The organism is Vibrio mediterranei, from assembly GCF_013364395.1.
Taxonomy (GTDB): Bacteria; Pseudomonadota; Gammaproteobacteria; order Enterobacterales; family Vibrionaceae; genus Vibrio; species Vibrio mediterranei.
The window spans coordinates 115,343-230,685 of sequence record NZ_JABXGK010000008.1 but is presented as its reverse complement, the minus strand read 5'-3'; the positions used below and the strand labels follow the sequence as shown (position 1 = coordinate 230,685).

109 protein-coding genes (2 of these 109 running past the window's edge) are annotated in these 115,343 nt (G+C 43.2%); 50 read left to right on the top strand and 59 right to left on the bottom strand.

Going from position 1 to position 115,343, the window contains the following annotated elements; all coding sequences use genetic code 11:
* On the top strand, positions 1 to 4,670 hold the end of the coding sequence (locus HOP38_RS18095) for a VCBS domain-containing protein (protein ID WP_198558624.1). Its footprint begins 4,918 nt before the window's first position; only the last 4,670 of its 9,588 coding nucleotides appear in the window; its start codon lies off the left edge, out of view; its stop codon occupies positions 4,668 to 4,670.
* A 69-nt stretch (positions 4,671 to 4,739) separates the two neighbouring features.
* On the opposite strand, the gene sstT is transcribed toward HOP38_RS18095, so the two are convergent.
* Positions 4,740 to 5,957, bottom strand: a complete 1,218-nt coding sequence (gene sstT / locus HOP38_RS18090) for a serine/threonine transporter SstT (RefSeq protein WP_006070241.1) — start codon at positions 5,955 to 5,957, stop codon at positions 4,740 to 4,742.
* 588 nt (positions 5,958 to 6,545) lie between these two features.
* Here sstT and HOP38_RS18085 point away from each other — a divergent pair.
* Positions 6,546 to 7,070 (top strand): CueP family metal-binding protein, encoded by a 525-nt coding sequence (locus HOP38_RS18085; RefSeq protein WP_006070239.1) that lies wholly within the window; start codon positions 6,546 to 6,548, stop codon positions 7,068 to 7,070.
* Positions 7,071 to 7,139: 69 nt separating this feature from the next.
* Here HOP38_RS18085 and rsgA read toward each other — a convergent pair whose 3' ends face one another.
* The 5 genes from rsgA to HOP38_RS18060 form a co-directional block, all read right to left on the bottom strand.
* Complete coding sequence (gene rsgA / locus HOP38_RS18080; protein WP_198558623.1) at positions 7,140 to 8,195, bottom strand: ribosome small subunit-dependent GTPase A; 1,056 nt, start codon at positions 8,193 to 8,195, stop codon at positions 7,140 to 7,142.
* A gap of 539 nt (positions 8,196 to 8,734) precedes the next feature.
* The gene (locus tag HOP38_RS18075; protein WP_038230861.1) at positions 8,735 to 9,232 is read right to left on the bottom strand and encodes a DUF1269 domain-containing protein; all 498 of its coding nucleotides are present in this window, start codon (positions 9,230 to 9,232) and stop codon (positions 8,735 to 8,737) included.
* A gap of 9 nt (positions 9,233 to 9,241) precedes the next feature.
* Positions 9,242 to 9,637 carry an HdeA/HdeB family chaperone gene (locus tag HOP38_RS18070; protein ID WP_198558622.1) on the bottom strand — a complete coding sequence of 132 codons (396 nt, stop codon included), beginning with the start codon at positions 9,635 to 9,637 and terminating at the stop codon, positions 9,242 to 9,244.
* A gap of 12 nt (positions 9,638 to 9,649) precedes the next feature.
* Complete coding sequence (locus HOP38_RS18065; protein WP_198558621.1) at positions 9,650 to 10,321, bottom strand: ferritin family protein; 672 nt, start codon at positions 10,319 to 10,321, stop codon at positions 9,650 to 9,652.
* A gap of 10 nt (positions 10,322 to 10,331) precedes the next feature.
* The gene (locus HOP38_RS18060) at positions 10,332 to 10,649 is read right to left on the bottom strand and encodes an HPF/RaiA family ribosome-associated protein (RefSeq protein ID WP_038230859.1); all 318 of its coding nucleotides are present in this window, start codon (positions 10,647 to 10,649) and stop codon (positions 10,332 to 10,334) included.
* A 331-nt stretch (positions 10,650 to 10,980) separates the two neighbouring features.
* Between HOP38_RS18060 and HOP38_RS18055 the strand changes: the two genes are divergently transcribed.
* On the top strand, positions 10,981 to 11,406 hold the full coding sequence (locus HOP38_RS18055) for a universal stress protein (protein ID WP_006070233.1): 426 nt from the start codon (positions 10,981 to 10,983) through the stop codon (positions 11,404 to 11,406).
* Positions 11,407 to 11,669: 263 nt separating this feature from the next.
* Complete coding sequence (locus HOP38_RS18050) at positions 11,670 to 11,894, top strand: hypothetical protein (protein WP_006070232.1); 225 nt, start codon at positions 11,670 to 11,672, stop codon at positions 11,892 to 11,894.
* A gap of 124 nt (positions 11,895 to 12,018) precedes the next feature.
* Here the strand turns inward: HOP38_RS18050 and HOP38_RS18045 are convergent, their stop codons facing one another.
* The 3 genes from HOP38_RS18045 to HOP38_RS18035 form a co-directional block, all read right to left on the bottom strand.
* Positions 12,019 to 12,387 (bottom strand): hypothetical protein, encoded by a 369-nt coding sequence (locus HOP38_RS18045; RefSeq protein ID WP_006070231.1) that lies wholly within the window; start codon positions 12,385 to 12,387, stop codon positions 12,019 to 12,021.
* Positions 12,388 to 12,473: 86 nt separating this feature from the next.
* Positions 12,474 to 13,796, bottom strand: a complete 1,323-nt coding sequence (gene tolC / locus HOP38_RS18040; protein WP_198558620.1) for an outer membrane channel protein TolC — start codon at positions 13,794 to 13,796, stop codon at positions 12,474 to 12,476.
* Positions 13,797 to 13,838: 42 nt separating this feature from the next.
* Entirely contained in the window at positions 13,839 to 14,711 is an 873-nt protein-coding gene (locus HOP38_RS18035) for an RNA polymerase factor sigma-32 (RefSeq protein WP_006070229.1), read from the bottom strand.
* Positions 14,712 to 15,004: 293 nt separating this feature from the next.
* On the opposite strand from HOP38_RS18035, the gene HOP38_RS18030 reads away from it, so the two are divergent.
* Together HOP38_RS18030 and HOP38_RS18025 are read left to right on the top strand one after the other, a co-directional pair.
* Positions 15,005 to 15,409, top strand: coding sequence for a hypothetical protein (locus HOP38_RS18030; protein WP_006070228.1), 405 nt, complete (start codon positions 15,005 to 15,007; stop codon positions 15,407 to 15,409).
* Positions 15,410 to 15,487: 78 nt separating this feature from the next.
* Positions 15,488 to 16,546 (top strand): hypothetical protein, encoded by a 1,059-nt coding sequence (locus HOP38_RS18025; protein WP_124941645.1) that lies wholly within the window; start codon positions 15,488 to 15,490, stop codon positions 16,544 to 16,546.
* 65 nt (positions 16,547 to 16,611) lie between these two features.
* Here HOP38_RS18025 and HOP38_RS18020 read toward each other — a convergent pair whose 3' ends face one another.
* The 3 genes from HOP38_RS18020 to HOP38_RS18010 all read right to left on the bottom strand — a co-directional run bounded on the left by HOP38_RS18020 (position 16,612) and on the right by HOP38_RS18010 (position 20,242).
* Positions 16,612 to 18,201: a winged helix-turn-helix domain-containing protein gene (locus tag HOP38_RS18020; RefSeq protein WP_198558619.1), complete on the bottom strand. Its 1,590-nt coding sequence runs from the start codon at positions 18,199 to 18,201 to the stop codon at positions 16,612 to 16,614.
* A gap of 112 nt (positions 18,202 to 18,313) precedes the next feature.
* Complete coding sequence (locus HOP38_RS18015) at positions 18,314 to 19,912, bottom strand: bifunctional aspartate transaminase/aspartate 4-decarboxylase (RefSeq protein ID WP_198558618.1); 1,599 nt, start codon at positions 19,910 to 19,912, stop codon at positions 18,314 to 18,316.
* A gap of 60 nt (positions 19,913 to 19,972) precedes the next feature.
* Positions 19,973 to 20,242 (bottom strand): hypothetical protein, encoded by a 270-nt coding sequence (locus tag HOP38_RS18010; protein WP_006070224.1) that lies wholly within the window; start codon positions 20,240 to 20,242, stop codon positions 19,973 to 19,975.
* A 237-nt stretch (positions 20,243 to 20,479) separates the two neighbouring features.
* On the opposite strand from HOP38_RS18010, the gene HOP38_RS18005 reads away from it, so the two are divergent.
* From HOP38_RS18005 to HOP38_RS17990, 4 genes are read left to right on the top strand one after another with little or no spacing between them, the layout of a single operon-like run.
* Complete coding sequence (locus HOP38_RS18005) at positions 20,480 to 21,577, top strand: efflux RND transporter periplasmic adaptor subunit (protein WP_038221943.1); 1,098 nt, start codon at positions 20,480 to 20,482, stop codon at positions 21,575 to 21,577.
* A gap of 15 nt (positions 21,578 to 21,592) precedes the next feature.
* Positions 21,593 to 24,670, top strand: coding sequence for an efflux RND transporter permease subunit (locus HOP38_RS18000; protein WP_038230851.1), 3,078 nt, complete (start codon positions 21,593 to 21,595; stop codon positions 24,668 to 24,670).
* Positions 24,670 to 26,019, top strand: a complete 1,350-nt coding sequence (locus HOP38_RS17995; RefSeq protein WP_198558617.1) for a BamA/TamA family outer membrane protein — start codon at positions 24,670 to 24,672, stop codon at positions 26,017 to 26,019. Before HOP38_RS18000 ends, HOP38_RS17995 begins: the two co-directional genes overlap by 1 nt.
* A gap of 42 nt (positions 26,020 to 26,061) precedes the next feature.
* Positions 26,062 to 26,391, top strand: coding sequence for a hypothetical protein (locus tag HOP38_RS17990; RefSeq protein ID WP_006070220.1), 330 nt, complete (start codon positions 26,062 to 26,064; stop codon positions 26,389 to 26,391).
* Between the two features lie 337 nt (positions 26,392 to 26,728).
* On the opposite strand, the gene HOP38_RS17985 is transcribed toward HOP38_RS17990, so the two are convergent.
* Positions 26,729 to 27,181: a DUF2536 family protein gene (locus HOP38_RS17985; protein WP_006070219.1), complete on the bottom strand. Its 453-nt coding sequence runs from the start codon at positions 27,179 to 27,181 to the stop codon at positions 26,729 to 26,731.
* 482 nt (positions 27,182 to 27,663) lie between these two features.
* Here HOP38_RS17985 and HOP38_RS17980 point away from each other — a divergent pair, with 482 nt between their 5' ends.
* From HOP38_RS17980 to HOP38_RS17970, 3 genes are all read left to right on the top strand, one after another.
* The gene (locus HOP38_RS17980; protein ID WP_006070218.1) at positions 27,664 to 28,323 is read left to right on the top strand and encodes a DUF3313 family protein; all 660 of its coding nucleotides are present in this window, start codon (positions 27,664 to 27,666) and stop codon (positions 28,321 to 28,323) included.
* A 10-nt stretch (positions 28,324 to 28,333) separates the two neighbouring features.
* Positions 28,334 to 29,326 (top strand): phospholipase A, encoded by a 993-nt coding sequence (locus tag HOP38_RS17975; RefSeq protein WP_198558616.1) that lies wholly within the window; start codon positions 28,334 to 28,336, stop codon positions 29,324 to 29,326.
* Positions 29,327 to 29,455: 129 nt separating this feature from the next.
* Positions 29,456 to 31,021 (top strand): winged helix-turn-helix domain-containing protein, encoded by a 1,566-nt coding sequence (locus tag HOP38_RS17970; RefSeq protein ID WP_198558615.1) that lies wholly within the window; start codon positions 29,456 to 29,458, stop codon positions 31,019 to 31,021.
* Between the two features lie 41 nt (positions 31,022 to 31,062).
* Here the strand turns inward: HOP38_RS17970 and HOP38_RS17965 are convergent, their stop codons facing one another.
* Positions 31,063 to 31,446 (bottom strand): SpoIIAA family protein, encoded by a 384-nt coding sequence (locus HOP38_RS17965; protein ID WP_006070215.1) that lies wholly within the window; start codon positions 31,444 to 31,446, stop codon positions 31,063 to 31,065.
* Positions 31,447 to 31,811: 365 nt separating this feature from the next.
* Here HOP38_RS17965 and rpoH point away from each other — a divergent pair, with 365 nt between their 5' ends.
* Positions 31,812 to 32,669 (top strand): RNA polymerase sigma factor RpoH, encoded by an 858-nt coding sequence (gene rpoH, locus HOP38_RS17960; protein ID WP_198558614.1) that lies wholly within the window; start codon positions 31,812 to 31,814, stop codon positions 32,667 to 32,669.
* 119 nt (positions 32,670 to 32,788) lie between these two features.
* Here rpoH and HOP38_RS17955 read toward each other — a convergent pair whose 3' ends face one another.
* From HOP38_RS17955 to gad, 4 genes are all read right to left on the bottom strand, one after another.
* Entirely contained in the window at positions 32,789 to 33,265 is a 477-nt protein-coding gene (locus HOP38_RS17955; protein ID WP_006070213.1) for an outer membrane beta-barrel protein, read from the bottom strand.
* 44 nt (positions 33,266 to 33,309) lie between these two features.
* Entirely contained in the window at positions 33,310 to 33,708 is a 399-nt protein-coding gene (locus HOP38_RS17950) for a hypothetical protein (RefSeq protein ID WP_006070212.1), read from the bottom strand.
* A 268-nt stretch (positions 33,709 to 33,976) separates the two neighbouring features.
* Positions 33,977 to 35,866, bottom strand: coding sequence for an aspartate-alanine antiporter (aspT, locus tag HOP38_RS17945; RefSeq protein ID WP_198558613.1), 1,890 nt, complete (start codon positions 35,864 to 35,866; stop codon positions 33,977 to 33,979).
* Between the two features lie 145 nt (positions 35,867 to 36,011).
* Positions 36,012 to 37,397, bottom strand: coding sequence for a glutamate decarboxylase (gene gad / locus HOP38_RS17940; protein WP_006070210.1), 1,386 nt, complete (start codon positions 37,395 to 37,397; stop codon positions 36,012 to 36,014).
* Between the two features lie 719 nt (positions 37,398 to 38,116).
* Between gad and HOP38_RS17935 the strand changes: the two genes are divergently transcribed.
* The 5 genes from HOP38_RS17935 (at position 38,117) to HOP38_RS17915 (ending at position 42,637) form a co-directional block, all read left to right on the top strand.
* The gene (locus HOP38_RS17935; protein ID WP_006070208.1) at positions 38,117 to 38,968 is read left to right on the top strand and encodes an efflux RND transporter periplasmic adaptor subunit; all 852 of its coding nucleotides are present in this window, start codon (positions 38,117 to 38,119) and stop codon (positions 38,966 to 38,968) included.
* A complete protein-coding gene (locus HOP38_RS17930; protein WP_062461850.1) occupies positions 38,968 to 40,812 on the top strand; it encodes an FUSC family protein in 1,845 nt (614 codons plus the stop codon). The genes HOP38_RS17935 and HOP38_RS17930 overlap by 1 nt, the downstream gene beginning before the upstream one ends.
* 71 nt (positions 40,813 to 40,883) lie before the next feature.
* The gene (locus tag HOP38_RS17925; protein ID WP_006070206.1) at positions 40,884 to 41,837 is read left to right on the top strand and encodes a DUF3187 family protein; all 954 of its coding nucleotides are present in this window, start codon (positions 40,884 to 40,886) and stop codon (positions 41,835 to 41,837) included.
* Positions 41,838 to 41,946: 109 nt separating this feature from the next.
* The gene (locus tag HOP38_RS17920; RefSeq protein ID WP_124941649.1) at positions 41,947 to 42,387 is read left to right on the top strand and encodes a hypothetical protein; all 441 of its coding nucleotides are present in this window, start codon (positions 41,947 to 41,949) and stop codon (positions 42,385 to 42,387) included.
* Positions 42,388 to 42,406: 19 nt separating this feature from the next.
* Positions 42,407 to 42,637, top strand: a complete 231-nt coding sequence (locus tag HOP38_RS17915) for a hypothetical protein (RefSeq protein ID WP_171390236.1) — start codon at positions 42,407 to 42,409, stop codon at positions 42,635 to 42,637.
* Positions 42,638 to 42,682: 45 nt separating this feature from the next.
* Here HOP38_RS17915 and HOP38_RS17910 read toward each other — a convergent pair whose 3' ends face one another.
* Entirely contained in the window at positions 42,683 to 43,915 is a 1,233-nt protein-coding gene (locus tag HOP38_RS17910) for a patatin-like phospholipase family protein (protein WP_198558612.1), read from the bottom strand.
* Positions 43,916 to 44,221: 306 nt separating this feature from the next.
* On the opposite strand from HOP38_RS17910, the gene HOP38_RS17905 reads away from it, so the two are divergent.
* Positions 44,222 to 44,716 (top strand): potassium channel family protein, encoded by a 495-nt coding sequence (locus HOP38_RS17905; RefSeq protein WP_231896665.1) that lies wholly within the window; start codon positions 44,222 to 44,224, stop codon positions 44,714 to 44,716.
* A gap of 48 nt (positions 44,717 to 44,764) precedes the next feature.
* Here the strand turns inward: HOP38_RS17905 and HOP38_RS17900 are convergent, their stop codons facing one another.
* From HOP38_RS17900 to HOP38_RS17880, 5 genes are all read right to left on the bottom strand, one after another.
* Positions 44,765 to 45,217: a copper chaperone PCu(A)C gene (locus HOP38_RS17900; RefSeq protein WP_006070201.1), complete on the bottom strand. Its 453-nt coding sequence runs from the start codon at positions 45,215 to 45,217 to the stop codon at positions 44,765 to 44,767.
* Positions 45,218 to 45,242: 25 nt separating this feature from the next.
* A complete protein-coding gene (locus tag HOP38_RS17895) occupies positions 45,243 to 45,854 on the bottom strand; it encodes an SCO family protein (protein WP_006070200.1) in 612 nt (203 codons plus the stop codon).
* Positions 45,851 to 46,276 carry a hypothetical protein gene (locus HOP38_RS17890; protein WP_031494475.1) on the bottom strand — a complete coding sequence of 142 codons (426 nt, stop codon included), beginning with the start codon at positions 46,274 to 46,276 and terminating at the stop codon, positions 45,851 to 45,853. Before HOP38_RS17890 ends, HOP38_RS17895 begins: the two co-directional genes overlap by 4 nt.
* Before the next feature lie 103 nt (positions 46,277 to 46,379).
* Complete coding sequence (locus tag HOP38_RS17885; RefSeq protein WP_031494477.1) at positions 46,380 to 46,820, bottom strand: DUF1499 domain-containing protein; 441 nt, start codon at positions 46,818 to 46,820, stop codon at positions 46,380 to 46,382.
* 89 nt (positions 46,821 to 46,909) lie between these two features.
* On the bottom strand, positions 46,910 to 47,314 hold the full coding sequence (locus HOP38_RS17880; RefSeq protein WP_006070197.1) for a PPC domain-containing DNA-binding protein: 405 nt from the start codon (positions 47,312 to 47,314) through the stop codon (positions 46,910 to 46,912).
* A gap of 133 nt (positions 47,315 to 47,447) precedes the next feature.
* Here HOP38_RS17880 and HOP38_RS17875 point away from each other — a divergent pair, with 133 nt between their 5' ends.
* A complete protein-coding gene (locus tag HOP38_RS17875) occupies positions 47,448 to 47,996 on the top strand; it encodes an acyl-CoA thioesterase (protein ID WP_242456555.1) in 549 nt (182 codons plus the stop codon).
* A gap of 50 nt (positions 47,997 to 48,046) precedes the next feature.
* Here the strand turns inward: HOP38_RS17875 and maiA are convergent, their stop codons facing one another.
* From maiA to HOP38_RS17845, 6 genes are all read right to left on the bottom strand, one after another.
* Positions 48,047 to 48,709, bottom strand: coding sequence for a maleylacetoacetate isomerase (gene maiA / locus HOP38_RS17870; RefSeq protein WP_198558611.1), 663 nt, complete (start codon positions 48,707 to 48,709; stop codon positions 48,047 to 48,049).
* A 2-nt stretch (positions 48,710 to 48,711) separates the two neighbouring features.
* Entirely contained in the window at positions 48,712 to 49,728 is a 1,017-nt protein-coding gene (locus HOP38_RS17865) for a fumarylacetoacetate hydrolase family protein (protein WP_198558610.1), read from the bottom strand.
* 1 nt (position 49,729) lies between these two features.
* Positions 49,730 to 50,863 (bottom strand): homogentisate 1,2-dioxygenase, encoded by a 1,134-nt coding sequence (locus HOP38_RS17860; protein ID WP_198559350.1) that lies wholly within the window; start codon positions 50,861 to 50,863, stop codon positions 49,730 to 49,732.
* A complete protein-coding gene (gene hppD, locus HOP38_RS17855; RefSeq protein ID WP_096444005.1) occupies positions 50,856 to 51,929 on the bottom strand; it encodes a 4-hydroxyphenylpyruvate dioxygenase in 1,074 nt (357 codons plus the stop codon). Before hppD ends, HOP38_RS17860 begins: the two co-directional genes overlap by 8 nt.
* A 381-nt stretch (positions 51,930 to 52,310) precedes the next feature.
* The gene (locus HOP38_RS17850) at positions 52,311 to 53,732 is read right to left on the bottom strand and encodes an anaerobic C4-dicarboxylate transporter (protein WP_038230835.1); all 1,422 of its coding nucleotides are present in this window, start codon (positions 53,730 to 53,732) and stop codon (positions 52,311 to 52,313) included.
* Positions 53,733 to 53,945: 213 nt separating this feature from the next.
* Complete coding sequence (locus HOP38_RS17845) at positions 53,946 to 55,802, bottom strand: ABC transporter ATP-binding protein (RefSeq protein ID WP_088877718.1); 1,857 nt, start codon at positions 55,800 to 55,802, stop codon at positions 53,946 to 53,948.
* A 470-nt stretch (positions 55,803 to 56,272) separates the two neighbouring features.
* Here HOP38_RS17845 and HOP38_RS17840 point away from each other — a divergent pair, with 470 nt between their 5' ends.
* Positions 56,273 to 57,256, top strand: coding sequence for an arginine deiminase-related protein (locus HOP38_RS17840; RefSeq protein ID WP_171394005.1), 984 nt, complete (start codon positions 56,273 to 56,275; stop codon positions 57,254 to 57,256).
* A gap of 87 nt (positions 57,257 to 57,343) precedes the next feature.
* Here the strand turns inward: HOP38_RS17840 and HOP38_RS17835 are convergent, their stop codons facing one another.
* The 3 genes from HOP38_RS17835 to HOP38_RS17825 form a co-directional block, all read right to left on the bottom strand.
* Positions 57,344 to 57,754: a VF530 family protein gene (locus tag HOP38_RS17835; protein WP_031493701.1), complete on the bottom strand. Its 411-nt coding sequence runs from the start codon at positions 57,752 to 57,754 to the stop codon at positions 57,344 to 57,346.
* Positions 57,755 to 57,888: 134 nt separating this feature from the next.
* Entirely contained in the window at positions 57,889 to 60,279 is a 2,391-nt protein-coding gene (locus HOP38_RS17830; protein WP_198558609.1) for a hypothetical protein, read from the bottom strand.
* The gene (locus HOP38_RS17825; RefSeq protein WP_124941658.1) at positions 60,257 to 60,883 is read right to left on the bottom strand and encodes a HAMP domain-containing protein; all 627 of its coding nucleotides are present in this window, start codon (positions 60,881 to 60,883) and stop codon (positions 60,257 to 60,259) included. Before HOP38_RS17825 ends, HOP38_RS17830 begins: the two co-directional genes overlap by 23 nt.
* 160 nt (positions 60,884 to 61,043) lie before the next feature.
* Between HOP38_RS17825 and HOP38_RS17820 the strand changes: the two genes are divergently transcribed.
* The 3 genes from HOP38_RS17820 to HOP38_RS17810 all read left to right on the top strand — a co-directional run bounded on the left by HOP38_RS17820 (position 61,044) and on the right by HOP38_RS17810 (position 64,936).
* A complete protein-coding gene (locus HOP38_RS17820) occupies positions 61,044 to 61,649 on the top strand; it encodes a class I SAM-dependent methyltransferase (protein ID WP_198558608.1) in 606 nt (201 codons plus the stop codon).
* Between the two features lie 303 nt (positions 61,650 to 61,952).
* Positions 61,953 to 63,533: a BCCT family transporter gene (locus HOP38_RS17815; RefSeq protein WP_062461926.1), complete on the top strand. Its 1,581-nt coding sequence runs from the start codon at positions 61,953 to 61,955 to the stop codon at positions 63,531 to 63,533.
* 239 nt (positions 63,534 to 63,772) lie between these two features.
* Complete coding sequence (locus tag HOP38_RS17810; RefSeq protein WP_198558607.1) at positions 63,773 to 64,936, top strand: BamA/TamA family outer membrane protein; 1,164 nt, start codon at positions 63,773 to 63,775, stop codon at positions 64,934 to 64,936.
* 47 nt (positions 64,937 to 64,983) lie between these two features.
* On the opposite strand, the gene HOP38_RS17805 is transcribed toward HOP38_RS17810, so the two are convergent.
* From HOP38_RS17805 to HOP38_RS17795, 3 genes are all read right to left on the bottom strand, one after another.
* Positions 64,984 to 65,748 carry a DoxX family protein gene (locus HOP38_RS17805; RefSeq protein ID WP_006070164.1) on the bottom strand — a complete coding sequence of 255 codons (765 nt, stop codon included), beginning with the start codon at positions 65,746 to 65,748 and terminating at the stop codon, positions 64,984 to 64,986.
* A 63-nt stretch (positions 65,749 to 65,811) separates the two neighbouring features.
* Positions 65,812 to 66,456, bottom strand: a complete 645-nt coding sequence (grxB, locus tag HOP38_RS17800) for a glutaredoxin 2 (RefSeq protein ID WP_198558606.1) — start codon at positions 66,454 to 66,456, stop codon at positions 65,812 to 65,814.
* A 37-nt stretch (positions 66,457 to 66,493) separates the two neighbouring features.
* The gene (locus tag HOP38_RS17795; RefSeq protein WP_031494637.1) at positions 66,494 to 67,162 is read right to left on the bottom strand and encodes an SDR family oxidoreductase; all 669 of its coding nucleotides are present in this window, start codon (positions 67,160 to 67,162) and stop codon (positions 66,494 to 66,496) included.
* A gap of 120 nt (positions 67,163 to 67,282) precedes the next feature.
* On the opposite strand from HOP38_RS17795, the gene HOP38_RS17790 reads away from it, so the two are divergent.
* Complete coding sequence (locus HOP38_RS17790) at positions 67,283 to 68,218, top strand: LysR family transcriptional regulator (RefSeq protein ID WP_038230823.1); 936 nt, start codon at positions 67,283 to 67,285, stop codon at positions 68,216 to 68,218.
* A gap of 57 nt (positions 68,219 to 68,275) precedes the next feature.
* On the opposite strand, the gene HOP38_RS17785 is transcribed toward HOP38_RS17790, so the two are convergent.
* Complete coding sequence (locus tag HOP38_RS17785) at positions 68,276 to 69,541, bottom strand: sensor histidine kinase (protein WP_340138505.1); 1,266 nt, start codon at positions 69,539 to 69,541, stop codon at positions 68,276 to 68,278.
* Complete coding sequence (locus HOP38_RS17780; RefSeq protein WP_423250098.1) at positions 69,538 to 70,227, bottom strand: response regulator transcription factor; 690 nt, start codon at positions 70,225 to 70,227, stop codon at positions 69,538 to 69,540. Before HOP38_RS17780 ends, HOP38_RS17785 begins: the two co-directional genes overlap by 4 nt.
* Positions 70,228 to 70,377: 150 nt before the next feature.
* Between HOP38_RS17780 and HOP38_RS17775 the strand changes: the two genes are divergently transcribed.
* From HOP38_RS17775 to HOP38_RS17765, 3 genes are all read left to right on the top strand, one after another.
* Positions 70,378 to 71,163, top strand: coding sequence for an efflux RND transporter periplasmic adaptor subunit (locus tag HOP38_RS17775; protein ID WP_198558605.1), 786 nt, complete (start codon positions 70,378 to 70,380; stop codon positions 71,161 to 71,163).
* A gap of 15 nt (positions 71,164 to 71,178) precedes the next feature.
* Entirely contained in the window at positions 71,179 to 74,196 is a 3,018-nt protein-coding gene (locus HOP38_RS17770; RefSeq protein ID WP_198558604.1) for an efflux RND transporter permease subunit, read from the top strand.
* Positions 74,197 to 74,406: 210 nt separating this feature from the next.
* The gene (locus HOP38_RS17765) at positions 74,407 to 74,790 is read left to right on the top strand and encodes a DUF1090 domain-containing protein (protein WP_198558603.1); all 384 of its coding nucleotides are present in this window, start codon (positions 74,407 to 74,409) and stop codon (positions 74,788 to 74,790) included.
* A 99-nt stretch (positions 74,791 to 74,889) separates the two neighbouring features.
* Here HOP38_RS17765 and HOP38_RS17760 read toward each other — a convergent pair whose 3' ends face one another.
* The gene (locus HOP38_RS17760; protein WP_006070155.1) at positions 74,890 to 75,522 is read right to left on the bottom strand and encodes a response regulator; all 633 of its coding nucleotides are present in this window, start codon (positions 75,520 to 75,522) and stop codon (positions 74,890 to 74,892) included.
* The gene (locus HOP38_RS17755) at positions 75,522 to 76,898 is read right to left on the bottom strand and encodes a sensor histidine kinase (RefSeq protein ID WP_006070154.1); all 1,377 of its coding nucleotides are present in this window, start codon (positions 76,896 to 76,898) and stop codon (positions 75,522 to 75,524) included. Before HOP38_RS17755 ends, HOP38_RS17760 begins: the two co-directional genes overlap by 1 nt.
* A gap of 691 nt (positions 76,899 to 77,589) precedes the next feature.
* Between HOP38_RS17755 and HOP38_RS17750 the strand changes: the two genes are divergently transcribed.
* Genes HOP38_RS17750 through HOP38_RS17705 form a run of 10 tightly spaced genes read left to right on the top strand, consistent with a single transcriptional unit; the run spans position 77,590 to position 84,633 of the window.
* Positions 77,590 to 78,000: an ATP synthase subunit I gene (locus HOP38_RS17750; protein WP_006070152.1), complete on the top strand. Its 411-nt coding sequence runs from the start codon at positions 77,590 to 77,592 to the stop codon at positions 77,998 to 78,000.
* Positions 78,000 to 78,770 carry a F0F1 ATP synthase subunit A gene (atpB, locus tag HOP38_RS17745; RefSeq protein ID WP_006070151.1) on the top strand — a complete coding sequence of 257 codons (771 nt, stop codon included), beginning with the start codon at positions 78,000 to 78,002 and terminating at the stop codon, positions 78,768 to 78,770. Before HOP38_RS17750 ends, atpB begins: the two co-directional genes overlap by 1 nt.
* Before the next feature lie 40 nt (positions 78,771 to 78,810).
* On the top strand, positions 78,811 to 79,047 hold the full coding sequence (gene atpE / locus HOP38_RS17740; RefSeq protein WP_004727739.1) for a F0F1 ATP synthase subunit C: 237 nt from the start codon (positions 78,811 to 78,813) through the stop codon (positions 79,045 to 79,047).
* 35 nt (positions 79,048 to 79,082) lie between these two features.
* Positions 79,083 to 79,553, top strand: coding sequence for a F0F1 ATP synthase subunit B (locus tag HOP38_RS17735; protein ID WP_006070150.1), 471 nt, complete (start codon positions 79,083 to 79,085; stop codon positions 79,551 to 79,553).
* 11 nt (positions 79,554 to 79,564) lie between these two features.
* Complete coding sequence (locus tag HOP38_RS17730; protein WP_038230814.1) at positions 79,565 to 80,107, top strand: F0F1 ATP synthase subunit delta; 543 nt, start codon at positions 79,565 to 79,567, stop codon at positions 80,105 to 80,107.
* A 12-nt stretch (positions 80,108 to 80,119) separates the two neighbouring features.
* Positions 80,120 to 81,658, top strand: coding sequence for a F0F1 ATP synthase subunit alpha (atpA, locus tag HOP38_RS17725; protein WP_038230813.1), 1,539 nt, complete (start codon positions 80,120 to 80,122; stop codon positions 81,656 to 81,658).
* 24 nt (positions 81,659 to 81,682) lie between these two features.
* Positions 81,683 to 82,540 carry a F0F1 ATP synthase subunit gamma gene (atpG, locus tag HOP38_RS17720; RefSeq protein ID WP_031493101.1) on the top strand — a complete coding sequence of 286 codons (858 nt, stop codon included), beginning with the start codon at positions 81,683 to 81,685 and terminating at the stop codon, positions 82,538 to 82,540.
* A 20-nt stretch (positions 82,541 to 82,560) separates the two neighbouring features.
* Positions 82,561 to 83,946, top strand: coding sequence for a F0F1 ATP synthase subunit beta (gene atpD, locus HOP38_RS17715; RefSeq protein ID WP_006070146.1), 1,386 nt, complete (start codon positions 82,561 to 82,563; stop codon positions 83,944 to 83,946).
* Positions 83,947 to 83,957: 11 nt separating this feature from the next.
* Entirely contained in the window at positions 83,958 to 84,401 is a 444-nt protein-coding gene (locus HOP38_RS17710) for a F0F1 ATP synthase subunit epsilon (protein ID WP_006070145.1), read from the top strand.
* 16 nt (positions 84,402 to 84,417) lie between these two features.
* Positions 84,418 to 84,633: a hypothetical protein gene (locus HOP38_RS17705; protein WP_006070144.1), complete on the top strand. Its 216-nt coding sequence runs from the start codon at positions 84,418 to 84,420 to the stop codon at positions 84,631 to 84,633.
* A gap of 281 nt (positions 84,634 to 84,914) precedes the next feature.
* Here HOP38_RS17705 and HOP38_RS17700 read toward each other — a convergent pair whose 3' ends face one another.
* Positions 84,915 to 85,856 (bottom strand): LysR family transcriptional regulator, encoded by a 942-nt coding sequence (locus HOP38_RS17700; RefSeq protein WP_198558602.1) that lies wholly within the window; start codon positions 85,854 to 85,856, stop codon positions 84,915 to 84,917.
* A 116-nt stretch (positions 85,857 to 85,972) separates the two neighbouring features.
* Between HOP38_RS17700 and HOP38_RS17695 the strand changes: the two genes are divergently transcribed.
* The 3 genes from HOP38_RS17695 to HOP38_RS17685 are packed head-to-tail and all read left to right on the top strand — an operon-like array spanning position 85,973 to position 88,366.
* Complete coding sequence (locus HOP38_RS17695; protein ID WP_038230892.1) at positions 85,973 to 86,386, top strand: VOC family protein; 414 nt, start codon at positions 85,973 to 85,975, stop codon at positions 86,384 to 86,386.
* 22 nt (positions 86,387 to 86,408) lie between these two features.
* The gene (locus HOP38_RS17690; RefSeq protein WP_198559347.1) at positions 86,409 to 86,939 is read left to right on the top strand and encodes an NADPH-dependent FMN reductase; all 531 of its coding nucleotides are present in this window, start codon (positions 86,409 to 86,411) and stop codon (positions 86,937 to 86,939) included.
* A 29-nt stretch (positions 86,940 to 86,968) separates the two neighbouring features.
* Entirely contained in the window at positions 86,969 to 88,366 is a 1,398-nt protein-coding gene (locus HOP38_RS17685; RefSeq protein WP_198558601.1) for an MATE family efflux transporter, read from the top strand.
* Positions 88,367 to 88,464: 98 nt separating this feature from the next.
* Here the strand turns inward: HOP38_RS17685 and HOP38_RS17680 are convergent, their stop codons facing one another.
* Positions 88,465 to 89,085: a glutathione S-transferase family protein gene (locus tag HOP38_RS17680; protein ID WP_124941669.1), complete on the bottom strand. Its 621-nt coding sequence runs from the start codon at positions 89,083 to 89,085 to the stop codon at positions 88,465 to 88,467.
* Between the two features lie 169 nt (positions 89,086 to 89,254).
* Here HOP38_RS17680 and HOP38_RS17675 point away from each other — a divergent pair, with 169 nt between their 5' ends.
* A complete protein-coding gene (locus HOP38_RS17675) occupies positions 89,255 to 90,046 on the top strand; it encodes a hypothetical protein (protein WP_198558600.1) in 792 nt (263 codons plus the stop codon).
* A gap of 42 nt (positions 90,047 to 90,088) precedes the next feature.
* On the opposite strand, the gene HOP38_RS17670 is transcribed toward HOP38_RS17675, so the two are convergent.
* From HOP38_RS17670 to HOP38_RS17660, 3 genes are all read right to left on the bottom strand, one after another.
* On the bottom strand, positions 90,089 to 90,562 hold the full coding sequence (locus HOP38_RS17670; protein WP_006070136.1) for a Dps family protein: 474 nt from the start codon (positions 90,560 to 90,562) through the stop codon (positions 90,089 to 90,091).
* A gap of 141 nt (positions 90,563 to 90,703) precedes the next feature.
* A complete protein-coding gene (locus HOP38_RS17665) occupies positions 90,704 to 91,429 on the bottom strand; it encodes a nitroreductase family protein (protein WP_031493593.1) in 726 nt (241 codons plus the stop codon).
* Between the two features lie 42 nt (positions 91,430 to 91,471).
* On the bottom strand, positions 91,472 to 92,539 hold the full coding sequence (locus HOP38_RS17660) for an acyltransferase (RefSeq protein ID WP_198558599.1): 1,068 nt from the start codon (positions 92,537 to 92,539) through the stop codon (positions 91,472 to 91,474).
* Positions 92,540 to 93,031: 492 nt separating this feature from the next.
* Here HOP38_RS17660 and HOP38_RS17655 point away from each other — a divergent pair, with 492 nt between their 5' ends.
* The gene (locus tag HOP38_RS17655) at positions 93,032 to 93,202 is read left to right on the top strand and encodes a hypothetical protein (protein WP_164491492.1); all 171 of its coding nucleotides are present in this window, start codon (positions 93,032 to 93,034) and stop codon (positions 93,200 to 93,202) included.
* 163 nt (positions 93,203 to 93,365) lie between these two features.
* On the opposite strand, the gene HOP38_RS17650 is transcribed toward HOP38_RS17655, so the two are convergent.
* Entirely contained in the window at positions 93,366 to 94,025 is a 660-nt protein-coding gene (locus HOP38_RS17650) for a pyridoxamine 5'-phosphate oxidase family protein (RefSeq protein ID WP_088877688.1), read from the bottom strand.
* A gap of 91 nt (positions 94,026 to 94,116) precedes the next feature.
* Between HOP38_RS17650 and pdxR the strand changes: the two genes are divergently transcribed.
* Positions 94,117 to 95,574: a MocR-like pyridoxine biosynthesis transcription factor PdxR gene (pdxR, locus tag HOP38_RS17645; protein ID WP_198558598.1), complete on the top strand. Its 1,458-nt coding sequence runs from the start codon at positions 94,117 to 94,119 to the stop codon at positions 95,572 to 95,574.
* Positions 95,575 to 95,647: 73 nt separating this feature from the next.
* On the opposite strand, the gene HOP38_RS17640 is transcribed toward pdxR, so the two are convergent.
* The 8 genes from HOP38_RS17640 to HOP38_RS17605 form a co-directional block, all read right to left on the bottom strand.
* The gene (locus HOP38_RS17640; protein ID WP_124941674.1) at positions 95,648 to 97,087 is read right to left on the bottom strand and encodes an amino acid permease; all 1,440 of its coding nucleotides are present in this window, start codon (positions 97,085 to 97,087) and stop codon (positions 95,648 to 95,650) included.
* 92 nt (positions 97,088 to 97,179) lie between these two features.
* Positions 97,180 to 97,632 (bottom strand): beta-galactosidase subunit beta, encoded by a 453-nt coding sequence (locus HOP38_RS17635; RefSeq protein ID WP_198558597.1) that lies wholly within the window; start codon positions 97,630 to 97,632, stop codon positions 97,180 to 97,182.
* Between the two features lie 3 nt (positions 97,633 to 97,635).
* A complete protein-coding gene (gene ebgA / locus HOP38_RS17630) occupies positions 97,636 to 100,725 on the bottom strand; it encodes a beta-galactosidase subunit alpha (protein ID WP_198558596.1) in 3,090 nt (1,029 codons plus the stop codon).
* 412 nt (positions 100,726 to 101,137) lie between these two features.
* Positions 101,138 to 102,124, bottom strand: coding sequence for a transcriptional regulator EbgR (gene ebgR, locus HOP38_RS17625; protein ID WP_198558595.1), 987 nt, complete (start codon positions 102,122 to 102,124; stop codon positions 101,138 to 101,140).
* A 128-nt stretch (positions 102,125 to 102,252) separates the two neighbouring features.
* Positions 102,253 to 102,792 (bottom strand): hydrolase, encoded by a 540-nt coding sequence (locus HOP38_RS17620; protein ID WP_006070126.1) that lies wholly within the window; start codon positions 102,790 to 102,792, stop codon positions 102,253 to 102,255.
* Complete coding sequence (locus HOP38_RS17615) at positions 102,793 to 103,680, bottom strand: LysR family transcriptional regulator (protein WP_096442087.1); 888 nt, start codon at positions 103,678 to 103,680, stop codon at positions 102,793 to 102,795.
* A gap of 196 nt (positions 103,681 to 103,876) precedes the next feature.
* A complete protein-coding gene (locus HOP38_RS17610; protein ID WP_198558594.1) occupies positions 103,877 to 104,995 on the bottom strand; it encodes a DUF1254 domain-containing protein in 1,119 nt (372 codons plus the stop codon).
* 252 nt (positions 104,996 to 105,247) lie between these two features.
* On the bottom strand, positions 105,248 to 106,258 hold the full coding sequence (locus tag HOP38_RS17605) for a linear amide C-N hydrolase (protein ID WP_096442085.1): 1,011 nt from the start codon (positions 106,256 to 106,258) through the stop codon (positions 105,248 to 105,250).
* Positions 106,259 to 106,433: 175 nt separating this feature from the next.
* On the opposite strand from HOP38_RS17605, the gene HOP38_RS17600 reads away from it, so the two are divergent.
* A complete protein-coding gene (locus HOP38_RS17600; RefSeq protein WP_124941682.1) occupies positions 106,434 to 106,868 on the top strand; it encodes an Mpo1 family 2-hydroxy fatty acid dioxygenase in 435 nt (144 codons plus the stop codon).
* A gap of 83 nt (positions 106,869 to 106,951) precedes the next feature.
* On the opposite strand, the gene nhaD is transcribed toward HOP38_RS17600, so the two are convergent.
* Positions 106,952 to 108,394 carry a sodium:proton antiporter NhaD gene (gene nhaD, locus HOP38_RS17595; protein ID WP_006070121.1) on the bottom strand — a complete coding sequence of 481 codons (1,443 nt, stop codon included), beginning with the start codon at positions 108,392 to 108,394 and terminating at the stop codon, positions 106,952 to 106,954.
* Positions 108,395 to 108,596: 202 nt separating this feature from the next.
* Between nhaD and HOP38_RS17590 the strand changes: the two genes are divergently transcribed.
* The gene (locus tag HOP38_RS17590) at positions 108,597 to 109,160 is read left to right on the top strand and encodes an SPOR domain-containing protein (protein WP_096442083.1); all 564 of its coding nucleotides are present in this window, start codon (positions 108,597 to 108,599) and stop codon (positions 109,158 to 109,160) included.
* Between the two features lie 30 nt (positions 109,161 to 109,190).
* Here HOP38_RS17590 and HOP38_RS17585 read toward each other — a convergent pair whose 3' ends face one another.
* From HOP38_RS17585 to HOP38_RS17570, 4 genes are all read right to left on the bottom strand, one after another.
* Positions 109,191 to 110,057, bottom strand: coding sequence for a glycerol kinase (locus tag HOP38_RS17585; RefSeq protein WP_198558593.1), 867 nt, complete (start codon positions 110,055 to 110,057; stop codon positions 109,191 to 109,193).
* An 8-nt stretch (positions 110,058 to 110,065) separates the two neighbouring features.
* Positions 110,066 to 110,695, bottom strand: a complete 630-nt coding sequence (gene thiE, locus HOP38_RS17580) for a thiamine phosphate synthase (protein ID WP_198558592.1) — start codon at positions 110,693 to 110,695, stop codon at positions 110,066 to 110,068.
* A gap of 9 nt (positions 110,696 to 110,704) precedes the next feature.
* A complete protein-coding gene (thiM, locus tag HOP38_RS17575) occupies positions 110,705 to 111,496 on the bottom strand; it encodes a hydroxyethylthiazole kinase (protein WP_038230796.1) in 792 nt (263 codons plus the stop codon).
* Between the two features lie 104 nt (positions 111,497 to 111,600).
* Positions 111,601 to 112,557: an AEC family transporter gene (locus HOP38_RS17570; protein ID WP_006070116.1), complete on the bottom strand. Its 957-nt coding sequence runs from the start codon at positions 112,555 to 112,557 to the stop codon at positions 111,601 to 111,603.
* A gap of 130 nt (positions 112,558 to 112,687) precedes the next feature.
* Here HOP38_RS17570 and HOP38_RS17565 point away from each other — a divergent pair, with 130 nt between their 5' ends.
* The 3 genes from HOP38_RS17565 to HOP38_RS17555 all read left to right on the top strand — a co-directional run.
* The gene (locus HOP38_RS17565; RefSeq protein ID WP_198558591.1) at positions 112,688 to 113,272 is read left to right on the top strand and encodes a TetR/AcrR family transcriptional regulator; all 585 of its coding nucleotides are present in this window, start codon (positions 112,688 to 112,690) and stop codon (positions 113,270 to 113,272) included.
* Between the two features lie 63 nt (positions 113,273 to 113,335).
* A complete protein-coding gene (locus tag HOP38_RS17560; protein ID WP_031494422.1) occupies positions 113,336 to 114,187 on the top strand; it encodes an alpha/beta fold hydrolase in 852 nt (283 codons plus the stop codon).
* Positions 114,188 to 114,472: 285 nt separating this feature from the next.
* Positions 114,473 to 115,343: the 5' portion of an SLC13 family permease gene (locus HOP38_RS17555; RefSeq protein WP_006070113.1), read on the top strand. 518 nt of this gene lie beyond the right edge of the window; the window shows 871 of its 1,389 coding nt (coding positions 1-871); its start codon is at positions 114,473 to 114,475; its stop codon lies off the right edge, out of view.

Sequence of the window (115,343 nt, the reverse complement as noted above, 5' to 3'; positions counted from 1 at the left end):
TAACCGTGACTGATACTGAAGCTGGTGAGGGAGCGAGTACTAAATCGGATCGCCGAGAAGTCCAAGTGAAGGTAATAGGGTCAGCTGAAAACTTCGAAAACCCTAACCCGAATGATGAAAAATATATCGTCAAGACTATCACTGCCAATGAAGACAATAGCGATAGTAATGAAACAGGTACAGGTCCTTCTGAGATTGTCATTAGCTCGGATAACGCAGGTGGGCCTTTGGTACTAGATCCGAGCATTGAGCTTGGAAGTCAGATTACCTGGACTTTAGTTGATGGCAATGGAACGTATGGCAGTATTGTCGTTAATGATGATGGTTCTTGGGTCTTTACTTTAGATAATGACAGTAGAGCTGTGCAATCACTCCAAGAGGGAGAAACCAAGCACGATGTTTTTGAGGTTTACGCTGTAGATCAATACGGAAAAACTATTGTTGATGACAATGGTTTGCCACAAACACTCGAGATCGTTATTGATGTGAATGGTCAAAATGATGCGCCAACGCTCAAGGCTAATGTTGAAGAAACCATAGTTGCCGACGATGTTGATCAAACAATATCCGGAAAACTCGCTGTGACTGATATTGATACTCAAGATCAAGGGCATCATACATGGGTTGCTACACCTAACAACGTTAATAATGCCTATGGTACGTTGGTGTTTAATGCTGATGGTACATGGTCTTATAAAGTCGATCCAAATAACCCAGACATTATTGCGTTGGGTGCGAATGAAACTATTGAGCAGACTTGGACAGTCGTCGTTACTGACCCGAAAGGTGCAACAGCAACACAAACTCTAACCATTAACATTCAGGGTGAAAACCAAGCACCTACGATGACCACTGTTGATGGAACTGTGACTGAAGACGTCATCGATAGCGGTGGAACAACCGTATCAGTAACTAAGGCTATTGTATTAGATGATCTTGATACTAACGATACTGTTACGCTAGACCCTACTAATTTGGATGGTACTTACGGCCACTTTACCGTTGACCCATCTACAAATACTTGGAAATACGTTCTATTCAACGACAAGCCTCATGTTCAATCATTAGGTGAAGGCGTCACGGTAACGGAAGAGTTCACAATACGCGCAACCGATCAATTCGGTGCTGAAGTTACTCAAAAAGTAGAAGTGACGGTAGTCGGTTCTAACGATCAACCAACCGTATCAGGCTCGGCTTCAGGCTCAGTAAGTGATGCTTTGGGTAGCACCGCGGCAGGTAAAGTCACGGTCTCCGATGTTGACGTTGGTGACACTCATACCTTCTCTGTAAAACAAGACTCAAATCTTGGTACGTTCACTGTTGATAACAACGGTAACTGGAAGTTCGTGGTTGACGAGAACAATCCAGAGATTAATGCGCTAGCCAAAGGGCAGACTAAAACTATTCAAGTGAGTGTTGTCGCGACAGACAGTTCTGGCGTAACGGCAACAGAAGAGTCCAACGAACATGTCATTAATATCACTATTGTCGGTACCAACGATGCACCGCAAATCGTGGATATTGGCGAACAAATGGCGACGGAAAACACCACGACGCAGCTTACTGGCAACTTTGACTCTGGTGATGTTGATACTGTTAATGTGGCGGATAGCCATCACTGGCAAGTAGTCTCTGGTGATCCAAGAGGCGAATTGACGGTCGATCCGGTGACCGGAGCTTGGACCTTTAATCTGACTGGTGATTTTGAATATTTATCAGAAGGTGAAACGCTGTCTAGTCCATTGAGCTATCAAGTGAAAGTCACGGATGAACACGGTGCCTCAGATACTATTACTGTCAATTTCCAAGTGACAGGTACCAACGATGCTCCAACCATTGTTGCTGCAAATACCGTTGCCACTGGTACCGTACATGAAGATCCAGCAGGCGCAGAATCTGGCACGGCTAATGGTGTGGTGACGATCGCTGATGTTGACCATAACGATACTCACAGCTATAGCTTGAGTAACTCCGGTATGGTGACGGAAATCCAAGGTACGTACGGTACGCTTAAGCTAATTGCAGGAGATACACCGGAAAGTGTCAAGTGGGAGTACGTACTAGACCAAGATAAAGCCAACAGTCTTAACGATGGTCCAGTCACTGAAAACTTTGACCTATTTATTGAGAGCTTGGTTGGTGGTGTGGCTCAAGGCGATGCAATCAAGCAGACAATTGAAGTCACGGTCGAAGGCCGTAACGACGCTGCGATAGTTGCTCCTGAGTCTCAAACTCATGCCGAGACCGATGCACCGCTGCAGATGTCAGGCAATCTCAACTCAACGGACGTCGATAACCCTGACGATACGTTTACGGTTCAAAACAATAAGCAAGGCACATACGGTACGTTTAGTATCGATGCCAACGGCGAATGGACGTTTGTGGCTAACCAAGCATTCAATTCTTTGAATGTTGGTCAAAGTGTTGAAGAAACCTTTGCTGTTACTACTATCGATGGAACGCCAACGAGTGTGACGGTGAAGATCGAGGGTACCAATGATGCCGCTACGGTAAGTGTTGGCTCTGTGGAGCGAGATGAAACGGATGCTCCATTGACAATTACCGATACCTTAACGTCTAGTGATGTTGATAACGCGGATAATACCTTTACGCCTAGCAGCAAAGTAGGGACGTACGGTACGTTCAGTATTGATGCCAATGGTGTTTGGACATTTGTTGCTAAAGAGTCATTTGACCATTTAAACGTCGGTCAAAGCGTCTCAGAAACGTTCGATGTCACCTCTGTTGATGGCACGCCATCGACTGTTACGGTGAAAATCAACGGTACCAACGATGCTGCAGACATTAGTGCTGCTACTGAGAACCTTACAGAAAGTAACAGCATACTAACGGCTAACGGGACGCTGACGGCAGATGACCCTGATAATGCAAATAACGTATTTGTTGCTCAAAATGGGACAGTGGGTAACTTAGGTACGTTTACCCTGACGGCAGCGGGCGTGTGGACATTCACCGCTAAGAGTAATTTCGATAACCTAGCAGAAGGTCAGAAAGCAGAAGAGAGCTTTACGGTGACTTCTATTGATGGCACTACCTCTGAGGTGAAGATAGTCATCACGGGTACTAATGATGCCGCTACAGTGAGCAGTGCAGATGTGACCTTGCAGGAAACAGACGCGGTGCTGAGTACAAGTGGTACGTTAACCTCTTTAGATATCGATAATCCTGACAATAAGTTCCAGGAACAGACCAATGTCGCAGGTAATCATGGTACGTTCTCTATCGATGCTGATGGAAACTGGACGTATATTGCAGACGAGTCATTCAATAGTTTAAATGTGGGCCAATCGGTCGATGATACCTTTAACGTGAAATCTGTGGATGGCACCGTATCGACAGTCAAAGTAACCATCCAAGGCACCAACGATGCGCCAAGCATCACTGGTGATTTTGCCAAAGGTGTTCAAGAAGGTGTGACTGATTCTGTGTCCGGAACAGTGAACATCACTGATGTAGATAGTGCCTCGGTGACTCGCTCGTTGCGTAACGGGACATTGAGTGGTGATACATTTACTGCGACAGGCCAGTATGGGACGCTTACATTCAACGTGGCGACTGGCGTGTGGGCGTACGTATTACTTACTGGCAGCAGTAATGCACTCACTGGAGACCAAACTGCTACAGAGACGTTCTATATTGAAGCTACAGATGGCGCTCCTGGTGGTGATAGCGTACAGCCAATTACCATCACAGTGACGGGGAACAAAGGTCAGATTGGCGATAGTTCGTTTGACGACATTCTTACCGCAACCTCGGATGATGAGTGGCTATTTGGTAACTCTATTCCTATTGGCGGTGGTACTAGTGTGGACACTGATTCGCAAGATACTTTCCGTTGGGAAACAGCGAGTCTCGCTGGAACGGATACGATTAAAGACTTTGATGTACGTGACTTTGCAGCCACTGATCCAAACGTGAAACATGATGTGGTTGACCTAACTGCAGTCGACTTTAAAGCTGACCAGCAATTAACAGACCAGTTGAGTGTGTCAGAGCAGTCTGGTGATACGGTTATTGAGATCAGTGATAGTGGGGCAGTGTTACAGTCTATTGTATTGGAAGGTGTGACACTGACATCGCTTCTAGGTGTGTCTCAACAGGAAGTGGACAGTATGACGCCAACTGAGGTGCTACTGGCTCTACATCAATCTGAGCAGCTCACGCTACCCGACCAAATTCGCATTGGTACAGGAGCATCTGAAACGTTAATTGGTACGGATGAGAGTGACATTATCTACGGCGGTGGCGGTAACGATATTCTTACCGGTGGAGATGGCTTTGATTTATTCTTGTTTACTGAGGAAGGTGCTGGCACCACAACCAACCCTGCAGAGCAAACCGTGACGGATTTCCATATTGGTGATGATAAGTTGGATATCTCTGACTTGTTGCCAGATCACGACAATTTAGGTGATTTGCTAGGAAACATTACCATTACGGTTAATGATGATCCGAACGACAACACTGATCCAGCGACAACAGTTATCAGTGTCACCAACAATGGTGAGCAAACGGATATCACTCTTGAGGGTATTGGATGGAATGACTTGGGTATTGCCGATAGTAATGTAATGACTGATCAAGGAAATCATCAGTCAGAGTTACTGAATCAGCTAGACCACTTGAGCATCATTAAGGTAGACCCGTAGAGACGGGTCGTTATAAAACGAAAAAGGGCTGCGCGATGCGCAGCCCTTTGTTTTTGTTTGAGTACAATGTTAGCTCAATTTGTTCTGCTCTGCTTTACAAACCGCCGCAGTGAACACTACGTCTGTTGAGCTGTTCAATGCTGTTTCTGCTGAATCCTGAATCACGCCGATAATAAAGCCAACAGCAACCACTTGCATCGCCACATCGTTCGAAATACCGAATAGACCACATGCTAGAGGGATGAGCAGTAGAGAACCACCTGCCACGCCTGATGCGCCGCATGCTGATACTGCAGCAACAATACTCAGTAGCAATGCTGTCAGGATATCAATTTCAATGCCCATAGTATGAACCGCTGCTAGTGTTAGCACAGTAATTGTAATCGCAGCACCAGCCATGTTAATGGTTGCACCTAGTGGAATAGAGACTGAATAGGTATCTTCATCTAGGTCTAATTTTTCACAGAGCGTCATGTTGACTGGAATGTTTGCCGCACTTGAACGAGTGAAGAAAGCCGTTACACCACTTTCACGAAGGCATTGGAATACAAGTGGATATGGATTCTCTTTGGTTTTTACATAAACGATGATTGGGTTCACAACAAGGGCAATGATCGCCATTGCAGTAAGTAGAACGAATAGTAGTTGCGCGTAACCAGCAAGTGCCGAAAAGCCCGTTGTTGCAAATGTATTAGCTACAAGACCAAAGATACCAAATGGCGCTAGGCGGATAATAAAGCGCACGATCTGTGAAACACCATGACTCAGGTCTTCGAACACTGCTTTTGTCGTATCAGATGCGTGGTGTAGTGCTAAACCTAGACCAATTGCCCAAGCTAGAATACCAATATAGTTCGCGTTCATTAACGCACTGACCGGGTTATCTACAAGCTTAAACAACAACGTGTGAAGGACTTCTGCAATACCTTGAGGTGGTGTTGCACCTTCTGCACCAGCAACGAGGGTGAGCTCCGTTGGGAAAAGGAAACTTAGTAATACCGCTGTCAATGATGCGGAGAAAGTACCAATTAGATATAACACCACGATTGGGCGCATGTGAGTGGTTTGGTTTTTCTTTTGATTAGCAATAGAAGCTGCAACAAGAATGAAGACTAAAATTGGGGCAACAGCTTTCAATGCTCCGACAAACAGGCTACCAAGCATTCCGAAGCTTTGAGCAGTTGAAGGAGAAGCGAGTGCGAGGATAACACCAAAAACGATACCCGCTAGGATCTGGAGAACCAGGTTGCCATTGGCATAGCGAGCTAACAAGCTAGAACTTTGCATTTTTTATCCCTGTATAAGTGGTGCCGGACCTAATGTCGTTTGACGACTCCTATTCGTTTAGATAAGAGTTTTCGACGAAGATTGGTCGGCTTTATTTTGTAAAAAAGTGTGTTTGCGCGTTTTATATTATCCATGCAAATTAATGTGTCTACATATAATTTATTTTTAGATAAAATTTGTGGTATTTGTTGCAATTTATAGTTTATTGTTTTGATAAATGTTACCAAATTGATATTTTTGTACAACGCAGTATTCAAAACATCAGCGTGATAATGAAAATTCTAGAGGGACTGTTGTGTGTCTCATTTGCCCAGTTCTACAGCCAATCCATTCGAAATGATCATAAATGGAATATCGTTTATCAGATACTGGGTTGTTTTATGTGATTTTTTATCAATATTCTCTGTTGACCCTCCCCTTAGGGTAAAGGTTAGTTTGGTTCGTAGGCTAACGACAGAAGGGGAACATCATGGGATGTTGTAATAAAGCGCCAGCAGGCGGCGGAGCAAGTATGGGCACTGCACTTAAATATATCGCAATCATTGGTGTGGTTGTATTCGCTCTTGCTTACTTCTTTGGGTGAATACGATGCGTAGATTAATCTTAGTTGCTTCAATGCTAGCGAGTTTTGGTGTGTTTGCGAGTCAAGGTTCAGAGTTTTCCAAACTGACACCTCATGAAGCGCTAGACGAGGCGAATGCTATGTTTCGTACTGGTGAAGCTTCTATTCAAGTGAAACCAACAAAGATTGTTGGACAGTTCAAAGATGGCAGCCTTGGGGCAGTGCCACTTGAGAAGGAGTTCCTAGTCTCAATTGCACCTTATCTAAACAAAATGCACCCTTGTGATATGCACTTACCGACGGGTTGTACAGGTGAGTTGCAAAACGAGAAAATGGGCGTCACCGTTTATGATAAGGATAGTCATCGGCAGCTCTTATTCAAAATGGCTAAAACCAATCCTAACGGATTCATTGACTTATGGTTACCTAGGGACCGAGAACACCTTGAGATTATAGTGAACTATAAAGGCAAGAAAGCAACCAAAGTGATAGGAACAAGTATTATGGATAATACGTGTATTACTGATATGAAATTAGAAAGTGTATCGTAAAGCTCTATCAAAAAAAGACCGCGTAAAAGCGGTCTTTTGATTCATATTTACAACGTTAAATGACTAATGCTAATAGCCTTTTTTACGATGTCGACTCTCGCTTTGAACAGAACGATAAAACTTGCCAAGTTGTTTGTCGTTACTTCTTTTCTCCGCTAATGAAGCGCTGTTTCTAGCTTGTTCTCGCATCAGTTTAAAGTAGTTATCTACGCGCCTTGCGTCGATATCTCCATTCTCAAGTGCTTTACGCACCGCGCAGCCGGGTTCATTGGTGTGTTGGCAATCACTAAATCGACACTGCTCGACCAAAAGTTCAACGTCACTAAACGTTTCTGCTAATCCCTCTTCACTCGAGGTTAGCTGAATTTCCCTCATTCCAGGGGTATCGAGTAACAAACCGCCTTCTGGCATCTTGTGCATCGAGCGAGACGTCGTAGTATGACGACCTTTGCTATCATCCTCACGAATTGACCCTGTTGCCTGTGTTTGGTCGTCCATCAGGCTGTTCACCAAGGTGGATTTACCTACGCCAGATGAGCCCATGAAGGCAACGGTTTGTCCTTTGCCACACCAAGAGCGCAATCCTTGTAACGTACCGCTATCCAGTGCGTTCACAGTTTCAATGATCAAGAATGGATCAAGCGCTTGTACTTGTTGTCGCTTGTCATCTACATCGTTACAGAGATCTGCTTTGGTTAGCACGATAACCGCTTCGGATCTCGCTTCATTCACCAGAGTGAGGTAACGCTCTATCCGACTTAGATTGAAGTCGTAATTGAGCGAACAAACAATAAAAACCGTGTCTACGTTGGCGGCAATGAATTGCTCATCTACTTTTGAACCAGGCGCTTTGCGACTGAACAAAGAACGGCGATCAAGAAGGCGAAGAAATCGATGTTGTTCATCGAGTAAAATCCAGTCACCAACAGTCATCTGAGGATAATGAATGTGATGTTCTAGATGGAACTCTTGTTGTTCCGTACAGACAACATATCCGCTGCGATGATGCGCAATGACGCGCCCTAGGACGATACCGTCGTATTCTTCTAATGTCAGTTGCTGTTGAAAAAATGTTTTCCAACCAAGTTCGTTAATTGAGATTGGATGGGTAAAAATAGAACTCATTGTTAGTACCTAAAAATACACAAAATATGCAATTTTAAATAGGGTCAGGTACTTACCGATGTAAGTGTGTGCGGGTGCACTAAGACCCCGGTAAAGGAACACCGGGTAAAGTATGATCGATTTCTAAACGAAATGAGAGTGTTGTTTGCTAATTAATTCGCTTTATTAAACCAACTTTACCAAGTGGGTACGCATTACAATCATCAAATTCCTCCAGATAGTGTTTGGTTAGGTGTCATCGTTAGCGATGATAGCACTAACATCAGAAAAGGCTAGTAGTTGATAATGCAGTGGGTATGGTTGGAGTAAAATTGTGACTTCAATTAGAAAGGTGTCAAACCATCATTAAGTAGAAATCACGGCTACCTAATGATGGTTCTCAACCCGTTTCAGTACGGGAGAGAGTGTAACTTTGTCATAGAGCAAAGGCATCAAATGGCGGTAAGTCATTTATAATTTAAATAACAAAAAAATAAAATGAAACATATCAAAGGACTATAGCTAATATATAGGAAGTGCACATCCATGTGCCGATTGGATTAAAGTGTGCTGCCTTTGTGGTTTTGGACAAAGTTGCGTGCTTTTTTTAGTTGTTCACTTTCACCATCGAATACGACTAAGTACTTGTCAGTTTTGATGGCGGTTTCATATTTGACAATGGTGTCTTTTGGAATACCAATACTGGCTAATGCTCCACCGATGGCTGTTACTCCACCTGTTATTGCAGCGCCTTCAACAGCACCTGCAACAGCAGCCACAATGGGGCCAGCGGCAACAACCGCCCCGATACCCGGTAACCAAAATAAGCCAGAGCCCACAAGTGCGCCCCAAATCCCGCCCCAGAAGGCACCTGTTTTCCCCCAGTTTTTGACGCGGTCGCCTGTGTTGTAGAAACCGGTAGCGTGCTCTTCCGTTTCATAGCCCTTCCCAATGATAGATATGCACTCTATAGGAAATCCCTGGTCGACTAAGGTGGTTACAATATGTTTTGCATCCAGATGTGTGTGTGCAATTGCGACAACGTTAGAATTATTCATCATTGATACCTATAGTAATTTTTCGATTTGTTCCGATTTAGCATCAGCGACCTGCTTTGCGACAACTTTGTGTACTCGTGCAGCAGGAGCTTTGTGGCATTGGTCGACGATTTCATCAATTTCAATAGCATCTAATTGAGTGATATCGAACACTTGCACTTCACTATTGGATTTATGATTCCATGCAACTAGGTAACCTAACGTTACAGGCATCAGGTCGTAGTCTAATTCGAGGAACTCTGAACACGTCATAGTAGACTCAAAACTAGCTGTAGCAATTGGCTGTGAAAGTGTCACTTCACCAGTGTTTTCTGGCTGAGCGTTTGCGGCATAAGCCAAAATCGTAACCAGAGAAAACAAGCCTACGACTCCCTCAAAAACGAGTTTTTTTATACGTTTACTCAAAATTACTCCTGGCTATAAAATCGCAATCCGGTGGCTAGTTTCCGCCATTCGTCTTTGATAAGTTTTATCATGGTGACAAACGGGACACTCATCGAATGCCTTGGGGCTGATGTGTGTGTGACCACACTTTTCACAAATCCATTCAGTTGGTATTAGGCTCTCGAATTCAAAACCTGACTCAAGTCGATAGAGTAAATTAGATAAACGCTCATCATGCGTTTTCTCAATCGCCCCTATATTAAGAAAGTGATCCGCGACTACTGAATCACCGTGCGAGTTGCAGAGTTCAGACAACTCAGGATAAAACGCGACAGATTCAAAACTTTCGCCATCGATGCAGTCTTTTAACGCAGCGGCAATATCGGTTAAGCGAGCTCCTAACGTGCGTTGTTCTATATGTTTGAAATGAAGTTTGGCGTGTACCAGTTCATTGGCGGCAATATGTGCAAGCTGATCAGCGATATGGTGATAGCCTGACTTTCGCGCGAGCTTCGAGTATAAGTTATACTTCGTAAACGCCACTGCCTCGCCTTCAAAGGCTTTCTTAAGATAGATAGAGACGCTATCCATCTCTTTCACTTGCATTGACTGCTGGCAACACGTCAATTGACCACCGCCAACACATGTCACTTCGACTTCATTGCCACACAGGTTGCAATGATATGTTTGGTATTTTTCTATCATTGGCAGACCGTTACATTGGTTCGTTGTGGTGATGGTTCTGATGTTTAGCAGACAGCTTAGTCTTATGTTTTTCTAATGAGTGTAAAACTGCTTGGGTCGCTTCTTGCAGAGCAATTGCGAATGTCGCGTTAGACTTTTTGGTGAAGAACTGTTCATGATCGAGATGTACAGTAAGCTCAACTTCGAACAGACGATAACTCTCATGATAGATAATATGGCATTTTTCTTGATCGATAGAATGAAAGTGCCCTTGAATATGAGCAAACTTCTCTTCGATAAGTGTTTTCATAGATGGAGTGATATCAACGTGCATAGATGTGATTTGCATTTATATTTCCCATTAAAATAGATACGTGAGTATTAGTGTTTTTAGGTGAGGCAAAATATTAAAACAAACCGCTTACCTCTAAATCATTAGTAGGTAAACACTGTATAAATTAAAAATATTCATTTTAAAACAGTTGGTTATGTGGTCTTGTTGATGAGCGTTTAGCTTTTGTTTTGGTTTTTTAGGTTTTATTAAAAAAACAGTTCTTTCCAGTGGAAATACTATCGGGATATTATCGCTATCTTATTTATTAGATTCTTCCTCGTATTAACTTAAAGAATGTTTGGATTAAAAATTCACCAATCAATAGATTGAAAATTCTTGAGGTAATATGAAATACAAAAATATACTTTTAGCGATAGACTTCGAGCATAGTGACGCTGAGCTCATCAAAAATGCCACTGACCTAGCATTTAGCTTAGGAGCGACAATCAGTCTGGTTTACGTTCACCCAAATGTGGAATACAACCCATATTCTTTAGCATACTGGGGAGATATTTATAGAGAGTTTGTTGCTGAACTTGAGCAAAAACACGATACAAAGGAGCTGGAATTTATCGTGAGTGCCTACCCGATCTCGAAGGAAAATATCTACATAAAAAACGGTGATGTTAGCCGGGAGATGCATGCTGTAATCGAAATTGTGGACGCTGATCTGATTATACTGGGCAAGCATCATAGTGTGGTCAATATGGAAGGAACGTTAGAAAGAAGCATGCGAAGCGTAGCAGGTTTAGATGTGTTGCTCGTTTCTTAGGTTTAATTTGCCGCATGTTTTAACTCATTGATAAAATGCGGTGAGCCACTGATCAACGCCTGTTCTTGCTTCTGTCGACTTCAGCCATATGGAAAAGCAGCATGTCATCTGTCTTATGCTTATGGAGACATCATTCGGCGTTGGTTTGGTAGAGTTCTCAAAATGGCAGTCATTTGTGGAAAAACATTAACTATCATGAAGTTAAATGTATTGAGAAAATTATTAGAACAATTGCTCTAAATACAATGTAAAGAGGTAAAGATATGTCGAGCGAAGTGGGCGTTGATGAACATATAATCTTAGGTGATTACTGCACGTGTACTAAAAGAATGAACAGTGAGCCCACTGAAGTATTGAATGAATGTGATGGTAATGCAATTGCTGTATTGTCCAAGAATACGTTAGTCTACTACGCAGTCCCGATTGGACTGTTTGAAAAGATGTTAGCGGCATATGATGCGAGTTTATTCAACTTAATTGGCAGCTAAGTCGATCATCGGCCTCGCAGGATGCGAGGCTATCGGAAACATCAATCCAATAATGCCGACTCTTCCTATCCATAAACCACCCAGCTCATTTACATCCATCTTTCTTGCATAATCCAACCCAACGTTAGTAAGTAATTTTTGCTGAACGCCTCGCCTTGCTGCTACTCAAAAATCGTAGAATTTTCTGAAGTTTAGAACGAAAAAACTGTTTAGCGGCTAACTTGTTTTCATATTTTTCGATTTTGTAATATAGCGACAGAAAAGCGTCTTCAATAGCATTATCGAGTAGCAAATCAGTGCGAAGGACATAGAAAGATTGTGTTTCTAAGTGCACCTTTAACGACACCTCATAATCGCCAAAACCATTATGAAAGACGACCTCACAACGACTAAAGAGTAGGTCTAAATTACGGTCCACTAAGTGTTGATATTTATCTGCAATAAGTGATGTCGTTTTAGGTGGGAGCTGCACGTTTTTACTTGTTATTTTCATTGTTAATCCGAAGTTTTGTTCATGTTCCTTGTAGAAAACATGCCCATGCCAGTCAATGGATGGGCGTAATTGATGAAGGAACTGCTTTAGTTGACCTTCTTTAGTCCAGCATTGATGTCTACGATATCTTGCTCGCTCAAAGTTCCTATCGCTTGTTTGAGCTGCACTTGCGATAAAATGTATTGGTAGCGTGCGTCAGACAGGTTCTTATTTGCTTGATAGACGTTCTGAGTGCTCTCTAGAACATCGACGATAGTGCGGGTGCCAACATTAAAGCCTTCTTGAGTGGCGGTAAGGGCTGATTCCGCGGAGATAACTGACTGTTTATAGGCTTGGATAGAACCGATGGAAGAACGAATATTATTATTAATGGCTCGAACATCTTTCTGTACTTCTCTGAACGTCGATTCCAAATCTTGGCTCGCAGAAACAAATTGATATTCAGCCTGCTTGGCTTCAGATGTGATGCGCCCACCAGAGTACACTGGTAAATCGATCGAAATTCCTAGGTTAAATAGGTTTTCATCATCATCCATTTGTGCACCCGTAACTGGGTCATTAGGTTCGTTATAGTTTTTTGTATAGCTATAGTCCGATGTCAGTGAAATAGTCGGTAGATGGCCAGATTGAGCGAGAGAGATCTGTTCCTTGGCAACATCTTTTTGAATGCGATTTGCCAAAAGATCTAAGTTCTCATTTGTCGCCTGTGCGACGAGTTGATCAGCGTTTTTACTTGGTAACGAAGTAGAGAATCGAGCAGTATCTAACACAGCCAAATTACTCGCTTGTTGTCCTGTAATGGCTCGCAACTCTTCATATTCGTTCTCGACATTGTTTTTGGCTTGGATTTCCTGAGCTAGAACACTGTCATATTGCGCTCGTGCATCTTGTACATCGGTGATTGGAGCAATACCAACATCAAAACGTTGTTCGGTTTGCATTAGTTGCTTTGCCACGGCCTGTTTCTCGGCTTGAATAAACCGCAGGTCATCTTCGGCACGCAATACATTAAAATACGCCTCGGCGACGTTATAGATGACTTGTTGCTGTGTAGACGCATAGCGTGCATCGGCTTCACGGGCACTTTTCTCCGAGATAGTGAGGGCTATCCAGCTGCTGCGATCATAAATGGATTGGGACAATCCTAAGCTCAGATCCGTGGTGCTTCCGTCGGTTGTGTGACGATCGCTATCTTGATACGCGTAGCCTGCTGTTAGGTCGATCTGAGGTAGTAGTGCACTTCGAGTAGAGTTAATGGCTTCAAAGGCAGAGTCTCTTTGTGCAGAAGCTTTAAGTAACTGAGGATCGTTTTGCTTAGCTAAGTCGTAGATTTCAGTCAAAGTATCCGCTTTTACCGAGCTAGCTATGGCTAATAAAATAAGCGGTGTAATTTTAAATGTGTTTTTCATTCTAATGCCGTAAAGGTAGTTAATATTGTTGTAATGACAGTGTTAGGCTGCGTTAGCCATCGGTATGTGACCCATTAGGTTCTTTAGCTTTGCTAACGTGGCGACTTCAATTTGACGAATTCGCTCAGCGGATAGTTGGTGCTTGTCTGCTAACTCTGAGAGTGTGGCTTTTTCGTTGGTTAGCCATCGATGAAAAATAATATCTTTGCTGCGCTCATCTAACTTTTGTATTGCAATCTTTAGCTCAGAAGATAGGTGGTTACTCCAATTTTCTTCTTCATGATTGTCTGCGAAATCGTCGCGATGCTCGCGAAAATAATTGTCTTCAGTATATGGGCAGTGAAATTCTTCATCATAATTATGACTTTCTAACTGTTTATCTTTATTAGATAGTCGTCCATCCATTACAAATACATCCCTCACTCGTACTTTTAGATTCTTCGCAATATCTTTCGCTTGTTCTTCACTTACCCAGCCAGAATCATTTTTGTGCTTTCTCAAGTTAAAAAATAATTTTCTCTGTTCTTTCGTTGTTGCAACTTTTACCATGCTCCAATTCTTGATTATGTATTCGTTAATTTCTGACTTTATCCAGTGAATAGCGAAAGAAACTAATCGAATTCCTCGAGCAGGGTTGAACTTCTTTATTGCTTTTATTAGTCCAACATTGCCAGCTTGAATAATGTCTAAAGTAGACATACCGTAGCCAACGAAATTTTTGGCAATGTAAGCAACATATCTTAAATGAGGCAGTATCAGCTCATTTAACGATTGTGAACAATTTTCTGTAACTACTTTATTAGCTAGTGTTCTTTCTTTTTCTTCACTAAGTAATGGATACTTGCTAATAGAGCCTAAATAGTGCGAGAGACTATCTTTAGACTCTGCATTGGTGAAATATGATGAAGCTGACATTTCTTCTCCGATGTATTTGTTGAATTAGAATTTTCGAGAAGTTTATGTCATGAGTTACCACTTGTAATCATGGATAAATTAGACTCTGCTATATTTTATTTTTTACATATAAAACAATGGATTACTATGTGTTTTTATTGGGATTTTATCGCCTCTTTATGAGGTTTTATCTAGCTGGTTTATGATTTTTATGAGGTTTAAAAAGCTATTATTTAACCTTTATTTTACGTTGATTTTTGTAGCGGAATTTTCAGTTAGAGTAGTTGTAAATCAACCAACAAGCTGGAATTAACATGAAAAGTCTAAAGCTAACTCTCCTTATCGGTTTAATTATTTCTCCTCAAGTATTTGCCGATAATCTAATCATCGATACAAAAGGTATTGACCAAGAGAAATACAGTGCAGATATGTATCAATGTCAACAATTAAGTGACCAAGTACAACAGCAAAATGTTGAAGGTACAGGACGCACTACGATTAAACATATGGGACGTGCTGCTGCCTTAGGTGCTGGTGCAGCCGCAATTGGTGGTGGTTCTGGTTCAGAAGGCGCAGGAATTGGCGCAGGAATTGGTTTAGTAACAGGTGTATTAGGCAGTTCTGCTGAAAAACAACAAGCTGAAGCGAATTACCAAAGTGAGAAAGATACCGTTATGCGCAATTGTATGAAAGAGCGTGGTTACACAATTCTTAACTAATCTCAGTTTTCAATATATTTGTGAGTACTAAATAAAATACATGATCACGATATATTAACCATTATAAGAGTAATCAGAATGAAAAAGGCAGTATTGTCGACACTTCTTCTCGCCATTATTTCTTCACCGAGTTATGCGGATAGCACAATGCTAAATAATGAAGATATTTGGTTGCAATCGAGAGAGGATATTAAGCAGGCACGAAGAGAAGCGAGAAATGCAACACGAACTGGCGATGTTGTAGCAACTAAAGAGCTAACAGAACAGAAAAAGCTCGATAGGAAATGGCAACATGCGCTTCCATTTTACGCTCAGAATGCAATTGACCTGGGCTTTGATTTACCGTTGCCTTTTTCATTGTCGATTATTCCTACTTATACTGAGCAGAATATTGGCTTTAATAATCTAAATGTTAATGTAGGCAATGTGTCATTAGGTGATGTGGTTGATTTAAACCAAATCGACTTTGGCAATCCTGATGTCAAAACTGCGACATTGCAACTAAGAGCAGCCGCTTGGTTATTTCCATTCATGCAAGTAGGCGCCCATGTAGGGCGTTTTGATGGTAATACGGATCTTAATGTAACAATACCTGGCTCGGTGTTCCCTGGTACGTTATCTGACAAGTTAGCGAATTCTAAAGTGACGTGTAACCGCTTCAATGACTACTGTGGTGACAAGTTATCGAATGCATTGAACAACCTACCCTCTCTATCTTTTTCTCCAGAATTTAAGGGTTGGAACTATGGAATATCGACGAACTTTGTTGCTGGTTTTGGAGAATACTTTGGTGTGTTACCAATCAGTTATACATGGTCTCAAACTGATGATGGTCGTACATCGAGCCAAACCATTGCTGTGAGCCCTCGTGTAGGACGGTCTTATCACATTGAAAACTGGGGTCTATTTAGTCCATACATTGGTGTTTCGTATATGAATAACACCGGTACAACAAGTGAAACAGATGCGTTAGATATCCAAGGCTTGAGTTACAGCATTGATCAGTACAATACGAATGATTGGTCAGGCATTGTTGGCTTTAACTGGAACTTAGCGAGAAGCTATGGTGTCTCCGCTGAGGCTAATATTGGTGAAGGTCGAAAAAGCGTAATGGCTATGTTGACCTATCGATGGTAGTGATTGTTCCAAATCCTCCGTGTATAGAAGGGCAGTGTGGTATTAACCACGCTGCCCTTTTTGACTTATACTGCGTCATTCTCGCTTAAGCTTGTTTCTACCTTTTTCTTGATATCGGAAAGGTCGCTATTGAAGAACAACACTTCAGATAGATTTAGAACTTGAATAGTTGAGGACTCTAGGACAGCGTGGTAATAGAACTCTTCAGCCGCGTCTCTATTGCCTGTTAGTTCTGAGGCTTTCGCATTTAAAATATAGAAAAACACAGTGCGCCGTTCATGAGGAATGGTTTGTAATATGGTCTTCGCTTGCAATGGTTCATCGTTGGTCAACGCCATCATAGCACTAGCTTCAAGAACTCTTGGCGTAGTTTGATTGGCGCTAGCAAACTGTTCAAACTTCAGCAAAGTCTCTGTGTTTAACTGCTCTAGATATTGTGCCATGTTGTGTGGCGGATCAAGGTACATTCTGGACACGTTAAAAATATAGCCGGTTGCGACAACGTAAGGGTTGTCTGGCGAAAGTTTTTTGGCCTCTTCAATGAGCTCAATGGCTCTGGTATGAGTATAGTCATGATAAGACGCGCCAATAGACGTCAAAGCTGACTCAATTGATGCAGCTTCGTTAGGAAGTTCATCGACCAAATCCGCGATTAGTGACTTTTCAATTTCGATATTAAATGAATCCAACAAATCGTCTAACGACTTTTTCAAAGACGGCTTCAGCATGTCTTCTGTAACTCGATATTTGCGATCAAGATGTTTATGACCAGATATGCGATTCACGTATTCAATTTCAATGTAGTCTTGGTTATCGCGTTTGGATGCTGCAAATTTAAGTTCATTTGCCGCTACTTTAGATGCTGGACCGTCATAGATGACACGATAATCCTTATAGGTTTTAAGCAGTTCCAAAAGCTTTTTGGTAAACCCTACTTTCAGATCATCGCGTAGGACTCCATCTTCAAGAATGACGTGAATATAACGAGGTTCAAGAGATAGGTAACTTGGTGTGGCAATGGGCTCGATGACTTTTGCAGCGGCTCGATCATTTTGCTTTACGTGCAGATAGCTTGCACCCACACCTATGCCGATAACGAGTAATGCCGCGGTTGCAATCCAGCGCTTCCTAAAACCAGTTTTCTTTGTTGCAGTTTGCATGGCGGGGCGTTGACGTACTGGCTCAGCCGCTGAGGCTTCGACTTCCGTGCTCGCTCCTGCTTCAGGGAGAACGATATCGGTTGTTTCAGGTGCCGACTCGTCTCGCAAAGCATCAATTTTTTCAGAGACAGAATCAGTGGTTTCGATGACAGGTTGAGGTGTTTCTATGACTTTTTCAACAGTCGCATCGAGCTTATATCCACGTTTTGGAACCGTGACAATGTAGCCATATGGGTGGTTGCCGTGCTGTTTGAGTATCTTCCTTAGCTCAAAAATAGCTTGAGTGATAACTTGGTCTGTTAGGATTGACCCGTTCCACACTTCGTTAATAAGTTCGTCTCTTGAGAACACGGTGTCGGGATTTTCACATAAGAAGTGAAAAAGCTTGGATAGCCTGTTATCAATGACGATATCTTCTCCATGTAAAACGAACTTGTCTTCGTATGGATAAAACACCCAATCATCTATTTTAAATTGTACTTTTTGATTTTTCATAGACCATTCATAACTTACTGTATCTAATAAAGAAGTATTGGATAGTATTGGTGAAAATACAAAAAAAACCTCGATACATTTTTGTAACGAGGCTTTCAGCGCTAAGAATTGACTATCGATTGTTCAAATAAGTTTGATAGTAGCTTTCTAAAACGGCATTGATTGCTGTTGAAATTGTCGCATAAGCCGACTGTGGCAAGTTAGCGAGAGAGACACGTAGTGACCATTCTGGAGCATCAAAACCACCACCAGGCATGACCACAATACTACTTTCTTCGGCTAGGCGAACTAGGAAGTCTAGCGGTTCATAGCCTTCTTGCATCCAGGCAAAGAAATCACTGCTGTACGCAGATGTTGCTAGGTCTTGGATATTAATCTCAACGTAATAGAAAGCGCCATTACTGTTGTCTTCAGCGATGGTTGGCTCAGTCAGCGATTTTTCCATGAGTGTGTGATAGCGAGCACGTACGATGCGTTTCGCGTTATCTTGGTATTCTTTACCACCTTCTAGTAGAGCAAGCAGAGAAAACAGTGCCATTTGGATTTGTTGTGGAGTAGACAGTCCAGCAGTGTGGTTTAGAGCAACTGCACGGCTATCAGCAACAAGTCGGTCGATGAACTTGATATTTGCAGGATCAAGACTGATACCACTATAGCGTTGAGTCAGTTCTTGACGTGTAGATTCTGGTAGATCCTGAATCATCTTATCAAGATTGTTGTCTTCATTTAGGGCAATTACGCCCAAACGCCAACCAGTTGCACCGAAGTATTTCGAGTATGAGTACACCAGAATAGTATTTTTAGGTGCTAACATTGCTAAAGAGGTGAAGTTATCGGTGAACGTACCGTACACATCATCAGTAAGCACGATCAGCTCTGGGCGCTCATTGGCGATATCTGCAATTTTTTGCAGTGTTTCATCGCTCAGTTTCACTGAAGCTGGGTTACTTGGGTTAACGAGGAAGAAGGCTTTGATTTTAGGGTCACGAAGCTTTTCTAGTTCGTTATCTGGGATTTGCCATTGTGTCTCTTCTGATGCCATTATCTCTACTTTATTTAAGCTGTAGTCTTCAAGCTCTGGCATTTCTAGATAAGGTGTAAACACTGGTGCACCAATGGCAATGTTATCTCCTTTATTTAGAAGACGGTTGGTTTTCAATGTGTTGAAGATATATACCATCGCAGCAGTGCCGCCTTCGACAGCAAACAAATCAAAGTGAGAGTCTGGTAAACCAGCTTTGCTGCCCATCTCTTGTTCAATGTATTTACGAGAAATGAACTCGCAGTTTTTAAGCATGCGATCAGGTACAGGGTAGTTATCGCCCAGAATGCCTTCTACCCATTCATAGATGAGCTCATCCGCATCAAGTTTGTGTTCAGTTGTTAAGAAGCTAAATGCATTTAGAAGAAAACGAACGCCTTCATTCTGTTCATGGTCTTCACAGAATGACAGAAAGCGCGTTGAGATATTGTCTTTTTCACTCATGCCGCCAAAACCAGGGTATTGAGAGTAGGTTGCTTTAGATTCTTGTAGAGCAAACATACCTAACTGGAAAAATGCGTCTCTTGGCACTGTCGCTACCCAGTTTGGGTTGCCTCGACCAGCATTTATCATAGCGTGATCTTTGTTTTCAGCAGCAAGCTTCATCAGTGTATCTTTTACTTCAAATGGACTAAGCGTTTCTAGCTGTTTTTCGTCATTACGATTCATTTTCGATTCCAAATATTATTTTATAAGCGCAGTTATTACGCTAGGGATATATTAATTCTCTTACTTAGAACTTGTTTTATGATGAGTTCTAGAAGAAGTTTTGTGGCTGTGCTTTTTATCATGGTGATGTTTGTCATGATGACCATCTGAGTGGTGATTAACTAAATGTTTATGGCCTTCGTTTTTACCACCATGTTTTTGGTGAGGATGAGTTTTAACTTTATCTTCAAATTCCAAGTGGTCTTTATTGTGTTTGTGCTCTACATCACCATAGATTCTTTTCATCTTCTCTGAGGTGGTGTGTTTTGTATGTTGCATTTTTTCTGACATAGTCTTACTCCTAATTAAGTACCCGGATACTTTAATCTTTCCCCTTTGATAAAACATGAAATTACCATCATTGTTTTATATTTTATTCGTTCTCTGTTTATTGTAAGGTGTTGATTTTTAATGTTTATATTTTGTTTATTGAACATTATGCATTGATTATCCAAGAGTTATTAAATTCTCTTTCTATCACGGTAGATTAAATGTGTTCTCAACGTTAAACATTATTAAGTGAAGGTTATGTCTAAGAAAGCAATATCAATAGTCCTAGCTGTAGTAGTATTAATACTGCTATTTGTTTTCGGATTTAATAGTTTTAAAAATCATATGATCGCTAAAAAAATTAGCGAGTATAAAGCACCTGCTGTTTCTGTAACTGCTATTACATCTAAAAAAGATAGCTGGGAACAAAACATCCAAGCAGTAGGTCAAATTACATCTAAACAATCTACAGAAGTTACCAGTCAAATTTCCGGTCAGGTTAAAGCAATCAACTTTAATTCCGGTCAAACGGTAAATAAGGGTGATGTTATCGTTCAACTTGATGACTCATTACTACAAGCAAAATACCGTAGCCAACTTGCAAAGCAGAAATTGGCAAAGATCGAACTTCAACGTCAGGTGAAACTTCTTAAAACCAAAAGCACAGCAAAAAACTCGGTAGATAAAGCGCAAGCTCAATATGACGCAGAGTCGGCAGACCTTGCTTACATTAAGTCGCAAATTGACTTTATGAGCATCAAAGCCCCGTTTGCTGGCAAATTAGGTATTCGCACCATCGATCTTGGTGATTACATCAATCCAGGTGCACTTATTGTTGAGTTAGAAAGTATTAACGACAACTTCATCGATATCTCAGTTTCAGAAGACTTTCAGCCACAGCTTGCATTAGGACAAAAGGTGACTTTTACCAATGATGCCTATGGAGACAAAACATTCTCTGCGATTGTTTCTGCTATCCAGCCATCATCAGATGAGCAGTCACACAACATCAGTGTGCGTGCAGAAGTAGAAGGCGATGGAAACCAACTTGTGAGTGGCATGTACATCAACGCAAAAATAACGTTAGGCAGTGAAGTTGCGATTGTTCCCGTACCAAAAGTTGCTATCTCTTACTCTCTTTATGGCGACAGCGTCTTTGTCGTGAAAAATGAAAATGGTCAACAAGTTGTCGAGCAGAAGTTAGTCGAAATTGGCCCTCGCAAAGATGACTTAGTCGGTATTGTGTCAGGCTTAGAGCGAGGCGAAATCGTTGTGACTTCCAACCAACAACAACTTAAGAAAGGAACCGTGGTTAAGATCAATAACTCAACTCCGTTTCCTAAAACATTTAAGTAATAAATAGGCAAAATTATGAATTTTACCGACATATTTATAAAGAGACCTGTTCTAGCAACAGTGTTGAGCTTGGTGTTATTGGTGCTGGGGCTCAAAGCTTTTTCGGAGCTTCAGGTTCGTCAATACCCAGAAATTGAAACGGGTGTGATTACGGTTACGACGACCTATCCAGGCGCAAGTTCGACCAGTGTCCAGGGTTATGTTACCCAACCTCTGCAGGCGCAAATCGCGCAAGCTGAGGGAATTGACTACATGACATCAGAAAGTAGCTTAGGTAAGTCTTTAATTACGGTGAATCTGAAACTGGATTATCCAACGGATAAAGCACTAACCGAAATCTTGTCGCTGGTTCAACAAGTGAAATATCGCTTACCAGCAGGTACGCAGGATCCGAGCATCTTGAAATCGACATCACAGTCGCCAATCCTTTATGTTTCGTTTTCAAGTGACCGCCTGGCAACACAACAGATTTCTGACTATGTGAGTCGCGTGGTTAAGCCAACATTCTCAACTGTAGATGGCGTATCAAAGATCGACCTACTAGGACAGAGTGACTTTGCAATGCGTATTTGGTTGAACCCAACCAAAATGGCGGCGTTTGGTCTAACGGCTGCCGATGTACAGGCTGCAATCCAGGGCAGTAACTCTGTGAGTGCTGCGGGTAAATTGAAAGCGGACTATATCGAGATTGATATTAATGCACACACCGATGCATCATCCGTTGATGAATTTAAAAACATGGTGCTTAAAGCTGCGAATGGTCAATTAATTCACCTAGAAGACGTAGCAACGGTAGAGCTTGGTGCGAACACTTACGACTCGCGCGTACTGTTTAACGGTACAAGCTCGATCACAACAGCAATCAGCAATACCTCGACATCAAACCCGCTAACGGTTGTTAAAGGGCTGTACGACGTTCTTCCAGCGATTAAAGACAGCTTGCCGCTAGGTATGAAAGCGGAAGTGGTTTATGACTCAACGAAATTTATCGATAGCTCGATTGAAGAAGTAACCAAGACTCTTGTAGAGGCTGCGGTGATCGTAATTATCGTCATCTTAGCGTTCTTGGGCTCAATGCGTGCCATGGTCATTCCTTTGGTTACTATTCCATTGTCACTCATCGGTTCGTTGTTCTTGATGATGTCTATGGGCTTTAGTATCAACCTGTTGACGCTACTGGCAATGGTATTGGCTATCTCCCTAGTTGTTGACGATGCCATCGTTGTTGTAGAAAACACCTTCCGTCACCTTGAGGAAGGGGCAACACCAGTACAAGCGGCGATTGAAAGTGCACGAGAGATCGCTGGTCCTGTCATCGCTATGACGATTACGTTGGCTGCCGTATATGCTCCGATCGGCTTTATGGGTGGTCTAACGGGGAAACTGTTTACAGAGTTTGCGTTTACTCTTGCTGGTTCTGTATTGATCTCTGGATTTATCGCACTAACTCTCACACCAATGATGACTTCTAAAATGCTCAACAAGCAGATTCTAGAAGGCGCAATGGTTAAGAAAATTGATAATGTTATTTCTGGTGTTACACATCATTATGAAAACATCCTAACGACCGTACTCAACAACCGTCTGTTGGTGTGGCCATTAGTTCTGACTTTCCTTGTGTCGTTGGTGTTCATGTTTACCCACACTGCGAGTGAATTGGCTCCGCAAGAAGACCAAGGCGTTGTAATCATGATGGGTCAAGGCCCTTCGCAAGCTAATACCGACTACCTTGGCAATTTCACTCAAGCGTTGGATAAAACGATCAGCAGTTATCCTGAAACTGAAATGTCGATGATGGTAAATGGTTACCAAAAAGACAATAAGTTCTTCGGATTAGGTGTACTTAAAGATTGGGATTCTCGTGAAGCGTCAGTGAAAGACATCATGACAAGATTCCAGAACGACATAGTCGATTTCCCAGGACTGCAGGTGTTTACTATTTCACCTCCAGATCTACCTGGTACATCGCAAGGTCTGCCGTTCCAAATGGTATTGAAAACGCCGACGGGAAGCTATGAGGAGCTCTACCAGTACGCAGAAAAAATGAAAGAGTATGCGGTCAATAGTGGCAAGTTTATCTATGTTCAGAATGACTTAGAGTTCAATAAGCCTCAGGTAGAAATTACCATTAATCGTGACAAAGCAGCATTGATGAATGTGAACGCGCAAGAAATTGGTAATGTGTTAACTCGCTACGTGAGTGAAGGCTTTATTAACTATTTCGCATTAGATGAGCGCAGCTATCAGGTAATCACTCAAGTAGAACGCTCTGACCGTAGTTCTTGGAATGATATCGACCAATATTACGTGCGCTCAAATAACGGCACTATGGTTCCGCTATCAGCGCTTATTGATATCAAGCAAAGTGTGCAGCCATCAGCCGTGGATCAGTTCCAGCAATTAAACAGCGCGACTATCGAAGCGAAGATGATGCCAGGCGTTAGTATTGGTGAAGCTTATGAAGTGATGCAGGAAGGTGCAAAACAAATTCTTCCAACGTCGTACGCAACAGACTCATCTGGTCAATTACGTCAGTACGTCCAAGAAGGAGCTTCCTTGGTTTCAACCTTTGCTCTTGCGCTTATTATCATTTATTTGGTGCTAGCGGCTCAGTTTGAAAGTTTCAAAGATCCATTGATCGTATTGACCAGTGTTCCGTTGTCGATATTCGGAGCCATGATTCCTTTGTACTTGGGTATCGATACGCTCAATATCTACACTGAGGTTGGCCTTGTAACGCTTATCGGTCTGATCAGTAAGCACGGTATTTTGATCGTGGAGTTTGCGAACCAAATCCAGCCGGAATTCGCAGGCGATAAGATTGCCGCAGTGAAGAAAGCAGCAGCGGAACGTTTACGTCCAGTATTGATGACAACAGCAGCAATGGTAATTGGTGTCGTACCACTACTGACAGCAGCTGGTGCTGGCGCGCAAAGCCGCTTCTCTATCGGTCTAGTAATTACTGTGGGCATGACAGTAGGTACTCTGTTTACCTTATTTGTCGTCCCTACGGTTTATACATTCCTGGCTGATGACCACTCAGGTGAATCTACTGAGGATACCAACACTAAGCTTGTAGAAGAGCAACAATAGTGAAGAAAACCAATCAAAAAGCACCAAGGATGGTGCTTTCTTTTTTTGCAGCCTCTTGCTTTTTATTTGTGATGCCGTTGAGTCAGAGCTACGCCAATACAGGGCGAGGTGAACAAAGTTCAATAGTCTCTCTGTCTAAACCAGTATTTGTTGAAAATACTCGGAAAGCAGAAGCTCAATTGGCTGAATTTGATAGAAAAATCGATGCCAATCAACAGCTTCAGAAGGAGTGTGTTAACAACTGTGCTGTGCTTGAGAGGGAAGAAGCAAGGCTGAAAAAAGAAAAAAAGGCATTTATAGAAACCAATCGATTACCACTGGTTTCAATATTAGGAGGCCCTGGCTATATGCCGGAAACAGGGCTTATGCTCGCGTTAGGAGGGCTCTATTCTTTTAGCACCGACCGCGACAGTGACAACTTACAACGTTCTAGTGTCAGTCTCGTGGCAATTGGTAACGAGATGGAGTCTGGTATCGGCTTTGGTTTACGTTCGAAACAGAATTTGTTTTTCCAGAATAACGATATTCGTTATGTAGGTAGTCTGAGCTTTGGCAATCAAAGCCAGTACTACTGGGGAACAGGCTATGACAAGGGAAAGGTAGTCGATGCAAGTGATGATATGTCGTTGGACTACAAGTTTGTTAACTACGATGCCAATCTGACCTTTAGAACAAATCAACATTGGTACGTAGGTCCTGTTCTTCGCGTTCGCTACTACGATCCTAGCAATGATGATTTACCCACGAGTGCCTTAAACGATGACAACTTCCAAACTTATCGTGATAAGCCATTTTCAATCGGTGCAGGTTTTACAGTGCAATACGATACTCGCGATGTAACGGTTAATGCCTGGCAAGGGAGTTTCCTTGGAATTGAGTTTGTCGATTACAACTCATTCATTGGCAGTGACAACGATTACTCAAAAGCATCTGTGGATTATCGATACTACTACGCCCTGTCAAAAGGCAAGGTGTTAGCGTTATTCAATAAGCTCCAATGGAGTCAAGGTGATGTTCCATTTTATGACATGCCGACCTTGGGCGGGCAAGACTCTATGCGAGGCATCTATCAAGGTCGCTATCGCGACAACATTGCCATCGAAAACACATTGGAATATCGATGGACCCTGAGAGACGGTCAAGACCACTTGACTAAGCACGGTGTGACATTTTGGGCTGGAGTAGGTTCCGTCGATAGTTCATTGGATGAGCTGTACTCGAACTTTCTCTATAGCTACGGCGTCGGCTATCGGTATGAAATTCAACCGCGAATGAACGTTCGCGTGGATTTGGGGATAGGAAGTAATAACGACAAAGGTTTTTATCTCACCTTTACCGAGGCGTTCTAATACGCCTCAAATATACATTACACAATCAGTTAGAGAAAACAAATGAAGACTAAATTATTATTAATCAGTACGTTAACGTCTATTTTTATGATGGGCTGTACGAGCACTCAAGAATTTCTAAATGAAAACCAATCTATGGCAACGGAAGCGGCAATGAATCGTGCGAAGTTTGAACTAAGCTGCCAAACTGTGCAAACAACAGTACTAAACAAAAAAACGATCGATCTTTATCGTTATGAAGTACCTCAGTATCAAGTTGGAGTGTCCGGCTGTGGTAAAAAAGTGGTGTATTTAGTCAACTGTAATCCCGACAGCGGATGTATGGTGTATGACAACAAGAACGCTCCAATATCAGAAAGCAAATCTCAATAACCTCAATTTAGGCATGCAAATATAGGTACGTTTGTATGCCTCTTTCTGACACCTCACTAATAAGTTCCTATTTTCTCAAAGTGTTCCATCACTTCTTCAAGCTAATAACCCTTCGAGCTAACACACTCCAAGACAATACTCTTTGACACAATTGATATCGCTTTTTCACCACTATAACCGAGTTGGGCCTTTGCTTGTTGACTGGTTGGCAATGGATGAATTGAACGATGAACTACTGACGAAGCTTTTCATTCGTGGAGGATAGAAAGCGGAAATGAGGAAACAGGTAGGAAAGATAAAAAAACCCCCGATATTGAATCAATATCGGGGACAAAAATTAGTATAGCGTTACTTTCGCTGTGTATTCAGTACGTTCTGACTGGTTTACAGGGTGTTGATAGTAGTCAACAGTGAAGTAAATCGGTTTATCTTGGTTGATACGCTCCGCGATTTTCTTCTCTAGATCTTGAACTGAATCAAAGTCGTAAACGTGGAAAGAATAACCCGGCTTAAGGTCCATTTCTTTAGCTTCTTCTTGAGTGATGTAAGTTTGGCGATAGATAGAATCTAAGTAAGTATCAAACTGTGTAGTAACACTATCGTCAGTCACTAAAACATAGTCGAATTCGTTAGCGCGAATTGTGTCAGTTTGAAGTGAGCTCATTGCTGCATCAACGCTTAGTTGGTTCTGCTCTTGAGAGCCGTCACTGGCAACAATTGATGGATTAAAGTCATCTGCCATTACCGATGCAGAAGCTAGAACACAAAGAGGAAGTACATATTTCAACATTTTAAATACCTTATTAATTGACGCCTAAATGGCGTTGGTTGAGCTTATATATACCTGATGATTTAATCAGGCCAGATTTCGATGTTAATTTTAACTGCTACATAAAATGATGAAATAATAAGGCTCTAATTGTATGGTAAATAATAAATATCCTTAGTTCTGTATTTTTGTTTTAGATTTATCTATTCAAAGGTGGTTTTATATCTAAACTTGCGGTTTTTAATTGTTCTCGGGTTAGGGTTATTACGATGAATGGTTTTTAGGTCTTTGTTTATTAAGGATTTTATTTTTATTTTATACGCCATCATTGGTTTTATTCAGGTTTTTTATATCAATAAATAATAGAGAATTTAACATTAATAGAAGTATGCTGATTAGTTTATTCACTTTTTAATTTTGCTAATCATAATTGTTAGCGAAATTCACTTGAACATATTTATTGTTCTTAAAGCAAGATTGACTAATAAGGTCTGGAGAAAGAAATGAAAGCTAAAATACTACTACTATCTATTATCACGGTTCTATCTGGGTGTGCAGGTTCACTACCAGATAAAGAAGAAATGGTGACGTTAAATGATGGACGTACATACGAAGAACAAAAATACAACTCCCATGAAGATGGATATGTTTGGCACTCGAGCGACCTTAAAAAAGACGAATATCAGAATATTATCGTTCACGATGTTAATGTACACGTTAGTAAAACGATAGACCGTTTGCTAACAGACCAAACAGTAGAGAACTTTAAGCAAGAACTTAAAGGCACTTTGTCTGAAAAGAGCTCGAAACTGTTCCCAACAGATGCGGCGAGCCAACACCAAGCTATTGTTGACGTCAACATCATTAAAGTTGAAGACATCGGTGAAGATGTAAAAGCACGAGAAATTATCCCAATTGGTGCAATTGTTGCCTTAGCAAAAGAGGCGGCTGGTACTCGTGATCGTTCAGTAAGATTACTTGTGGATGTTGATATTAAAGATAAAGATGACGGCCACTTACTTGCTCGTCGTATTTTTGTCGTAAACAACAATGGCGTACTTGAGAACGATAAGTCGAAGATCACACAAAAAATCTTAGATGCGAACGTGAATCGAATTACTGAGCAAAGCGTCGACTTCATTCTTCACGCTATGTACATGTAAGGGTTGAGTTATGAAGTTATCTGTTCGACATTCTCAAATCCTAGCGCTACTTGTGGCCTTCGGGCCTATGCATGCTTTGGCGCAAGAAAACGATGCCAGTTTCGACACACGCTTTGATAATTGTTTGTTGCGTGAGATTCACATGGATGTTGAACATGATAACCTCGATGAGATCAAGGCACAGTGCTTGAGTGAAGTGCAAGCGTCGACAGAACATGTCTCTCCAACTCGACACTCATTAGAAAAAGAGACGGAGAATAACCCGTTTGTCATTACTCCCTATAGGCAAAACTACATTTTGCCTATTACGGAAATGAGCCAGGTAAATACGGCGCCTTACACATCAGACATTTTTGAAGGAAAGTCTGATGAACTTAAAGATGAGGAAATCAAGTTCCAGATCAGTTTTAAAATGCCTCTTGTCGAAGATGGTATTTTTAACGAAGAAGATCAGATTTACTTTGGTTTTACGTTAAAGTCATTTTGGCAGGCGTATTCTTCGGAGATATCAGCTCCTTTCCGTGAAACTAACTATCGCCCAGAGATTTTCTATGAATCTCCTTTGCCAATAGAGAGTAAGGAAGGTGTGTGGTTTACACGAGTTGGTTTCGAACATGAATCTAATGGACGAACTCAGGAGTTGAGTCGCAGTTGGAATCGAATTTATGGTGGTATTGGATATGCTGAAGATGACCTCATGGTTTATTTGGAGCCTTGGTACCGCATCCCTGACAGTGATGACGATAACCCCGATATAGAAGACTACATGGGACACTTTGAACTAACCGCTGCTTATAAATACCAAGCGGTAGAGTTCAGTGGAGTAGCTCGTTATAACTTCCGTACCGGTTATGGTGGCTTTGAGGCAGGTATGAGCTTCCCTCTTATAGGGAGAGTTCGTGGTTATGTTCAATATTACCAAGGGTATGGTGAAAGTTTGATCGATTACAATTACAACAACAAGCGTATTGGCGTCGGGGTTCTACTAACAGATATTCTCTAAGCGATACGTCAGGATTTTTCGGGGTCCGCTTTGTGCGTCATTTTCGTGCCGTGTAAGGCGGATTTTTTTGAAATATCCTAAATAGTATCCAATACTTCTTTATAAGTTACAGTTACTTAATACTAACCTATGAAGAACCAGAAGATACAATTTACGATTGATGATTGGGTTTTTATTCCAAGTGAAGACAAATTTATCTTGGATGACGAAGAGTTTATTATCGATCATCGACTATCTAGATTGTTCCATTTTCTGTGTGATAATCCCTATACCGTCTTTTCTAGAGATGAATTAATAAATGAAGTCTGGAATGGCTCGATCTTAACTGATCAAGTCATTACTCAGGCGATATTTGAGTTAAGAAAAATTCTCAAACAGCACGGTAGTCATCCATTTGGGTATATTGTTACTGTTCCTAAAAGAGGCTACAAGTTAGATGCGGATGTTGAAAGAAAAGTCGAAAGCCCCGCACCAGTCGATGGCGGGAGGGTAGGTGCCGGAGCGCCAAGTAAGTCAGAGAATCCCCTATACAAAGATAAGACAATATCATCACAAGCAGGTAAAACGAGTGATACTGATAATGCTCGTTCATTAAGACCTATGCGACTTAGTGGGACACAAAAGCCCACCTATTTAAAGCACTGGGCCATAGCGTCTGTTCTGTTGCTTTGCCTAGTTCCAGGAATAATATATCTGGTATTCATCAATGGTGTGGAAAAAGAGGCGCATCCAGCTTCAACGATAGCACCTAGTTATTTGTCTTTTGAACCTCGATATATTTATGTAAAAGCTAACGAGGAGTTCCTAAGCGACCACCTTAAAGTGGGGATGGCTCGCAAGTTGTTGGATTATTTAAAGATCTATCGAAATTATAGGATCATCTATGATGGGCCTGCTGCAAAAGTCGCGGCCAACGAGTTACGTTTTTCGTCGATTGAACGAGGTGGTCATCAATATCTAGAAATTGAGTACTTTAATCGAGTATCGGGTGATAAACACCTAGACCGACGGTACAAGATTTCACAAGGGCATGTGAAAGCCGCAATAAAAAAATCGCTGACTGACCTACTTGAGTCTTTCAATATCTCGGTCGGAAAATCTCAGGTCGCCAGTCTGGTGGATGAGTTGCCTGATGATGAGAATGCAGTTTCTTCTATATTGGAGTCATTAGGTGCAGCTTTTCAGGTGAATCATGAGGAAAAAGCATTACAACTGATAGAGTTAGCGGCCCAACAAGCACCCGAAAATCAATACACCATCGCAACGGCTTATATGTTTATTCTATCGAAAATGTATATCAAACCTGATGGCAATAACATAAATCAAATAGAACAGCTTAATCAGAAAATGCAGCAGTCCATCAACCAGTTTTCTCAAGATCAGCAGCTTACACCTAGGTTATTGGAAGCGATGTCTATGATGGAGATGAGTAAAGATGAGCCATACAAAGCGAAGCAGTATCTTACAGCCATCCCTTACGACAGGCGTAGTATCATGTTTTACATAATTAGTGCCAAGGTAGCGGAATCAATAGGGAATACATCTGCGGCGGAAGAGTTTTACTATCATGCGATCTTGGAAGCATCGACGGTACAGGTATTAAACTTGTCCGAAACGCTATTCTTTTATAGTGATCTATCTGATATTAGAGACAAGATTACCAATAATGTTACTGGTACTACTGAAACGTGGTAGCCAAACTGGCTGACACGTTTCAGTACAGGGTAGTTGCGCAATTAGTGTTTAATCCAACCTTGTGCTTCTTGATTGTTAGTAAAGTACTTCACCTCTGAACTGGTTGCGAATGACGCCAATGTAGCCGCTATTTCAAGCCATTTTTGATCGCCAAATAATGCGATTTTGTTTATGTCGTTACGATGCTTAATACTCAGCTTAATATCTTCCACAAATGCTTCATATTCCCAACCAGAGAAAGCAGTAGCATCAACAAGAAGGTTAATCTTCTTGTCCTCATTTTCCTTAATACTAGTTTCAATCAAATTGGCTACTTGAGTAACCACTTCCTTTGTTAATTTTCCAGTTGGCTTCAGCTTTAACATCAAAGAATCATGGTTTGCTTCTACATTGATGGTTACATTTGCTGGTTTCTGATTACACATTATGACTTTCTCTATAATAGTTAGTTTGATTTGCGTAAGTAACTTATCTAAATATGAAACATATAAAGGTGTTGCGTTGATAACCTACTTACAGAGCGAGGAAGATGTTACTTTTTGGGAAATTGCTATACATAATATGACAATAAAGAAACGATAACTGTTTGTGAATTTTAATTAATCACCAGTAATTTTTATTGCAAAGTCAAGTTTGAAAATATACAAAACACTATCATAAGTCATTGTTTTTAATGTGTTATATTTACTTTATCTCAAGATTATGAACTCATTATTATATTGATTTATCACATCAATAATATTCGCGCCGATTTAAGTCTACATAAAAACTACTATATATCGGAGAAATGATGTCTCATTCAAATGCTGCTATTTCGTTCAACAATAGCCAAAACCTTTCTTACTATATGCAATATGTCAATTCGCACTCAATATTAAAAGAGTGTGAAGAGCGACAATTAGCTAACGACCTATTCTACAACAATAATGAAGATGTAATATCAAAATTAGTATTGCCTCATCTGCGATACGTTGTTTACATCGCCAAGGGGTTCGCCGGGTATGGTCTACCGTTAGTCGATATGATTCAGTCTGGTAATATCGGTTTGCTTAAGGCAGTTAAGAAATTTAACCCAGAACTGGGCTTCAGGTTGGTATCCTTTGCTGTTCATTGGATAAAATCAGAAATTACCGACTTTATTATAAAAAACTGGAGCATTGTAAAAATCGCCACAACGAAGTCACAGCGAAAACTATTTTTTAATCTGAAAAAATACAAGCAATCTCAAGAGTGGATGAGTGAGAGTGAGGCTGAAAATTTAGCCAGTAAGTTGAAAGTCAGCAAGAAAGATGTACTGTCTATGGATGGGCGACTATCTGCAAGAGATTCCTATATTGACCCGAAAATAGGTGAAGATGAAGACCAAGTCATATCGACTGGTGAAGTGTTTGCCGAGCCACAACTCGATGTGGCGATTGAATATGAAACTCAAGATTGGGATAGGCACATTAACGATGAATTGAATGCAGGTTTGGCTAAATTAGATGCTCGAAGCCGAGATATTATCGTAAGTCGTTGGCTGTTATCAGAAAAAGTAACATTGAACGAACTTGCTGAGAGGCATAGGGTTTCAGCTGAGAGAGTCAGGCAAATTGAATTGATGACACTTGAGAAGCTTAAAGATTTGTTGACGCACATTCAGCCATAGAGTCCACAAAAAACCGACCGCGATTACCAGCGGTCGGTTTTTTTATGATTAGATGTTCACAGCGGGTATAAAAAAACCAAAGCGAACTGGCTTTGGTTTTCTCTGGTAGTGTTGAGTGATTAGAAGTGGAATTCAACTAAAAGGTTTACGCTATCTTTGACAATCGCAGTGTCATACTTAGTGTACTCCAAAGCAACTCGAGCTGGGCCTAAAGAAACGCCTGCACCAATACCACCGAATACGTCTGTAGATGTATTGATGCTGTTAGAGAATCTACCCATACCAAGACGACCATACACATCGAAAATTGCAATTGGTAACGTGACCTTACCACTTGCTAGCCATGCATTTGAGTAGATAGACGAGTTGTCAATTGGGGAGTTCGTATCAACAAAGTCCGCGTATGCTAATTCGGCAGAGAAGAGTTTTGCAAAATTGTAGCCGCCGTAAATAGTGTAGCCATTATTAGAACCAGATACGTTAATGTCATCGTAACTAGAGTATAAGTAACCAGCACCAATATAAGGTTCTGCAGAAGAAACCGATGCTAGTGGTAATAATAGCAAAGGCAAAGTACGTAGAAATGTCTTGTTCATTATTAAGTTCTCTGTTTGTTAATGTTTAAATTTAGCGACTAGAATTAGAAGCTATAAGTAACGCCTAATGCAGCGCCAATATCCAAATCTAAGCCATGATTCATATTTAATTCGGGATGGATCTGTGCATAAAGTTTCCAATCTTTTGCAAAGTTCAAATTCATGCCAATAGGAATACGAACGCCAAAATCATTATTCCAGTCGTAGTACGCACCGCCAGCCACATACCAACTCAAAGGAGCTTCTGCAGCTAGATTTCCCTTTAAAAATGAATAATCTAGAGCTAATCCATCATCGCCTGCGATGAACTTTATTTGTTGATTAAAGTCAACGACTACGCTTAGACCTTGGTCAAATGCCATACCGATTCCCACTTTTTTTCCAGTATTGGCATAGCTCATCATTGGTGTAAGAAGAAGTAATGTTAATGCTGTCTTTTTCACTTTTAATACCTAAATCAATTATCGACAATTCATAGGTAGGGTCACCCAATATTGGAATTCAAGAAAAATAAGAAATATTTTCATATTTTATTTTCATTATCTTTAAGGACGGTTGGATATGGTTTTTAAATCAGAGGGTTATAGAAAGAAAAAACCGCTATTTTTGTTAGTGGTTTTATTGAGGAATAACTCGCATAAAAAAGCCCCTTACAAAAGTAAGGGGCTTAATTGATCATCGAGGGTGGTAATTGTTCATGACTGCTACCTATTAGTAGAATAACACCATAAACATACCCATTAAGGTCAATAGGGTATTGGATACCGCATAAGGAACAGTGTAACCAAGCATAGGGATGTTGCTTTTCGCTTTCTCACCTACCATAGCGACTGAAGCAGTACTCGTACGTGCACCACCACAAACACCTAGGTTTATAGCTGGGTGGAATTTAAAGATATACTTACCAATAAGTGGAGCTAATAGCATTGGAATAGCCGTTGCTGCCGCACCGATTAAGAACAGTTCTGGACCTACGTTTTTAAGGCCAGCCACAAAGCCAGGACCTGCAGAAATACCTACGATAGCAATAAAGACATTAAGACCAACTGAGTTCATAAACCACTGTGTTGGTTCTGGAAGTCGAGCAAATGTTGGGTGAATTGAGCGTAACCAACCTAATACCAAACCACCGATTAGAACACCGCCAGATACAGACAGGGTAACGGGTGCGCCATCGATATTAACAGCTAGTGCGCCTAGTAAACCGAATACTACGATAAAGAGACCAACCCAAACCATATCCGTTTCAGTTGTCGTTCTATCTACATGGCCTACTTCTTTTTCCATACGTGATGTATGCGTTTTAGTACCAGTAATACTTAGTACGTCACCACGATGAATTTCAGTTTGTGCTAGTAGGGGTACTTCTTGACTTGCTGCACCACGACTGATTTTGTTTAGGAACACGCCACGAGCGTAATCTTCATCTGCTAGTGAGACTAATGTGCGGTTAGCGAACTTTTTGTTGGTAACAACTAGGTCTACGGTTTCTAATGGCAGGTTATCAAGCTCCTCGTCCGCTACTTCTGTTAAATACTGTTGAGCGTGTACGAGTGCATCGGTATGACCTGTTAATGCAATAATGTCTTTTGCCGCTAGCGCCATAGTTGGCTCGACATCCACTACTTCACCATTGCGTTTCAGCTTCTCAATGAAGAGGCGTTCTGCGTGGTGTTGAGATTCGAATTCAGCCACTGTCATACCGTTGATATCGTCAGAGATCTCATAGGTACGAGATTCAGAGCGATGCCAAACACGTGAAATACCATCTTCTGGTGTACCTGCAGACATCTCTTTTTCGTAGTCTTTACAAGCTTCTTCAAGGTTAACTCCGAGTAGAGTTGGACCAACATAAGCTAGGATCATACCAGTACCAATAGTACCGAACAGATAACAGATAGCGTAAGCCACTGGAATTTGGTCTAGTAGCTCTTTAGTATTGCTGAAACCAGATGAGTTGATTGCATCAGTCGCTAGACCGATAGAAGCGGAGATGGTTTGTGCGCCGGCCCAAAGGCCTGCAGCTAGACCAACATCGTAACCAGCAATTTTGGCACCAGCGTACGTTACTGCGAAACATAGAAATGAAATGACTACTGCGAATATCGCTTGTGGAGCACCATTTTTGGCTACACCTCGAACAAATTGCGGGCCGACACCATAACCTACAGCGAATAGGAACATCGTGAAGAACATTGACTTAACTTGTGAAGAGATCGAGATATCAAGCTGACCGATGATAACACCTGCGATTAGCGTACCTGTTACTGCACCTAAGCTGAAGTGACCGAATTTGATTGCCCCTAACCAATATCCCAAGCCCAGGGTGATGAAAATTGCCAATGCTTGGTGTTCACGGAACACTTTTACTACCCACATAGGCTCTGCTTTTGCTGGAGCTTTGATGCTTGTAGTTGAATGTTGAACAGCAGCATGGTCTGTAGTTTGTTCTTGAGCTTGAACATTATTGAACATGTCAAAGCCAGATACGCCGCTATTTGTATCTGTAGTGATATTTCCTGCCAGCATAAATACTGCCAACATACTTAGAAAAATATGCTTAATATATTTAGAAGGAGATAGCCTCATTAGAGTTGCCATTTTAACCTCTGATTACTTAGATTCCTAAATGCAAACCAAAGAACTCCAGAGCCCGGAACAAGAACCAGACTGCTTTGGTACGCAATAATTATTGTGATTAGAGTGCGAGGGACTAGGGCTACTAGCCCCTCTTTGCTTGAGATGATTAACCGTGGTTAAACGTGCTTGAGCTTTCTTCGTCAACAGAGTTAACGATTGGGAATTTCTCAAATTTCTCGATTGTGCGTTTTAGATCTTGAACGAGTAGATCAACCATGTCGTGACTCACACCGTGACGAACTAGGATGCGCATAATGACCAAATCTTCGCGGTTTGAAGGCATGGAATATGCGGCAATTTGCCAACCACGAGCGCGGATAGCGTCACTTAGGTCAAACAAGTTAAAGCCTGCATCTACGTCCGCTTTTAAGCTAAAGCTCATAGCTGGAATACCACCGCGGCCATCGTAAATGATGTCGAATAAGCCCATTTTGCTTACTTCATCAGCTAGGTATTGAGCTGAGTTGTAGCAAGCGTCGTGGATACGCTTATAACCTTCTTTACCCAAACGTAAGAAGTTGTAGTACTGAGCAACGATCTGACCGCCAGGGCGAGAGAAGTTCAGTGCGAATGTTGGCATGTCACCACCAAGGTAGTTAACACGGAAGATCAGATCTTCAGGAAGATCGCTTGCTTCGCGGAAGACAACCCAGCCCACACCAAGAGGTGCGAGACCATATTTGTGGCCAGATGCGTTGATTGACTTAACACGAGGAATGCGGAAATCCCACTCTAGTTCAGGGTCGCAGAACGGTGCGATGAATGCGCCACTTGCGCCATCAACGTGCATTGGTACATCAAGACCAGTTTCTTCTTGCAGTTTGTCTAGTGCATCAGCAATCGCTTTTACAGGTTCATACTGACAAGTAAACGTTACGCCAAGCGTAGGAACAACACCGATAGTGTTTTCGTCAACACGGGCTAGAACTTCTTCTGGAGTCATTAGTAGACGGTCGCCTTCCATAGGAATTTCACGTAGTTCGATATCCCAGTACTTAGCGAATTTGTGCCAGCATACTTGTACTGGACCGCAAATTAGGTTTGGTTTGTCAGTTGGCTTACCTTCCTTGCGACGCTTCTCGCGCCAGCGCCATTTCATTGCCATACCGCCAAGCATGGCCGCTTCACTTGAACCTGTTGTTGAACAGCCCATCGTGTTTTCAGGATCTGGAGAGTTCCAAAGATCAGCAAGCATATGAACGCAACGGTTCTCGATTTCTGCTGTTTGTGGGTACTCATCTTTGTCGATCATGTTTTTGTCGATGCACTCGTCCATGATTTTGTGGATGTTACCGTCTACCCAAGTTTGGCAAAAAGTTGCTAGGTTTTGACGAGAGTTACCATCAAGAATAAGCTCATCAGATACTAGCTGGTATGCAGCATCAGGATTTGATTCGTCATTAGGGAAAGTATATTTATCGATGGTTTTGTCTAATAGTTTGTTTGCAAAAACATCATCGATAGCTGCATTATTCTTTTCTTCAAAAGGCATTATATAGCTCCAGATTTATTTAATTGGATAGAACAGTAATATCACTGCGTTTGGTTTTTGAAAAAGCTGTCTCGCTTAAGTCGAATTGAATTATTACCAATTAAATGAATAAAACCATCAATAGAAAATAAAAAGACAATAATCATCGTGTTATAAATAAATTGTTGCGCAAAATATCCTTTTTATTTGTCTCTTACTAGAGCCGCTGTGTGAAGTCCAATCATTGATTTACGGCTAATACTAGTTAATTTTGATACGGTCCGCATGGTCTGAAATGGTTGGTTTTTTGGCTTAATCTTATGAAAATCAATGGTTTGAGATTTATATGTAGATTGTTTTTATGTGAATTTTATTGGCTGTGGATTAATTTATCTTCAGTGGATATTAAAATGAACACCAAGTTGATTAATGAAAGTGCTTATAGATTTAATCTTAGCTATTACCGCTGCTTTCATTGTTTATCTATATCAGAAAGTAAAATTATTTAGGTTAATTATAAAAACTATAATGGTGTAAAAATGAATGATCATATTATATTTGACTACTTCTACATACCCGGTTTTATGGTGTTGGTAGCAGCGGCAATTGCAATACTAATTGTAGTCAAATACACACTTGGTGGACTATTGAGAAAAGGAAAGATCATGAATCCTTCATTAACAGAACTTTGTTTAGTAATTATTGTTACTGGACAATTACTACTAATAAAGGTGAGCTAAATGAAGTTATTTCGTGTTCTATTACCGACTGCGTTAGTGATCGCTGCGGGGGCGACTTGTTATACGTCTTGGGTCGCCTACACCCAATCTCTTTGGACTCGCGATGCTAAAGTTCACGTTGAAATTGCAGAAGTAGCGCCAAAAGTTTCGGGAGAGATAGTTACCGTAGCTGTACATGACAACCAGTTTGTTAATGCTGGTGATTTACTCTTTGCTATTGATGATGCGGATTACAAAAACAGTGTTTCCCAAGCTAAGTATGCAATGTTGAAGGCGGAGGCCGAGCTAGAGCAATCGAAGAACTCTTACCGTCGTGATTCAAGATTGTTGAGTAAAAAACTAGTCTCTGAAGAGCAAGTGATCTCGGAGAAGCTCGCCGTAGCAGCTAATAAAGCCGCTTTAGAGCAAGCAAAAAGTAGCTTGGCTAAAGCAGAATTAGATTTAAGTCGTACTAAAGTGGTCGCACCGCAAGATGGTTATGTAACGAATCTTAACCAACGCCAAGGGAACTACATCAATAAAGGTGAAACCTTTGTTGCATTAGTCGAGAGTGACACCTATTACATTTTGGCCTATTTCACCGAGACAAAAGTAAAAGGCTTGGTTGAAGGGGCGAAAGCTAACATTCGTCCATTTTCATCCGATAAAACATTTGTCGGCAAAATTGAAGGTATTGGTCGTGCGATTATTGATCAGAGTGCCGATAATTCCGGACTAATATCAAACGTTAACCCAACAGTGCCTTGGGTCCGTCTCGCGCAACGCGTACCGGTGCGTATTAGCATCCCTAAAGAAGTCCTTGAAAGTGAGAGACTGATTGCTGGCACAACGGTTTCAGTGGATATTCAGTGATGTTAGCGACGATTGCTCGACAATGGACAAATCCAGAATCGGTGGCATTTGCTTTGCGGTTTTGCCTGGCTGTATTGATGACATGGGGTTTATCGCTGTTAATGGATTCTTCGGCCACGAGTACTTCTATGGCAACAGCCGCGATTATTCAAATCACTGGCAGTCGCGGAGCGAGTATCAAAAAAGCGGCGGCACGTCTTATCGGGACATTTACTGGCGGTGCATATGTGCTTTTTGTGGCCAGCGCTACGCTTATTGACTCTTGGTTGTTTAACTCATTCATTATATTTGGAGTGGTAACAAGTTTAGGTATCGCATCATATTTTCATGGACGTGTGTCATACATGTTTGCCGTGATGGGTATTACCTTGTCTCTAGTGGGTTTCCCATTGGCAGCGAACCCTGACATGACCAATTTATTTGATCACGTACAGCTTCGTTGTGTTGGTATCTCATTTGGTATTTTAATGGCAATGGTCGCGGCTATGATCATTCCTTATAAAGATGACCAGCATGAGTTGTTTTCTGTCAAAAGTTATACAGAGAACTTCCTAAGCAATCTGTTTGTTACTGATGAAGATAATGCTACCAAACTGACACGTGCGTTTTTGGTATTTGTGAGCAAAAAGTGGCAGTTGGTTGATGATGAGATATATGGAAGCCGAAGTGCTAAGGAAGAAAAACTCAACAGTCGTACTGCTTTTTATGACTCTATCAATATTGGTATCAAAGCCATCGAGTTAAAAAAGCTTGGTGAGGCCATAGCCATTCCTAATGAGGCGTGGGAGGAGTTGTGTAAAGCTAATTTTCGCGTTGATATCAATGAATCATGGATTGAAAGGTGGGGAATTGAAGATATTGATCTGGTCGAGGTGTTTAATGAACAGGTCGCTTTGTTTGCCACACAACTGGATTTATACAAGAGCGAAAACAGTGTATTTGACTACACCAATAAAGATTATGCCAACGATATAGGACGCTTTACCGATGGTTACGTAGTGCTCAACAATATGGTGAGAGCAACCATCACGCTGTTCACGCTTTCATTTATGTGGATTGAGCTGCAATGGGATAGTGGTATGTCGGCAATGATCATGGCTGGAATGATCATCTCGGTGTACGCTGCAAATCCAGGTTCAGAGCAGGCACAAAGTCCAAATATATATGCACAATTCTTAGCTGGTGGCTTTGCGTTTATTCTGACCTTTGGGGCCATGCCAATTGGCTCGCCTTGGATAGTTGCAGTAGTCGGCTTTACTGGCGTGTATTTGGCGGCTTATTGGTTTTGGCAGAGCAAGTCACTACTGAAAGTGGTGTGTATGGTTTCGTTGTTTTCATGGACGAGCCTTGTTCCGTTAACCAGTGCCCCAAGTTATGATTTTGAGAACTTTCTTAATTCTATCGTCGGTAATATCACTGCATTGCTGATTTTGTGGGGGGCGTTCTATTTAATCCCTGCACGTACGACAGCCACAGTGATCAAGAAAGAACTGAATCGATTTATTAATAAATTCAAAGTGACCGATATAGAAAAGAGAAAGTCTTTGAATGTAAGTAACTGGATCCTAGCATCCTATGCTTACTTAATTAGCATTTCAGATTTAGTGAGTATTAATAGACTGTTATATCTAAAAGCACTACAGAGTGTCATTAACCATGAAGAACTTGAACCTGAAGAGCGAGAAATTCTTCTTTCCTCAATTGATAAAAAATTCTTCGACCTGGGAAGTAATCAAATATTCTCAAACTTGATGGACTATAAGGCGACAACAGCTGCGAAACACAATTACCGTTGGTTCGTTCTGTGCGATAGATATAATGCTTTGAAAGCTCAAGGCCATTAGAAAAATATAAATTAACTATCATTTTAATTTCTCAGTTAATTTTCTGAGAACTATATATATCAGAGGTTATGATGAAAAACATTCTCATAGGCCTAGTGATATGGACATTATTAGGTACCAATTATGCAATGGCAGAAGATATTAAATCATCGCCATTAAAAGTAGATGCTCAAGCTCCTGTACAGTCATTAGGGCTGGCAACACAACTTCGTAGCGGTTTTACTAATGATAAAACCGAACTGTTTGCAACGTACAACTTCGGCAGCGTTTGGATCACCAGTGATGATATCCAAATGGATTACTACCAAAATAGAATAACGACGGGGGTGCAATGGTCACCCGCAGATAAGATACAGCTTGAGCTACGCTATCAGTTTGCTTGGGCCCATAATAACCATTTAGATAGTTTGGTGAAGTCATTCCATAATGCTGCTGGACTGAAGCTTGATGGGCGTGACGAAGTCGAAGACGATAGCTTCAACGTCGATAGTGATACCTATGGTGTTCATAACAACAACTTTGAAGGCGATACGCTGGAAAGCGCCGTGTCGCTGTATCTTCAGTATTCACTTTATGAATCTGAACATCAGGCATTGGCAATCGGTGGGTCGCTATATTACAACAATAAAAGTGATTACGAATTCTCATCAGGTGGCTTTGAACAAAACTTACAATTGAATTGGTCATACGCAAAAAGTGGACACTCTATTTATTCGACGTTAGGAGTAGTTCATCATGCTGATAAAAATATCGATGATGATCTGTATTTCAAAGAATTCACTTGGGAAGGTGCAATTGGTTATGGTTATCGATTCCTTTCTAACCATGAAATTATTGCAGAATATCATTTATATCAAGGTGCGTTAAACCAGACGGCTTTTTCAGAAAACGTCAATGAAGCGACCCTAGGTTATCGTTATTATTGGGATAATACCATATTAGAAATATCGGGTACCGAGAACTTGTTTAATATGGATAACTCTACAGATATCGCCTTCACCTTAGGGGTGAGACATTATTTCTAAACTCAGTTAAACAAGGCTTAATTGACGTTTAAAGAACCTTCACTGTTAAGTGAGAACAAAGCATGAGAAATTAATCTCATCGCACAACATGACCACAAGAGAACTTATTATGTTTAAATATCTACTACCTGTTTTAGTCGTTTTTTCATCTGGCGTCTACGCAGAATCACTTCAGCACATGTCTGATGTGAACCATAACAAACAAGAAATGGCGACAGCAATGAAAGGCATTCAAGAAGTTAAGCTTTCTGATGATGTATATATTGTAAGTAATACTCAGAATGGCTTTACCATTACTGATAGCGTGGATGAACTTTCTGCAAAGTATCGTGATACCTACATCACGGCAGATCAAGCGAAAGCCAACAACTTAGAAAAAGTAAAAACATTCACTGTATACAGCGAAGCAAACTTTGAGAACCTAATTAAAAAAGTAGAGAGTCAAGTATCTAAAGATGCTCCTGAATTCTTTTCTGTAGACCTATATCAGAACAGCATCGGTGACATTGAAATCACAGATTACGTTGCTCGCGTTGTCGAATATAAATAATTTTTAGAAGAGGTTAGCCATGTCAATGCAACACACAAAATCAGCGACACATGAAAAAATGATGCGCGAGTACGGCAACGAAGTCGAGCACAAACACAACAAAGATCATTTAACTTTCCAAGACAAAGAAAGCAATGAGCATCGTCATCTTCATGGTGGCCACAATGTGCACAAACCCACGCACCACCATCATAAAACGGCGCACCATAACACTCATAAGCGTAACCACACTGAAGCTTCTGAGGAATAACAAAAAAACCGCTCGATAAGAGCGGTTTTTTTAAGTGATAAAATACTAAGGAGATTGGCGAATCAATGGGATTTCATTAACCCAAACTTTTTCGCTGGTCGCTTTTTCGTAACCATAGTCGTATAAAGATTTAAGAAATTCAGGGTCGAAAAACTTACCGTCTTGAGGCTTTTGAGTGTAATCCTCATCGACAAAAGTTAAGAACAACTTTGCGCCTATTTTTTTGGAGATGTACATTTCCCTAAACACATCACCTCTAGTTTGGGCGAGTATTAAATTATCTACACTGCGAGCTGCCAAACTGACGGTATCGTCCTCGATGAACTTGAACTCGGTTCTTAATCGTCCGTTACGGATGATGTAAATATGCGGAGGTTTTGCATATCCGAGTGCCTTGGTCACCTTGGTGAAATCAAAGCCCACTGGGTCGAAGAATAGTTGACTGGATAAGCCACCATCCACATGCATCTCTTCTAAAGACTGACCGTTGTACTTAACAGGAATGAACTGTGGGGGAAAGACTCCAGGTATGGATGAACTAGCTGCAAGAACCTGATGAATAATGTCTTTTTTATTGGGTAGATCACTGGTAGCGATACGTCCTATGTTCCAGATCATCTGTCTGCCAGAGTCAAAGTGAGTAGTACCAATCAACATACGTTTGCCCGATTGGTGCGCTTTTGCAATTTCCTCTATAAATTCATCATCAAAGGTTTTCTGAACCATTTTGTAGAAGTTGTCTCCCTCAGAGAATGCGTCTCCAAACAGAATCTTAAAAATACTGGTTCCACCTAACATCATGTCATCGTTCAGGCCTAACATGACCGTTTTGAGTTCGTCGTACTTGTCGCCGCCAACGAAAACAAATGGAGCAATTAAGGCGCCAGCACTAACTCCCGTAATCAGAGAAAACTCAGGCAGTTCCCCTTTATCCTTCAAGCCATTAATCACGCCAGCACCATAGGCACCTCTAGGACCACCACCGGAAAGTACGAGAACATTGAAACGATCACCAATCACTTTTGGCGCATCTGATGCGTTCTTCAAAAGGTCGAGGTTACCCTTATCGTCATAATTCTCCTTTAGTACTTTAAGGTTTTTCGGTATTTGGTCTCCCCAAATGCGATATGGTTCATTAATAAGGCTGACGGCTTCATCTCTGGGGCCGATTTTCGCCTGTAAATAGTTTGATTCATTAACACGAATGGTACTGTCGTGGGGACTGCTGCTACACCCAACGACAAGCGCTGTTAACACCAATATAATTGGTAGACGCATTGGCAACTCCGTTTGCTTATTACTATTCTAATTTGTTAGGGGACATTCTTTAGATTAGTACCAATATTCAGTTATTTACAAAAAATATTAGCTTGCTATTCACTGAATAGTGGTGATGACGATTTAGACAATCATATTGGGGTAGCCATGCGATCAATCAATGAATCTAACAACTTCATTTTTTTCACACTTTCTCTCATTCTTATTCTGATTATAGGTGCTCTTTCGCGTGAGCTCCCCGGCGATGATCTTGACTTTTTGTTGAAGCCTGTAGTGTTAAACAGTTTTGTTATTTGTTTGATTAGTATGAAGTTTTCAAAAGGTTGGTATATATACTTGGTTAGTGTCAGTATCATGATGCTTATTGCGATCCTTACTCACACCTTCTTTGATAGCGGACACGCAAATGTTGCGATGTTAGTACTGATGTTGGCGTTTTTCTATGGTGTGTTTCAGTCGACTGCTCATCAGATTTTGCTTTCTTCCGAGATTGACAACAATAAGTTAGTGGGTTCCATTGCCTTGTTCTTAGTGATGGGGCTTGGTTGGGCTGCGATTTATTTGTTGCTGATTAATTTTAACCCAACAGCAATCAATGGGATTGAGCACTCAGATAAATGGGGAAGTAACTTCTCAGTAGTGACTTACTTTAGCTTTGTCACATTAACCACACTGGGTTATGGCGACTATAGCCCTAACAGTCCACTTGCAGAGGTCGCGGTATACTTACAGGCGATTACGGGTGTGTTCTATATGGCTGTAGTGGTGTCTAGTTTAGTGAGCGCAAAGAAGGGGCATTAATTTATCAGAATGAAGGCCAACCCTCTCGTGGCGTTGGCCTTTTAGTTCTTAGTGATGAGCGTGTTTCTTCATGCCTGACATGACTTTTTTCACTGGCACGGTTAATACTTGAACTTCACCATTAGCAAAGGTCAGCTCAACATTAATGGTCTCACCTTCCTTCATTGGTTTCTCAACGTCTAGCAGCATTATATGCAAGCTGCCTGGCTTAAGGATGGTCTGACCGTTTGCAGGTACAGTAATACTCTTCACTTGACGCATCTTCATGACGTCGCCGTCCATAATAACATCGTGCAGTTCCACGACAGATGAAGCTTGTGACGCCGCTTCTACAATAACGCGATCTTTATCGCCAGTATTCTCGATGGTAGCAAACACGGCGCTGGTGGTGGCGTTGGGTGGCGTTGCACGTGCATATGCGTCGTTGACGTCAATAGCTGCGTGAGCCATAGATAGCGGTGCTAGAGCAAGTAGAGGAAGTATCAATTTGTTGAGCTTCATGGTTTAGTCCATTGTTGTCGTTAGTTTATCCCTGAGCATTGATGCGTTTGATGGCTTCAACGATAGGAGCAGGAGTTAAAGTATGCGGTACTTTTTCAATAAGCGTACCGTCTGGGCTTAGGAAATAGAAATATGAGCTATGGTCGAGGGTATAGCCTAGTTTGGAATCTTCCAGCTCTGTTTTGCGAAAGATGACCCCATATTTGTGAGCGAGTGGTTTAGTGACCTCTAAAGGTGCTGACAACCCCTCAATCATAGGATGGAAATACTGCGCATATTCAGCAGAGGCTTCTGCCGCATCCCGCTCCGGGTCAAGGGAAACAAACATGGGTCTGAGTGTTTGTTTGGTTTCATCGTCGATTTGATTCAACGCTCCAGCGAGCATGGCGAGCGAGGTAGGGCATACATCGGGACAACGAGTAAAGCCAAAGTACACAATGCGAGTTCTAGGATCAGCTTGATCAAAGATGGCGACAGGTTTACCCCCTTCTCCAAAAAGTACGGACTCAGACACTTGCGCCAACTGATCCAATTCAGCTTGATGCAGTAATGACTCATTATGCTTGTCCACTAGTAATTTAGCACCAAAACCTAAAGCAAATGCCCCAACTAGTGCGCCAATCCAGAGTTTTTTCATCGTGCCGTCATCCTTACCGCTGCCTTAATATCGCTATCACCGTTGGAGACGGTGCCGTACCATGTCATTGAATCTTCAGCACAGACGGGCAAGATGATTTCGCCTTGGTACACATCAGGCTTGATCATTTCTAGCTGAAACTTTACCACTCCCATGTTCATCTCTTTTCCCTGCAATGAGATGTTCAAATTAGGTGCGTCAGACTCTGGCCAAAATACTTCGACCGTAATAGGTGTTAGAGGTGTGACGCGTGGTGAGTCTACCTTCATTTTGACTCCCTGCTGTTCGCACACTTGCTGTGAAAGCATGCAGTAATCGGTGAGATCAACATCAGCAGAAGGTTCGTGTTTTAGCAGGTTAGGAATAAAAAAACCTGCGCCTAAAGCGAGAGCGACAAATAGGACTTTTACTTTATTGTTCAAATTGTTAATGCCCCAAATCTTAATGTAATCGCATCCTAACATATTTTAGAATCTCGGCTGTGCGATGCAGCAAACTTTTACTAGAGGTTACCGAACGGCAGAACTACTCGTTGTAGAGAGTACTAAACTGATTGTAACGCTCTCGATTCAATCCCTTGTCGCTGTATCCTGTTCGCGATTGAGAACGGTAATGTAAAAGACCACTATTCGTGTCGAAATACAGTTCGACGTCGTCGTTGTACTTCATCGTCGGTGTGGTGAAAACAACATGCAGGTAGTTGCCGTCGTCTTCTTCGATCTTATTACCACCCATAGTGCTGAGCACAGAGACTACTTTTTGTTTGGCTGAGTCTAGGTCTTTGAAGCTCAGTGCATCCACTGATTTTTCTGGGTCATCAGTTTGTGATGAGACTGCATTAGGTGTGGAAGGCATAGGGGCGAATTTGCCATTGTGTATACCGAGGTAAGAGGGGGCATTACTGTTTTTGTAAAACATGTATCCAACGAGTACAACGAGTAGCGTGATAATGATTTTAGCGATCATGAATGTTCCTTATATTTGACTCAATCTTAGCAAAGCTTTGCCTTAGTATAATCCACTAATAGATATTACGTTGGATGTAGCTTTTACGGTTAATCCTTTGAAATAACGTGAAGTTCGGTATACCCAGTTGTTTTGTCTATCTCACGTTCGAACACCAGTTCTGGATAACAATGCACAATGAGCTCCGCTGTCGTATCAACGATGCTCTCCTCTAAGAGGTGTCCTCCCAATACATTGCCTTTGCTGTCAGCGACAGAAATGTGCACATGTTGATGCTCAGGCGTCAGAGTTCCCATCACAGAGACAATTTCAAATGGCTCAGAGCGTTTAAGAGTGTGCTCTGCTCCTGCTAAACGCATAGATATTTGTGACAGGCAACCGACGCATGAGGCAATGGAACCCGCTTGGATCTGGTGTTCAGCAACCAGCTTATGCAATGCTTGTTTCAAATCAGTTCCGCGAGTGAGGCGCACAGCAATTGGCGATATCGTCATTGTTCAATCCACGATTTGTAAAATCTTAATGTTACAGGTATTGATTGCCATAGTTAACGTTATGTTCACAAAAATAAGAGATATTAGAGTAAAACCTCCAAATTAGGTCTATGTTTATAGGTCAATCAGTAATATGAGTAACCCTATGTACCCTTTTTTCCGGTTGGCAAAAACCATTATTCAATCAAAAAAGCAGCCAACACTTTCCTACACACAACAAGATGAAATCCAATTTCGCTGCCACCCATGGGATATCGATCTGTTTCTTGAGCTCAACAATGGCCGCATACTAACCTTATATGATCTCGGACGTACGGCGTTATCTGTAAAATGTGGCTTGATGTCGACGTTAAAGAAAAAACGTTGGGGACTAGTCGTTGCAGGCAGCTCAGTCCGTTATCGAAAGCGAATCCACATGTTTGATAAAATCACCATGAAAACCCAATGCGTCGCAACAGATGACAAGTGGTTTTACCTCGAACAGTCTATGTGGGTGAAAGGCGAGCCTTGCTCATCGGTTTTGATTCGAGCGGGTGTCACATCAAAACAAGGCATCGTTGCGCCGCTTGATGTAGTGGATGCCGCAGGCGTAAGTCCTGCAGACAACGAAACGCCACAATGGGTACAGGAATGGGTCGACTCTGAGCAGCATCGACCTTGGCCGCCATCTAATGTGGCTTAATTTATTGAATAACAATAAAAAGACCAGCATTTTGATACTGGTCTTATTCATTAATTGGCATCGGGTTGCCTTTCAGGTTCTGCGGCAACAAAAGCAGGATGTTCACGAAGTGTCGAACAAATTGATGCAATGGTTGGAAACGGGCTCAGGTCGATACCAAACCGCTCCGCGTTGTAGACCTGAGGGACTAGACAAACATCCACTAAGCTGATGCTATCACCGACGCAATACTTTCCGTGCACATCGCTGAGCTTTTTCTCTAGCGCATGAAATCCAAGTTCAATCCAGTGCTGCATCCATTTGGCTTTACTGGTCTCATCAAAGTCAAAGTCTCTACTGAGCTTTTGGATAACGCGTAGATTATTGATGGGATGTAAATCGATAGCGATGTCTTGAGCCAATGCGTTCACGAGATAACGTTCGCGGCCTGACACGGGCGTTAGTCGCGGATGAGGAAAGCGCTCATCTAAGTAATCTATGATGGTGAGAGACTGATTCAGTACCAGTTTTTCACCATCAAAATCATTATCGACCAGCGTCGGGACTAACTCGTTGGCATTGAGCTCTGCATACATGGCGTGATGTTGCTCTCCGCCATCTTTAAGCAGATGAATAGGCATGGATAGGTAAGGTAACTGCTTCAGGTTTAAAGCAATTCGTACCCGATAAGAGGCAGACGAGCGCCAATACTCATACAGTACAAATTGAGTCATGGTTAATCCTTGTATGCTTCCACCACCTGTTCAATGGAACCGAAGATGGAGTGGCCGTTTTTATCGAGCATTTCCAACTTAATCGTGTCACCAAAATGCATAAACGATGTGCTTGGTTTACCATCTCTTATGGTCTCTATCATGCGCCGCTCTGCAATGCATGAATAGCCGACGCCACCTTCTTCGATAGAGGTACCATATTCTGTCCCTTGCTTATTAGAAACCGTGCCAGAGCCAACGATAGTGCCAGCTGACAAAGGACGAGTCTTGGCAGCATGAGCAACCAGTTGGGCAAAGTCGAATGTCATGTCGATTCCAGCATTAGGGTGACCGAAAGGTTCACGGTTGTAGACAGAAACAAGCGGTAAATGCACTTTGTTATCTTGCCACGCTTCTGCTAATTCATCCGGCGTGACTGCAACGGGAGAGAACGCCGAGGATGGTTTCGATTGAAAGAAACCAAACCCTTTAGCGAGCTCTTGTGGGATAAGGCCGCGAAGCGAAACATCATTGACCAGCATCAGCAATTGAATTGCGTCAGAGGCTTGTGCGGTCGAGCAACCCATAGGGACATCGCCGGTCACAACCGCAACTTCGCCTTCAAAGTCTATGCCCCATTGTTCGCTTTCCATGACGATAGGATCTCTTGGGGCGAGAAAAGTGTCTGAACCACCTTGGTACATTAACGGATCAGTCCAAAAGCTGTCTGGTATTTCTGCTCCGCGGGCTTTACGAACCAGTTCGACATGATTGACATAGGCTGACCCATCCGCCCATTGATAGGCCCTTGGCAATGGTGATTCGCACTGGTTTTGGTCGAATGGCATCGCTTGGAGCAAAATCCCTTGGTTGAGTCCCAAGTACACCTCTTCCAATAGAGGTTTGGTCTGTTGCCAGTTGTCGAGTGCGAATTGCAATGTGTTCGCGATATCAGGCACAGTAGTACATTGTGATAAGTCACGGCTCACGACCACGAGTTGGCCGTCACGAGAGGTGTCTTTTAATGTGGCTAACTTCATATTATTTTCCTGTTTTCCAGCTATAGACGTACTGGTTATTTTCAACGTTTGCCGCTTCTGGACTATGATGCAGTGCGTTGCGGGTATCGATCATCACTGCCACTTCATCAGTAAAGGTTTTCTTGGCTTCTCTTCCGGCTTGGAAAGCTTTCGGGTGTGGTCCATGAGTAAAGCCTGCTGGGTGGAACGTCATCATCCCCGCTTCAATATTGTCACGGCTAAAGAAATCGCCCGCGTGATAGAACAGCACTTCGTCGTAATCATCGTTGTTGTGATAAAACGGTACTTTCAACGCACCGGGGTCGGTTTCAATCGGTCTAGGGACAAAAGTACAGACCACAAAGCCGTTTCCAACAAAGGTGGTGTGTGCTGAAGGAGGAAGGTGATAACGGTGCGACATCAAAGGTCTAATATCACGCCAGTTGAGTTTCAGCACTGACAAATCACCGTGCCAGCCTATTGCATCCAGAGGGTTGAACGGATAGGTGATGACATTCACTTTTCCACCACGTTTCAACTGTACTTGAGTCTGATTTTCGCTGTATTGAGCTTTGAATTTGTCGTTAATGGCTGGTGGCTCAAGAACCGCAGGATCGAACACCGCGTGTTGACCGACGATACCCTTGTCAGGTAACGCATAAGCCGACCCTGTGTTTTCGATCATTAATAAGAACATTGGACTATGCGGTTCTAGGCGCCAATTAGTGGAGCGGGGAATCAGGACGTAATCCCCGTCAGAGACCTCTAGATGACCATAGTCGCAATATAGGTCAGCGCTGCCTTGATGAATAAACAACAGCTCATCCCCATCAGCATTGCGAACGAGGTGGGACATGGCTTCTTGCAGCCGCCATACTCGAATTTTACATTCGTTATTTTCCAGTACGGTGGGTATCGACCATGGCGATGTCTGCTGCGCACTCTCTATATTGTTGAGGTTAAAAGCACGCGGTTTGAGCTCGCCTTCCCATTCTGTCCAGCCAGTAGGAGCATGTTGGTGATGGAAGTGGGTTGCGGGACCAAAGAACCCCTCGCGACCCGCCTCTCGCTCGTAGATGGCTTCTTCAGGAAAATCGGCGTGCGCCTGTTTGGAGTAAGTTCCCTCTCTGTGAGGGAACGTTGGCCATTTACGCATCATTAAGTACCCCGCGACGAATTTGGTCTTCTTCAATGGACTCAAACAGCGCTTTAAAGTTACCCTCGCCAAACCCTTCATTGCCTTTGCGCTGAATGATTTCAAAGAACACTGGACCAATAACGGTTTGCGTAAAGATCTGCAACAAGATGCCATCTTTCATTGGAGCGCCATCGATGAGGATTCTCAAGTCTTGGAGACGATCAACATCTTCGCCATGGCCTACCACACGATCGTTAACCTTCTCGTAATAAGTATCGGGTGTTGGCATAAAGTCCATCCCACGCTCGCGAAGCGTTTGTACTGTTTGGTAGATATCATCGGTTGTCAGAGCGATGTGCTGAATCCCTTCACCGTTGTACTCACGAATGAACTCTTCAATTTGTGATTTATCGTCAGAGGACTCGTTAATTGGAATTCGGATTTTTCCGCAAGGCGCGGTCATAGCTCGGCTGACAAGACCCGTCAGTTTTCCCTCAATGTCGAAGTAACGAATTTCTCTGAAGTTACCAATACGCTCGTAAAATCCTGACCACACATCCATGTGTCCTTGCTTAACATTATGGGTCAGGTGGTCAAGTTCGTATAAACCCACGTCTTGTTCTGCCAATCGCTTGTCGGCATCGGGATAGAATTTGAAATCAACATCGTAAATACTGCTGCTGCCATAACGATCGACAAAATATAGTAAGCTTTCGCCGATACCATAGATGGCGGGAATACTGAGTTCCATTGGACCAATTTCGGTCACGTATTGTTGACCACCATTTTCTAAAGCATGAGCCATGGCTTTACCTGCATCTTCTACACGAAAGGCCATTCCACACACAGAAGGGCCATGCACTCTTGCGAATGCCTCTGCTTGGCTGTGAGGCTGTGCATTGACGATAAAGTTAACGTCACCTTGGCGGTATAGCCAAGCTTCCTTGGAACGATGTTTAGCAATTTCTGCAAACCCCAAGGAATCAAATAGACGTTTGAGATCGTTAATTCCGTTGTCGTCTGCTGCGGTATATTCCACAAACTCAAATCCGTCGGTGCCGAGAGGGTTAAAATTGATGCTCATGTAGGTTTCCTTTTGATAGTCATTGCGCTCCTTTTATGATGAGGAGCTTTCTATTGGTAAAACGCGGTTCCTCTATAAAATTTGGCTAATTAGCGAAGAAAAAGAAACTGACTCAAGGATTTAGCAAAGAAGGGCAGTGATAGTCGGTTTTGTAACATTTTTGCTACATAGTGGATTTTATGGGCATAACAGACACCAAGCGCAAAAATAACTAATTGAAAACTAAGAGAGGATTCTGCTGCCTGTGAGAGGGTTCACAATGTGCTACAGGGTGTAAATTTTGGCTAAAAGCAGTACAGCGAGCTTTACGAAGAGTGGTTGTTAGCATCTATATAAAAAAACGGAGCTAAATAGCTCCGTTTGAAGTGTGGTGATTATCGACTAAGCCAGTTTAAGTGTTTCACTGCTCAAACGATTCATATAGCTGTTTACAGCGAAGGCTAATCCAGCAACCGCAATAGCCCATAACCAGATTGGCAATACGCCGGTAGATAGTGCATAACCAATACAAGTTGCCACAAATACGCCGATGAAACCTGGGATCAAGAAGCTATGATTCAGGATGTATTTGCCGATTTTCGTTGTTCCAGAGCGGTCAAACGTGATGGCTGCCAAGTCTGACGGATAGAATGGGAAGAAGTAGTAAGCGTAACAAGCCGGTAGTACACCGATTAGTACTTCTGCAGGAATACCTAAAGCAAAACCAAGCGGTAACATGATGGTTAGAACGGCAGCTTGACTCTTAAGGAATACCGAAGAGGCATACATGGCGATAGCAAATGTCCAAGGATGAGTTTGAACGACATCTTCAACCAAGCTAATAATGTATGGTTTGTTGTGAGCAATGATGGTGTCACTCATCCAAGCAATACCAAAGATGATAATGACAGCGCTCATACCAGCGATAAACACATTGGTATTGACGATCTTCTTCGGGTCAACATTTGTGGTTAGCAAGATAATGGCACCAACCGACAGCATCAAAAATTGCAGTGCTGTGGATGTACTCACGCCATCAGGCAGTAGTCCTAAATCTTTGCCAAACATAGCAACGCAGATAACCGTTAGAATACCGAGCAAGAAGACTGTCAGTCCTCGTTTTGCTTTTTGATCTTCTTGTTGTCCAGCAGCACCTGTACTTGCTTCACTAGTATCAATTAATTGCGCTTTAAACTGTGGATCTTTACAACGTTCTAAAAACTCTGGATCGTCGTTAAGATCTTTACCACGCTTAAGGCTCCACGTCGCCGCGATGAGAACGCCAGTAAGAGTCGCCGGAATAGTGACGAGCAATACCTGACCTAAAGTAATGTCCAAGTTGTTAGTGGCCGCTGTCGCCATAACTACAGCCGCCGCTGCAGCAATTGGGCTTGCAGTAATACCCATTTGCGACGCAATGGTAGAGATGGCCATTGGACGCTCGGGGCGAATTCCACGCTTGATGCTGACATCATAGATAACAGGAAGCAGTGGGTAAACAGAGTGACCGGTTCCGACCAGAACTGTTAGAGAGTAAGTACATAGAGGGCCGAGAAAAACCACCTTTGAAGGATGCTTTCTCAATAAGATTTCAGCGTACTTTACTAGCAGTTTGAGGCCGCCTGTGGCTTCCAATGTAGCGGAAGCCGCAACGACAGCAAGGATGATAAGCATAACACCGATGGGCGGTTGTCCCGGTGCGATACCAAAGAAGAAGCTTAAAATGGAGACGCCCAGTCCGCCTAGCAAACCAAAAGCGATACCACCGTACCGAATACCTACAAATATTACTGCCAAAAGTAGCAGCATATGAACATAAAACATAACAACTCCTTTTTTATAACGACAGAGTTATAATGCGCATCAATGGCAAACCAAATACTGATCTGGGTAGGAAAAAGTTTGCATAATCTGATGAGAGTGTAAATTTCAAAAGTGGGTCACATTGTTGCGGGTTTGTTTACATATATTATTGAAATAAAAGTGTAAATAAAAAAACGGAGCTCCAATGAGCTCCGTTTTTCACAAGAGTGAGAGTTAGGCAACGATATCTTGTTCGTTGTCCTCATCCGCACCTATAAAACCACCAGTTTGGTGAGCCCATAGTTGCGCGTAAATACCACCGTGGTTAATAAGCTCTTGGTGAGAACCTTCCTCAATGACTTCACCTTTATCCAGAACAATCAAACGATCCATTGCGGCAATAGTAGAGAGTCGGTGCGCAATCGCGATAACCGTTTTCCCTTCCATTAACTCGTTGAGACTTTCCTGAATGGCCGCTTCTACTTCGGAATCAAGTGCTGAGGTGGCTTCGTCCAAAATAAGAATCGGTGCGTTTTTCAACAGTACGCGCGAGATAGCGATACGCTGTCTTTGACCGCCAGACAATTTTACACCACGTTCACCTACTTGAGCATCGTAGCCTGCGTTACCAAATGGGTCGGTTAGGGTATCGATGAACTCATGAGCATGAGCTTGGCGAGTTGCAGCCAAAAGTTCTTCTTCGCTCGCATCAGGCTTACCATATAAGATGTTGTCACGAATTGAGCGGTGAAGCAGCGACGTGTCTTGCGTCACCATTCCGATCTTGCTGCGCAGTGAATCTTGGGTAACTTTATCAATGGGTTGTCCATCAATACGAATACTGCCACCTTCAACATCGTGAAAACGCAGTAGCAAGTTCACTAAGGTGGATTTACCTGCGCCGGAGCGACCGACTAAGCCGACTTTCTCACCCGGCTTAATATTGAGGTTTAAATTGCTGATGACACCTTTGTTCTCACCATAGTGGAAGCTGACGTCATCGAACTCAATACCGCCTTGATCGACCTTAATTGGTTTAGCATTTGGTTCGTCTTGGATAGCGATAGGTTTTGATAGGGTTTTAATACCATCAACGACCGTACCCATGTTTTCAAAAAGTGCACCTACTTCCCACATGATCCACATCGACATCCCGTTAATACGCAGTGCTAAACTGATTGCGATAGCAATTGAGCCGACGGTAATCGCACTGCCCATCCATAGGTAGATAGAAATCGCTGCGATTGAGAACAGTAGAATGTAGTTGGCCAGCTGAACGGCAACGTCAAAGCCAGTTACCAAACGCATTTGACGATGAACGGTATCTAAAAAGCCTTCCATACCTTCTTCTGCATACTCAGTTTCACGACGGCTGTGCGAAAACAGTTTAACTGTAGAGATATTGGTGTAACTATCAACGATACGACCTGTCATTAAAGAGCGCGCATCGGCTTGTTCTGACGCCACTTTTTTGAGCTTTGGTACAAAGTAAATTTGGATACCAATATACGCAAAAAGCCAAAACAGCATAGGTAACATCAGGCGTAAATCAGCTTGCGCCAAAATCACCAACATGGAAGTAAAGTAAACGGAAACATAGATAAACACGTCCGCCGTCTTCATGACTGTTTCACGTACAGCAAGTGCCGTTTGCATCACCTTAGTAGCAACACGTCCAGCAAAGTCATCTTGATAAAACGATAAGCTTTGCTTGAGTAAGTAGCGGTGCGCTTGCCATCGGATAGACATTGGGTAGTTGCCGAGCAAGGTTTGGTGCGTAATTAATGAATACACCAAGATTAACGCAGGCATTACAAACAATATCACCAAGCCCAACCACATTAGTGTTGCGCCGTTTTCATCCATAAAGGTTTCAGGATTACTCGACGTCAGCCAGTCAACAAGCTCACCCATAAATCCAAAAAGGGCAACCTCGATAATAGCCACTGTCGTGCTGAGCAGCGCCATAAGCAGTAATGGTTTTTCAAAGCCACGCGTGTAGTGTCGACAAAACGCAAAAATGCCCTCAGGCGGCTGATCGGGTTCTTGCTTTGGAAAAGCTTCTGTGAAATTTTCAAAGCGCTTAAACATGATTCACCTAAATCGTTAGAAAGCCCGTGTTTCAACGTTCATTCGAGCTTTCGAGAAGAGACAAAAAATCCTCCAATCCGAAGATAAGAGTAATAGTAAGAGCGAATTTATAATGTAATTTTACATGGCGAAAGATCCATTTCGCGGGTTAGAACAAGAGAAAGAAATCTGAAAATTCAGATATGAAACAGTGTATAACCTTTAACCAAACTGCTCAACAATTGTAGCAATTTAACCGCAGAATATTGGCTGTGACTCTCACCTTACTGTTACCTTACTCCGCTGATGAAGGTAGGTTTACAATATAGGTGACAGTGATTATTACTGTATTTTTTAAAATATCCAGTAATTAACGGTGGAGAGAAAACAAAAAAAACACGTATTCAGTAAATTAATATTTAACACATTATTTACAATTTAAAGATTGTTGCACGCAAAAGTAGTTAAGTGAACCCTCTATGAATCATGGAATGACAGTTAGTATCGAAACAGCTGAGCCGACGCATCTTAGTCGATCAGTTCAAAATGCCAATTGTGTGGTGATGGTACCGCCGAAAGAGTTTGGTTTTAATGCACAGACGGCAGCCGATAATGAATTTCAACACCAAGTTTCTCTTGATGCCGATTCTGTAAAGCAAAATGCAATGTCTGAGTTTAAAGCGATGGTCTCTGGCTTGCGCCGCGCTGGCGTTCAAGTGGTTGAGTTTGACTATCCTATGGATGCCAGTGAAACACCTGATGCAGTCTTTCCGAACAACTGGTTTAGCACCACCCATGAAGGTGCCTTCTATACCTTCCCTATGGCTTGTAAGAATCGGCAACAAGAAGTGAGGCCACAGGCGCTGATTGATAGTCTTGGAGCTGCGGGAAGAAAAGTAGTCGCTGTGGACTCGTTGACCAATTACATCGAGCAAGGTGCTTTTTTGGAGAGCACGGGTGTGATGGTAAAAGATCATGTTAACAAAACGATTTATGCGGCACTCTCTCAACGATGTGAGCGTGAAGCTCTCGAAGACTACGCCAAGCGCATTGGTTATCATCGCGTCGTATCATTTCAAACGGCGCTGCCATCTGGGCAACCGATCTACCACACCAATGTGATGATGGCAGTTGGTGAGCACTTTGCGGTGATTTGCTCAGAAGTGATCCCTGAATACGAACGTCGATTTGTAGTGAAGTCTTTGGCAAACACAAAGCAGGTGATTGATATTACACTTGAGCAAGTTAATCAGTTTTGCGGCAATATTTTGCAACTTGAAACGGTTAATGGTGATAAGGTGATCGCGATGTCTAAATCCGCATTCGATGCGTTCAATCCTGCACAAAAACAGCAATTGTCTACCCACGGAAAACTGCTTCCTTTTGATGTTTCTACCATTGAGAACATTGGTGGAGGTAGCGTGAGATGTATGTTGGGAGAAGTGTTTCTACCAACACGAGTGAAGTCTCTGTAAGCAATTTTCTTGCTAATTATTATCATAACAGCCGCGCCCTTAAAAAGGTTGCGGCTGTTGTTTATTCATAGTTTATGAATGTGCTTATTAGCGGGAATGACGTCCACGAGATGAGCGGTTTTTGAAAGCAGAGGCAGCTTTCGCTTGAGACTTCAAAATAGAATCAACCGTCAGTGCCATTGGTTCTTTAGGTTCTAATCCATGAGGAAAAGTGCGCGCACGTGGCGGTAAATCGTACTCTTCAGTAGAGGCTCGAGGCATACGCTTAAAACGATACAGATAGAAGTTCTCCAACTTTTCTCGTGCCCACTCGGTCTTCTTGAGATATTTCACACTGCTAGCAATCGACGGGTTAGTATGAAAGCAGTTAAAGCGCATCGCTGTGTCAAGAATGTCCCACCCATAAAAGTCCACTAGCTCTTGCAACATTGTTTCTAATTTAAGGCCATGTAACGGGTTATTTTGTTGGAGTTCGATTCTTTCTTCATCTGTCATCATGGTTATGCCTATTAATCAAGTGTGCGGTACAGTGATACAACCTAGTCGTCCGCCCTGAGGTAGTAACTAGAAATGTTTATACAAGGTGGCTTTGTGGCGGGCGATTCTAGCAGAGTATTACCCCGATACCTACGCTAATCAACAAAGCTATTCAATCTACTCACTTCAAACGCTACATTCTCAGCGCTACTATTTTGCAATACGACAGAAATGACGCCGCTGGGTTTATCTCGCCATATTGGTTTACCGTCGACGTATTTGACCCATTGTCGATTGAGTTGTTGCAATGGGACATAAATGGCGATGCTATCACCGATTTGATAGGCGTAAGAAGAGGCGGAGACGGTTTGTTGGAAGCCAATTTGGTCTATGAGCCCGATATGCAGCGCCTCGAGTTGAGGGGAAGTAAGCCGCTTTAGAACAAGCTCAATGGCTGCAGGAATACCCGAACTTAGCTGCTCAAGTGCAATGCTCTGTTCCGGTGCTTGCTGCCAAGTTTTCCATCTGTTGAGTGAAACCTGTTCATTGAAGGCTTGCTGGTGGAAGTTAAGAGGGACGTTCCAGTTCGTTACCAGTGAGTTGTGAATAGTACCATTGAGGACCAGCGTTACAGACACCTCGCCATTTTCAGCCCAAGTTGGCAGCATTTGTCCATTCCAATGAATAGTAAAGGCATCACCAACGCCTTTTTCAAGCCATGTGTTAGTGTCTTGTTGAACAACGACTTCCCAGCGAGTCCAGTGTGCTAACTGAGCTTTGATTTCGAGCTGACGATTTGCCATTAGTTTGGCGTGAAACTGCTTAACTTGAGGCGCCTTTTCGTTACGATGCGCGTTGATGAGTTGTTGATAGTCAGCCAATGCGGGCTTAGGTTGGTAGCTGGCTTTAAGAAGTCCAAAGCTTTGCTCTGCTTCGGCAAACCAACCTTGCTGCTCGGGTTCATCAGTAAGAGAGAACCAATTAAGGGCAAACAGACCAAGACTACGAAGCATCGGCAGATAAAATGCCAGCTTTTCAATCTCCACCGCTTGCTGCTGCTCCCATGCTGGTTGAGATGCAATTGATAAATACGCCAGCATCCACGGTTTGTTGAAGCGTTTTTTTAACCTATCGCCTAGTCGTAAAGCTCGAACCCAAGCGGACCAATCTGGCGCGGCGTGAGCGCGCTCAGTATAACTAGAGAGCATTAGCATACTTGCCACAAAATCACTTGCTTCAATGGCTTGCTCAGCGCTTGCGTAACTCGGTGTGCCACCGGGTTTATCCCAATCACCCAGCCCCAATCCTACTTTAACTTGCGGTGCCCCTTTTCGTATTAGTTGGATCACCTCCAGCATTAATGGATCCCACTCGTCCCAAGATTCAATACCCTGTTTGTTAAACTCAGGCTCCAAAATCAGATAGGCTTGAGGAAGGTCTCGCAACAACGGAATCAGCTGGTTTTTGATCTGTTCAAGATAACGTTGACGATTGGCAGTGACGTAGTCAGGGCTGATTTTGTCACCAAAAAACCAGTAATTAATCATAGGAATATAACCATGCAAATGAGCGCCGCGAAGTAAATCTGTGCGCAGCCAGTTCCAATCGCTGTCCTGAGTGATCCACAAACTGACGCTGTTTACCCGTAAATCATTATTGGTAAGCGTGTGCCAGATTGGCGCGAAGTTGTTACCACTACCTACAGGGTTATCTAACAGCAACCTTGCGCCGACTCCCCATAAAAAGGGCGTTGTTGATACTGTCGTTTGTTGTGCGAGAGGCAACATGAAGGTCATGGCGTTGATGCGCTGTTGCCAACTTCTCGCTAACAGGCTGTTGCGGCTGCCCCAACTAGAGTTCAATTTACCCTGTATGTCATTGATAGCTCGTTGGGCTAGCGGTAAACGGTTGGCGCGAATGGCTGCGAAAGCCGCCCCAAACAATGCCTGAATGTACCAATCTGCATCGGCATTCTGAGTATCTTCTGCAATGGAAAGGTAAAGTTGCAGTGCTGTTTGGGGTTGTTGAGCTAGCTCTAACAAACTGTATGCGGTCAGAAGCAGTCCGCGAATCGCCAACGGCGCTTGCGGATGTGTGGCATATAGCCTGGCGCTAGTGTTTTGAAGTTGCTGAATATGATTTAGGTCGCGTAGCTTAACTAGAGTGAAGAAGTCGCCAAGTAACGGATCGTTTTGATAGGCTCGCAATAGTGCAAATGCCGCCCTTGCTTCTAATTGGTGCACGCTAAAAGGGTTACTGGCTAAATATTCGCGATACAAGGTCATCGCTGTTGTCCAGTTGTTTTCTGCTTCTGCAATACGCGCTGCCAAGAATAGTGCTTCTCCTGAATAAGGCTGTGGCAACTGGTTCAACTTTGACTTGGCTTGTGTGACTTGTCCAACTTGAACCAGTTGAATTCCTTGACCGACGATTGCTTGGGAAGCGTTCACGGCTTGGCTACTACCCATGGTGAGTAATAAGGTAAGCAATAACGTAAGTAACCATGGTTGCCATGACGCCAAGTTAGCGTTCCGAGTTAAAGTCATTAGACGGCTCGGCTTCATTGGATGGGCCAACATCAATGGTCTCAAAGTAGTCTAGATTACTGCGAACCATTTCGATGTGAGCAGTTTGTTCTGGAGTCATCGCGCTGCTATCTAGACCATCAAGGCTTTGCTTCATGCTTAATACGATCACTTGTAGGCGAGCGGCACTGTCACTGACATTTTCTGCAATGTCGCTGAGTTCATCACCGCTCCGAGTCTTCACTTCTGTCGTTAGCCTACCTAAGGAGATGTCGACCAGAGCTTGTCGAATCCGCTCTACCGGACCATAAAGACGGTAGCTGAGCCAGCATCCAGCCCACGTTGCCAGTGCTAATTGAAGTAACAGTAATAAAATCAGCCAATTACTCATGGCTTGGTACATTGAAGGCATGGAGTTAGCTACCGCTGCAAACTCTTCGGGAAGCAACTGAAACGAGAGCTGTTCAGCGAGCACATCGAGCGTTTGAGAGTAAAAGAAATAGAACTGAGCAGCGTTAATCGCGGCACTGAGTATGGCGATGAACAGCACTCGCCAAATCAGTCGCCGAGATAATCCCACCTTAAAACTGTGCGTGATGGATGTTAGGCGCAAGAATTGCTGCATGTTCACTCTCCCTCGGATTTTGTCATTAAGAGTCTAGGATGGGCTTAAAGGTATTTCTGCAAAATTCGTTGGCGGTCACTCTAAAGAAAGCGTTAAACATCAATATGTTTTATAGTGAGATAGCAATAGTACTCAGGGAAATAGACAAGTTGGGAACAAGATGACGCCAGAACAAATAGGGAAAGCTTACGATCAGATTACTCACCTGTGGTTGAGTGAAGAGTTTAATCTCGACAATGGCATCGAAGCTCATAAACGAGCGATTGAGTTTATTTCGTCTAGAGGTAAGGCGCTCGATATCGGTTGTGGGTGTACCGGACGATTTATCAATCTGTTGCAACAAGTAGGGTTTCAACCTGAGGGGATGGATATCTCGAGTAAAATGATTCAGCTTGCTCGCGAACGTCATCCAGATGTTACCTTTTATCATCAAGACATCTGTAACGCTGATCTACCAAGTAACTATGATTTTATCACTGCATGGGACAGTATTTGGCATATTCCTCTAGAACAGCAAGTCACTGTTATAACGAAGATTATTGCTAGTCTAAATCCGGGCGGTGTGTTTGTTTTTTCTTTTGGAGGCACACAAGAAGCAGGGCAGCATACTGATGATTTCATGGGGCCAGAAGTGTATTACTCGTCTCTTGGGACTAATGGCTTTTTAGAGCTTTTCATTAAACTTGGCTGCACAATTCGTCATTTGGAGTTCGACCAACACCCAGAGCTTCATACCTACCTTATTGCTGAAAAGCTGACCAAATAGCCCTCGTTACTTCTGGCATACGCTAATGCTGTTATTCGCTGCTCTCACTAATGCAGATTGGTGGGATAAAGCACGTCCAATGTCAATTAGTTTGTATTCTAATGATTAGAGCTCATTGCTTTTTATGGCTGATTTTAAGTGTTTTCTAATTTTCACTATGAAAAATTGAGCTATTTGAATCATTTTTGTGCGTGTGATAGCATTTTGTCCGAAATAAATTGTTAGAGTTCTAATTAAATGGAGGGCGGTTTCTAGTTTTTTCCTTTTCGAGGAAAGCAATTTGGACACGTAGTAGTAGTATTTATGGACAATGCATTAAAGAAGTACAGTATCGAAACCACTGACTATCAAGTAGGTCAGGACAACATTCAAAAGTGGGGTTTCGATATACACAACCCCGTATTCGGAACAAGCGCAGCGCTTGTTATTCTCAGCCTAATTTCCCTTCTTATCGTCGAGCCAGCAACCGCACTCAACGCTCTCAATGGTCTTAAAAATGGCATCATTAATGACTTTGATGTCTTCTTCATGTGGGCAACCAATTTTTTCCTATTCTTTGCCGTCGCGTTATTGATTTCTCCTCTTGGGAAAATTCGTATCGGTGGTAAAAATGCAACAACTGACCATTCAACCATTTCATGGTTGGCGATGCTGTTTGCGGCTGGTATGGGTATCGGCTTACTATTTTGGGGAGTGGCGGAGCCAACGGCTTATTTTACTGACTGGTGGGGAACACCACTCAATGTAGAGCCCAATACGGAAGCAGCTAAATCACTTGCTATGGGGGCAACGCTGTTTCACTGGGGTATCCATGGTTGGGGTATTTACGCTATTGTGGCGTTATCACTCGCGTTTTTCACCTACAACAAGGGGTTGCCTCTATCTATTCGCTCAGCATTCTATCCAGTATTCGGTGACCGAGCTTGGGGTTGGCTAGGCCACGTGATTGATATCATGGCGGTGTTGGCGACTTTGTTTGGTCTAGCGACATCACTGGGTTTAGGTGCTCAACAAGCGACAAGTGGCATCAACTATGTATTTGGTCTAGACGGTGGCATTGGTATGCAACTGGCGGTGATTGCGTTTGTTACCTTAATCGCGGTTATGTCAGTGGTGCGTGGTATTGATGGTGGAGTAAAGGTTCTTAGTAACATCAATATGGTTGTGGCCTTCTTATTGCTGATTTTTGTCACGGCTGTGAGTCTGGATGTCGCTCTGCCGTCAATCTGGAATACAACGCTTGGTTACGTAGAAAATATCATTGCGCTCAGTAGTCCTCATGGCCGTGAAGACACTGTCTGGATGCATGGTTGGACGGTATTTTATTGGGCGTGGTGGATTTCTTGGTCTCCATTCGTTGGGATGTTCATTGCTCGAGTCTCGAAAGGACGTACGGTACGAGAGTTCTTGTTAGCGGTTATCTTTATTCCAACTGCAGTGACGTTAATATGGATGTCAGTATTTGGCGGGATCGCTATAGATCAAGTGGCAAATCATGTAGGTGAGTTGGGGGCGAATGGTTTAACCGACATTTCACTAACGCTATTTCACGTATACGATGCTTTACCATTTGGCTCTATTTTGTCCGTGATCTCCATTGTTCTTATTTTGATTTTCTTTATAACGTCTTCGGATTCTGGCTCGTTGGTTATCGATAGCATCACTGCTGGCGGCAAGATTGATGCGCCAGTACCCCAGAGGATATTTTGGGCGTGTATTGAAGGGGCTATTGCAGCAGTAATGTTGTGGATTGGCGGTAAAGAGGCGCTTCAAGCATTGCAGTCTGGCGTAGTGGCAACGGCTCTGCCGTTTACTTTTGTTCTGCTATTGATGTGTTTTAGCCTAATAAAAGGTTTGAGGACGGAACAAGCACTTTATTCGTAAAATTGCTTAATTAATGAAAAACAGGTGCTCTGAGAGCACCTGTTTTTCGTTCAGACTGGTCTGTAAGTGCCCGCCTGATTAGATAAAATAAAAATAAAGCGATTGATTGTCATACACTATTTCAGTTTTATTCCACTCTTATTGTTTAGTGATAAATCTTATCTTCGTCCTCGTTACTATACGCCAACGTTTACACATGAGTTGTTTTCCCTAATGTTGCCAGTAACGAGGATCTTACCGTGAGAGCTTCCCTCTCTATTATTGTTTTGACGGTTTCAATCGCTTCAAGTCACAGCGTTGCTACTAGTTTTACCGATCCAGTTGATCATCAGTTTGATATGGGCGAATACCTAGCTGAAAATGCTTATGGTTTTTTGCCTGTACCCATACTCGTGACCGAACCTGCCGTTGGGTATGGCGGTGGTGTGATGGGAGTATTCTTGCATGAATCGGAGGCGCAGAAAGAAAAGCGTAGAAAGTTGTCGATGACATCGGTAAATGGTGGTGCTCAATTGCTAACGCCAGCCATCACTGTAGGTGGTGCTTTTGGGACAGATAATGGTACTTGGGCTGGATTTGTGGGTCATCGGCACTCATGGAAGCGTGACAGTATCCGCTATCTTGGCGGTGCATTTTATGGTGACGTGAATATGGATTTCTATGGTAGCGGTGAACACGTCAGTAAGTTTGAGCTGAATATGAAAGGGTATGGAGAGCTACAGAAATTGCAATTTAGAGTCGCTGACACGCCATTGTTATTAGGGATCTCACAAGCTTTTATTCAATCTACGCTATCATTAAATTCCATCGAACGTCAGCAGGATCGTCATCGGCGAGAGTTCCATCCTTCATTAGATTCTACATTTTCAATGCTGGGGTTATTGGTTGAACATGACACACGAAATAGCTTCTTATACCCCTCTGCTGGTGGGGATTACAGTGGTGAATATCGCTTGTTTAGAAAGAGTCTTGGTAGTGACTACGATTTTGATACGTTCACATTTAAAGGGATACACTATTTTCCAATTAGAGAATCGTGGAACCTTGGTTTTAAAGGGCAATACAACACGCTAAGTACCAGTGAGCGTTACTTACCAACACCTGTTTACCCTGACATCAATATGCGCGGCATTGCTAGAGAGCGATACCAAGGTGATACAACAGCCTCGTTAGAGACTCAATTAACTTGGCAAATGACTACGCGTTGGTCAGCTTCTGTTTTTGGTGGGTTAGGTACCGCCGTTGATGATGGCGACTCGATTTTTACAACCAATAACCATTATAGCTATGGTGTCGGTTTTCGTTACCTTATAGCCCGTCGCTATGGCTTGCGTGCAGGGATCGATGTGGCTACCAGTGAATCGGATAACGCCATTTATTTTCAAGTAGGCACTGGTTTTTAGTAGTTATCGAACAAGGGGACATGATAAGTCCCCCTTGTTTTACTTGATTAAGAGCGAGCGAACTTCATCCGTTCCAAAGCGACAGAGCCACCTACGTTTGGAAGCATAAATGGTATGGTGACCATAAAGTAATAGAACGCCAATTCCCATCCTCCACCCGGTAAAATCCACGTATAACCAACGGCAAAGTGGCCACCCACTATCTGGGCAACAATCAGATATCCTGCTGACATGAACGCTCCAAACCGAGAAAGTACCCCTAGTCCCAATGAAATAGCAGTAGCCAGTTCAACTAGGCCGCCAAGCACAATCAGAATATTGGCGGTTGAATCCGTTAATGGGTGTCCAACCACTAAGTTACCAAATCCGTTGGCAAAAAAGTTAACCAAGCCTGCGTCGTGGGAAGAAACAAACAGTTTTTCTGTACAGTGCGTTAACCAGTTCATACCGATGAATATACGCAGCATACTTAATGCTGTTTCTGTCGGACCTTCTTTGATAAAGGTACGTCGCATGACTACAACACACTGTGCGAGCAACGGCAGATAAGATATTGCCGCTATCCAACCAATCATTGACCAATCATGTTGATCAGCATTTCTAACGACAATGGTGGTAAAAAATAGTGGTAAAAGAAAAGACAGTGCGACATTCTTCCTATTGAAGTAGGCAGTTACGGGAATCATTATTGCGGCGGCAATGGTAGCGACTTCAGACCAGGTACCATCGTAAAGATCGGCGTTAATGATGGCACTTGCTGCGGCGAGTAATCCTGTGAAAACGATAATATTTGCGTAGTTTTTGCTTTCCATAATCGTACACCTTACGTAGCCTTCGTCGTGACTGGCAAAGGCCACAAATATTGAATTTCGGAGTTATTGGTATTGTTCGTTGTTGAGTAACTTCACCTGAGTACTTTGACTTTGAGTGACCATCCAATCGGCAACACTTGGCTCCCAGCGAACTTCAGGTGCACTGAAAAAGCCTCTTAAAATGGAAAATACAATAGCCTCGTCCACCAATTTCCTGCGACTTCCGGTACCTAGTTGGAGAAGTTCATTCGCCTGAGTGATCAGCACCTCTGCTTGTGAGGCGATCTGCGATGTGTCTTCTAACAAGCTGTTGAAATTAAGCTCATAGGTTTCTTTTTTAGTACGCCATGCTTTTTTTGCACTGGCGGTGGAGAACTCTTTGAGTGGCAAGGTGCTCCAACGTGGATATCCAATTTTCTGCAGTGGTAAGAAGGCATCCTTCTGCCATCTCATTACGTCTTGAGATGGCGTACTGTTTTCTGCCGAATCTGCTAAGTCGAGCAGATAACCGATGATATCGAGACTCTCCGCCATGGCTTTTCCGCTACCTGTGACAAACACAGGAACTTGCTTACTGCCGATGATGTTTTTTGTAGTTGTGTCGTCGTCATAATCTAGTGTGACAATATCCAGTGATAAGTTGAGCATTCCCGCCACGTAGCGAACACGTGCACTGAACGGGCAATGGTCATAGATATAAAGCTTCATGATGAATACCTGTAATAAGAGTAGGCTTGGTTTTGACTTAGTTGATTAACGCGCCGCCATCGACATCAATAATGGCGCCAGTCATATAGGTGTTTTCGATAGCAAACAAATACGCTTTTGCGACATCTTGCGCTTCACCAACTTTGCCAACAGGTAGATTGTTCTTGGCATTTTCGTACATGGTATCGCGGGTTGTTTGATCCATTCCTTTGTATGCGGTGGTTTTTGTTAAGCCAGGGCTGACGGCATTGACGCGAATTGGCGCTAGTTCTCTAGCCAAGATCTTTGTCACGGCTTCTAGTGCGGCATTCATTGCGGTTTTTGCATAAGTGTTAGGAACGACTTTTCGAGATAACATGCCCGTCGTAAACGTAATGGTGCCGTTTGGCTTGATAAAGCGAGCAGCTTGTTTTGCAGCGTTGATGGAGCCCCAGAATTTGACGTCAAATGCTCCTTTAGCATCGTCAATGGCTACATCGGTTACTTTGCCTGCAGGCGCCGCTGATCCTGCAGTGACAATAAGGTGGTCGAAAGCACCGATGGATTCGAAGTAACAGTGCATCTCTTTCTCGTTGCTGATATCTAGACCAGTTGAGCGACTAGCAACATGGACGATATTCTCTTCGTGATTAACGAGCTGAGCGATAGCTTCTCCAATACCTGAGGTGCCACCTAGAATGACGTAAGTTGTTTTTTCGCGGTTCATTATTGTTTCTCCCAATTCGATGACTTCATTTGATAACGCCCATTATATTTATTCGACTTAGTTTTATAATTGGGTAAAATACGAAATCATTATTCGGATTGGTTAAATAATGGAGCGCCTATGGATAAGTTTTCAGATATGGAGATGTTCGCGAGCATTGTTAAGCACCAAGGGTTAGCGGCTGCGGGCAGAGACCTTGGATTGTCGCCAGCATCAATGACGGCTAGGCTTCAGGCTTTGGAGGAGCGTTATGGCGTTAAACTGCTTAATCGAAGTACTCGCCACGTATCGTTAACTGACTCAGGAGAACTCTACTACAAAGCTTGCTTGGATATATTGGATAACGTCAATGAAGTGGAAAATATTATCCAAAGTGGCGTTAAAGAGGTAAAAGGCGCGCTGAGAGTGTCTGCGCCAAAAGACATTGGCAAACAATACATTGTGCCCATTCTGAATGAGTTTTCAGAACGCTATCCTGATGTCATTCCTTATCTCTACCTCAATGACCACCTGTCGAACGTTAACGAATCGGGTATGGATATTGTCATTCGCTATGGGGAAATGGCGGATAGTAACCTCATCTCTCGCAGATTAGCGTCCAGTCGCCGTGTGTTGTGTGCCTCGCCAGAGTACCTAGCAAAGCGGGGGACTCCTATTACGCCTCAAGATTTGGTTGGGCATGATTGTTTAGTGATGTTGCGTCATAACGAAGAGCTAAAGACGTGGCACTTTCGAGAAAATGACCAACGAAAATCCATTACGGTAACGCCCAAACGTTTTTCAGATGATGGTGAAGTGATTCGTCGATGGGCGTTAGAGGGAGCGGGTATTGCTCTCAAGTCACTATTGGATGTTCAGGCAGACATTAACCATCGTCGTTTGGTAACAGTGCTTAACGGCTATATGAAAAACTTCAATGCTTCGACAACGGTATCAAGTGCGGATTTGAATGTGGTCTATTTGAGTAAAAAATACCAACCCAAACGCATTCGATTGTTCTTAGACTTTTTGTTCGAACAGTTCCCAGATCTAGTCAAGCAATCTAGCGATAACTGAGGATTACGGGTGATGATCGTGTAACGATAGGAACGACTTGGTTCCTATCGTTTGCGTCTAGCTATCAATCCGTGTGAGTCTCGCGCAGCATCCATTACCGTTAGTATTGTTCGAAAGTGTAAATTGCCAGCTATAGCTTTCTGCGATCCGATGAACAATCAGCAGCCCCAGCCCATGCTCAATATCGTTATTATTGTTCAGTCCACAGCCGTTATCAGTAATGCAAATTTCCTGAGATGAGATACGGACGGAAATCTCCCCATTGGCTGTAAAACGTATGGCATTGTCTAGTAAATTTCCAACTATCATTCTCACGGCTATCAATGGTAGGTTAACCGCTGTCCCTTCTTCGATCTGCACCGTTACTTTTGTATCTTTTGAAGCACTTGAATAGTATTTTGCTAGCTCCAAATCTTGTTCATTGACTTTGGTCGATAAGCTATCGGGACTCGCATTTTCTTGCTTAACGATGTTTAGTAGCAGTTCCACGGTCTGTTGCATACCGTTTGCCGCTTTGAGTATGCGTTCACGTTGCTTGGTTTGAAAAGCCTCATCTTGTTTCATTGCCTGTAAGTTGGCGGCACCCAATACAACGGCAATGGGCGTTTTCAACTCGTGGCTCGCATACTTGGCAAACATAAGCTCTTGTTTGGCGACACGCTCTTTCATTTGCGTGTAACTATTAAGATGCTCGGTGAGTGTTTGCAGCTCTAAAATTGAATGCTCTGTGATAGAGAATGCTCCGTCTTGGTTACTTGCGAGTTGGTGGCTGAGGGATGAGATTGGCGACATTAATGTGTCGAAGACCCTTTTCAGCGATAACCGCAAGACAAAAATCAGAAAGACCATCAGTAGCATTGAAATGATCATCAATGTGTCCCAAGAGTCATCTCCGAAGTCCATCGCTCTCGAATCAATGGTGAGGTAAAGCGGGATAGTTTGCTCGTTAAACTTAAACTTGGTGTGATAGACCAAAAAGCCATCTTCGAGGAAGGTATTGTATTTCGTTACTTTTCCTAATGGGAAAGACCCCTGTTGTGCGATTCTTTTCGGTAGCATATTAGCATCAAAATACGCGGTAACGCTTTTACTGAGCTGAGCCTGATTTACTTGGCGAAGTTGATAGTAGGATTGGGCTATTTCTTCAAATGACACTAAGTGATGTTCGATCTGGTCGTCTTCCTCTAAGGCCAAGTGAAGCGAAAAGGCAAAGAAAACCAAAAAAGAAGTGACCAAAGCGATAAGAGAGAAGGTTCGTAACAAGCGAGCTTTGACTTGTTTTATGGAGTAATAACTAGGTTGTGACTTTGACCTTTTCATCATTGAATTACCAGTTTGAAGCCAAATTTAGGTACCGTCATCAGGCATGGAAAGTCGAACGGCTTATCTAAGACATTCCTCAGTAAATAGATATGACTTCGTAATACGTCTTTATCGGGCACATTTTCCCCCCAAAGAGTCTGAATTAATGACTCTCTCGATACAACTTCACCTTGAGCTTTTACTAGGGCTACTAGTATTTGATAGGTCGCTGGGCTTAACTCTATGTTTTCGCCTTGTCGTGTCACTTGATGGCTTTTTTCATCAATAACAATATCGCCAAATCTAAGCATGCTTTTGGCAACTTGACCACGATAGCGCTTAATTAGCGCGGTAAGTCTGGCTTCGAGTTCAGGAAACTGGAATGGCTTAGTGAGAAAGTCGTCAACTCCAGAATCGAAACCGGTCAATAGGTCAGATTGTCCATTTAGTGCTGTCAACATAAGAATAGGTGTCGTGCAGCCTTTAAGGCGCAGTTCTCGTGCCACCTGCATTCCATCTTTTTTTGGCATCATTACATCTAGAATAATGGCATCGAACGCATGAGATAAAGCAAGCGATAGGCCTAACTCGCCGTTGCTTGCAAAGTCCGCTTCCGCTTGTTTGACGTCAAGAAAGTCCGCCAATATGCCTTGTAGTTCTTCATTGTCTTCTACGACTAAGATCTGGCTGCCAGATAACACACTCATACATGTTTCCAATTCAATAGCGTGAATTGATGATAGCAAACTTGTGTCGATTTTTTGTCGAAACGCGATTGCCAAGTGGTAAAACAGCTTTGACAAAAACTCGACATCGACTCCTGCACACTGCTCTTATTTACTAAGGGAGTGTGTGATATGAAAACACCAAAATCATTAGTTTGTTTGGCTTTAAGTCTGGTGGCGCCTTGGGGTCAAGCCATAGAACTAATTGGGCAAACGGTCAGTTTGTCATCGGTAAATGTGGTTGCCGAAGTCAATGGCGTGATTGAAACCATGAACGTAGAGGTCGGGGATAAGGTTCAGCAGTACACGGTTATAGCTGAAATCAAAAAGCAAGACTTTCAGTTTGAACTAGCTCGTACCACGGCCAATCTGGAACTGGCACAAGCAGAGATCAAACTCAAACGTTCCGTATACGAACGTTATCAAGAGCTTATTAAAAACAACAACTTATCTGTTAATGAACTTGATATCGCCAAAGCTGATTACCTCAATGCCAAAGCATTACTTAAGCTGGCACAAATTGAACTTGATATTGCTCAGAAAAACTTCGAAGAGACAAGTATCCGAGCCGATATTGAAGGCTTTGTGGTGAGCCGTGATACACAAGTTGGTGCTTGGGTAAACCAAGGTGATTTGCTTTATCGACTTGTGAATATTGATACGTTGACGGTACGTCTGTTAGCAAGTGAGCATGATATGTCTTTGCTATCGGTGGGGCAGTCGATAGAACTTTGGGCAGAGACAAGTCCAGAGCAAAAAGTGGTGTCATCCATTGCTCGTATAGGAGTGGAAATGGATGTTCAGCACATGGCTTATCCGATTGAAGTTGATATAAAAAATGCCGACTTTAAGCTGATGCCAGGTATGTCGATGTATGCCACGACCGATGTTTCGCAAATCACAACTTCCGTGAAATAAGAGGCGATTTTGACCATGTTTTCTTTAATCTCCTATTTTGCTCGGCGCCCGTTTCTCGCCCGAATCATTACGATTATGGTATTAATGATGGGAGTGATTTCACTATACACTCTTAAACTGCAAGAATACCCCGATGTTGCCTTCGAATCCGCTGAGGTGACGACCCATTACCCAGGAGCAACGGCTTCCGATGTTGAAGTCAATGTTACTAATCCATTGGAGAAAGAGTTACGCACGGTAAAAGGTATTAACTTTTTTTCCTCTCAATCTGTGGATGGCTTTTCTGCAATAGAACTGGAGTTTCTTCCAGATGTCGATTCCACACAAGTTATGCGCGATATTCAACAAGCCGTCGATAGGGTGAGTGGTTTACCGAAAGATATCACTAATCCGCCACTAGTGACTCAAAAGCAAACATCTTCATTTTCTGTTCTATCGTTCGGCATCAGTGCTGTTGGCGAGACGCAAGGGAATGTAGAGTTACAAGAGTATGCGTACCACTTAGAACGTGCGATAAGCGCACTATCAGGTGTTCAAACCGTCACACTCTCTGGGTATAGCGAGCGAGAGTTTTGGGTAGAGATTGATCCTACAAAGGCGAGTCGTTATCAATTAACGTTTGCCGAGATAAGTAATGCAATTGTTCAGTCGAACTTGTCACAATCGGGCGGAATGGTACGCGCTACAAACAGCGAGCAAAAGCTGATCACGATGACTCAAGTGCAATCGGCGCAGGAAATTGGAAATATCGTTATTAAGGCGCTCCCTAGCGGCACTATAGTGAAAGTTTCCGATGTTGCGCAAGTGATTGATACCTTTGCGAAAGCGACGCAACAAGGAGTGATCAATGGTCAAGATGCTGTGTTGTTCGATATCTCTAACAGCGGCAATGCGGATATCACTAAAACGGTCGCCAGTATCAAAGCGTTGCTAGAGCAAGAACAAACTACGTACCAGGGGCAGTTCGCTTTCCAATATGGAATGAACCTCGCTGATGACATGAGCAATCGCTTTACTATCGTGTCTACCAACGGTGCTATTGGTCTTCTCTTAGTATTACTAGTTTTGAGCATGGTACTCAAAAGACAAGTTGCTTTTTGGGTTTCTATTTCAATTCCATTTTGCATATTGGGTGTCATGATCGTATTGCCGATGCTTGGGCTGAATCTCGATAGTATTACCTTGGCGGCATTGTTGTTAGTTATAGGAATCATTGTTGATGATTCAGTGATTGTTGCCGAAAGCATTTATCAACAAAAAGAGGCGGGGAAACAGGGAGTTGAAGCTGCAATTGAGGGAACTAAAGCGGTCATTAAGCCTATTTTGGCCAGCTTGACGACCACGGCCTTGGTATTCATTCCGATGATGTTTATTCCTGGCATTATGGGGAAAGTGATTGTCGTTATCCCAATTACGGTTATTACCGCACTGTTGTTTTCTCTTGGTGAATGTACCTTTACCTTACCTGCACACCTTTCTGGATCGTTAGAATCAAAGCGTGCTACTTCAGGCAAATTCACTGAGGTAGCTGGCTGGTATCAGCGGATGTTGACCAAATGTCTTCGCTACAAAAAGTCTGTTATTACCGCGGTGATCGTTGTTGCATTAGCAGGGACGAGTCTAGTGATGACTCTTAAATTAGATATCTTTCCTTCACAAGCTGCAAAATATGTAGAGGTACATACCGAGGTAAAGCCGGGAACCTCGTTAGAAAATGTTCGCGTAATGCATGCGAGAATCGAGCAGGCAATAAAGTCACTACCCGTAGACGAACTCGACAGTTTTGAAATGACTTATCAATCGCCGGTGAGTACAGGTCGAATCAACTTGAGTGATTATAGCCAGCGAAAGCGCACAGCAGATGAGATCGTCGTTGAACTGAATCGTAAGGTTGCCAGTTACAGTGACCAGGTGTTTGTTAAGTTTTCCATTGATGCAGGAGGACCGCCTCCAGGAGAGCCTATCGAAGTGCGTGTCTTGGGAGGATTGGAGCATGATCGTCAACAAGCGGTCGAGTTGGTATCTAAATGGTTAGCCGAGCACTCTGGTCTTGCGAATGTTACTAACAGTGAAGCCCTAAAAGATCCTCAATTAAAAATAGTGCCACAGCACACATGGCTAGCGAAATATGGACTCACGGTAGCGGATCTTGCCAATACACTACGTATTGCCTTTGATGGCGAGAAAATCACTTCCACGTGGTTAAGCACCCGAGAAGTCGATATCCGTATGATTTTAAATGAAGACTACCGATCTCTAGAAAAGTTAGCGACAACAAAGATCTATACCTCAGATGGAAAACAAGTCCCGTTGAGTCGTTTGGCAAGAGTAGAGCAAATTGACTCCCCTAGACTGATCAAACATTACAATGGACAGAGAGAAGTGACAGTAACAGCACAGATAACGGATGATGCCCTAAGCTCAGTAGCACTGTCGAACGAGTTACTTACTGAACTACAGGGTAAATACGCTGCTACAGTAACTATTGATATTGGCGGTGAAGCGGAAAAAACTAATGAAACCATGAGTGGATTTATTGTTGCTTTTCCTTCCGCTATGGTGGCGATCTATTTTGTTCTCGCGATCATGTTTAATTCGCTACTTCAACCACTCTTAGTAATGGCAGTGATTCCATTTGCTGTTGTTGCATCGTTGATGGCATTGGTTGTGCACTTTCAAGCGTTGTCTTTATTCGCGTTGATAGGAGTGCTCGGAATGGCTGGAGTCGTTGTGAATAACGCTTTGGTTCTCATTAATCGAATCAACGAACTAAGAGCTGATGGAAATTGTGGTGTTGATGCGGTTATAGAGGCATCCGTAAGTCGACTGCGCCCAATATTATTAACCTCTTTGACAACAGTAGTGGGCTTATTACCACTCGCTTACGGTATAGGTGGCACTGACGTTTATATGGGGCCGATGTCGTTAACACTCGGCTATGGTTTATTGTTTTCGCTACCGATTGTCTTATTGGTTGTTCCAGTTTTGTATAGTTTGTGTTTTGTCCGTGAACGTGAGCCGATGAATACCTAGAGTGTGTTTATAAGCAGTATACGATTGATAGAAAAATACATCATGTGTATGCACTCATGCGTCACTTTTGGCGCATGGCTCCAATTTAAGCCAATCTAGATAATTAATCTTTACGTATAGTATCTTAATGTTAAGCTAAGAGGTGTTTGTTTTTTATGCTACTAGTTTCTTTATCCGAAGTCTAAGAGACGTAATCTATTTAGGTACACTATGAGAAAAATGACATTAACCTTACTAGCACTTACCGTATCCGTTAGTGGCAGTGTGTCTGCCCAAGAAGCGTTGACGGGGTGTGCGGCCAAAGAGCAGCGACTCAAAACCAAGCTGGAATATGCTAAAAAGTATAACAACACTCATGAGATCCAAAGCCTCGAATTAGCCATAGAGAATGTTCAAAATTACTGCACTGATGAAAAGCTGTATAAGGAACGAATGCAGAAAGTGGAGAGCAAGAAGAAAAAGGTAGCGGAAAGAGCTCAAGAGCTGGAGCAAGCAAAAGCTAAGGGTGATCAGAAAAAAATCAACAAAAAGGAGCGCAAACTAGCGGATGCTGAAGAGGAGTTACAGGAGGCAATTTCAGAGTTATCTGAGTGATTATTCTCTATTCGAAAGCACACAAATGGCTCCTGTATGATCGAGTAGGCACTCTAGCGATAGAAGTGCCTACCAAGAACTGATTACTGTTTGTCGAACTTATTGAAGCATGCTGGTATAAACCTGCTGGCCCAAAGTAGTTAAAGTGTATACCTTGCCGTTGTCCTTAGTTACCAGCCCACAGTTTACAAGTTGTCTTAAGTGGAAGTTGAATTTCGTATGATCCTCGATACCGACAATACGGCATAGATCCATGAACTTAATTTTGTGGTGTACTTTTAGTTGTCTCACTACGGTGCGGCGAATTGGGTTCGATAGTGCGCTGAATACTTGGTCACGAGACTCGGCATTTTGCACGTCCTTAGGAGAGCGCTCTGCATGAACACGTTTGAGTGTGACGGAGAGTGCGGAAAGGTTAAATGGTTTAGTCAGAAACTCATCAGCGCCTTTTTTCATGGCGTCAACCGCAAGGTCTACCGTAGCAAATGCGGTAGTGACAATTACACCAATATTGGGTTGGAATCGGCGTAGTGTTGTCAGCGCATCAATGCCAGTGATTCCACCCATCACCACATCGAATAGGGCTAGGTCAAACGTCTTTTCTTTCGCGAGATCAAGAGCATCTTCGGCATTATCGACGGCGGTGACTTCAAAGCCTTCAAGTGATAATGCTTCCTCCAATACTTCTCTTAAGTCCGTATCATCTTCAGCTAAAAGTAGTTGCAGTTTCATTATTTAACTCCTGGTAGTTTGAACTCAACAAGTAGCCCCGGGCAAACATTCGAGAATGTAATAGAGCCGTTATGTTGTGTGGCAATTTGTTTAACGAGGGCAAGGCCCATACCGGTACCTTTGCCTTTTGGTTTAGTGGTAAAGAAAGGTTGTGTCGCCTTCTCTAAGGTTTTAGGGGACATTCCTGTACCCCAGTCGCGTACTTTCAATGACACTTTGTCATGATCTTTTTGAACTCTGATGGCTAGCTTGCGTTGATTGGCGCTGGCATCAAGAGCATTGGATACAAGGTTGATAACGACTTCTTCAAGCAAGGCTTTATCGCCTCTGACATAGAGTTTAGGGTCGATATCTAACGTCAGGTCATATTGAGCAAGACGGTAGCGAAGCATATCGAGAGCGGCATTCACTATGCTCTCAACATGCACTCGCTCCCGCTCAATACTGTGCTGATGTGAGTAACGTAGTACTTCTTGGCTTATGCAAGCCGCTCGCTCAAGTCCTCGACGTATACGGACGATTTGACGGTCTGCGATTTCTTGGTTCTCGCGATTCTGCTCTAACAAATCACAACTCATAAGAGCACTGCTAATAGGTGTTTTTATTTCATGGGCGATGGCTGAAGATAGTTCTCCAAGCTCTTTTAACTTCTGATTTTGTAGAGACAGTGATAGTGCCTCTTCTATTTGTTGTTTTCTTTCGAGATCAAACATCTTCAATGCTTGCCACAGTGTTGCCAATAGCATGACAGCACCAACACAGCGGAAGACCAAGACCCAAGCTCCATACTGAGCAAAAACAAGGGCGCTGCCGAGGCCGTATATGAAAAAGGCAATGCCAGATAGCAAGAAGTACAGATGGTTGGGAACATCTTGTTCTTCTAACTGTTTTGAATACAACGCAAGACCAACCCCTGCAACACAGCTAGCGATCAAGCTAAAAAGGAGCCGTGCGTTGCGAGTGGCGCTAATGGTAAAGGCGTAAAAATCTTGAGTAGAAAACTGATAGAAGGAAACCGCGAGTAAGAGAGTCGCTAGGCCTAACCAGACACGGCGAACGGTTTTAGCAATAGTGGCATCTAGAAGTTCGGTCATCTTCCATGCGAATAGGTTTAAAGGAAGATAGGCAATAACAAACTTTAATAGAAGTAGTACTTCCATCGGTTTCGTAATGACGAACTCTTGTTGGTAAATAGCAAGATACAATTCGCTCCACTCATGGAAGCCAAGCACCAATCCAGAAATGCCTAAGTAAGGAAGAACTTTAGCAATTTTTATTTCACTGCTGGACATATCGCGCAGTAATATCGCGAAAAATAGCGTTATAAATGCTAGTCCGTAAATGAGATAAATCTTAAATACAAAGAGAGTATCCATGAGTAATATTGTTTACAAGATAATCAGTATTAGTGTTATAGCACTTCTCTATGTGATCTCTATCACTGATATCTTACTTTCTATTTTTGAAAATGAACAAATGTAAGAATGTATAAAAACATATTAATCCATTGATATATAAGGGTTGGAGGTGGGGTTGTTGAGTGATTTGTCGCTAGGTTGTTACTAATGTAGTTAACTTGAGTGACAAAGCGTTACATTAACGAAGCGTGGTGGTAGAAGGAAAATTTATAAGGACTAGAAATAAAAAAATCACTCCTTGAAAGTCTATTCTGTTGGGTGGGGAAGAATAAACGATCAAGGAGTGAAATATAATTAAGCAAATATAATCTAAGTTGATAAGTGTATTTATCAAAAAATAGTAAAGGTTAAATGTAAATAACTAAAGAGTTCACATCCTTGTGAATAAGTTAGTCTGTAAGTATTGGCTTACTATATAAACGTAGCTTGATCATTAATGGAATACAAATAAATAAATCCTCCAAAAATGAAATGATAAGTTTCGCTAATTATTATTTATATTATCACTTTGTTGGGTGTATCTTTCTTCTCGCAAGCTGTGTAGATAAATAACTACATTTTGCGTCGATGATAAATTTAGTTATCCATTAATTAATTTGGTCGGTAATTAAATTTATCAATATGTTTTAAATACAATTAAGGATTGCTGATGCAAGCTAGTATCCCCAGCGAAGATATAATGCTAGCTGGGAAGCGGATATTATACAGCCAGTTGATGCTTGGGTCGGTATTTATACTCTACGAGCTCTTTTTTAAAGACAAACTAGATATAGAATCGGCGTTAATCGGAGTGATTATTGCAGTTGTACCTCCGTTCATAGGCATGATATTCGCGTCGCTAAAAGCTAAATATAAGCCGCAACAAAATTTAAAAGATCTGATGCGTTTGAGTCGCAATATCAAGATGATCTACACCATAGTGATGTTCATTTTGACATTTCGATTTATGGAACTGAGTAACGTTACTGTATTAGCCGGATATTGCATTACGGTATTAGGTTTCTTTATCAGTCCAATGCTTAAAGATCAGCAAACCATTGAACTACAGAGGAAAGCGTAATGGAAAACGTTCAATCAGCACATGACTATATTGAACACCATTTGACGTTCTGGACTTCGGGTGATGGTTTTTGGGGCATAAACCTAGACTCAATGTTGATGGTTTGGTTACTGGGTATCGTCTTTATCGTAGGCTTTCGCTATGCGGTTTCCAAGGCGACAAGTGGAGTTCCTAGCCGATTGCAATGTCTCGTTGAATTGGTGTTTGAGTTTGTCGACGGACTGGTAAAAGAAATTTTCCAAGCACAAGATAAACTAATAGGTCCATTGGCTCTGACTATCTTTGTTTGGGTATTCTTGATGAATGCTATCGATTTATTACCTATCGATTTTATTCCAGCCTTTACCCGAGCAATAGGACTTGGTCACTTTAGAGACCTACCATCAGCGGATGTTAATGTCACTATGTCAATGGCGTTAGGAGTATTTATTCTAGTCCTTGGTTATACCTTTAAACATAAAGGCATAAAAGGATTTATTAAAGAACTGACTACTCAGCCATTTTCACATCCTTTGTTATATCCGGTGAACCTGGTTCTTGAATTAGTCACACTAATTTCAAAACCTATTTCATTAGGTCTGCGACTATTTGGCAATATGTATGCGGGTGAGATGATATTTATTCTTATCGCACTAATGCCATGGTGGATGCAATGGGCGTTAAGTGTTCCGTGGGCATTGTTCCATATATTAATTGTCGGATTACAAGCGTTTATATTTATGGTTCTCACTGTTGTCTATATGGGCATGGCAGTAGAAGAACATCACTAATTCAAACTTAATTTACTAAATATATTTCTCAGGAGTTGTTATGGATATTGTAAGTGCTGTTTTATATGTAGCAGGTGCACTTCTAATTGGTCTTGGTGCGGCGGGTGCGGCAGCAGGTATCGGTAACCTTGCCGGTAAATACCTAGAGGGTGTGGCACGTCAACCAGATTTAACCCCGATGCTTCGTACTCAGTTCTTCATCATGATGGGTCTAGTGGATGCGGTTCCTATGATTGGTGTTGGTATTGGTCTCTACATCATCTTCGCAGTGGCTTAATTGATTTTTAATAAGTAAACATTGGTGAGGATGTTATGAACCTAAATGCAACCATGCTGGGTCAAGCAATCTCCTTCGTTATCTTCGTTTGGCTTTGCATGAAATATGTGTGGCCACCATTGGTAACACTGCTTGACGAGCGTCGAGACGAAATCGCGACTGGTATTAAGAATACTGCAGCCGCGGCAAAAGAACTTGAACTAGCAAAAGCAAACGGTGAGAGCATCGTTGCGGAAGCGCGCGAAAAAGCACAATCCATTATTGAGTTAGGACAGCAACGTCAAAACCAATTAGTGGAAGAAGCAGCAGAGCTAGCGCAAAAAGAGAAAGCGAAAATCATCGCTGAAGGTAAAGCTGAGGTAGAGAGCGAAAAGAGCAAGGTTCGTCAGGAGCTGAAATCTGAAATGGCAGATTTAGTGATTGAAAGTGCCAGCAAACTGATTCGCAAAAACCTTGATTCTAAGAGTAACCGTGAGCTTGTTGAGCACATGATTAGCGAAATGTAGGGGTAAATCAGATGAATGACTTTACCTCAATTGCTCAACCCTATGCCAAAGCTGCGTTTGACTTTGCCCTTGATGAGGCACTGCTCGATGAGTGGGGACAAGCGTTAGGGCTTTTAAAAATGGTGGTATCACAGCCAGCGGTCGTCGAGGTGATTGAAGACCTTGAAGAGGAAAGTTCAGAGCAAGTCTTGCTCGATATGATACTGACCTCGTGTGATGAGTGGCTTAGCCAATACGTTAAGAACTTCTTACGTGTTATGGCTGAAAACAAGAGACTCAAGCTACTGGCAACCACTGTTGAGCTGTTCTTTGAAATGAAAGCGGAATATGAAAAAACCATGGAAGTTTTGGTTTACACCGCAGAGCCATTGGAACAAGACCAATTGGTGGACATTAAGAACGCGCTTGAAGCTAAGTTTGGCAAAACGGTAACGATAGAACAGCAAATTGATCCATCCCTTGTTGGTGGAGTGATGATTAAAGCGGGCGAGCAGGTGTTAGATGGAAGTATTTACTCATCGTTACACCGTCTTGCTGTCAACCTACACGCATAGTAGGGGAAAGAGATGCAATTGAATTCAAATGAAATTAGTGAACTGATCAGAGAGCGCATCGCCAATTTTGACATGGCGAGTGAGGCGAGAAATGAAGGAACCATCATTTCGGTCAGTGACGGTATTATCACCATTCACGGTCTTGCGGATGCTATGCAAGGTGAGATGATTGAGTTACCAGATAACCGTTTTGCCCTAGCGCTTAACTTAGAACGCCACTCTGTTGGTGCGGTAGTGATGGGCCCTTATGCTGACCTTTGTGAAGGGATGAAGGTCCGTGGTACGGGGCGTATCTTAGAAGTGCCAGTTGGCCCTGCGCTGCTTGGCCGTGTGGTGAACACTTTGGGTCAGCCTATCGATGGCAAAGGCGAAGTGAAAGCTGAACGCTTTGACCCTGTAGAAGTGATTGCACCGGGTGTAATCGACCGTAAATCAGTGGATGAGCCAATTCAAACTGGTTACAAAGCGGTTGATGCTATGGTGCCAATCGGTCGAGGTCAGCGTGAGCTGATTATCGGTGACCGTCAAACAGGTAAGACGGCGATGGCTATCGATGCCATCATCAACCAACGTGACACTGGCGTTAAATGTATTTATGTCGCGATTGGCCAAAAAGCCTCAACGATTGCTAACGTGGTTCGTAAGCTAGAGGAACATGGCGCACTAGCAAACACCATTATTGTGGTGGCGTCAGCATCAGAATCTGCTGCATTACAATACCTGGCACCATATTCAGGCTGCACCATGGGTGAATATTTCCGTGACCGCGGCGAAGATGCATTGATCATCTACGATGACCTGTCTAAACAAGCTGTTGCTTACCGTCAAATCTCACTACTACTAAAACGCCCACCGGGTCGTGAAGCGTTCCCAGGTGATGTTTTCTATCTTCACTCACGTCTTCTAGAGCGCGCAGCTCGAGTTAATGAGGGTTATGTAGAGCGTTTTACTAATGGTGAAGTTAAAGGTCGTACTGGCTCGTTAACCGCATTACCGATCATCGAAACGCAAGCGGGTGACGTATCTGCGTTTGTACCGACTAACGTTATCTCAATTACCGATGGTCAAATCTTCTTGCAGACTCAGTTGTTTAACTCTGGCTTACGCCCTGCTGTGGACCCTGGTATCTCAGTATCGCGTGTAGGTGGTGCAGCACAAACCAAGATCATCAAGAAGCTCTCTGGAGGTATTCGTACCGCATTGGCTCAGTACCGCGAGCTAGCTGCCTTCGCGCAGTTCTCATCTGACTTAGATGAAGCGACTCGCAAGCAGCTTGACCACGGTGAAAAAGTGACCGAACTCATGAAGCAAAAGCAGTACGCACCAATGTCTGTTGCGAATCAAGCATTAGTCATCTTCGCAGCCGAAAAGGGTTTCTTGGAAGATGTGGCACTGAACAAGCTCGCGGAGTTTGAAGATGGTTTGGTGGCTTTTGCCAAACAGACTCAAGCTGATCTACTCGAAGAGATCAACAAAACTGGTGATTACAACAAGGAAATCGAAGGCAAGCTTTATACGCTGCTAGAAGAGTTTTCTGCGCTGCAATATTAACCATCAACCAAGTAGGAGTCAGTAATGGCAAATACCAAAGAGATACGCACCAAGATTGCGAGTATTCAAAGTACTCAGAAAATCACCAGTGCGATGGAGATGGTGGCGGCAAGCAAAATGCGTAAGGTTCAAGACAATATGGAAGCGTCTCGACCTTATGCAGACAACATGAAAAAAGTAATCAGTCACGTGTCTGGCGGTACGTTGGAATATAGCCATCCGTATCTGCAAGAGAGAGAAGTTAAGCGGGTTGCTTACATCATTATCTCTTCAGACCGTGGCTTATGTGGCGGTTTAAATACCAACTTGTTCCGAAAAGTTTTGTCTGAAATGCAAAGCTGGCAGGAGCAAGGTGTCGAAGTTGACACCACATTGATTGGTTCAAAAGCAATCAGCTTTTTTCAATCATCAGGGCGTGTCATTGCTCAAACCTCAGGTTTGGGAGACCACCCAAAGCTCGAAGAGCTACTGGGTACTGTCCACGCCATGATGGAGCATTACGCAGAAGGGCAGATAGACCGACTATTTCTGGTTTATAGCCAATTTGTAAACACCATGACGCAACAACCTACCGTGATGCAGCTGTTACCGTTTCCTAAGCAAGAAGAAGCGGAAAAAGAAACACGTTGGGACTACATCTACGAGCAAGCACCAAGAGATATCTTGGACCATTTGATGCTGCGCTACGTTGAGTCTCTTGTGTATCAAGGTGTGGTAGAGAGCATTGCTTGTGAACAAGCAGCGCGAATGGTTGCGATGAGAGCCGCAACGGACAATGCAGGTCAGTTAATTGATGACTTGCAACTCGTGTTCAACAAAGCACGTCAGGCAGCGATCACTCAAGAGTTGAGTGAGATTACCGCCGGCGCTCAAGCGGTGTAACAGGATTCAGAGGTAAGATTATGAGTATTGGCAAAATTGTCAAAGTCATCGGTGCCGTTGTCGACGTAGAGTTCGAACAAAACAGCGGTCCGCGAGTATACGACGCTCTAAAAGTCGTAGGTGATGAAAACAGCTCACTTGTTTTAGAAGTACAACAACAACTTGGTGGCGGTGTGGTTCGCTGTATCGCTATGGGCTCATCCGATGGCCTAAGACGTGGTCTGCAAGTAGAAACTACAGGTAGCCCAATTACCGTACCCGTAGGTGAGGAAACACTAGGGCGTATTATGAACGTTCTAGGCCAACCTATCGATGAGTGTGGTCCAATTGGCGAACAAGCGTCGTATGAGATTCACCGTCCAGCGCCTAGCTACGAAGATCAGTCAAACAGTACTGAACTACTTGAGACTGGCGTGAAAGTTATCGACTTGATTTGTCCATTTGCTAAGGGCGGTAAAATCGGTCTGTTCGGAGGCGCTGGTGTAGGTAAGACCGTCAACATGATGGAACTTATCAACAACATTGCGAAAGCGCACTCAGGGCTTTCGGTGTTCACTGGTGTTGGTGAGCGTACTCGTGAAGGTAACGACTTCTATTACGAGATGAAAGAAGCGGGCGTTCTAGACAAAGTGGCCATGGTTTATGGTCAGATGAACGAGCCACCGGGTAACCGTCTTCGTGTTGCTTTGACAGGCTTAACCATGGCGGAACGCTTCCGTGATGAAGGTCGTGATGTACTGCTATTCGTGGATAACATTTATCGTTACACCTTGGCTGGTACAGAGGTATCAGCGTTGTTAGGTCGTATGCCATCAGCAGTAGGTTATCAGCCAACGCTGGCGGAAGAGATGGGTGTACTGCAAGAACGTATCACGTCTACCAAGAATGGTTCGATTACGTCGATTCAAGCGGTGTACGTACCAGCGGATGACTTAACGGATCCATCGCCAGCAACGACGTTCGCTCACTTGGACGCAACGGTTGTACTGTCACGTAACATTGCAGCACTTGGCCTTTACCCTGCGATCGACCCGCTAGACTCAACGTCTCGCCAGCTTGATCCGCAAATAATTGGTCAAGAACACTACGACACAGCGCAAGCGGTACAAAAAACACTGCAACGTTATAAAGAACTCAAAGACATCATTGCCATCTTGGGTATGGATGAACTTTCCGAAGAAGACAAGCAACTGGTATCTCGAGCTCGTAAGGTAGAGCGTTTCTTAACGCAGCCGTATCACGTAGCTGAGGTCTTTACTGGCCAGCCAGGGGTGTTTGTACCTTTGAAAGACACTATTGCGGGCTTCCAAGGTCTGCTTAACGGTCAATATGACGATATCCCAGAACAAGCATTTATGTACTGCGGTTCTATCGACGAAGTGCTTGAGAAAGCGAAAACACTGTAAGGGGTGACGTGATGGCAATAGGTGTTTCACAAACAACCTTTCAACTCAATGTGGTGAGTGCGGAAGGGACGCTGTATTCAGGGCCAGCTCATGCAATCGCCGTTGCCGGAGCGGATGGTGAGCTCGGGATTCGTCCCGGCCACTCCCCATTAATCAGCAAGATCAAGCCAGGTGTTGCAAGAATCCTTGGTGATCTCAAGCAACCAGAGCAGATTTTGTATGTATCGGGCGGCTTGGTAGAAGTACAGCCTGACGTGGTTACCGTACTCGCAGATACGGCATTACACGGCAAAGATATTGATAAAGCTCGAGCGGAAGCGGCGCGCCGCGCAGCCGAAGAGAACATTAACAAGTATACCGACGACGTTAATTTTGCTCAGGCACAGCTCGAACTTGCAAAAGCACTGGCTCAACTACGAGCGGTAGAACTTACCGTTGCGCGAGCTAGATATTAAAACCGGAGGAAAGATCATGAGAACAGTTATTGAGTTTACACAAAGTGGTCGCTACATGGACCGAGCTTGGGAAGGTGAGATCTTAGCAGAAAAAGGGGTCCAGAAAGCAGTTTCTCCATCACTGGCTATGCGTCTAGTGAGTTTGGGCAGTGCGATTGCTATTTTTGGACCAGATGGAAAACCACTGACCGTGGATGATAACGAAGAGTTCAAACCAGAAGACAAGAAATAACACAAGCAACGATGAGGCTCGAATCTCATTAGCTAACAGGACGAACCCGGCAACGAAACGTTAAAGGCTCATATTCACCAATGAAGGCTTTGATGTTTCTAAAACAAGAACTGGCTATACCGTCCTCTCAGCTCCGTTGAGTTGAACTCAGCACTCAACAAACCGGACACTGAGGTGAGGTCAATCTATATAAGTGACTCCATCGCCACTTATCCAGATTGGTTTCAGCACTTAGCCGTCACTCTTTTCATAGTTGGGAGTGACGGCTTTTTCTTTTCTTATTACGCCATTCCTTTGTTTAGTTCCTTCTGATGCAAAGACAAGGAATGAACCAGCTCTGTTTCGACAATGTCTTTGAACGCTCTTACTTTTGCTGACATGTGTTTTCTACTCGGATACACCATGTAGACACCAAGTTGATGCTTTGGATAGTCGTCAAACAGTTCGATCAGTTCTCCGGCTTCTAGTTCGTTACCTAAATAAAATCGCGGCAAACGGGTGATGCCCAATCCGGCTTTGCACATTTCTAGTTCCATTTTAGCACTGTTGACCGTGATTCTACTGGTGATATCCACTGAAGCTTCGTTCCCATCAAGATCCTCATAAACCCAGCGCTTGTTGTTTTTCGCGTAGCTATAACTAATGATGTTGTGATGAGCCAATTCGCTAGGCGCTCTTGGTGTTCCATATTGCTGAAGGTAAGCAGGAGAGGCCACCGTAATTCCTCTATCAGTAAAGAGTTTACGACTGATGAGTGAGGAGTCTTCAAGCCTATCAGACGCACGAATCGCAATATCGATTCCTTGCTCAATGACGTCGACTTTCTTATCGCTCAGATCGATATCTAAGGTGACCTTGGGATAACGTTGCGCATACTGGGTAAAGATCGCGCTCATAGTAGACAGCCCAAGGGCAACAGGACAGGTGATTTTTAGTAGGCCGGACGGCTCAATTTGACTACCGGACAACGACTCTTCCGCCGCTTGTGCCGCATCGACAACATCACGAGCATGTTGGTAAAAATTTTCCCCTTCAGGAGTGAGTTTCAGCGCACGTGTAGTGCGTTGAAGTAGACGCACGCCTAAGCGTTCTTCTAACTTGGTCACTTCTTTGCTGATGTATGAGGTGGAGTGCTGTGTCCGCTCCGCTGCGACAGTGAAACTGCCACTATCCACAACCTCGACAAAGACCACGTAACCATCCAATAGCTTCCCGTTGTACATCGTGCTTATTCCTAGTCATATGGAAATAATGATTTTACATTTTAGTCATTAATTTCCATATGACTAGCAATTACACTGAATTTAACCATGAACAAGTAGAACAATGGAGTGCCAACATGAAGCAGATTAGCCGAGTGAATCACATAGGAATTCGAGTGAGTGAGTTTGAACAATCGAGAGACTTTTACGCCAAGCTAGGTTTTGAATACATCGCAGGACCAGCAGGCCCCGAGCCTGTAGCCATTGTTGAGCATCCAAGTGGTATCAATATTAATTTTATTCTGAATGCGAATTCAGGTGAAAAGAAAAACCAACTTATGGATGTACCCGTTAAACACACAGGTTACACCCATGTGGCCATTGAAGTGTCGAGTGCTGAGCAAGTTATGGCCAACTTGGCAGAGCTCAACATCCCCCTTAGTGGTGGTCCAATGACCCATCCAACGGGTTTATCGTTTTTTATCAGAGACCCTGACGACAATGTGATTGAGTTTATTGAATACGTGGGTTTAGACGCATACAAGAATTAGGAGAACAATCATGACAAAAGCAATTAAAGTACTCGCATTTGGTGCCAGCAATAGCCGATCATCCATTAACCAAACTCTAGCCGGTTACGCGGCAAACCTGCTTGAGAACGCAGAGGTGAATCTTATCGACCTCAACGATTTTGAAGCCGCAATTTATAGTGAAGATCGTGAAAAACAGTCTGGAGTTCCTGAACAAGCGCAGCGCTTTTATCAGTTGATTGGAGATGCTGACGCAGTGATTATCTCCCTTGCCGAGCACAATGGTTCGTATACCGCAGCCTACAAAAACCTGTTTGATTGGACCTCTCGCATCAACATGCAAGTGTTTCAAAATAAACCTGTGGTGTATTTGGCTACCTCACCAGGCCCAGGTGGAGCGCAAAGCGTGCTAGCTGCAGCTTCTGGTTCTGCACCTTATTTTGCCGCGGATGTGAAAGCATCAGTGTCGATTCCTAGTTTCTACGACAATTTTGATGTTGAGCAGCAGAAAATCACCAATGGTGAGCTAGCGGATCAAGTAGCTTCTGCGGTAGCGCAACTGATCGTGAGCTAATCCGACCGATAGGGAAGAGGGATAACGCAATGGATGCGAAAATACTTACCTCGCCGGTACGTCCGGCACTGATTTCTATGACTGCTCCCGCCTCATTTGGCATGCTGATGACCTTCATGTTCCAGCTTATCGACACCTATTTTGTCGGTAAGCTTGGTACGCAAGAACTGGCTGCGATGAGCTTCTCTTACCCAGTATACATCTTAGTAGTGTCCTTCTTTATGGGCGCCGCTGCTGGCGTGTCTTCGTCGGTAGCGAAGGTGCTGGGAGAAAAGCAATGGGTAAAAGCTAAGCAGCTGACTACTCTCGCTATCGTTGCTTTCGTCTTTCTAACCGTGCTGCTCTCTAGTATCGGTTTGTTGGTTATGGATGCCCTATTCTTTGCGCTAGGTGTGACTGAGGTGATGTTACCTTTGGTCAAGCAGTACATGGAGCCTCTGTTTATCGGCATGTTTGCGCTGGTAGCAGGATTAATTGGTAATGCGGCGCTGATGGCGAAAGGGATCATGATTCGTTCGACATTGGTGATGGGGATTGGTGGGATTGTTAATGTGGTCTTCGACTATGTGCTGATTTTTGGTTTTGGACCTTTTCCTGCCATGGGGTTAGCGGGAGCTGCCTACGCTACGGTTCTTTCTTGGGCTGTCATCTTCTTCTTGATGATGACGTTGTTAGTGCGCGAGTCGTTGCTCTCACTCAGCTTCTTTATGGATATTCGACAGGCGATAAAGGATCTTAGAGGCATGTTATACGTTGCCATGCCCGCAATTGCGGCTCAGCTTTTGAACCCAGTTGCGATCGCAGTGATAACCCGCATCGTGTCTGGTTACGGCGAGGATGCGGTCGCGGCTTTTGGTATTGTCACGCGCATAGAATCGCTAATTCTGGTGGGCATTTTGTCATTGAGTGTTGTGATGACGCCTTTCGTGGCTCAGAATTTTGGCGCTAAACATTGGCATAGACTGGATAAAATCGTTGCTCACGCAGGACGACTGACCGTGTATTGGGGGATAGCGGCCTTCACTATTGTGGCGCTATTTCCACAGACGATCATGACGCTGTTTACCCAATCTGATGCGGTTGTGGCGCAAGGAGTTTATTATTTTTGGACTGTCGGCTTAAGTTTCCCTATGTTTGGGCTACTACTCATTACAACCTCTTTTCTCAATGGGGTGCAATCGCCTCGAACGTCGCTAAAACTTACCATAGTGAAGTCGCTCGGTTTGACAATACCGCTTGCTTTGCTTGGGTCATATTGGTCGTTAGAAGGGACTTGGGTAGGATTGTCCATCGCCAATGTAATCGGAGCATGGTATGCATACAAAGTGCTGAATCGTTGGCTTAGTGAGCATGGTTCGACACTGCCAAAGCGAAGCATAGTTAATGATTATAAATCGGATCTGATGTTTTGGTCGTCAGGTAAATAGGGCGAGATACGCATTATGCCGCTCATATCAGTAATGCTGATTGATATGGAGCGGCGTGGTTCGGCGATTATCTCATAATAGGAATGACCAAGCGCCGCTTAATGGTTATGTTGAAGTTCAATTTCGATAGCTTTTTGGTAGTTTGGATTTTTCTCCAGCTGCTCTGAGTAGCGCTGAATGTTGGCGTATTGGCTAATGACGCCTAAATTCGTGACAACATCCACCACGAACGACATCATGATGTCCGCACCAGTCAAACGATCTTCAATCAGATAGCGTTTACCTTCAAGTTGCTGATTCACATAATCCAGTACTTTGTTTTGTTCTATATCTGCATAGCTTGATAGGAAGGCGGTTTCTGCAGGCTCTTTTGCAAGAAACACTTTCAGAAGTAGCGGAAGCATCGCAGAACTTTCTGCAAAGTGTAGCCAAGTCAGATAATCGGCGTAGATAAGGCTTTGACGAGCTGGTGCCAATTGGTCTGCGCCAAATCGCTCGATAAGATATTCAGTAATAGCACCGGATTCTGTGATGATTTGGCCGTCTAATTCGATCACTGGAGATTTGCCAAGTGGGTGTACCGACTTCAGCTCGGGTGGTGCAAGAAATGTCACTGAGTCACGCTGATATGGGACGACTTCATAATCGAGACCAAGCTCTTCTAGCAGCCAAATAATTCTTTTTGAACGAGAGTGATTGAGATGGTGAAGCTTGATCATATCGATATCCTTAAAAATATATTGTGTACAATATAATTGTTACCTATTTAATTTGTTAAGGCAATAGAATAATGGCTAACACTGACAATTAATGACCTGTTAATACAGTAAGTCTTCATCACTGTTATTAGAATGAGGACCAAAAATAAGCAACGGTTGAGGAGCAGGGATGAAACGTTGTATAGGCTTACTATTCTTTATCAGTGCATTATCTAGTGCGGGAGAGTTTTCTTCTGTGGAATCGCCTGTTGCTGGATGCCCAGGTGATTTCTTTACCCAGAAAGCCCGAGTCTTTGACGTGGTTACGATTTGTGCCACCTCATCGGTACCCCAAGATAAGCTCAAACATGCCGCCAATGTGACCGCACAATGGCTAGACAACGATCAAAACGGTCAGATTGATGAACCTAATATCATTGAGCCACTTCGGAATAATCACGCTACTTTGTTGATGAGCCAATCGGGCTTTAGTGATGACGCATTTGAAAAGCTCGAACCCTACTTTGACCATATGTTAGGGCAAGATTTATCGGCAGATGAAACTGCACCGACGTTTGGGCGAGATGCGTCGCAAGAAGAGATACATCATTTGATAGTCAATGCGGGTTGGCAGCCGTATTTACCAGCGGTATTTAGCGACAAAAAGGCAAAACAAAGTGTGCTGTATAAGCAATGGCAGCTAGCCGAGCAAAAGGGACTGTACAGTTATGATGACCCAACGTGTGATGATGCGTGCAAAACCGTCGAGTTCTTTTACTTAGCAACTGCGGCGTATTTAGGGTCTAGTGCTGATTTGCAAAGTGATGAAATGCGAGTAAAAAGTCACAAAGAGTTGAGGCATTTATTGCCAGATTTAGTCTCTTTAATGGAGTCTAGGGACTATCATTATCCGACCCATCTTTGGCCAGATGGTCGATATAGATATTCAGGGAATATCACGCTAACATCGCAGACAGATTGATGACAAAAAAGGCGCTTAAGCGCCTTTTTTGTTGCGGTTGAATTATTGAAGATAGGCATTCAACATCCAGAGTAATTTCTCTTGCTCGCGAATATAGTCACCCATCAATGCTGCAGTACCCTCGTCACTTGCCTCGCCAGCTTGCTCTAGGATTTCGCGCTGTTTATTGATAAGCACAGAGAAACCATTTACTAGGCCAGAGACACACTCTTTACCGCGAAAGGCATTTTGGTGCTCTTCAATTGCACTTAGCTCTAGATAGCGACTAAAGCTATGGTCTGGAGTATGACCAATAGTCAAAATACGCTCAGCAAGCTCATCGATCTTCGTTTGTAAGTCCGTATAGATTTCCTCGAACTTAGCGTGCAATTCGAAGAACTGTTCACCTTTGATATTCCAATGATAACCACGAGTGTTCATGTACAACACCTGATAGTTAGCGAGTAGCTGATTAAGTTCAATCGCAATTGAGTCGGAAGCTGCTTGGTCTAGACCGATAAAATTAGTGTTTGTCATAATACTTTCCTCTTTAAATCAGAGTGGAATCTTATTTCGTTGAGGCCAGTATATGAGTAATACCAACTTAGGTTAAATCGATTGTAAATATTGTATCGATAGCTAAATGCTATCAATTTCAAGTGTGAACCTAGACCACATTTAGTGAGTAAAAATTACCTCTTCGTTGGGGACGCGGTGACGGTCGCCATAAATACCTTCGTCGGTACGAACACCACAACTGATGATCATGGTAATTTCATCATTTTCACCTAAGTCGAGAAGTTGTTTTGCTCTTACCGAATCAAAGCCTTCCATCGGGCAAGTGTCATAGCCCTGCTCGCGCATTGACAACATAAAGGTCATAGAGGCAAGAGCTGCACTTTTATGTAAACAGACTCTAACGTCTTCCTTACTGACTTCACGCACCATCGGTTTGTTTCTGCCAAGCCAGAAGCTGTATATTTTGCGCACTACCCCACGGATGCCAAGTGAATCATTGTTATAAACCATTGGGATCAGTTTGTCGTAATACTTAAATGCTCGCTTTGAGGTCTCATCTTCGCGGCCGTTAAAGTTGCTGCGAACAATGTCAGCATTCATCTTGGCGCGCTGCTTCCATTTGTTTGGTGTCACCGTCACCACAACCAATTCGTTTGCGGTTTTAGCGGCATTTTGTCCCATGCAGATTTCACTTAATGCAGCACGTTTGTCTTCGCTGATCACACGGTGGAAGGCCCACATCTGCATGTTGCTACTGTTCGGGCTTAGCGTGGCGTGTTCAAGGGCCTTTTTAACGGCATTGTGGTCAAAGGTCGCGCTCTGGTCGTATTTACGAACAGAGCGACGAGTATTAAGAAGAAGTTCTAGATGAGATGGGTGGCTCATTGCAGTGTCCAATCATTGAAATTGGACACTTTCTAACAGGTCTTATTGAGGTTCACAAGAGCTTGGCGTAATTGGTTTAGGCAAACCTCTTAGCTTTTTAAATGCAAGTGGTGTTTTTTCTAACAAGATAACTAACAGGTACGAGCCAAATAGCGTTCCAAAGAACACAATGAGATCACGTGTCCACTGGGTTGCGCCCAACATTCCCGCAATATTATTCATGTAGATAGTGACGAGCAGGTGTACCACATAAATAGGAAGTACCCACTTCGCCAGGTCATGCCAGACTTTATGGTTCCCCAAGTTTGGATGATTCAGAAGCCAGAAGAAAATGCCAGTCGACCAAAAAACGGTGCCAAGTAGGAAGTCATTCATGTTGAACACTTGCCCAAGAGAGTTGAGATAAAACGCTTCAAAGAAGTGCAGCAACATGCCAAACAACGCAAGCACCACCGCTTGTGTCGAGGTTATTGACCACTCTCTACGTCTTACTTCAAATCCTATTGCGACCATCAAAAAGCTAAAAAATGGCCCATTTCGACTAAAGATCGGTGTTTCGATTTCGGTAATGTTCAAGTAACTGCCCGCCATTAAGCCATGAACGTAGAAGATGGCGGCGAATGGCAGTAGAAGTGATCGGCACTTATTGTCTACAAACCATGCAATCATTAAAACCGCTAACGCAAGCGATGGAATAAACCACAAGTGTACTAATCCGCCTTCAAACAGTGAGTTGAGCGGACTTTGTAGCAAGTAGTTCCAATAACCTTGACGCTCAGCTAAATAACCATGTTCGGCCACTACGGCTAAATTGAAAGGCAATACTAAATAAATCGCGCTCCAAATCACCCAAATGAGCATCAAAGGCAAAGTGTAAGCCTTGGTGGTTTGATATGGCTTTTCGTTTAGCTTGGGATAGATAAGATATCCAGCAATAAGGAAAAACAACGGAACGGCAAATCGAGCAAGTTGATTGGTGATGTAGTTAAGCCAAGGCTCACCGTTAATAAACCCGTAATCCATAAAGAGCTGACAATGGATGAAAATGACGGCGATCAGAGCGATGACTCTAGCGAATTCGAAGCTGGCAATTTTCTGCTTTGATGACATAAATGGAGGTAACAATCTCTTAGTAATACTTCGAAGCAAACAGTACCATCTAGCCCATTTTTAGCAGTGTTCAAAGTCAATAATTGCGTCTCTGACCTGATGTGAATTGCAACAATTTGTTGTATATCGCAGTTTTGACTAATCAGATGTTGACTATTCTTACACGTTTCTCGTGCTACATATCAGAATACTTGATAGGACCTATTTTGTCCTGTGCTGTCCGATTCACTAAAGTAACCTTACTGAAGCACTTCAATGCTTTGGTACCTTAAGCTTGTAATTAACTTGAATCACTGATTTAAGTCTTGATTGACACATGGTGTAGACGCACTTTTCCAATCTCAACGGTTCCCAATTAGGAACCGTTTTTTTCTCTCATTTTTTCGCACGTAAAGTTAAGTTTATCTGAACGATATTTAGATATTACTTGATATATTGAACGCTTATCTCTGAGTAGTATGCACCTGTGTAATGTGATGAGCAGGAGTGGCTATGTGTGAGTTAGACGAAGGCTATGATGACCTCAATTTTGAATTAAATGAGAGTGAGGTTGAGTTTCTTGGTTGGAATGACAAAGAATGGTTAATAGAGTTATTGGTGTTTTTACTGATTTTAGTCGGTGCCGTTGCGATTGTTACCTATCGAGTGTGTTTCGATGGTTAAAGATCTTCAAGAGGCGAAAGCAATACGCAGACGGCCCCTCTGCTGGAGTTTCTATTTCATCGGTTTATTAGCGGTTGCGATGGGAGTGCAAATCGGAGTGATGGCCACTTCTTAGTATTGGAAGCGACCATTTATTGACGGCTTAACAACAACTGTTAATAGCCTACTGCTCGTGCCAACGATTCTTGTATGCACTCGAATAATCAGGTGTTTCGATACTAGGATGGAGATCATCGCAAGGCTCAAGCGGTCCTATAACGGTGCGGTAGGGTAGAATGCCTGCCCACGCTTTTAGATCGAGATCCTCTTTGTCGTCATTGACTCCATGACGGCCAATTTTCACCGAAGCTTCGTTGAGTTCAATAGCAAGCACGTCCGTTGCGGTGAGTTCTTTATCGTTGCTGAGGCGAACTTCTTCAGTTCTACCTGGTGCAATATGCTCAACAAAGTGGTTTAACACTCGGTCTTTCTCTTTATTTTCTTCAATGTTTTCAAACTGACCAAAGACGACTGCACTTCGATAGTGCGCACTATGATGGAAAGCGGAGCGGGCCAATACCCAGCCATCAAACAGGGTAAACGTTAAGCAGGTTTTTTGTCCCGCTTTGAGCGTACGAAGCAAACGACTGTTCTTGGCACCGTGTATATAGACTTTATTGTCCAATCGCCATGCCAGCATAGGAATCACGATAGGACCGTTGTCATCATTGATGGCGACATGAGCAATTAATGACTCATCAATAATGTCATAGAGTGCTTGTGGGTCGAAGACGGCTTTATGGCTGCCTTTCTTAATCTGTGTTCTTGTCGTGTTTGAAAGCACTGGCGTTCTCCATTCGATTGCAGTTAACGCCAAAGTAAATAATATTTGGTACTCTAGTTAGGTCCAAATTGATAAAAATGGTGGATCCAGTTTGAATGTTATTGATATCAGCGACATCTCATTGGCAAAATCCGGTGTCACGCTTCAGCACAATCTCTTTAGCCAAATACGCTCAAGGATCCTCAATGGACGTTGGGTATCGGGCGCCAAATTGCCGTCCACTCGTACGATGGCGAACCAACTTAAGGTCAGTCGCAATACCATTATTCAAACCTATGATCAGTTAGTAGCGGAAGGTTATCTAGTATCGAAGCCGCATAGTGGCTTTTTTGTTTCTTTAAGCCTGCCCGACCAATATCTCAACGCGCCCGAAGGCAAGAATGAAATTGCGTTGGGCGTTGATAACACGCCTAAAAGTGGTTTATTTTCACCTGGTGTCGCTGAATTAGCGCTGTTTCCTACAGCCCAATGGAATCGCTTATTACAACGTCATAGCACCCGAATCTCTCTATTGGGAAACCAAGATCTACAAGGGTATCTACCACTACGTGAAGCGTTGCATCGTTATTTGACCAGCAGTCGCTCTGTTGTGTGTAATGCGAACCAAATCATTATTACCTCTGGAGCTCAGCAATCTATAGCTATCGCTTTGCTGGCAATCAATAGCTTGGGAAACAACGACAAGTTGTTGGTTGAATACCCCGGTTACCGTCAGGTCGTCAAGGTGCTCGATACCTTCAATATGGATTATGGATTTGTCGACGTGACAGCTGAGCATGGATTGAATACCGAACATATCATCAACCAAAAAGCACTAGGTGTTTACTTAACGCCAAGCAATCAATATCCAATGGGTAGCTCTATTCAGACGGAGCAACGTTTGCAGTTAATCAACTGGGCTCAAGAAAACCAAAGTTGGATTATTGAGGATGACTATGACAGTGAGTTCCAATTTGATAGTCGTCCGCTACGAAGTATGCAAGGGTTGGCTGCAGAGAGTGGTAATGCTAACCATATGGTGTATATCGGCTCAATGAGTAAGGTAATGTTTAATGCATTACGAATCGGCTATATGGTGGTTCCGGAAGGTTTAGTTAAAGTCTGTCTAGAAATAAAAGACGCGCTTTCCGGTGACACACCATCGCACACACAAGCCGCGTTAGCTGAGTTCATTGATGAAGGTATGTTGGTTCGCCATATACGCAAAATGCGCCGTCGATATGAGCAAAAATACCACTTGATGAAGCAGTGCATTACTGAGCGTTTTGGAAGTGAGTGGCAAGTTGTCTCCCAAGGAGCTGGGCTGCACATTACTGTTCAGTGGCAAAGTGACGTCGATGAGCATCAATTTTCCGATCTTGCCCTATCTCATAATATCGTGGTGCGACCGATGAATTATTATGAACCTATCAACCACAAGCGTCTCTGCGGTTCGGTTGTGTTAGGTTATGGAAATGCGCCGTTAGAGTCGATACCAGAGAGTATTGAAAAATTGTCAGTGCTTTATTTTGAGCTAAAGAACGACAATGCTGTCGACTCCGCGGAATAAATCTATAGTTTACGGATACTCAAAAGGCACAAGTAACCAACTCGTGCCTTTTCATTATTGTGTGGTAGCCAAATTAAGACTGAGTAATAGGCTTACTTTCCAGCTGCTCCTCGAGGCGAGATTTATCAGCTTGCTTCTTTTCAAAGCGGGAAATCCACCACCAAGCAAGACCAGAGAAAACAGCAGTCATAAAGACGTTGATAAAGAACGCTCTGACTAAATCCACTCCAGTTGGGAAGGCCGACGCTGTCATACTAATCACGAAGATAGCAATCAGTACTGAAACCACGCCCATTCCGAATTTTTGAGAGCCCATGCGGAAGTCGCGTGGCGTGTCGTCATGTTTGAGGCGGAATACGAAGTAAGCGACCATGATAAAGATTGGTGGCAGCATCGCGGTACCTGCGGTGAGGTTGATCGCGGTGTTCATCATGTCTTGTACTGATTCTGAACCAAAACCGTTGATAACCAACATCACGAAGACAAAGGCAAATTGCCACCAAGCTGCACGCACAGGAACGCCGTGTTCGTTGAGTTCTGTGGTTTTCTCGCCGTAGACTCCTTTTGGAATTTCCGAGAAGTGGATTTTTACTGGTGCCGCGGTCCACATCATCATTGAGCCGAACATAGCGATAAAGAGAACAATACCAACGAAACGACCGACCAAAGTTTCTGAGATGTTGAAGTACTGTGCCATTCCTCTAAAGATTTCTACCATCCCGCCAGCGTAGGTCAGGTTTTCGCGGGCGACAAAAACGTTAACTAACAATGAGCCTACAGCGTACATGCCACCAATCACAACACCTGCGGCGATGATGACCTTGATAAAGGATTTGTGACCACCTTTGACATCGTTAAGGTACGCCGCTGCGGTTTCTGCCCCGCCTGCGGCTTGGAAAATCCAACACATAATGCCCAGTGTTGCCCAGTTTACGGTTGGTGTCATGGCTTGCAGTGTAATTGGCTCTGCAGGCGTGTGGTCACCACTCAGTGCCATCAATGCACCAAGAACGTAAACTGCAAATAACGCAAACACACCGTAAGCAACGATTTCAGCGATTTTACCCAGCCAGCTCGCGCCTTTTGTTGAGATGTGAGTAGCGGCCGCAAACAGTGCGATAGAAATAATAGAAGTGACTAATGGCGAGAAAGTGTACTCGTAACCCAACATCGCGTAAGACGCGTAAGCAATAACATTAGGAAGCAGGGAGACAAACCAAAATAGGTTCACAAACCAGTAAAGGAAAGAACCTAAATAGGCAGATTTGGTGCCTAGTGGCTTTTTGAGCCAATCGTACATGCCAGATTCAGAGTTTTTGTTTGCGGATACAAACTCAGCGATGATAAATACGAAAGGGATGAAGTAAACGACTGTCGCTAATAGGAAAATAGGAGCCGAGCTTAGGCCCAACTCAATGTTGTTGTTTACAATGTTGCGAACGTTGAAAACCGCCGCAAATGTCATGGACAATAGGGCAAACTTGCCTATTGTGCCGCGCATAGATTCAGACATAGTGTCCTCCAATGAATCACGTCTATTGTACTCTCATTCTTGAAGAGCAGTTATTTGAGGGGGCCAGATACTTGTGTCTGGCCCGAATAGTGTTATTTGTTTAAGAAGTAGCCATCTTCGATGGTGACTTTAAGCACGACCTTGCGAGCAGGCTCGTTACTGACAAATCGATGCGCTTCGCTATTGTCGAAAATCACTACCTGTCCTTGATGGACTTCACGTCGCTCACCTTGTCCAGAGAAAAACTCTCGGTCAGTTTCGTCTTGATATCGCTGCTCAAGTGTCAGGTCGGCTTTGCTTGCAAACTCAATAACCTCATGACCTGCCAAGTAGTAGTGCACATCAAAGTAACGACGGTTGCCCTCGAAGAGTCCAGTCCGTTTGCTCTCATTGGTTTCAATCATATAAACCAGAGAATCCCCGATAGAGTGCATTACGCCATCTTTGATATTTTCAATATTTTCAATGGCTTCTATGCAACGATTCCACTTCCGGCCATCACGATAGACCGACTTAAATTGTTCTAAGCTCTCTAAGATGATCATGGGTTATGCCTCGTTTGTGGTTGTGCGGGTAAAAAACTGGTTACTGAAGTCATAGTTGGCCAACGTATTGGCGTTACAGTCTCCGGACTGCATTGGAAGTAACGTTAAACCGTAGCGGAAGGTATCCATGTAGACACGGTAAGAGTCGAGAACTTCACTTCCCCACGAGTTAGAGCCTAAGCCCATGAGCTTGTGATCAAGGTTGAGTGTGATGTGACCGCTTGGTTTAAGCTCGTTGGTGTGCTGGGCTTGGTGCAGGTTTTCATTGCTGTAGAACCAAGCGCTTAGGTTGAGCTCTTGTTGTGGCTTAATAAACAAACCATTGCCGTTACGGTTAGTCAGAGCTGCCCAGCGCACGTGCTGACGATTGCCGTTGTTTTGCGGGAATGGATAGTTTTCGAACATATCCGCGACCGTGCTTTGATACACGTCGATAATATTGGCTTGTTGGCTGTCTAGGTAATTCTCTTCTGGGCCTCGGCCATAGTATTTCACTTGGTCGAACTGTTGATTGATACCTAGTTCAAAACCAATAACAGGAATCACATGTGGATAGTCACCATAACGCTTACCTTGAAGCTCAATGTTGAGCTGACCTTGAGGTGAAATCTGATAACGATATTCGGTTCGCATGCCAAAATCGAACACAGGCGGTGCAATAATGCTGGTGGTGCGAACTTCAATGCGCCCGTCGATCTGCTCTACTTCAATGGTTCGGAAATGCTCTTGCATGATTGGTAAGTGAGCAGGCTCCCATAGACCTTCGTGTTCTTGTTTATGGTTATCGATCATCGGTTTGAAGAAATTGAGCTTAGGCTCTGATTCGATAAACTGTTTCCCGTTTACTACCCACGAAGAGAGCTTGCCGTTGACTTTCGAGAAAGTCATTGTGAAGTTGTGACCAGAAATTAGGTACGCTAATCGGCTCTCCTCTAGCGAAAGAGGTGTGGTATTTGTACAAACAAACTCGGTTTCTTGTGCGGTATTTTCTTTGATTTGATATTGGTAAACGGCAATATCATGATTTGCTTGGCTATATAAAGTGCGGCTATCTTTACGCACGGTGAAGTTGATAAATGTTTCACGGTCATCGAGTTGAGGAAGACTAATTTCGATTTGGCGCTCGCTATTTGCGCTAAGATCCGCAACCTTAAATTGAACACTGCGAAGCGTTTCACCTTCTGCACGAATATCAGCGGTGATGGTGTAGTCGTCTAGGTTGGTAAACCAAAGTTTATTGCTAACGATGAAGGTACCTAGGTGTGCATCTACCTCGGTAATTTTCACTGGAGCGATGACTTGTTTGTATTCTTTCAACCCCGGTCCCGGTGTTTGGTCGGAGTATACCAATCCGTCCATACAGAAATTGTAATTGTTTGGGTAATCACCAAAGTCACCACCATACTTATAGAAACTTTGTCCCTTTTCATCGGTGGCGAGAATGCCGTGATCACACCATTCCCAAACGAAGTGTCCTTGAATATGATCGTGCTCGTAGAACACATTTTGATACTCAGTCAGACCACCAGGGCCGTTGCCCATTGCGTGAGCGTATTCGCAGATGATGCGTGGCTTTTCGTGGGGGTGTTCGCCAAAGTAGTTCATCAATTGAGCGCGAGAGTACATGGTTGAGATAACGTCAACGACTTCGGCGTCACGGTCTTCTTCATAGTGAACAAGACGCGTGTCATCAATGGCTTTAGTAGCGTCGTACATCGCTTTGATGTTACAGCCATAGCCAGATTCATTGCCTAAAGACCACATGATGATGGAAGGGTGGTTCTTTTGTGCGTGAACATGACGTTCAGCACGGTCTACGAAGACGGCTTCCCATGCAGGATCGTTGGTGATGCGGCTAAGATCGCCAACATTGGCGAATCCATGGGTTTCCACATCAGTCTCTGCCATAACGAACAAACCATAGATGTCGCAGAGTTCGTAGAATCGCGGGTCATTAGGATAGTGAGCAGTTCGCACGGAGTTGATGTTGTGCTGCTTCATTAAGATGATGTCTTTTTCAACACGATCCATGCCTACTGCCCGGCCTTTTAAATGATCGTTATCGTGTCGGTTAACGCCATGGAGCATGACGTATTGGTTGTTAACGTAGAAGAGGCCATTTTTAACTTTGATATCTCGAAAGCCAACTCGTTGTGGAATGACTTCTATGGTCTCACCTTGGTTGTTCTTCAAAGTGATAAAAAGTTGATAAAGGTAAGGGTTCTCAGCTGTCCAATGAGTAGGCTCATCGACATTAATAATGAAGTTAGTTGTGGTAGCACCTTGTACTGAGATGTGGTCAATGGTTCCAGCGGCAATACTTAGTTGATTATCCTTTAGCTCATAATCAACTGAAACAGCATCGCTACGCGCAGACGAAGGGTTTTCTAGCATCAGTTCACACGACAATGTCGCTTGCGAATAGTCAGCGCTGAAGTCAGTACGAATAGAGACATCCTGCACATGCAGTGGTTCTTTCCCTACTAAGTAGACATCACGGAAGATCCCACCGGTCCACCACATATCTTGGTCTTCAATGTAAGTCGAATCAGCCCATTGCATGACTCGAACGCTTAGCAGGTTGTCACCAACTTGAGCAACGGATGAAATGTCGAATTCTGCGGTGAGTCGACTGCCTTTACTAAAACCAACATAGTTGCCATTAACGTAAACTTCGAAGTAGGTCTCTACGCCATCGAATTTGAGGATGGTTTGTTTGTCTTGCCAGTTGTCGCCGAGAGTGAAAGTACGTTGGTATGCACCTGTTGGGTTATCAGTGGGTACAAAAGGTACGTCAATTGGAAACGGGAAGCCTTCGTCAGTGTATTGAAGGTCACCGTGTCCTTCCATTTGCCACATGTTAGGTACGGTGATCTGTCCCCATTGTGTCATTGGTTGAGAGTAAAACTCGTCGGGAACAAGAATAGGGTTATGAAAAAGTTGAAACTGCCACTGACCGCTAAGCAGCATAAAGTGACTACTAAGCTCTCGCTGAAATGTTCGAGCGGCGTTAACTGAGGGATATGAGAAGAAATACGCGCGTGGAGCCATGCGATTCTCATGAAGATGAAGAAAGTTTTCCCAGTTGTTCACGTTAAATCTCCCTCGACAGGTAAACCGTGTCGATGCTGTGTTAAAAATGCCCGTTTAGGATATGAGGTAATTTTAGTAAAAGTTTTACTAAAATATATTGAATTTTGTTTTTTACTTTAACTTGATCACGATTTAAGCGTTCAAGAGAGTTAAAGTTGTGATCGGGTTTAAATAAACGGAGCGAATGATAGGGGCGGGTTTAACTTGATATAAGTAGTAGGGTTTTAGCTGGGTGTAGTAAATTTAATCTTTTAAATACAATGATTTATAGTTTTTGTGGTGTTTGGTGATTTTACGAAGAGGAGGAATGGTGAGCCAACTTTGAATAAAGTTGGCTAATCGATGTCAATGAGTCGAACTAAGGTGGAATGTAGAATAGATAGGTAAGTTTTACTAAAAAATATGAAAATGCCTATTCTTTTGTTGTGCCTCGTAGTTTTAGTTTACTGGGTACATAGACTTTCAATGGCAGTGCACGTCCATCTCTTGCTTTTTCCATCAACAGGTTAACACCTTGAATACCCATCATCTCAGAGTGAATCCTGACGGTAGAAAGTGAAGGAAAGGTGAACTTTGCTGTAGGAATATCGTTGACGCTGATAAGAGATATGTCTTCTGGTATCTTGAGGCCGTGTTCATGAATTGCGCGCAATACACCAATAGCAATAGAATCTGAAGCGATAAACAGTGCTCGAGGGAAGTTATTGTTGGAAAACATCTTTTTCGCAGATTCGTAGCCTGATTGACTGGTAAACTCTCCACGGTAAATATCATCAAGCGATACCACGCCTTTTAAGCTGCCATATTCTACAAATGCCATCTCTCGGATGTCAGAACTATTAGGTGTATCTTGACCACCGATAAAGCCGATCCGATTGAACCCTTGATTGATAAAAAAGTCTATGATTTCTTTGCTAATTTTAGTGAGGTCGATATCAACCGAGTCGTACTTTGAGTTTGGGTCAGAGAAATCAATGAAGCAGATATTGTCTGTGATGCTTTCAGCTTCGGAGCGAACCGTCTCAGGGTAACGTCCAACAAACAGTATTCCGGTGATTTTAGCGTCTGAATGAGCTAACTCTCCTTCGTAGCAATTAACCAGTTTTATGCCCAGCTTTTCACACTGTGTTTCTATACCATGACGAATGGATAAGTAGTAAGGGTCGTTAACTTCCGCTTCCTGCTTATAATTATAAATGGCCATGAAATGGTGGCTATGCTTCTTAGGCTGGATCGATTTCTTCGAACTGCTGGTCTTATATTCTAAGGCTTCTGCGATCTCTAAAATTCGCAGCTTAGTTTGTTCTTTTACACTCAAACTAGGGTCATCATTCAGTACGCGAGATACTGTCGCTAATGAAACACCTGCTTCATTAGCGATGTCTTTTAATGTTGCCATTCAATCACACCCTTCGGCATCATACCGAAAAAACTAATCCTATCTATTGGGTTCTATTGTAAACAATCTTCATCAGTAAATACTAAAGTTTTAGTAAAAACAGCGTTAATCGTTTAAATTAGCAGCGATTACTTAATTAGTTTTAGCAATTGCTTAAACTGATCGCCTCGGGCGACTTTTTGTAGTTCAAAGAGTGCCATTTCAGTGGAAGTTAACACGGCCCCTTGTTTTGACAGGCGTTGGATTGCGAGCTCTTTGTTTTCTGGTGCACGCGAAGAAATAGCGTCGACAACAAGGTGAACTTCATATCCTTGGTCCATCAAATCGCAAGCAGTTTGATGGACACAAATATGTGCTTCAATACCGACCAATAGTATTTGTTTTCTATTGTTACGTTGGAGCGTCTCTTGAACAGCTATCTCACCCCAGGCGCTGAACACATCTTTTGCAATGGGGGATAGGTGGGGAAGTTCATGGCGAATTTCATCGATGGTATGACCTAATTTATCTGGGATTTGCTCTACCCAAACAATGGGTAATTCCATGAGCTGCGCAGCCTTGGTCAAGGTATTTAGGTTGGCGAACAAGTGCTCTTTATCGTGCATGATTTGGGCAAGCTTGCCTTGTACATCGATGATCATTAATTGGGTGTTGTCTTGCTCTAGCATTTAACGCTCCTGTTCTAATACTTGTTCTATAAACCACGTTCCAACTGTGCCGAGTCCACTGCGCCACGACAGCTCCACTGGCCACACCATAGAACTATCATAATGTCCTACATTTAACTTGGTTACTAGACCATGGTCGATAAATGGTTGAGCCAGTTTGATTGGGTAAGCGGCAAAACCAGCACCATAAAGCAGCATGTCTTGCAGTTGATCAGGGGTTTCGTAACGAATGAGGCGAGGGCTGAAACGCAGCGATTCCAGTAGTTCGCTAGTCGCAACTTTACCTTCTAAGGATAGTAACTGGGGATAGTGTTCTAGATCTTCTGGTGTAATCTCACCTTTGAGCTTTGCCAACGGATGATTAGGTGAGGTTATGAAGCACCATTCGATATTATCTATGATTTGTGCATTTGAGCCTCGTTGGGGGCATAACCCGCCAGGAGCAATCATGATGTCAGCGCCTAAGCTCTCATCATTGGTTGATAGTTGGTGCTTTTCTGCATCAACTAAAATCAACTCTAGTTCTGGAAACTGCAGGGTTAATGAAGACATTAGTTCGGTAAACCTTGGGTATAAGGTCATACTGTGAGTAGCAATCGTCAGAGAGGGCTCTTCACCACTTTGCAGCGCACGTGCTTTTCGTTCTATAGCTTGCAAGCGGGGAACAATTTCAAGCGCTTGGAAGTACAGCGCTTTTCCTTCAGGTGTCAGTGAGGGAGACTTTCCGGCAACACGTTCAAATAAACGAATGCCAATATCAATTTCCATCGCTTGTACCGCTTGATTCACAGCGGAAGCACTGACATTGAGTTTTCTGGCCGCCGCAGAAAATGAACCAGTCTCGGCAATACAAACCAGATATTGAAGTCGCTCGGTATTAAGTAGCATACTGATCTCCGAGAAAAGAAGGTGTTTCTACTGTGCTTGAATTTCGTAGAGAGGTAAAGCATGAAGGGACACTTTGTTCATTGGAAGGGTATTAGTCGAGTCTGTTTCTTTATATCTCCTAGGTTTTACATTGTAAATTTGCAGCGCTAGCTAGATGTCAACTAGCGCTGCTGATGCTAACGATAACGGAACGACATTATTTTGAGTGAGGTTGCTCCACACCTTTTGCATATGTCACGATTTCGGTATCGGAATTAGGTTTATACATTCGTAGTATTCCCGTCCAGCCTTGTTCCACCTCAATGTTGTTGATGGCTTGAGAACCACAATTAAAGTTGACGGTATAGCTGCCATCGCTATTTTGTCTGAGTTCATCTTCACGACTTGATAACGCAAATTTCTCAGTGTGAACGTAGGCATCTGCGCCGTAAGTCGTGATTGAGAAGAAACCGTTTTTACCCAGTGGTGGGGCGTCGAAGTTCATTGTTTGACACTGACCTGAGCGATCCTCAGCAAGTAAAACTTTGTAGTAAGCGTGCTCGCTCGGCAGTCCTCCGAATCCCATTGACGTTAAGCCTCTTGCATGAAAAAGTTCGACTTTACGTTGTTCTAGATTCTGTTCTGGTTTTAGAGGCTTGCCTTCAGGTCCACCCATCGCCTTAGTAAAGTCGAGCTTGAGTACATCGGCTTCTAAAGATAAACGAACATTTTCTCTATCAAACTGGTCAAATCCTTTTGGTATATAAGGGTTTGCAAAGTTGGCGGTCCCTTTAATCATATCTTGCTTTGCATTTCCGGCCTTAATATCAGCAGGGGAGTTGGAAGCAACTTGGGTGCGTGCGATGACCCAAACATGCTTACCAGAAGAGAGCATCTCTGGCGTAATGGTAATCCTATTTTTCCCTTTCTCTGCATATAGGACAGCGACAGTGCGATGCTGTTCATCGATGATCTGAAGAGTCTGATAGGAATCGAGTATTGGTAGTTCGAATGTTACGCCACCCTCGGCATCCCAGATTGATTTTGAATAGAGCGTATCTCGATTCTGGCGTACAACGGTCTGAGTATCCATAGTGAGTAGTTGACGATCGTGAGTAAACTGGTTGATGCCAGACTTCTCTTGCTGCTCGAAAAAGTATTTGTCGGACTCCGCAAGGATAAAGTTATCTTTGGTAACTTTTGTCGAGCCGCCGTTCAAGATTTGAGTCTCAGTCGGTTGCCCTTTCTTAGGTAAATGGTCACCAAGATCGTGAGCGATTGACGCAGAAGTGAACATGGTAGCTGTCAGGGAAGCGATGATTGTCAGTTTTTTCATTTCAATAACCTTTCGTGTCTCTATTGTACTGTTCGAGCATTGAGGACGCTGCCCGACCGTTCGTTTGACCGTATGACTCTCCCTAGCACGACAATTGGTTTATTTCCTTAGGTCTGGGTAAATCATAGAGAGATAGAGATATATTTTGAAATCATTAAATCTAATTATTGATATGTTTTTGGTGCATATCATGGTTCGCTGTAATCAACGAACCATGATGTAGCCTTGGATATTAACTACGCATCTAGGTGACTAGTTAGCAGCTTCTGCTTTAGGATGAGCACCGAGCACGACTTCTGCGGCTTGATTGTTGTCGAACATCGTAAAGTTGTAACTCTCTACTTGCCATGTGTCGTAACGGTCTAGGTAAATCGCTTTCGCATTCTGGTCTGTATAGACTGTCCATAGTGTAGGGAATACATCATTAAGATATGGGTCAATTTGGTCATAGCCAGCAAAGACCGTTGCTCCAGCAGCTTTCAGGCTATTCAAGGCTTCGCCACTGTCAGTAACGTCACGCTTATACATATCTTCAACCACTTCTTTGGCACGTAGTCGTCTATCATAAGCGCGGATCGTTGCGCCCGGTTCTGCTTTCTCTTTATCCAAGTTGATATGGAAGCTGAACTCAGGATCATTGGATAAGTACTGGACACTCGGTGCATCCGTCACATCGCCGTGATAGATTTTGACCTCGCCACCAACAAACTCAATCACCGCACTATCACCATTGGCGTCGGTGAGGTGATAATGCACAGGCGCTGGAAGGCATTCATTTTCATGGCCTGGCAAATCACATACTTTGTCTTGGACAACATCAATCTTGTCCAGTGTAGCAACGACCTCTTCAACGGAAGCGAAGTTATCGACCGCGTAATTGGCGAATTGTGATGCATCTACATCAGGCACGCCGGCGCGGTTAGGTGCCATTTCGGTGTATTCCAATCCAAGATAAAGAATACGAGCGACCAAACCTTCTTGGTTCATTGCTTCGGCGACAATTTCTGGCTGGAATGATTTGATTTTGATAGACGCGTATTTACTGGTCGTGTTAACTGACTCTTTAGTTGTGCTGTATTGATTTGAGATGCCTTTACCTGTGCCGACGACCACAGCATCATCGTGTCCAAACCAATCCATGGTTCTCACTGAGAGACTAGCATCACCGTTATTGTAGATTGCTGATGTGCATGCTGTTACATCTGCGACGTAACCTGCTGATAGTGTTGCGACAAGAGCTAGACTTAGGACTGACTTTTTCATAATGACCTCACATGTTTGGTGTTGTGTTTTGTTGAGGCCATAATAGACAACTAACGTTAATAGCTTAAATTAGCACCTGTAAGCAATGCTAATAGGTTGGAGTAGGCGGATGAATAGGAAGAGTTGTTGATTTTGGTCTAGAGTATTAACACCAGTCGAATAACAAGGAAGTCAAATGAGGTCGTTACAGCAGTGGTTAGATGCTTACGGAGAGAGTCACCAGAACAGTACTAATCGAAAAATACACAAAATCGCAGTTCCCGGTATCTATCTTTCTATTGTGGGGTTGATCTGGTGTCTACCTCAGTTACCACTTGGTGGCATGTCTATTAACTGGGTATGGATTGTGATGCTACCTGTGATGGTTTTCTATTTTCGTTTATCACGGTCTGTATTTATTCAGATGCTGATCTTTACTCTTGCATGTTTGGCAATTATTACCTTCGCTGCAATGCTGGGAATGTCGGTGCTTACCGTCTGTATTGGTATGTTTGTGGTACTTTGGATAATGCAGTTTGTTGGACACAAGATTGAAGGAAAAAAGCCATCGTTTTTTGATGATTTACAGTTCTTGCTGATTGGACCTATTTGGGTGTTTCGCCAGAAATGATGGTTGACTTAAAAAAGACCGCTATCCCAGTCAAACTAGGATAGCGGTCTTTGTATTTTACAATAATGCCTTCGACAATCGGTTTAGAACAGTCCTCCGTTCATCGAAAGGTGAGCGAGAATACTGGCAGCGTAGCCGAGGGCAATCACCGGCATCCACTTCAAATGTCCGAAGAAAGTGTATTTGCCGTGGGCAGCACCCATTAATGCAACGCCAGCTGCTGAACCGATAGACAGCAAGCTACCGCCGACACCTGCCGTTAACGTTACGAGCAGCCAGTTGCCCATAGAGAGCTCTGGGTTCATAGTCAATACCGCAAACATTACTGGAATGTTATCGACGATGGCCGAAAGAATACCTACCATCACGTTGGCCCAAACGGGATCCCATTGGGTATACATGATTTCTGAGACCACACTTAGATAACCTAGCAAACTTAACCCACCGACACACATCACCACGCCATAGAAGAATAGCAATGTATCCCATTCGGCATGAGAGACTCGTCTAAATACATCAAACGGTACGATGGAACCTAGTCGTTTCAGTGCGGTTTCGTCGTTGTTTGCTATAGCGATGGCTTTCTTCTTAGCAATGGAGCGAGGCAACGTTTTACGCAGGAAGAACCCGAAGAACTGTAGGTAAGCTAGTCCCATCATCATGCCCATGACCGGAGGGAAATGAAGCACTGCGTGGAAGGCAACGGCCGTTGCAATGGTGAGAATAAAGAGTCCAACAATGCGAAACGCTCCACGTTTTAGTTCTACGTGAGCATGGACCGCATCAGGTTGTGTCTTAGGAACAAACAGCGACATGATCACGGCAGGCACAATGTAGTTAATCACTGAGGGGACGAACAGAGGCATAAATTCGGAGAAAGACACATGCCCCGCTTGCCAAACCATTAAGGTGGTAATATCACCAAATGGGCTGAATGCACCGCCCGCATTAGCTGCGACCACGATGTTAATACAGGCAATATTTACAAATCGTAGATTGCTTCCCCCCACTTTAAGCACGACGGCACACATTAATAATGCGGTGGTGAGGTTATCGGCAATAGGGGAAATGAAGAAAGAGAGGATACCTGTTAACCAAAATAAGGTTCGAAAGTTAAAGCCTTTTCCGACCATCCAAGATTGAAGCGCATCGAATAGTCGCCGCTCTTCCATCGCCGATATGTAGGTCATTGCGACCAATAAGAAAAGTAAGAGCTCGGCGTATTCAAGTAGATTATGTTCTAGTGCGGATTTTGCGACTTCTATTTGACCAAGGTCTTTATAGACTAATCCGATTATTATCCAAATTAAGCCTGCTGCGAGCAGAACAGGTTTTGACTTACGTAATTTAAGGTATTCCTCCATCATGACAAGGGTATAAGCAATACCAAAAATAAGTAATGCTGCATAACCTACTGTGGATTGAGTGAAGTTAAAGGTATCCGAAGATACCGTTTCCGAAGCGAAAGTAGACGTGGCGATAAAAGGGAGTACAAAAAGGGTCTGCCATCGACTTTTTTTCATCATGTTTTGATCCTTCAAAAGCTAAATAAAATCAGGCGCTAACAATTGCGATACGATATTTTAAAGGTTATTCAACATTTTCGTTGTGAGCTAACTCGAATCTGATGAAGAGCTTGTGGTTAAAAAATAGACTTTTGACAATGTTTTCAGACCTCCTAGGCTTAGATGAAGGAATCTGTCTAATTTGGTGTAAGGGAGCAAACTCATGAAAACAGTCATTTCATTCTTGTTGACGACACTAATGTTTCTATTTGCGAATCCAGCTCTAGCCGAAACGCAACCTTACGTCTGTGACAGTGCCAACAAAGTAAACCTACCTTTTCCAGTCTTAGAAAGTGAATGTCCTATTGGAGAAGGGTTATGGGGACGCGGTGTGCCAAGCGAGAGTGATAAGTCTTTCTGGATACAATGTGGGTTCGTTCAATCGGGAAGTTTGCGTGCAGTGCCTAGCAACTTGCAGCAAAATGTCAGTAAATCGATATGGTTAAAACCTGAAATAGACGGAGATCGTTGCTTGATTGGTCCGTATGAAAACTTCGAAGCTGCAAGTTTCGATTTAGCCGAGGTGAAAGCTCTACCCGCATATAAAGATGCGTTTATCAGAACAACCAGTATTTTGATTACTACCAGTGAAACCCAGTTGGTGGCCAGTGCTGAAGGAGAGTCATCGGCGAACTCGTTGAAAGAAAGCTATAGTGCAGTGGTTGCGGCCACTCCTTTTATGATTGGTGGGCAGCATGGGCGCAACTCGTGCCTCTGTTACTTTTAGCGAAGGCTTGATTACTGCGATTAGAGCCAATCAGTATGCTTTGATACCAAACGGCTTTAATTTTTTCGGTAATAGCTCATCCAAATTCTGAATATCGTCTGGGAATATTTCAATAAGACTCAGGTCATGCTCTTGATAAAGCGCACGTGTGTGTTCAATGACTCTGTCGTCTGCTACATCGCTATCTGATCCCCAATATTGTAGGTAGACTTTCCCTTGTGGTAAGTAAAAATCACTCACGACATCTTGTTCTATGGGTAATTGCCGTTGATAAGCATGAACAACGCCTGCCATATATAACCAGTTATCAATAATTAGCTCGCCTTTCGATTGAACGTAATGACCATCGAGAGTGCGGTGCTTTGCCGCGAATTTTTGCCGAAAACTCGAGAAGGATTTTTCAGTAGAGTGCGCTTCTGCATCGTGACCTTTAAATTCGATGACGGACTGTTTTAATCGAGCGTGGCGCAATACAGAGGGGTGCCAAACCACAAACTCATTGTTGTTCTGTTTATCTTTACGAAGACGAGCACCAGCGCGAAGGCCAATGGCCGTCGCCTTCCATTGGCTATCGTCACGCTTTATCCAACCTAGCTCACTAAGTAGAAGATTGATCTTTTTAGCCGGAAGCGCAAAGTGTTCACCAAGTTGTGTTGCAGTCAGTGTTGAGTCACTAATAAGTGTATCGTCGATTACAAGGTTTGACGGCCACACGATAAAGCGTCCATATTTTTCACTGTCCACATAGTCACCGCCGAAACGATGCCCAATGTCAGTCAGTAACCAACTGGACTCGTGCCAGCTGATATAACCTGCGCGCTTCAAAAGCGTAAACAGTACTTTAGACTCTTGGTTTCGACTTTTTGCTAGTGCGGATGTGGACAGTTTATCGTGCATTCGATTCCTTACTCGGCCTTTTCCATAAGAGTTAACAGTTGCTGAGCTGCTTGTTTGGGTGAGCCGGCATGACTAATTGCTGAAACGATCGCGACACCATGAACACCAGTTTTTGCTACATCTAACAAGTTTGATTCGTTGATACCACCAATAGCAACAATAGGTAGCTCTATCTGTTGAAGTGCATTCGTAAGCCCTTCAAGCCCCCATTCAGTTTTTATGTTGGTTTTGGTTGTCGTTGAGAATATGGCGCTTAGCCCAATATAGTCGATTGGAAGCTGTTTCGCTTGTTGCAGTTGCGTTTCGCTTTCAATAGAAAGACCAAGAATCTTATCCTCACCGATAAGGGTTCGAGCTAGGGTCGCTGGCATATCGGTCTGTCCCAAATGCACGCCATCTGCATCGATGGCAAGGGCGACGTCTACTCGGTCATTGATGATCAATGGAACGTTAGTACCCTCAAGCACCTTTTTGACAGCTGCTGCTTTGGTGATGAAGGTCCTAATATCATGATGCTTTTCACGTATTTGCACCATTGTCACTCCACCTTCAACAGCCTGCTTCACGACTTCTATTAACGCATCGAGGTCTTGGTTTTCGTCTGTTACAAGATAGAGTCGATAAGGGTTGCGAGTCATCGTTTGTCCTTAACACTCTTTAATGTGGAGACGGCGTAGCACTTCTTCATCACTAAGCTGATACAGAGCATCAAGCAAATTCATTTGCAGTGAACCTGGGCCTTTTGATTGCTCTGCCGCGATTTCACCTGCGATGGCAAATATTGCCGCAGCCGCGAGGCCTGTGGTTTCACCAACCGCAGCAAATGCCCCTGTTACCGCTGATAGTGAGCACCCCATACCGGTGACAAAAGGCATCATCTCATGACCATTACTCAGTGCGTGAGTGGCTTCTTTATTGACGACGTAGTCGGTTTCACCTGAGATTACGACACAGCAGTTGTAGGCTTCTACTAATGCGCGCGCCGCAGATAAAGCTGCCTCACTTGAATCCAGTGCGTCGACACCTTTGTTTTGTGATTTTTCCCCTGCCATGGCAATGATTTCTGATGCGTTACCACGAATGATTAAGTTGTCAGCGAGTTCTGCAAGTTGACGAGCGGTTGAGGTTCTTAATTTGGTTGCGCCACATCCAACAGGATCGAGTACAACTGGCTTATTATTTTCATTGGCTTGTTCTACGGCGAAGAACATACCAGGACGCCACACACTATCTAAAGTTCCAATATTGATGACTAGTGCGCCTGCGAATGACATCATTTCCGCCATTTCTTGCTTTGAGTGTGACATGATTGGCGAAGCACCTACCGCTAAAAGTGCATTGGCGGTGCTATTCATGACAACAAAATTCGTAATATTGACGACAAGTGGTTTTTGCTCACGTACTTTTTGTAGCGCGTTGATAATAAGGTCTTTGTTCATGTTTATCTCCAAACCTAGATTGAGCCGATAGAATGACAATAAATTAAAACAGGCTCAGGTTATGACTTTTTGAATGATTGTAATGGTATTTAGCTCTGTTTGCTTTAGATAGCGTGTAAAGAGGTCAGAATAATGATACCGACAGTGCAAGTAAGCGTCGAAAGCACTGTTGTCAGTGCGATAATATTCGCTGCAAGCACTGAGTTTCCTCCCATAGAGCGAGCCATGACGTAGCTTGCAGCAGCGACTGGCGATGCACTCATAAAAAATAGAATGCCTAACTCCAAACCTCTAAAACCGAACCAGTAGCCTGCTGTTGTCACCACAAATGGAGCCAAAATAAGTTTGTAACTACTGGCGAGCCATGCTGGTTTCTGTTCTTTTTTCATCGAGCTTAAGTCTAGCGACCCTCCGGTACAAAGGAGGGCTAATGGCAGTGTCATTCTGGCGAAATAATTGCCGGCATCAATGGCTATATCAGGCACGGGAATCGACAACATGTAGAATACCAGACCAGACACAATTGCGATAATTAATGGGTTTTTGGTCAATGTAGTCAGCATGATTTTTCCGGCTGAAACACCAGAGTCTGTGCCTTTTGGGGTAAGGCAAATAACCGCTTGAACATTATAAATAAAGGTAGTGACAGCAACATAGATAGCCGCTAAAGCGACCCCTTTTTCTCCGTATGCGTTGGCGACGTAAGCCAAGCCTATAATCCCGGTATTAGCTCGAAAACTTCCTTGAATAATGACGCCTTTATCCGTGGAGTGACGAAACATGGCGCCAACGGAGGTGTATGTGAAAATGAAGAACAGTATATTGGCAATAATACTAAAAGTAATGAATTGGCTCGCTGCGGAGAAATTGTGCTCGGAGTTGACGATGCTTAAAAATAGCATGGCGGGTAGGGTAACTTTAAAGACTAACTTAGACGCCACGTCGATAAAATTATCGTTGATCAGACCGATTCGTTTGAACACTACTCCCAAAATGATCATAAGACAAATTGGGCCCGTGATGGTGATAGAAAACAGCAGTTGGTCGACCAAAGAGTCCATAAACATTCCATATTATCAGCGCAGTAGCATTGAATAATTATTCCACATCTTCTCATCCCAATAAATCAAGGATTGCAAAAAAGTACGACCGTGCTAAATTGGTGGTGTATTCGTTTTATTAGAGATTTAAATGGGCAAAGGTAAGCTGACCAAAGAGCACATTCTTAATCAAGCGTTCGGCATAGCGAGTCGTGAAGGCTTAGAAAGCCTGACGATCGGTGAGCTGGCTAAGCAGTGTCAGATGTCGAAGAGTGGTCTATTTGCGCATTTTAATTCCAAAGTGAACCTACAGGTAGCGGTGGTTGAGTATGCCGACGCTACGTTCCAGACTCGTGTGATTGCCCCTGTAAGAGAGTATCAGCATGAGTTGGTTATTGATAAGCTTAAGCATTTGATTGATAACTGGATGTGTTGGAATCAATCTTTCCAAGGCAGCTGTATGTTTATCGATGCTTGGCGTGATAATCGTCAAGACGAACTGCAAGTTTCTCTACGCAAGGCGATTTATCGCTGGATCAGCTACTTAACGATACAAATCGAGAAGGCCGTCAAAACTGGTGAGTTGAAAAAAGATCTGGATGTTAAGCAAGCGGCATTTGAACTTTATGGGCACTATCTTAGTGCGCATGTTTTTTACTCCCTCGTTGGGCAAGAAGAAAGTAGCCAAAGGTTTTGGAATAGTGTGACTAAGTCTTTTGAGTCTTGGTCGAGCTAATAGACATTTTTTTAAGATAAAAAAGCACGACCGTTCGAATCGTGCTGCAAGGAAGAGTCAGTCATGAGTGACAAAATTTACTTCAACACTTCTAATAAATTCAGTTTTAAAAAGCGCATGATTAACCTTACAACGCGCGCTCATCATAAGTTGGCGCCTAATCATGCGAAGAACACTGCGAAGAAACTATTGTTGACGCCTGTTCGTTCTAAACCAAAGAATTCTGAGCCTCAGGGATTGGTAAAGGGTGAGATCGCGACGCCAGAAGGTATGTTAAAGACATATCGTCTTGGTACAGGTCCTGTGTGGATTTTGACTCATGGTTGGTCTGGTACGGCAAGCCAATTCTTCCCACTAATGGAGCACATCGCAAGTCGAGGGTTTACTGCGCTTGCGTATGACCATCCTGCTCATGGTGAGAGTGAAGGTGCGTTTGGGCATATTCCTGCCTTTGTTGGCGGTTTAGAAGGTCTGCTGGATAATGAAGACGATGTTGCTGGGTTAGTTGGGCATAGCATGGGCACGGCTTCGGCGATTGAATGTAAGCACGCGAAACTTCATGATAAACCTTTGCTGCTTATCGCGCCGGTTCTCGACTATCTTGATAATTTGTTTGGTAGCGTCGCGCGTTCTGGCTATTCGATGCGTTTGTTTGAAGCGGTAGTCGATGATATTCAAACCCAATATCAATACCCTCTGCAAACCATCGATCCCTATAACAAATTAGCGCTTCGCAATGCGCCAACTATTATCGTTCATGATGAAAAGGATCGTTTCACTAAATATTCCGTGTCGAAGAAAGCAGCGCAAGAGATGGTCAATGTAGAGTTGGTCACTACACATGGACAAGGACATGGTCGGGTTATGCAATGTCAGGAGGCAAAATCGAGCTTTGATAAGCTGATTGGTGCTTAATAAAATCAAGATGTTGTAATTATATCCATATTGTTGATGTGGTTAACAGATTGATAATTTTTCATTATGCGCTTGGTTTTCTATATGGGATCATAACTTGGTCCCATAAGCGTAGAAACTGAGTATCAGTGTCGTATCCTCTTTAATATAACTACATCGGATACAGTCAGCCTTCTGATCGAATCTAACTTCCGGTTTCATTATCTCGTTTATGGCGTTAGGGCCGCGACATTGAAGCGTGTTTCAAGGTCGCTTTCGCCCGTCTAATCAAAGGAAGCCATAATAATGAATAGAAACGATAGTGTCCCCTTACCCTCCAATACCCGAGAGTGGTTCTTTAACCGTAACAGCATGATTATTCTTGCCGACGTCGTGCTGTTTGCTGTGCTCTATAACACCTTACCATTTGAACCCAGTGTCGTGCTGGGAATTAGTATCTTAGCGTTTATTGCTGTGCTGTGGCTGACCGAAGCGCTTCACGTGACTGTGACTGCTATATTGGTGCCGGTGATTGCGGTTTTGTTCGGTGTGTTTGATACGCAGACCGCTTTAAATAACTTTGCCAATTCCATCATATTTTTGTTCTTGGGTGGTTTTGCACTAGCAGCCGCTATGCATAGGCAAGGCTTAGACAAGGTTATTGCCGATAAAGTGCTAGTAATGGCAAAAGGTAAGATGAGCGTTGCGGTGTTCATGCTGTTTGGCGTCACCGCACTTTTATCTATGTGGATCAGTAATACTGCTACCGCGGCAATGATGTTGCCATTGGTGCTTGGTGTATTAAGTAAAGTAAATGAAGAAAGCGGCCATAACACGTACGTTTTTGTACTACTTGGCATTGCTTATAGCGCGAGTATTGGTGGTATTGCAACAATGGTTGGAAGTCCACCTAACGCGATCGCCGCGGCAGAGGTAGGGCTCTCTTTTACTGACTGGATGGCATTTGGCTTACCAACATCAATCATTCTGCTCCCTATTGCATTAGCTGTCTTGTTCTTTGTATTAAAACCTAAGCTTGATGGTGAGTTCGAAATCAATCATGAGCAAGTGAATTGGGATAAAGGAAAAGTAGTTACTCTGCTTATCTTTGGTCTTACGGTATTCTTGTGGATATTCAGCAAACCGATCAATGCAATGTTGGGCGGGTATGCGAAAT

Excerpts from the sequence above, each read along its gene's own strand:
- HOP38_RS17755 (WP_006070154.1), bottom strand. The coding sequence starts at position 76,898 with ATGGATACTCTCTTTGTATTTAAGATTTATCTCATTTACGGACTAGCA.
- HOP38_RS17885 (WP_031494477.1), bottom strand. The coding sequence starts at position 46,820 with ATGATCGCTAAAATCATTATCACGCTACTCGTTGTACTCGTTGGATAC.
- tolC (WP_198558620.1), bottom strand. The coding sequence starts at position 13,796 with ATGAAAAACACATTTAAAATTACACCGCTTATTTTATTAGCCATAGCT.
- atpA (WP_038230813.1), top strand. The coding sequence starts at position 80,120 with ATGCAATTGAATTCAAATGAAATTAGTGAACTGATCAGAGAGCGCATC.
- HOP38_RS17705 (WP_006070144.1), top strand. The coding sequence starts at position 84,418 with ATGAGAACAGTTATTGAGTTTACACAAAGTGGTCGCTACATGGACCGA.
- HOP38_RS18060 (WP_038230859.1), bottom strand. The coding sequence starts at position 10,649 with ATGCAAATCACATCTATGCACGTTGATATCACTCCATCTATGAAAACA.
- HOP38_RS18010 (WP_006070224.1), bottom strand. The coding sequence starts at position 20,242 with ATGTCAGAAAAAATGCAACATACAAAACACACCACCTCAGAGAAGATG.
- HOP38_RS17975 (WP_198558616.1), top strand. The coding sequence starts at position 28,334 with ATGAAGTTATCTGTTCGACATTCTCAAATCCTAGCGCTACTTGTGGCC.
- HOP38_RS18075 (WP_038230861.1), bottom strand. The coding sequence starts at position 9,232 with ATGAATAATTCTAACGTTGTCGCAATTGCACACACACATCTGGATGCA.
- HOP38_RS17895 (WP_006070200.1), bottom strand. The coding sequence starts at position 45,854 with ATGAAAAAACTCTGGATTGGCGCACTAGTTGGGGCATTTGCTTTAGGT.
- HOP38_RS17660 (WP_198558599.1), bottom strand. The coding sequence starts at position 92,539 with ATGTCATCAAAGCAGAAAATTGCCAGCTTCGAATTCGCTAGAGTCATC.
- HOP38_RS17980 (WP_006070218.1), top strand. The coding sequence starts at position 27,664 with ATGAAAGCTAAAATACTACTACTATCTATTATCACGGTTCTATCTGGG.
- HOP38_RS17970 (WP_198558615.1), top strand. The coding sequence starts at position 29,456 with ATGAAGAACCAGAAGATACAATTTACGATTGATGATTGGGTTTTTATT.
- aspT (WP_198558613.1), bottom strand. The coding sequence starts at position 35,866 with ATGGCAACTCTAATGAGGCTATCTCCTTCTAAATATATTAAGCATATT.
- HOP38_RS17910 (WP_198558612.1), bottom strand. The coding sequence starts at position 43,915 with ATGCGTCTACCAATTATATTGGTGTTAACAGCGCTTGTCGTTGGGTGT.
- HOP38_RS17935 (WP_006070208.1), top strand. The coding sequence starts at position 38,117 with ATGAAGTTATTTCGTGTTCTATTACCGACTGCGTTAGTGATCGCTGCG.
- HOP38_RS17850 (WP_038230835.1), bottom strand. The coding sequence starts at position 53,732 with ATGTTTTATGTTCATATGCTGCTACTTTTGGCAGTAATATTTGTAGGT.
- gad (WP_006070210.1), bottom strand. The coding sequence starts at position 37,397 with ATGCCTTTTGAAGAAAAGAATAATGCAGCTATCGATGATGTTTTTGCA.
- HOP38_RS17805 (WP_006070164.1), bottom strand. The coding sequence starts at position 65,748 with ATGGAAAGCAAAAACTACGCAAATATTATCGTTTTCACAGGATTACTC.
- HOP38_RS17610 (WP_198558594.1), bottom strand. The coding sequence starts at position 104,995 with ATGAAAAAACTGACAATCATCGCTTCCCTGACAGCTACCATGTTCACT.
- HOP38_RS17675 (WP_198558600.1), top strand. The coding sequence starts at position 89,255 with ATGAAACGTTGTATAGGCTTACTATTCTTTATCAGTGCATTATCTAGT.
- HOP38_RS18055 (WP_006070233.1), top strand. The coding sequence starts at position 10,981 with ATGAAATACAAAAATATACTTTTAGCGATAGACTTCGAGCATAGTGAC.
- HOP38_RS17925 (WP_006070206.1), top strand. The coding sequence starts at position 40,884 with ATGAAAAACATTCTCATAGGCCTAGTGATATGGACATTATTAGGTACC.
- HOP38_RS17560 (WP_031494422.1), top strand. The coding sequence starts at position 113,336 with ATGAGTGACAAAATTTACTTCAACACTTCTAATAAATTCAGTTTTAAA.
- HOP38_RS17920 (WP_124941649.1), top strand. The coding sequence starts at position 41,947 with ATGTTTAAATATCTACTACCTGTTTTAGTCGTTTTTTCATCTGGCGTC.
- HOP38_RS17665 (WP_031493593.1), bottom strand. The coding sequence starts at position 91,429 with ATGAGCCACCCATCTCATCTAGAACTTCTTCTTAATACTCGTCGCTCT.
- HOP38_RS17865 (WP_198558610.1), bottom strand. The coding sequence starts at position 49,728 with ATGAAGTTAGCCACATTAAAAGACACCTCTCGTGACGGCCAACTCGTG.
- HOP38_RS18065 (WP_198558621.1), bottom strand. The coding sequence starts at position 10,321 with ATGATAGAAAAATACCAAACATATCATTGCAACCTGTGTGGCAATGAA.
- HOP38_RS17990 (WP_006070220.1), top strand. The coding sequence starts at position 26,062 with ATGAAGACTAAATTATTATTAATCAGTACGTTAACGTCTATTTTTATG.
- HOP38_RS17770 (WP_198558604.1), top strand. The coding sequence starts at position 71,179 with ATGTTTTCTTTAATCTCCTATTTTGCTCGGCGCCCGTTTCTCGCCCGA.
- HOP38_RS17825 (WP_124941658.1), bottom strand. The coding sequence starts at position 60,883 with ATGCAGCAATTCTTGCGCCTAACATCCATCACGCACAGTTTTAAGGTG.
- HOP38_RS17780 (WP_423250098.1), bottom strand. The coding sequence starts at position 70,227 with ATGAGTGTGTTATCTGGCAGCCAGATCTTAGTCGTAGAAGACAATGAA.
- HOP38_RS18045 (WP_006070231.1), bottom strand. The coding sequence starts at position 12,387 with ATGAAAATAACAAGTAAAAACGTGCAGCTCCCACCTAAAACGACATCA.
- HOP38_RS18035 (WP_006070229.1), bottom strand. The coding sequence starts at position 14,711 with ATGTCAGCTTCATCATATTTCACCAATGCAGAGTCTAAAGATAGTCTC.
- HOP38_RS17670 (WP_006070136.1), bottom strand. The coding sequence starts at position 90,562 with ATGACAAACACTAATTTTATCGGTCTAGACCAAGCAGCTTCCGACTCA.
- maiA (WP_198558611.1), bottom strand. The coding sequence starts at position 48,709 with ATGACTCAATTTGTACTGTATGAGTATTGGCGCTCGTCTGCCTCTTAT.
- HOP38_RS17765 (WP_198558603.1), top strand. The coding sequence starts at position 74,407 with ATGAGAAAAATGACATTAACCTTACTAGCACTTACCGTATCCGTTAGT.
- HOP38_RS17640 (WP_124941674.1), bottom strand. The coding sequence starts at position 97,087 with ATGTCTGAATCTATGCGCGGCACAATAGGCAAGTTTGCCCTATTGTCC.
- HOP38_RS17915 (WP_171390236.1), top strand. The coding sequence starts at position 42,407 with ATGTCAATGCAACACACAAAATCAGCGACACATGAAAAAATGATGCGC.
- HOP38_RS17620 (WP_006070126.1), bottom strand. The coding sequence starts at position 102,792 with ATGCTAGAGCAAGACAACACCCAATTAATGATCATCGATGTACAAGGC.
- HOP38_RS17860 (WP_198559350.1), bottom strand. The coding sequence starts at position 50,863 with ATGCGTAAATGGCCAACGTTCCCTCACAGAGAGGGAACTTACTCCAAA.
- grxB (WP_198558606.1), bottom strand. The coding sequence starts at position 66,456 with ATGAAGCTTTATATCTATGACCATTGCCCGTTCAGTGCACGTGTTCGC.
- HOP38_RS17760 (WP_006070155.1), bottom strand. The coding sequence starts at position 75,522 with ATGAAACTGCAACTACTTTTAGCTGAAGATGATACGGACTTAAGAGAA.
- HOP38_RS17820 (WP_198558608.1), top strand. The coding sequence starts at position 61,044 with ATGACGCCAGAACAAATAGGGAAAGCTTACGATCAGATTACTCACCTG.
- HOP38_RS18050 (WP_006070232.1), top strand. The coding sequence starts at position 11,670 with ATGTCGAGCGAAGTGGGCGTTGATGAACATATAATCTTAGGTGATTAC.
- HOP38_RS17900 (WP_006070201.1), bottom strand. The coding sequence starts at position 45,217 with ATGAAGCTCAACAAATTGATACTTCCTCTACTTGCTCTAGCACCGCTA.
- HOP38_RS17775 (WP_198558605.1), top strand. The coding sequence starts at position 70,378 with ATGAAAACACCAAAATCATTAGTTTGTTTGGCTTTAAGTCTGGTGGCG.
- HOP38_RS17785 (WP_340138505.1), bottom strand. The coding sequence starts at position 69,541 with ATGATGAAAAGGTCAAAGTCACAACCTAGTTATTACTCCATAAAACAA.
- HOP38_RS17750 (WP_006070152.1), top strand. The coding sequence starts at position 77,590 with ATGCAAGCTAGTATCCCCAGCGAAGATATAATGCTAGCTGGGAAGCGG.
- HOP38_RS18085 (WP_006070239.1), top strand. The coding sequence starts at position 6,546 with ATGCGTAGATTAATCTTAGTTGCTTCAATGCTAGCGAGTTTTGGTGTG.
- HOP38_RS17815 (WP_062461926.1), top strand. The coding sequence starts at position 61,953 with ATGGACAATGCATTAAAGAAGTACAGTATCGAAACCACTGACTATCAA.
- atpB (WP_006070151.1), top strand. The coding sequence starts at position 78,000 with ATGGAAAACGTTCAATCAGCACATGACTATATTGAACACCATTTGACG.
- HOP38_RS17930 (WP_062461850.1), top strand. The coding sequence starts at position 38,968 with ATGTTAGCGACGATTGCTCGACAATGGACAAATCCAGAATCGGTGGCA.
- HOP38_RS18015 (WP_198558618.1), bottom strand. The coding sequence starts at position 19,912 with ATGAATCGTAATGACGAAAAACAGCTAGAAACGCTTAGTCCATTTGAA.
- ebgR (WP_198558595.1), bottom strand. The coding sequence starts at position 102,124 with ATGGCAACATTAAAAGACATCGCTAATGAAGCAGGTGTTTCATTAGCG.
- HOP38_RS17905 (WP_231896665.1), top strand. The coding sequence starts at position 44,222 with ATGAAGTTTTCAAAAGGTTGGTATATATACTTGGTTAGTGTCAGTATC.
- HOP38_RS18030 (WP_006070228.1), top strand. The coding sequence starts at position 15,005 with ATGAAAAGTCTAAAGCTAACTCTCCTTATCGGTTTAATTATTTCTCCT.
- HOP38_RS17700 (WP_198558602.1), bottom strand. The coding sequence starts at position 85,856 with ATGTACAACGGGAAGCTATTGGATGGTTACGTGGTCTTTGTCGAGGTT.
- HOP38_RS18005 (WP_038221943.1), top strand. The coding sequence starts at position 20,480 with ATGTCTAAGAAAGCAATATCAATAGTCCTAGCTGTAGTAGTATTAATA.
- rpoH (WP_198558614.1), top strand. The coding sequence starts at position 31,812 with ATGTCTCATTCAAATGCTGCTATTTCGTTCAACAATAGCCAAAACCTT.
- nhaD (WP_006070121.1), bottom strand. The coding sequence starts at position 108,394 with ATGATGAAAAAAAGTCGATGGCAGACCCTTTTTGTACTCCCTTTTATC.
- HOP38_RS17655 (WP_164491492.1), top strand. The coding sequence starts at position 93,032 with ATGTGTGAGTTAGACGAAGGCTATGATGACCTCAATTTTGAATTAAAT.
- HOP38_RS17710 (WP_006070145.1), top strand. The coding sequence starts at position 83,958 with ATGGCAATAGGTGTTTCACAAACAACCTTTCAACTCAATGTGGTGAGT.
- thiE (WP_198558592.1), bottom strand. The coding sequence starts at position 110,695 with ATGACTCGCAACCCTTATCGACTCTATCTTGTAACAGACGAAAACCAA.
- HOP38_RS18000 (WP_038230851.1), top strand. The coding sequence starts at position 21,593 with ATGAATTTTACCGACATATTTATAAAGAGACCTGTTCTAGCAACAGTG.
- HOP38_RS17615 (WP_096442087.1), bottom strand. The coding sequence starts at position 103,680 with ATGCTACTTAATACCGAGCGACTTCAATATCTGGTTTGTATTGCCGAG.
- atpD (WP_006070146.1), top strand. The coding sequence starts at position 82,561 with ATGAGTATTGGCAAAATTGTCAAAGTCATCGGTGCCGTTGTCGACGTA.
- HOP38_RS17880 (WP_006070197.1), bottom strand. The coding sequence starts at position 47,314 with ATGACGATATCGCCAATTGCTGTGCGCCTCACTCGCGGAACTGATTTG.
- HOP38_RS17835 (WP_031493701.1), bottom strand. The coding sequence starts at position 57,754 with ATGATGACAGATGAAGAAAGAATCGAACTCCAACAAAATAACCCGTTA.
- HOP38_RS17590 (WP_096442083.1), top strand. The coding sequence starts at position 108,597 with ATGAAAACAGTCATTTCATTCTTGTTGACGACACTAATGTTTCTATTT.
- HOP38_RS17875 (WP_242456555.1), top strand. The coding sequence starts at position 47,448 with ATGAGTAACCCTATGTACCCTTTTTTCCGGTTGGCAAAAACCATTATT.
- HOP38_RS18020 (WP_198558619.1), bottom strand. The coding sequence starts at position 18,201 with ATGAAAAATCAAAAAGTACAATTTAAAATAGATGATTGGGTGTTTTAT.
- HOP38_RS17570 (WP_006070116.1), bottom strand. The coding sequence starts at position 112,557 with ATGGACTCTTTGGTCGACCAACTGCTGTTTTCTATCACCATCACGGGC.
- HOP38_RS17735 (WP_006070150.1), top strand. The coding sequence starts at position 79,083 with ATGAACCTAAATGCAACCATGCTGGGTCAAGCAATCTCCTTCGTTATC.
- HOP38_RS17680 (WP_124941669.1), bottom strand. The coding sequence starts at position 89,085 with ATGATCAAGCTTCACCATCTCAATCACTCTCGTTCAAAAAGAATTATT.
- HOP38_RS18025 (WP_124941645.1), top strand. The coding sequence starts at position 15,488 with ATGAAAAAGGCAGTATTGTCGACACTTCTTCTCGCCATTATTTCTTCA.
- thiM (WP_038230796.1), bottom strand. The coding sequence starts at position 111,496 with ATGAACAAAGACCTTATTATCAACGCGCTACAAAAAGTACGTGAGCAA.
- HOP38_RS17790 (WP_038230823.1), top strand. The coding sequence starts at position 67,283 with ATGGATAAGTTTTCAGATATGGAGATGTTCGCGAGCATTGTTAAGCAC.
- rsgA (WP_198558623.1), bottom strand. The coding sequence starts at position 8,195 with ATGAGTTCTATTTTTACCCATCCAATCTCAATTAACGAACTTGGTTGG.
- HOP38_RS17605 (WP_096442085.1), bottom strand. The coding sequence starts at position 106,258 with ATGAAAAAGTCAGTCCTAAGTCTAGCTCTTGTCGCAACACTATCAGCA.
- HOP38_RS17685 (WP_198558601.1), top strand. The coding sequence starts at position 86,969 with ATGGATGCGAAAATACTTACCTCGCCGGTACGTCCGGCACTGATTTCT.
- sstT (WP_006070241.1), bottom strand. The coding sequence starts at position 5,957 with ATGCAAAGTTCTAGCTTGTTAGCTCGCTATGCCAATGGCAACCTGGTT.
- HOP38_RS17955 (WP_006070213.1), bottom strand. The coding sequence starts at position 33,265 with ATGAACAAGACATTTCTACGTACTTTGCCTTTGCTATTATTACCACTA.
- atpG (WP_031493101.1), top strand. The coding sequence starts at position 81,683 with ATGGCAAATACCAAAGAGATACGCACCAAGATTGCGAGTATTCAAAGT.
- HOP38_RS17840 (WP_171394005.1), top strand. The coding sequence starts at position 56,273 with ATGACAGTTAGTATCGAAACAGCTGAGCCGACGCATCTTAGTCGATCA.
- hppD (WP_096444005.1), bottom strand. The coding sequence starts at position 51,929 with ATGAGCATCAATTTTAACCCTCTCGGCACCGACGGATTTGAGTTTGTG.
- HOP38_RS17830 (WP_198558609.1), bottom strand. The coding sequence starts at position 60,279 with ATGACTTTAACTCGGAACGCTAACTTGGCGTCATGGCAACCATGGTTA.
- HOP38_RS17565 (WP_198558591.1), top strand. The coding sequence starts at position 112,688 with ATGGGCAAAGGTAAGCTGACCAAAGAGCACATTCTTAATCAAGCGTTC.
- HOP38_RS17965 (WP_006070215.1), bottom strand. The coding sequence starts at position 31,446 with ATGTGTAATCAGAAACCAGCAAATGTAACCATCAATGTAGAAGCAAAC.
- HOP38_RS17635 (WP_198558597.1), bottom strand. The coding sequence starts at position 97,632 with ATGATCATCTTAGAGAGCTTAGAACAATTTAAGTCGGTCTATCGTGAT.
- HOP38_RS17795 (WP_031494637.1), bottom strand. The coding sequence starts at position 67,162 with ATGAACCGCGAAAAAACAACTTACGTCATTCTAGGTGGCACCTCAGGT.
- HOP38_RS17695 (WP_038230892.1), top strand. The coding sequence starts at position 85,973 with ATGAAGCAGATTAGCCGAGTGAATCACATAGGAATTCGAGTGAGTGAG.
- HOP38_RS17845 (WP_088877718.1), bottom strand. The coding sequence starts at position 55,802 with ATGTTTAAGCGCTTTGAAAATTTCACAGAAGCTTTTCCAAAGCAAGAA.
- HOP38_RS17985 (WP_006070219.1), bottom strand. The coding sequence starts at position 27,181 with ATGTTGAAATATGTACTTCCTCTTTGTGTTCTAGCTTCTGCATCGGTA.
- HOP38_RS17730 (WP_038230814.1), top strand. The coding sequence starts at position 79,565 with ATGAATGACTTTACCTCAATTGCTCAACCCTATGCCAAAGCTGCGTTT.
- HOP38_RS17585 (WP_198558593.1), bottom strand. The coding sequence starts at position 110,057 with ATGCACGATAAACTGTCCACATCCGCACTAGCAAAAAGTCGAAACCAA.
- atpE (WP_004727739.1), top strand. The coding sequence starts at position 78,811 with ATGGATATTGTAAGTGCTGTTTTATATGTAGCAGGTGCACTTCTAATT.
- HOP38_RS17600 (WP_124941682.1), top strand. The coding sequence starts at position 106,434 with ATGAGGTCGTTACAGCAGTGGTTAGATGCTTACGGAGAGAGTCACCAG.